Consider the following 112,587-nt stretch of genomic DNA (forward strand, 5'->3'; position numbering starts at 1 on the left):
TCGGCCACGAACGCGGGGTCGCCCACCACGGCCAGCTGCCGGTAGGTGGCGACGATGCGCCGCTCCGACTCGGTGTACGGGTAGGCGAGCGCTTCCTCCGGCGTGGGCAGCGGGTGGAACTGGCCCTGGCGGATGCGCAGCCAGGCGAGGTCCATGCTCGACGCGAGGTAGTCGGCCTCCTCGGCCGTGGGCGCACACACCATCGCGATGCCGAGGATGGCGTGCGGCTCGGTGAACTGCGGCGACGGCACGAAGGCGTCGCGGTAGGTGTCGAAGGCGGGCGCCGCGGGCGTGGGGCTGAAATGGCTCGCGAACGAGTAGCCCATGCCCAGTTCGCCGGCCATCGTCGCGCTGGCGCCGCTCGAGCCCAGCATCCAGATGGGCGGCAGCGGGGCATCGTCGGGCATCGCGCGCAGCGCGGCCATCGGGTGGCCTTCGGGCAGCGACCGTTCGCCCGACCACGTCAGCAGTTCGGTCAGCAGCGCGGGGAACTGCTCGCCGTCGAACGCGCGCAGCGCCCGGGTGGCCTGCACGTCGGAGCCCGGCGCGCGGCCCAGGCCCAGGTCGATGCGGCCCGGGTGCAGGGCCGACAGCGTGCGGAAGGCCTCGGCCACGCGCAGCGGTGCGTGGTTGGGCAGCATCACGCCGCCGGAACCCAGCCGCAGCCTGGACGTGTGGGCCGCCACGTGGGCGATCAGCACCTCGGGCGCGGCACTGGCCACCGCGGGCATGCCGTGGTGTTCGGCGAACCAGAGGCGGACATAGCCGAGGCGTTCGGCGAGCTGGGCGAGGTCGACGGCGCGGCGCACCGACGCGGCGGCACTGCCACCGGCGCCGACGGGCACGAGGTCGAGGACGGACAGGGGAATCTTCATCGGGTCATCGTAGCGACGACCTGCCGCCCTCGCCGCCGCAAGGTCACCAGCGGTAGGTGGCTGTCGCGATCACCTTGCGCGGGTCGCCGAAGTAGCAGCTGCCGTAGGCGTCGCAGTTCGCGATGTACGTCTTGTCGCCGAGGTTGCGCACGTTCAGGGCCAGCTGCCAGCGGTCGAGTTCGTAACCGGCCATCAGGTCGAACAGCGTGTAGGCCGGTACCTTCGCCGGCACGGCCTCGCCGTTGCCGTGGTTGGACCCGGTGTAGCGCGCGCCGGCGCCCAGCTTCAGGCCGAAGTCGAACCGGTAGTCGGCCCACAGCGAGACGCGGTGCTCGGGCGTCGCGATCAACTGCTTGCCGATCTCGTCCGGGTTGCTGCTCGCCGTGACCTCGGCCTTGGGCGTCCAGCCGTAGGCCCCGACCACGTTCAGCGCCTTCACCGGCTGCACCGCGGCCTCCAGCTCCAGGCCGCGCACGACGACCTCGCCGGTCTGCCGCGGGCGGTTCTGCGCGTCGTTGGTCACGTAGTTGCGGCGGCGGAGGTCGAAGACGGCGACGCTGTAGTTCTCCTTGCGGCCCGGTGGCTGGTAGCGCAGGCCGGCCTCGTACTGCCGGCCGGTCTCGGGGTCCAGGGGCTCGCCCGTGACGGTGTCGATGGTGGCGGTGGGCGTGAACGACTCGGTGTAGCTGGCGTACGGCGCGAGGCCGTTCGGCATCAGGTAGACGACGCCCGCACGGCCGGTGAAGGCCTCGTCGGGCATGCGCACATGGGTGCCGTCCAGCCGGCTGTCCACCGTGGCCGTCGCGCGATCGTAGCGGCCGCCGAGGGTGATGGACCAGCGGTCCGTCCACTTGATCTGGTCCTGCACGTAGAGGCCCGCCTGCTTGACGGTGCTCAGGCCGTCGACGTACGGCGCGGGCGAAGTCACCGGCGCGCCGTACACCGGTTCGTAGAGGTTCAGCGTGGGGCCCGCGCCGAACCCGGTGACCTGGTCGACGCGGGTGTGCTGCCAGTCGAGGCCGACCAGCAGCGTGTGGCGCCAGTCGCCCGCGGCCACGCGCGCCTGCAGCTGGTTGTCGATCACGAACGAACCGACGTCCTCCTGGCTGGTGAACACATTGCGGCGCACGGTGCGGAAGTTCGCCGGGTTCGCGGGATTGGCGGTGTCGACCGTCACGTAGCCGCCACCCTGCACCTGGCGAAGGTCGGTGTCGAGGTGGCCGTAGCGGGCGTTCTGGCGGAGGGTGAAGGTGTCGTCGAGGCGGTGTTCGAGTTCGTAGCCCACGGCCCACTGGTCCTGCGCGAGGCGGTTGTAGTCGGGCTCGCCGGTGAACGTGTCGGTGGGCACGAAGGTGCCGGCCGCCGTGGGCACGAGGCTCCCGGCGGCGCGCAGACCGCGGCTGTAGACACCTGCGCGGCCGTGGATGGCGTGGGCCAGCAGCGTGAGCGTGGTGTCGTTCGTGGGGCGCCAGGTCAGCGACGGCGCGATGAACACGCGGTCGTCGTCCATGTCGCCGGCGGGCAGTTCACCCTCGCGCACGAGGGCGGTCACCCGGTAGAGCACGCGGCCTTCCGCATCCACCGGCCCGGCGAAGTCGCCCGCGACCTGGTAGCGCGCCGGGTCGCCCAGCTGCACCTGAAGTTCCTTCTGTGCCTCGGCCGTGGGGCGCTTGCTGACGATGTTGACCACGCCGCCCGGGCCGCCCTGGCCGTACAGCACGGAGGCCGGGCCGCGCATCAGTTCGATGCGCTCGGCGCCGTACGTGTCGGTCTGCCACACACCCCAGGTGCCGATGTTGCGCAGCGGCAGGTTGTCGAGGTAGAAGCCGGGCGAGTACGCGTCGAAGCCGCGCAGCGTGAGCCAGTCGAAGCGGGAGTCGGCTCCGTTGGCGGCGATGTCGACCCCGGGTGTGTAGCCCAGCGCGTCTTTCAGCGACGTGGCCCCGATGGCCTCTGCGAAGTCGGCGGTGACCACGGTCACCGACTGCGGGGTTTCGATGAGCGGCGTGTCGGTCTTGGTCGCCGTGGCGCTGCGGCGCGCGACGTATCCTTCGACGTGACTCGTGGCGGTCTCGCGGTCGGACTCGCCGCGCACCCGCACGGGGGTGAGGGTCGCCGGCGCCTGGGTGGGGCCTGCCCCTTCGTGGACCGCGAAGCCGCCGTTGGCGGTGGGTGTGGCGCCGAGGCCGGTTCCGGCGAGCATTTCGGCAAGGGCCTGCGAGACGCTCATGCGGCCCGACACCGCGCGTGATCGCGCGCGGGCCACGGCATCGCCGGACGCGAACACCTGCACGCCGGTCTGGCGCGACAGTTCGGCCAGTGCAGCCGACAGGGGCTGGGCCGGGACCTGGAGGTCGACGAGGGGCGTGGGCGCGGCTTGCGCTGCGGCGGGGCTGGCGAACGGCGCGGTGGCGGCGCCAAGCGTCGCGGCCAGCGCGACGGAGAGAAGGTGTTTGCGGGGCATCATGGACAGGGCTCGGAATGGAGGAGGGCCGTGCAGGTGCCTGGGCGGGCGGGAGCCCGGTGGCCTGGGTGCTGCTGATGCCGAGACGGCCCGGCCTCGAAAACGGAGACAGGGGCGCGCGAAATTCTTTCGCCGTCTCAGCGCGGCACGAGTTCCACCCCACCGTCCTGCCGTGCCATCACGGTGACCGGCAGGATCGTGGGGAGCACCGCCAGCAACCCGGCGGAGTCGTCGGCCCGGAAGCGGCCGGACAGGCGCAGCGTCCGAACGCGCGGGTCCGGTGCCGCGATGGGGGTGCGCCGCCATGCGTTGACCGTGGCCAGCGCGTCGACGAGCGGCGTGTTGTCGAACACGAGCCAGCCCTCGCGCCAGGCCGACATGCCGGTCACCGCGGTCTCGCGCACTGCGCCGACGTGGCTGTCGCCCGCATCCACCGCCTGGCCGGGCCGCAGGTCGATGGCGGCCCCGGGCGGATCACCCACCCGCCGCACACGCACGTGACCCCGTTCGACGCCGACCGTGACGACACCGCCGCGGTCGCGCACCGTGAACGCGGTGCCCACCACCTCGATGCGGGTGGTGCGGGTGAGAACCGAGAAGGGGCGATCGAGGTCGCGGGCCACGTCGAAACGCACCTCGCCGCCCGACATCGTGACGACGCGCCGATCCCGGTGCAGGGCGACGGTCAGGCCGGTCAGCGGGGCCAGGTCGAGCCGGCTGTCCTCGGGCAGCGTGACCTTCAACAGTTCGGCGGTGCGGGTGGTGTAGTTCGCCGTGAACAACGGCTGTTCGCGATACCAGTGGATGGCGCGGCCCCCCAGCAGCCCGGCCCCGAGCACGGCGGCGACCGACAGCAGCGCACGGCGGCGCGGCGGCACGGTGCGCTCGGGCGCCGGGAAGCGGGATCGCAGGTCACTGCCCAGCCCCGCGAGCGCGTTCCATCGGCGCATCGCTTCGCAGGCGGCCGTTTCGTGCCGGGGCGAACGGGCGCGCCAGCGGGCCAGCGCTTCGCGCGCCGCGAGGGCCTGGCTGTCGGAGGTGCCTTCGCCGTCGACGATCAGTGCGATCGCCTGCTCGATGAGCCGCTCGCTCGGGTCCAGGGCGCGCGCGTTCATGTCGGATCCTCCGCGAGACGCGGGGCTCCGCCCGCGCGGTGCGAGAGCGCGTGGGGTTCGATCAGTTCGCCCCGCAATTCCGCGAACACGCGGGCGCAGTCGATGGTGGCGCGCACGAGGTGCTTGGCCACCGCCATCTCGGTGATGCCGAGGCGGGTGGCGATCTCGGCGCGGGTGTGTCCGTAGGCGCGGAACAGCAGGAACACCTCGCGCCGCCGCGGTGGCAGCGCCTCGAGGGTTTCGATCACGCGCGCGAGCACCTGGCGGCCGGCGACGACCGCGTCGGTGGAAGGACCCACGCGCGTGGTGTCGGCGCCGTGCGCGGCCCAGTCGAGCACCACCTTGCGGTGCCGCGCGTCGTCGATGCAGAGGTTGCGGGCCACGCGGAAGAGCAGCGCGCGGGGCGCCTCGATGCAGGCACCGGGGTCCAGCGCCTGGGCGTACACGCGCAGGAAACTCGACTGCGCAATGTCCGCCGCGTGGTGCGGGTCCTTCAGTTCACGGGTGAGGTGCCGGCGCAGGTCGCCGTAGTGGGACAACAGTTCCCGGATCAGGTCGCGCATTCCCCTTGCCCTCGCGCCCGCGTGTGTTGTTGAGATTGGTTCTCAATTGTAGACGCTGGGGCGACGGCCCGCGCACCGCAACCCAGGGGATCAGGCGGCGGTGTTCAGCAGGCGGCCGAGCTTCGGCGTGGCCGTGAACTTCGTCACGGGGCCCGGGTAGACGGTGAGCGTGTAGGCGCCGCCGTTGTCGATCGTGTAGGGGCCGAGCCCCGGGACCGACGTGTTCAGGGGGACGTTCTTGTACGGCGCCGCGCCGTTGGCGACCGACTCCCGCACGAAGGCGGCGAGGGCGGAGGGCAGCGCGGAGCCGAGGGGAGAAACGAACATGCTGGGGTAATGCGACGGCGGGCACTATAGCCCGACATCGCGTTCACCCCGAGTGAGGAATCCTCACGCAACGACCGCTTCAGCGATCTGTTCGCGGGCCGAAGCGAGGCCCTTCTTCTCTGCGTCCGGACCCATGTTCAGTCCTTCGGCGTAGACGAACTGCACGTCGGTCATGCCGAGGAAGCCGAGGGTCGTCTTCAGGTACGGCACCTGCGAGTCGGCCGGGCCGTCGCGGTAGATGCCGCCGCGGGTCAGCGCGACGTAGACCTTCTTGCCCGTCAGCTTGCCGACCGGGCCCTTCTCGGTGTACGAGAAGGTCACGCCGGCCTTGGCGATGGCGTCGATCCAGTTCTTCAGCGCGCCGGGCACGCCGAAGTTGTACATCGGCACGCCGAGCACCAGCACGTCGGCAGCCTGGACCTGGGCGATCAGCGCCTCGTCGAGGGCCACGCGGGCGGCCTGCTCGGGCGAACGCTGGTCGGCCGGCGTGAACAGGGCTTGCAGGGTGGGTTCGTCCAGCGCGGGGTGCGGGTCGCGGCCCACGTCGCGCACGGCCACCGAGGCGCCGGGGTTCGATTCGAGGACGCGGGCGGTGATCTCGTTGGCGAGCGCCGTCGAGTGGGAGGCTTGGGCGCGGGCGCTGGAGTTGATCTGCAGGATGTTCATGACGGTCCTTTCGGGGAGGCTTCGGTGGAAGCGGTGTTCGATGGAAGAACTGTATTCATCCCAATATCAACCCGGAAGCCCTCGAAATGGATAACATTGTTCCATCTGTGGAACCGAGGGGTTTCGATGAGCACCACCACCGCGCTGGAACCGAACGACCTGCTGCTGTACGCCCGGGTCGTCGACGAGGGCAGCTTCAGCCGGGCCGGCGAACGCCTCGGGCTGCCGAAGTCCACCGTGTCCCGCCGCCTGGCCGGGCTCGAGGCCCAGCTGGGCGAGCGGCTGCTGCTGCGCACCACGCGCAAGCTCACCGTCACCGACTTCGGCCACAGCGTGCTGGAACACGCTCGGCAGGTGGTGGCCGAGGTCGAGGCGGCCACGTCGCTCGCGCACCACCGGCAGGCCGAGCCCAGCGGGCGCCTGCGCCTGTCCATCCCCGGCGACTTCGCCAACGGCGTGCTCGGCAACCTCATGATGGCGTTCACCGCGAAGTACCCGGCCATCTCGCTGCAGGTGGACGTGTCGCCCCGGCGGGTCGACCTCATCGGCGAGAACTTCGACCTCGCGATCCGCATGGGCACGCTGCACGACGACGCCAACCTCGCGGCCCGCCGCCTGGCGACGTTCTCGTCGGGCCTCTACGCCTCGCCCCGCTACCTGGCCGCCCACGGCACGCCGGCGACTCCGGCCGACCTGATGCGGCACCAGGCCCTGCAGCTCGCCACCCAGCAGCGCGAGCCCTGGCCGTGGGTCCTGACCCGCGAACAGGACGTGTGGGAGGGTACGCCGCCCACGCGCGCGGTGGCCAACTCGCCCGAACTGCTGATCCGCCTGGCCCGCTCGGGTGCGGGCATCACCGTGGTGCCCGACCACTTCGCCGAACCCGACGTGATCGCGGGCGAGCTGACCCACGTGCTGGCCGACTGGCACCTGCCGGCCACCGAGGCCTGGGCCGTGTTCCCGGGCCGCCGGCTGATGCCTGCGCGCACGCGGGCCTTCCTCGACGCCCTCGAGGAAGAGTTCTCGGCGGTGCGCTGCGCCGCCGTGCGGGAGGAGAACGCGAAGACGCGTGCGGCCCGCATCGCGAAGGACTCTGCCTGACCGGCATCGAAGGAATCTATTCCTACGCCCTCGCGGGCAAGCGCACATCGGCCTAGTCTCGGCGGCATTGCACATCAAAGGAGTCCCCGCGATGAACGCCATCGACCTCTTGATCGCCCAGCACCGCGCGCTCGAATCCAAGTTCGAGGACCTGATGACGGCGGCCGACACCGGCTCCGCCGCGCGCTGCAAGGCCCTGCTCGCCGAAGCCGGCGACGACCTCGCCGTGCACATCGCCTCCGAGGAGCTGATCTTCTACCCGGCGGTGAAGGCCCGCCGCACCGAGGACATCCTGATGGAGTCCCTCGAGGAACACCTCTCGCTCAAGCGCCTGCTCGCCGACCTGCTGGCGCTGAAACCCGGCGAGGACACCTTCAAGCCGAAGGCCAAGGTGCTGCAGGAGCAGACCGAACACCACCACGAGGAAGAGGAGGAGAACCTCTTCCCGAAGGTGCGCGACCTGCTCGACGAACGCGAGCTCGACCGCCTCGGCGAGGCCATGCTGGGGTTGCAGCAGAAGCTGCGCGAGGACGGTGACCCGCGCGCCGTCGCGCTGGCCGAACGGAACGAGGCCACGCCGCTGTTCTGAACCGTCGACCCCGCTTCCGGCCCGGTCTAGGGCCGGCGTCCTACAGCGCCGGGGCGCGCGCGGCGTTACGCTCGGATACCTCGTCTGCCAAGGAGCGCGACATGACCCGAGCCATCGCCCTGTTCGTCGGCCTGACCCTCGTGGGGCTGTTCGCCCTGCTCAACTGGAACACCTTCGTCACCCCGCAGCCGCTGTCCCTCGGCTTCACCACCGTCGACGCGCCGCTGGGCCTCGTGATGCTGGCCATCGTCGGCTTCCTGTCGGTGCTGTTCATCGTGTGGGCCATGACCATGCAGGCCGGCGCGCTGATGGAGTCGCGCCGCCTCGCGAAGGAACTGCAGTCGCAGCGCGAGCTGGCCGACAAGGCCGAGGCCTCGCGCTTCACCGAGCTGCGCAACTTCCTGACGGCCGAGCTGCAGACCGTCGCCGTGTCCCAGGACCAGACGCGGGCGCTGCTGGTGTCCCGCCTGGACCGCGCGCAGGAATCGGCCCGCGCAGCCCAGGAGGAAACGGCCAACACGCTGTCGGCCTACATCGGCGAGCTGGAGGACCGCCTGGAGCGGGCCCAGGTGGTGCCCGCCCAGTACGAACGCACCGACACGCTCGCGCGGCGCTGATCAGGCTTTTTCGGTGGCCCCCGCCGCCGGGGGCACCTCCTCGTGGTGGTGCTTGTGCTTGAACAGGCGCCCGAAACGCTGCACCACGTCGTCGACGTAGGTGAAGAGCACCGGGATCACCAGCAGGCTCAGGAACGTGGACGTGATCAGCCCGCCGATCACGACGATGGCCATGGGCGCGCGGAAGCTCGGGTCGGTGCCGATGCCGAGCGCGATGGGCAACATGCCGGCGCCCATCGCGATGGTGGTCATCACGATCGGGCGCGCGCGCTTGTGGCACGCGTCGAGCAGTGCTTCCCAGCGGGTCATGCCGTGTTCGCGCCGCGCCATGATCGCGTACTCCACCAGCAGGATCGAGTTCTTCGTCGCGATGCCCATCAGCATGATGAGCCCGATCATCGACGGCATCGACAGCGCCGTGTGCGTGAGGAACAGCGCGAGGAACGCGCCGGGGATCGACAGCACGAGCGCGGCGAGGATGGTCACCGGCTGCACGAAGTCCTTGAACAGCAGCACGAGCACGATGTAGATGCACAGCACGCCGGTCAGCATCGCGAGGCCGAAGCTCGCGAACAGCTCGGCCATGGCCTCGGCGTCGCCGATGGTGGTCTGGATCACGCCCGGCGGCAGCTGCTTCAGGCTCGGCAGCGCGAGCGCCTCCTTCTCCACCTCGCCCAGCGGCTTCTGGTTCAGCTCGATCTCGAAGTTGATGTTGCGCTGGCGGTCGTAGCGGTCGATCTCGGCCGGGCCGCTCTCGATCGACAGGTTCGCCACGTTGCCGAGCATCACCGGCCCGCGCGCGCCCGGCACGGCCAGGCGTGAGAGCAGGTCGAGGTCGGTGCGGGCGTCCTCCTGGAGCTTGACGACCACCGGCACCTGGCGCTGCGACAGGTTCATCTTCGCGAGGCCCTGATCGTAGTCGCCGGCCGTGGCCACGCGCAGCGTCTCGGCGATGGCCGTGGACGTCACGCCGAGGTCGGCCGCGCGGGCGAAGTCGGGCCGCACGATGAGTTCCGGCCGCACGAGGCTCGACGTGGACGTCACGTTGCCGATGCCCTGGATGGTGCGCAGGTCGCGCTCCACCTTCGCGGCGTGTTCGGCGAGCACGCGGCCGTCCTCGCCCGCCAGCACGAGCACGTACTTCTCGGCGGACGCGCCCAGGCCCACCTTCACGCGGGCGCCGGGCACCACCGCGAGGGCTTCGCGCATGCCGGCCTCGACCTGCTGCTTGCTGATCCCCTTGCGTTCGCCGCGCGGCGTCATGTTGATGGTCAGCGTGGCCTTGCGCACCTCGGGTGCGCCGGCCGGCGCGAACGGATCGGCGCCGGTCGCGCCACCGCCCACCGTCGTGTAGATGAGCTTGATGTGCTCGTTCTTCTCGAGGATGTGCCGGGCCTGTTCGGCCGCCGCGAAGGTCTGCTTGTACGTGCTGCCGGGTGGCAGCGTGAGCGTCACCTGCGTCTGCGACAGGTCGTCCGGCGGGATGAAGCCGGTGGGCAGGTACGGCACGAGCATGAACGAACCCACGAGGAACACGAGCGCCGCGATGCAGGTCTTGATGCGATGGCGCAGGCACCACTCGGCCCAGCGCATGTAGATCGTGATCCAGCGGCCCTCGTGGTGCTCCTTCTTCGGCCGGCGCAGCACGTAGGCGGCCATCATCGGCGTCAGCATGCGGGCCACCACCAGCGAGAAGAACACGGCGATGGCCGCGGTCCAGCCGAACTGCACGAAGAAGCGGCCGGGGATGCCGCTCATGAACGCCGTGGGCAGGAACACCGCGATCAGCGTGAACGTGGTGGCGATCACCGCGAGGCCGATCTCGTCGGCCGCCTCCATCGCGGCCTGGTACGGCGTCTTGCCCATGCGCAGGTGGCGCATGATGTTCTCGATCTCCACGATGGCGTCGTCCACCAGGATGCCCACCACGAGCGAGATCGACAGCAGCGTCACGCCGTTGAGCGTGAAGCCGAGCAGGTACATGGCCCCGAACGCGGGGATGACCGACAGCGGCAGCGCGGTGGCGGCCACCAGCGTGGCACGGAAGTCGCGCAGGAAGAACCACACCACCAGGATCGCGAGGAAGGCGCCCTCGTACAGCAGCGTCATCGAGCCGTCGTAGTTCTCCTGCACCGGGTCGACGAAGTTGAAGGCCTCGGTGAAGGTGATGTCGGGATGCTGGGCGCGCATCTCGTCGAGGCGCGCGCGCACGCCGGCCGCCACCTCGGTCTCGCCCGCGCCGCGGGTGCGGGTGATCTCGAAGCCCACCACCGGTTTGCCGTTCAGCAGCGCGGCCGAGCGCTTCTCGCCCACCGTGTCGGAGACATGGGCCACCTGGTCGAGCCGGATGTGGCGGCCGTCGCTGAGCGCGATGTCCATGCCGGCCAGCTCCTCGGCCGACTGCACCGTGGCGATGGTGCGCACGGACTGCTCCGCGCCGCCCACGTCGGAGCGCCCGCCCGAGGCCTCGGTCTGGGTCTGGCGCAGCTGGCGCGAGATGTCGGACGCGGTGGCGTTGAGCGCCTGCAGCCGCGCCGGGTCCAGTTCGACGCGCACCTCGCGCGTGGCGCCGCCCACGCGGGCGACCGCGCCCACGCCCTTCACGCTCAGCATGGACTTCGAGACGTCGTTGTCGACGAACCAGCTCAGCGCCTCCTCGTCCATGCGGGACGACTCGACCGTGAAGGTCAGGATGGGCGAGCCCGACAGCTCGGCCTTCGCCACGATGGGGTCGCGCAGGTCGGCGGGCAGGTCGGAGCGCACGCGCGTGACCGCGTCGCGCGCGTCGTCCAGCGCTTCCTGCACGGGCTTCTCGAGGCGGAACTCGATGGTGATCGTGACCGTGCCGTCCTGCACCTTCGTGTAGATGTGCTTGACGCCCTGCTTGGTCGCGAGCGAGTTCTCGATCTTGCGCGCGACCTCGGTTTCCAGCTGCGCCGGCGACGCGCCCGGCAGCGAGGCGACCACGGTGACCGTGGGCAGCTCGATGTCCGGGAAATTCTGGATCTTCATCGCCTTGAAGCTCACCAGGCCCACGAGCGTGAGCATGATGAACAGCAGCACCCCGGGGATGGGGTTCTTGATGGACCAGGAGGAGACGTTCATCATGATGCGGGGCTCCCCGTCACTTCGTGGCCGGCGCGGCGACGACCTTCACGAGGTCGCCGTCGGCCAGGAACCCGCCACCGGCCGCCACCACCTTCGCGTCGGCCGGCACGCCGGCAGTGATCTCGATGCGGTCGCCCACGCGGCGGCCCACCTTGGCCTTGAGCTGGGTCAGCTTGGAATCGTTGCCCACCTGCAGCACGTAGTGGAAGCCGTCGCGCAGGGTCACCGCGCTCTGCGGCAGCGTGAGGGCCTGCGACGAGCCCACGTCGATCTCGCCATGGCCGAACATGCCGGCGCGCGCTTCGTTCGAGGCCGTCAGGTCGACGTAGACGAGGCCGTTGCGGGTCTGGACGTCGATGGTGGGGGCCACCATGCGCACCTTGCCGGCGAGCTTGGCGCCCGAGGCGGCCGTCACCTCGACGGGCTGCCCCGGCTTCACGCGCGACAGGTCGGCCGCGGCCACCTCGCCGCGCCATTCGAGGCGGCCCTGGCGGATCAGGCGGAACAGCTCCTGGCCGGCCGGCAGCACGGCGCCCACGGTGGCGGTGCGCGACGAGATCACGCCGTTGTCGGGTGCGAGCACCTTGGTCTGGCCGAGGCGCAGCTGCTGGGCCTTCGCCGAGGCGCGCTGCGCTTCCAGCCGCGCCTGGGCCGTGCGTTCGGCGGTCACGTACTGGTTGATCTGCTGGGCGCTCAGCGCGCCGGTGGTTTCCAGCTCGCGGGCGCGCTGCGCGTTCGCGGCGGCCTCGGCCAGCGAGGCCTCGGCTTCCGCGACGGTGGCGCGGATCTGCGCCTGTTCGGCGAGCACCGTGTCGGGCGCGAACGTGGCGAGCACCTGGCCGCGCTTGACGACGTCGCCGACGTTGACCTTCACGTCGGCCAGGCGCAGGCCGTTGGCCTCGGTGCCGATGCTGGCTTCCTGCCAGGCGGCGATGTTGCCGTTGGCGGTCACGCGCAGCGGCACCGCGATGCGCTGGGGCTGGGTCACGGTGACGGTGAGCGCGGGGCGCGGCGCATCGGCGGGCTTGGGGTCCGCAGCCTGCACGGTGTAGGTGGCGGCCGCCACGGCGATCACGGACAGGGTGAGGAGGAGGGGGCGGGAACGGAAGTTCATGGCGGTGTTCAGGGAGTCGTCGGCTGCGGGGCGTCGGAAGACGGGGCGGGGGCGGCGGGTGTCCAGCCGCCGCCGAGCGCGCGGTACAGCGAGATCCACGCGGCGACCCGGTCGCGTTCCAGGTCGACGAGGTTGATCTGGGCCTGGAGGGCGCTGCGGCGGGCGTCCTCCAGTTCGAACAGGCTGCCGAGGCCGCCACGGTACTTGGCCTCCACGGCGCGGTACGACGCGTCGAACCCGTCGGCGGCCGCGCGGGCGCTGTCGCGGCGGGCCTCGGTGCTGTCGAGGTCGAGCAGCGCCTGCTCCACCTCGCGCACGGCCCCGCGCACCTTGGCGCGATACACCACCGTGGACTCGTCGTAGCGCGCGCGGGCGGCGTCCACGTTCGCGGCGCGGGCGCCGCCGTCGAACAGCGGCAGCGACACGGTCAGCGGGCCCACGGACCAGGACGGGCCCTCGAGTTCGTAGTTGCTCGTCTCGATGCGCATGCGGCCGTACGAACCCCCGAGGGTCACGCGCGGCAGCCGCGCGGCCTTCGCCTGCGACACCTCGGCACCGGCCGCCTCGACGTCGCGCGCGGCGATGAAGATGTCGGGCCGCTGGTTCAGCACGTCGGCGGGCACGGTGCCCACGCCGATCAGCGCGGGGACGGGCAGCGAGCCCGCACGGTCGGCGAGGCGCGAACGCAGCGCGGGTTCCTCGAACCCGGTCAGCGCGACGAGCGCCTTCACGTTGGAGTCGCACTGCGCCTTCACCTGCACGGCCAGCGCGTTGCCCTGCGCGGCCGTGGCACGCGCGAGCGACGCCGCGGCGGGGGCCTGGAAGCCGGCCTTCGTGGCGAGGTCGGTGAGGCGCGAGGTCTCGTTGCGCGACGTGGTGTCGGCCTGCACCTTCACGAGCTGGGCCTCGCACGAGCGCAGCTGCAGGTACGTGCTGGCCACCTCCGCGGCCACGGCCACCCGGGCCTCGTGCCAGCCGGCCTGCGCGCCGGCGTAGCGGGCGCGCGCGGCGTCCCACGCGGCCTGGTTGCGGCCGAACAGGTCGATCTCCCAGCCGGCCTGCAGCGCCGCCGAATAGGTGTTGGTGACGGGCAGGTCCGGCTGCTGCCGGCCGCGGCTGGCGTTCGCGTTGGCGTCGAGCGTGGGCAGCAGCGACGCGCCGGCAGCCACGCGCGTGGCGCGGGACTGCTCGATGCGGCTGCGGGCGCTCGCGAGGGTCGGGTTCACGGCCTGCGCCGCGGTCTGCAGGTCGGACAGCAGCGGGTCGTCGAACTGCTGCCACCAGCGGTTCAGGTCCTCGATGCGGCCGTCGTGGGGCAGCGGGGCGTGCCACTGCGCGGGTGCCGCGGTGGCGGCGTCGCGCACGTCGACCGGCGCGCCGCCGGCGCAACCGGCGAGCGTGGCCACGGCCAACAGCAGCGGAGGGAGGGATCTTCTTGTCACTTCTTCTTCGCTTTCACAGGGCTGGGTGCCGCGTCCTCGGCGCGGCGGCGGACTTCGGCGTGCACCATGGCTTCACCGAACAAAACGAGCCGGTCGGACCAGAGGTCCATGGCCCGGCGGGCGGACTTCAGCGTGGGCGCGATCTCGTCGGTCACGTCTTCCATGACGAACAGGTTCACGCCGAGGGCCGCCACGCTCAGCGCGAGGCGGCGGATGTCGTCGTCGGCCTTCTTCACGCCGACGTGGCGGCACATCAGGTCGAGCAGCGCGGCGAACTGGGGCTTGATGCTGTCGTGGATCTCGTCGGACAGCAAGCCCGTGTGTTCGAGCATCTCGCGGTAGCGCAGCTTCATCGACAGCCGCACCGCCTCGCCCTGGGCCAGCGGTTCGAGGAACGTGGCGTACAGGCCGCGCAGCGCCTCGGGGAGGGACATGGCCGGGTCGGAATACCGGGCGATGTCGGCCTCGGGTGAGCCGAACGGCTCGAAATAGGCGCAGCGGTAGAGCCCCGCCTTGTCACCGAAGTAGTAACTGATGGCGGCGACGTTGGTCTGGGCCGCCTCGGCGATCGCCCGGGTGGACGTGCGGGCGTACCCGTGTTCGGCGAACAGGCGCAGCGCCGCCTGCAGCAGGCGTTCACGGGACTGTTCGCCGTCGCTTCGGGGGGCTCGGGTACGGAGGGGGGTCGGAATTCCACGCATGGCGGGCGGGATCCTAGCAGTTAATTCAAACAAGTGATTGAATTCTGCGCCCGCGCCAGGGTCACCCCGGCGCAGGCCGGGGCCCTGGACCTCCGTTCACCGCCCGGCGTCCCGGCCTGCGCCGGGATGACGGCGTTTACTGCAACGGCAGGTGCGCCTGCTGCGGCACCCGCGCCGGCGGCCGCACGTCCACGGGCCGGGCGCGCGAGACGCGGCGGCGCATCAGTACCGTGTGGGGCACGTAGCCGCGCGAGTCGAGGTTCCAGCCTTCCACGGCCTGGTCGTCGTTGACCCGGTCCAGGCGCGTGGTGCCGAGCTTGCGCTGGCTGGCGCGGGCCACGAGGTCTTCGCACTGCGCCTCGGTGAGCTGGCTCGCGAACGCCGTCCAGCGCTGCAGCGCGAGCGGGTTGCGCCAGGCGTCCTCGATGGCCCAGCGCACCTCGTGCGGCTCGGCCGAGCGGCCGGCTTCCAGCACGCGCGGCAGCAGCGCGTGGAAGAACATCTGGAACGCGCGCTTGGTGTCCTTGCCGGGCAGCAGGTCCTCGAAACGCGAGAGGCGGTGGCTCCAGCCCTCGGTGGCGAGCTGCAGGCTGACGAAGGCCTGCAGCGCCTGCACCGGGTTGAAGAGGCGCAGGCGGTTCGGCGGCAGCACGAGCATCGGCAGCGCGCAGGCCTCGGCGTGCGACAGGCGCTCGACGTAGCTGCACAGCACCGCGGTGCGGGCCCATTGCGCGGCGGTGAGGCCGGCGATGCCGCCGAGCGATTCCGCCTCGATCTGGCGCACGAAGCCGAGCGCGTCGCGGAAGCCGTGCGCGCCCTTGGCGTGGTTGGCCTTCGCGCTCATCACCGCGAGGTTGCCAGCGGCGTAGCCGGCGTCGCTGCGCACGCGGTCGATGGACGCGTCGGTGGATTCGAGCGTGGCGCTGCTGAGCGCCACGCGGGTGATGGGGCAGTGGGTGACGTCGATCTGCTGCAGGTAGTGCGGCGTGACCTGCACCAGCTCGACGCTGCGGCCGCGCAGCCAGGCGTGCAGGCGCAGCTGCAGCCACTTGCGCACGTGCCGCGTGGGCTGCAGCGTGCGCATGCCGAAGGTGGCGGCGCCGGCCAGCAGGCCGTTGCGCAGCGGCGAGGGCTCCTGGGCGTACGGGGCCGGCAGGTGCACGTTGTAGTGGGCATAGTCCCAGCCGAGCTCGAACCCGATGTGCTCGTGGGTCGTGACGGTGCCGGCGTTGCGGTCGTGCGAGAGGTGCAGTTCGAGGGTCATCTGGCGCTCCAGTTCGTTCACTGCAACCGTTGCAGCGATGGAGCCAGTGTCTCGAGCAAGAGGCTCATGGCGTGAGCCAGTGAAATCTTTCTGCGGTATGCTGCGCCGCCATGGACCGCACCGAACGCTTCTACAAGATCGAACTGCTGCTGCGCAACCGGGGCTGCGTGCCCTTCGAGGCCCTGCTGGAGGAGCTCGCCGTGTCGCGCGCCACCCTCAAGCGCGACCTGCAGTACCTGCGCGACCGCCTCAACGCCCCCATCGTCTACGACCGCTTCGACAACGGCTACCGCTTCGACGCGTCGGCCGGCGGCGAACGGCACGAACTGCCGGGGCTGTGGTTCAGCGAAAAGGAGATCCACGCGCTGCTGACCATGCACCAGCTGATGAACGGGCTGGACGACGACGGCGTCCTGTCGCGCCACCTGCAGCCCATGATGGACAAGCTGCAGGGCCTGCTGGGGGCCGATGAAAGCGAGGCGAAGGAGCTGATGCGGCGCGTGAAGGTGCTCGTCACCGCGCGGCGGCGCTCGCCCAGCCGCTTCTTCGAACTGCTGGGCAGCGCGCTGGTGCAGCGCAAGCGGGTGGACCTCGTCTACTTCAAGCGCAGCGACCGCAGCACCAGCGAACGCGAGGTGTCGCCGCAGCGCCTCGTGAACTACCGCAACACCTGGTACCTCGACGCCTGGTGCCATCGCAGCGACGGCCTGCGGCGCTTCGCGCTCGACGCCATCCAGGACGCCCGCGCGCTCGACACCCGCGCCCGCAACGTTGCCGTGAAGGAACTGGAGGCCGAGCTCGACGCCGGCTACGGCATCTACGGGGCAGGCGACAAGAAGGTGAAGTGGGCCACGCTCGTGTTCCAGGCCGACGCCGCCCAGTGGGTGGCGGGCGAGGAGTGGCATCCGCAGCAGAAGCCGCGCTGGCTCGACGACGGACGCTACGAGCTGCAGGTGCCGTACAGCGATCCCACCGAACTCGCGATGGACATCCTGCGGTGGGGCGACCGGGTGGTGGTGGCGGGCGACAAGGCCCTGTCCAACGCGATCCAGGCGCGGCTGCGTGCCGCGCTGGCCCAGTACAGCTAGGCGAGCGCCCTTCGCCGCTGCAGCGCGAAGAAGCGCACGATCTCGCGGCTCGCGTCCGGTCCCTTCGGGTCGGCGTACGAGCCGGCCGGGTCGCCGCCCGACCACGCATGGCCGGCGCCATGCACCTCCCAGTGCTCGACGAAGGGGCGGCCGTCGCGGCCGGGGAACACCGTGTGCACGAAGGGGCGGCCCTGGTTCTCCCCGCGGCTGATCACCGGGTCGATGGGCGAGCCGGCCACCACGTCGTCCACCACGTGCTGGCCGTTGGCCGGGTGCACGGTCTTGTCGGCGTCGCCATGGAACACGATGGTGGGAATGCCGGGACCGCCCGAGCGCGTGGGGCCGGTGGGCCGCAGCCGGCCGGTGTGCATCACGGCGAAGGCCGAGGCCACGTCGCGCGCCGCGCCTTGCGGCAGGCCCGAGTGCACGGCCGACGCGGCGAACACGTCGGGGTACTCGCGCCCGAGGATCGCGGCCATCGCGCCGCCGGCCGACAGGCCGGCGACGAACACGCGGTCCGGGTCGGCGCCGCGGGCCGCCGCGACCTCGCGGGCCATGCCGGCGAGCACGGCGGGTTCACCGTCGCCGCGGCGCTGGTCGCCGGGCGAGAACCAGTTCCAGCACTTGTGGGCGTTCGAGCGCGGCGGCTGGGCCGGGTACAGCGCGATGAAGCCGTGCTGCCGGGCCAGGTCGTTCATGCGCGTGCCGCGGGCGAAGTCGTCGGGGTCCTGGGTGCAGCCGTGCAGCATCATCACGAGCGGCAGCGGCTTGCCCGCGAAGCCCTCGGGCACGAAGAGCTTGTAGGCGCGCGTGCCCGCGGGGCCGGTGAAGGTGCCGGACTCGAAGTGGGGCAGCGGCGCTGCGGGCGGGGGCGTGCCGCGCAGCGCACGCCGCACGGTGTTGGTGGCGCGGCGCAGCCACCGGGACAGCATCGGGGCGAACGGTTTCATCGACCCCATGGTAACGGGCCGGCCGTTACCATTCGCGGCGGAACACGGAAGGATCCCCTGATGAAAGCAACCTGGAACGGCGTCACCATCGCCGAAAGCGACGACACGGTGGTCGTCGAAGGCAACCACTACTTCCCCGAAGGCAGCCTGAACCGCGACTACGTGACGTTCAGCAACCACCGCAGCGGCTGCCCGTGGAAGGGCCAGGCCCACTACTACAGCCTGTTCGTCAACGGCGAGATGAACCCCGACGCCGTCTGGTACTACCCCGAGCCCACCGAGGCCGCCGCCGAGATCAAGGGCCGGGTGGCGTTCTGGAAGGGTGTGAAAGTAGAGTGACCGGTTCCTCGCCCGCCACCCCCTGGTGGTGGCTGAGGAACAGCCGGCCGCGGAACCAGCGCAGCCAGTCGCTCGCCACCAGGCCGTCGAGCACCGGTCCCTTGACCTCCGACAGGTCCAGCTGGATGCCACGGCGGGCCAGCAGGTCCTGCAGCGAGCGCAGCGCCTCCACCCCGCTGAAGTCGATGTGGTTCACCGGCGACATCTGCAGCAGCACGCGGTCCACGTCGCCGGGTGCGGTCTCGAGCAGGCCCACCACCACGTCGGGCAGCTGGCGGGCGTTGACGTAGAGCAGGCTTTCGTCGATGCGGATGCCCAGCAGCCCGGCCGTGCCCTCGGTGGCGTAGCGGCGCACGTTGCGGTAGTGCTCGGTGCCGGGCATGCGTGCCACCACCACCGCATGGGGCCGGGCGGTGCGCTTGAGCAGCATCGCGATCGACAGCGCCACGCCGAAGGCCAGCGCCCACTGGGCGTCCTTGAGCACCGTGATGGCGGCCACGGCGCCCATCATCGCGGCTTCGCCGTGCGAGTAGCGCCAGGCCTCGCCGAACCCTTTCCATTCCCCGGCGGCCAGCACCGACATCACGATGGTGGCCGCGAGCACCGCCTTCGGCAGCATCGCGAGCGGCACCGCGAACAACAGCATGCCGAAACCGGTGAACACGGCCGCGAAGACCCCGGCCCAGCGCGTGCGGGCGCCGGCCTCGGCGTTCACCGCGGTGCGCGAGAAGCTGCCGCCCACCGGCATGCCGCCGCCCACGCCTGCGGCGAGGTTGGCGCCGGCCAGGCCCATCAGCTCGCGCCGCGCGCTCACCCGCTTGCCGCGCTGCAGTCCCAGGTTCTCGGCGACGGCCAGGCTGCTGACGAAGGTGACCAGCGAGATCAGCGCTGCGCCGGGCAGCATCTGCTGCCACACGCTCATCTCGACGTCGGGCCAGGTCAGCACCGGATGGAGCGGGGGCAGCGCGCCCACGAGCCGCACGCCGTGATCGGCGGCCGACACCGCCCAGGCCACCCCCGTCGACACGATGATCACGGCCAGCGGTGCGGCGCGGGCCGTGAGCTGGGCCGCACGGCGCGACATCCACCGTTCGAGTTGCGTGGGCGCATGCTTGCGGGACAGCGTGAGCAGCACGAGCGCGCCGATGCCGAACAGCGTGGTGGGCAGGTGGATGGCATGGCCGCCCCGCCACCACGACCCGAACACCTCGATGGCGTTGAAGCCGGCGGCATGCGCGCCGAACATCACCGGCAGCTGCGACAGCAGGATGGACAGCGAGGCCCCGACCGAAAAGCCCTGCAGCACCGGCACGCTCAGCAGCGAGGCCAGCGCGTCGAACTTCAGTGCCGCGGCCAGCGCGAGCATCACGCCCGACTCGATGGCTAGCACGAGCGCCGCGTCGGTGGCCGGCACGTCGTGCGCGACCGCGGGGGCGATGGCCTGGGCCGTCATCAGCGCGAGCACCGCCGCAGGACCGACCGAGTTGACGTTGCTGGACCCGAGCGCGGCGTAGGCCACCATGGGCAGCAGGCTCGCGTAGACCCCGGCCTCGGGCGGCAGCCCGGCCAGCAGGGCATAGGCCACGCCCTGCGGCACGAGCAGGATTGAGACGATCACCGCGGCGACGAGGTCGTCGGCGAGGGCGGCCTCGCGGTAGCGGGCGAGGGCGCCTCGCAGGCGGATGGGAAACATTCGGGGCAGGACGAGGAGGGGGACGTCCCTATCCTACGGCCTGCCGGAACAACCCCGCCGGATCAGTCGACCTTGGCGCCGGACTGCTTCACGACCGTGGCCCATTTTTTTGTCTCGGCGGCGATGTAGGCGGCGAACGCCTGCGGCGTGTTGCCCCCGGGGATGGCCCCCTGCGACAGCAGGCGCTCCTTGACGGCGGGTGTGGCCAGGGCCTTGGCGCACTCCTGCTGGATGCGGTTGACGATGTCCGCCGGCGTGCCTGCCGGGGCCAGCAGGCCGAACCACGAGCTGGCGTCGAAGCCCTTGACCGGGCCGGCCTCGGCCACCGTGGGCACGTCGGGCAGGGCCGCGCTGCGCTGGGCGGTGGTGACCGCCAGCGCCTTGAGCTTGCCGGCCTTGATGTGGGGCATGGCCGACGGCAGGTTGTCGAACATCAGGTCCATCGTGCCGCCGATCAGGTCCAGCAGCGCCGGGCCCGAGCCGCGGTAGGGGAAGTGCAGCATGAAGGTGCCCGTCATGCTCTTGAACAGCTCGCCGCTCAGGTGGATGGACGTGCCGTTGCCGCTCGAGGCCATGTTCAGCTTGCCCGGGTTGGCCTTGGCGTACTTGATCAGGTCGGCGACGTTGCGGATGCCGTAGGCCTCGGCCTTGGCCGGGTTCATCACCAGCACGTTTGGCACGCCGGCCACGAGGGTGATGGGGGCGAAGTCCTTGATCGGGTCGAACGGCAGCTTCGGGTACAGCGCCTGGTTGATGGCGTGGGTGCCCACCGTGCCCATCAGCAGGTTGAGGCCGTCGGGGGCCGACTTGGCGACGGCATCGGTGCCCACGTTGCCACCGGCGCCGGGCTTGTTGTCGACGACGAAGGGCTGGCCGAACGCATGCTGCAGTTCGGGGGCGATGGCACGGGCGAGGATGTCGGTGGTGCCGCCGGGGGCGAACGGCACCACGATGCGGACGGGTTTCGTGGGCCAGGTGCCCTGGGAGAACACCGGCAGCGTGGCGGGCAGCAGCCCGGCGCCGGCCGCGAGCACGAGGTGGCGTCGATGCAGAGAGGTCATGGATCGTCTCGGAGCGGGGAGACGACCAGTGTGCGGCCAAACCCTGGTGTGCGGTTCCCCGGGAAATTCCGAGGGCACAGACAGAAAAGCGTGGCGAAACGGCGCGCCGAAAAAAGAAGGGAAGCGGGACAGTGGATCCGGGGACTCGCTCTCATCCACCCCGGGCTGCCCGCTCCCCTGCGGACGTGTCAAACGCGCCTGGAAACTTGCGGAAAACCGGGCTCAGCGGGTCACGTTGCGCTGGGCGACCGGCGGGGCGAACAGGGACAGCTGGGTCGGCGTGCGGTGCGTCTGCAGCACCTGGAACGCCCGGGCCGGGGCCGGTGGCATCGGGCGCACGCCGGTGGGCATCACCGGTTGGCGGGTGCTGGCCGGGTGGGCCAGCGGACGGGCTTGCGGTTGCAGAAGGGCCATGTCCACCTCGTTCGGTTCTTGTTCGGGAAGTCTTCTCGGAAGGGAAACTCAGTGGCCGACCAGCCACTGGCTGGGGGCGAATTCGCTGGGGCGGACGTCGAGCACCTGGGCCGGCAGCGGGGACAGCACCCCGGCGGCGCGGGCCAGCCAGGAGGTCACGTCGAGGCCGTGGGCCGACGGGCGCGAGGCCACGGGCTGGGCCAGGCGCAGCAGGGAGGACACCCCACCGCGGCAGCTGGGGGTCGAGCGGCGGCCGGGACGGCGGGCGCGGCGGGAACGGAGCGGGGAGTACGACATGGCAACGACGTCCTGGTCTTTTTGAAGCTGCCCGAACGAGCGCAGCTTTTGTGCCAGTGTGATTTTTGCCCGCTTCGACCCTGCCTTGCGGCAAAAGCCGCCGTTTTGTGGCGAAGTGGTAAGTCGCCGGTTACATCACTGCCCCGAATCGTCAATGCCGATCGGCCGAGTGACGTGTTCGGCCACCACGCGGAGGACTTGGGGCTCGGCCAGCACGCGCCGGTGCCCGAGGCCGCGGGTCGCGAGCCATCGGCTGCCCGCCACCTGGTCGGCCAGCCGGCGGGCCAGCATGGCCGGTGCGGCGCGGTCGTCCTCGTCGTGGACCACGAGGGTGGCGCGGGGCAGGCGCGGTGCCAGTTCGTCGGCCTCGAAGTGCTCGAGGTCGATGCCCTCGCGCTGCTCGATCAGCCGCCGCATGCGCATCGACATCGCGGCGCCCAGGCCGAAGCCGTGGGCGAACCACTTCAGCACGAGCTTCGGCGGGGGCGACGTGGCGATCAGCGCGAGCCGTTGCGCCGGCAGGCCGTGGGCCAGCGCGTGGGACGCCGCCAGGGCGCCCATCGAGTGCGCCACCACCGCGTGCAGCGGCCCGAGGCGGGCCGATGCCGCCCACAGCGCCCGGACGAACTGAGGCAGCGTGGACCGCCACCCGTCGCTGCGGCCATGGCCGGGCAGGTCCAGCAGCACCGGGTTCAGGCCCGCGGCGGCCACCGCGTCACCCAGCGCCTGCATCTGCAGGCCGTGGCCGGCCCACCCGTGGACCAGCAGCACGGTCGGGCGGCCGGGTTCGGCGTCGGCCCGGCGGTACACGGCCATGGAACCGGTCTCGAACGGCCAGCGTTCCACCCGCCAGCCGGCCGGCACCGCGAGGCGCCGGGCAGACCGTTTGGATGGGAGGGGCGTGAAAAAGAGGCCCAGCGCGGCGCGCGTGCCGAAGCCCGGCGCGAACTTCTGGACGGCCTGCAGCACCCGGGCGAGTCCGCGCACCACCCGCCCGCCGCCGTAGAAGCTGGCGATGGGGCTGGCGGCGGCCACGGCGGTGTCGGCGGCGGGGCTCAACGGAACACCTCGAAATCGGCGTTCCGGCGGGGCACGGCGCGCCAGACGCGCACGAACCAGAACATGCCCCGGGCGGCGAGCAGGATCAGCAGGAGGAAGAGCAGCGTGACCATGAATGACCTTTCGTCGCACGACCGTGCGAAACGTGGGCGACAGACGGGGCGGTGTGCCATGGCAGGGGTCTGTCAGGGGGTGGTGAAGGCGCGGATGATGCGTTCGTACGCGGTCCACGCACGATCGCAGGCGCGGGGATCGCGCAGGAAACGGGCCTCGCGCATCAGCGCGACGAACAGGCCGTCAAGTTCGAAGACGAGCTGTTCGGGGTCGGTGTCGGGGCGCAGGTGGCCGGCCTCGAGGGCCTGGTCGACCGTGCGCCGCAGCGACGAGCGCCAGTGCAGCACGTGTTCCAGCAGCAGGTCGCGCAGCGGGCCCTCGCAGTCATCGAACTCGAAGGCGCCCGAACTGTAGAGGCAGCCGGTGCGGGACTCGACTTCCCGGACCCGCTGCAGCCACAGCTGCATGATGGTGTTCAGGCGCGGCAGGCCCCGGGGCTCGCGCATGGCCGGCACGAACACGTCTTGCAGGAAGCGCTTGGCGTATTCGTCGATGACCGCCTTCTGCAGCGCCTCGCGGGAGCCGATGCGGGAGAAGACCCCGCTCTTGGACAGGCCGAGGCGCTTGGCGACCTCGCCGAGGCTCAGGCTGTTCAGGCCATCGGCCACCGCCATGTCGAGGGCGGTGTCGACGATGGCAGCCAAGGTGGCTTCGCTGCGTTCGGTGCGGGTTTCCATGCCCCTAATTTAGCACGAGTGTGCGAACATGCAAGCCCTGATTTAATGCGCCATCGACAGGGGTCGCCTTCCCGTGGTACACCCTGCTCGCAGTCGAAGCAGTCCGCATCCCGTTTCCATGCACCAACCAGGGCGACCGCATGAGCGCTCTCACTCGGCGGCACTGGCTCGCCGTCGTTTCGTATCTGCTGGTGGTGGCCCTGACGGCCGCGCTGGGCCTGGCCAGCAGTGACATCCTGTCCGCCGTGCGCGGGTACGTCGCCGGCGAAAGCCTCTGGTCCAAGGGCCAGAAGGAGGCGCTGTACCACCTCGACCGCTACGCCCGGCTCCACGACCCGGCCGACTACGCGCGCTTCGAGGCCTCTCTCTCGGTGCCCCTCGGCGACCGGATCGCCCGGGAGCAGCTCTCCAGCGAGCAACCCGACCTGGAGGCCGCCCGCGCCGGCCTGCTGCAGGGCGGCAACCACCCCGACGACATCGATTCGATGATGAAGCTGTTCACCCGCTTCAAGGAGGTCAGCTTCATGGCCGACGCCATCGCGATCTGGGCGGAGGCCGACCTGGCGATCGACGAACTTCGCCTGCTGGGCCAGCGCATCCGCGAACTGGTCGAGGGCGGGGAGGCGGACAGCCCGGCGCTGCGAGCGCTCGCCATCCAGCTGCCCCCGCTCGACGTGCGGCTCACCCAGCTCGAGCGCCAGTTCTCCGAGCGGCTGGGCGAGGCGTCCCGCCTGTCCAAGCGGCTCGTGGTGTGGACCACGCTGCTGCTGACGATCCTGCTCGCATGCGCCGGCCTCGTGATGATCGCCCGGCTGCTGAGCCAGCAGCTGGCCGCCGAACGGGCGCTGCGTGAAGGCAACGAACGCTGGGCGCTGGCGGCGGATGCCGCGGGCATCGGGGTGTTCGACTGGGACGTCGAACGCGATCGAGTGGCCCTCGACGCCCGGGCCGCCGCGATGACCGACCTGCCCGCGGTGGACACCGAGGCCGACGGTGGCCGCCTCGCCGGCCAGACGCTGCACCCGGACGACCGCAACCGCGTGCAGGTGGCCCTGCGCCAGGCCATCGACCGCGCCGAGCCGGTGGCGGTGCGCTACCGGGTCGAGCCCGCCGAGGGCGAACCCCGGCATGTCGAGTTGCGCGCCCGGGTGCGCGCCCACGGCCGCCACCCCCGCATGATCGGCATCCTGCGCGACGTCAGCCAGGACATGCAGGCCGAACGCCTGCGCCTCGACAAGGAGGCGGCCGAACGCGCGAACCGCGCGAAAGGCGAGTTCCTGTCGCGCGTGAGCCACGAACTGCGCACGCCGCTGAACGCGGTGCTCGGCTTCGCCCAGCTGATGCAGCTCGACAACGCCGAGGCGCTGCGGCCGGCCCAGGCCCAGCGCGTCCAGCACGTGATCGACAGCGGCCGGCACCTGCTGGACCTCATCAACGACATGCTGGACGTGACCAGCATCGACGCCGGCGGCGTGAAGTTCTCGGCGCAGGACGTCGCCGTGGGCCCGGTGCTCGAGCGTTGCAGTGACCGGCTCTCCGCGCTGGCCCAGGCCCAGCAGGTGCGCATCGTCCCGCAGCGGCCGTTCCCGGAGCTGCACGTGATGGCCGACCCGCGCCGCTTGGAGCAGGTGTTCATCAACCTGATCTCGAATGCGATCAAGTACAACCGCCCCGACGGCGAGGTGCGCCTGACGCTCGCCCCGGACGGCGACGACGTGGTGGCCGCGGTGCACGACACCGGCGCCGGCATGACCGAGGAGCAGCTGGGCCAGCTGTTCCAGCCGTTCAACCGGCTGGGCGCCGAGTACTCGAAGGTGGTGGGCAGCGGGCTGGGCCTCGTCATCACGCGCCAGCTGGTGACGCTGATGGGCGGCAGCGTGGCCGCCAGCAGCCGGGCCGGCGTGGGCTCGACCTTCGTGGTGCGGCTGCCGCGCGGCCGGGTGCTGGCCGCCTGATCAGCCCGGCACGACGTGCCCGCGCGGCACGGCGTCCAGCAGCTTGCGGGTGTACTCCTGCCGCGGCTTGTTCATCACTTCGTCCACCGAGGCCTGCTCCACCACCTCGCCGTTTTTCATCACCATCACCTCGTCGGCCATGAACCGCACCACCGCGAGGTCGTGGCTGATGAAGATGTAGGCGAGACCCAGTTCGTCCTGCAGGTCCTTCAGCAGGTTGAGCACCTGGGCCTGCACCGACACGTCGAGCGCGCTCACCGCCTCGTCGAGCACCAGCACCTCGGGCGAGAGCGTCAGGCAGCGGGCGATGGCGACCCGCTGGCGCTGGCCGCCGGAGAACTCGTGCGGGTACTTGGTCATCGCGCTCGCGTCGAGCCCCACGCGTTCGAGCAGGCCGCGGGCGAGCGCCTCGCGCTCCGCCGTGCCGCCGCCGATGCCGTGGATGGCCATCGGCTCGACGAGCGTCTTGCCGATGGGGAAACGCGGGTTCAGCGATGCATACGGGTTCTGGAACACCACCTGGATGCGGCGCCGCACCGGCAGCATCTCGCGGGACGACAGCGTGAGGAGGTCGCGGCCGTCGAACAGCACGCGGCCCGCCTCGGGCCCGCCGGTGGGGTCGTGCAGCCGCAGCAGCGTGAGGCCCATCGTGGTCTTGCCGGAGCCCGACTCGCCCACCACCCCCAGCGTGTGGCCGCGGCGCAGAGTGAAGTTCGCTTCCTTCACGGCCTTGAACTCCCGTCGGCCGAACACGCCCTGGCGCACCCAGAAGCCCTTCGAGAGCTTCTCGACCTGCAGCACCACGGGGGCGTCCGGGTCCTTCGGCTTCGGCGCGGCGGGGGCCTGAGTGCGGGTCTCGTCGATGGTCATCAGCCGCGCATGGTGCTGCTGCAGCGCGGGGCGGCAGGCGAGCAGCGCGCGGGTGTAGGTGTCCTGCGGGTCGGCGAAGATGCCGGCCACCGGGCCGCGTTCGCGCACGGTGCCCTGGCGCATCACCACCACCTCGTCCGCGATCTCGCCCACGACGCCCAGGTCATGGCTGATGAACAGCATGCTCATGCGGTGCGTCTCCTTGAGCCGCGCGAGCAGGTCGAGGATCTGGCGCTGGATGGTGACGTCGAGGGCCGTGGTGGGTTCGTCGGCGATCAGCAGCTTCGGGCCGCAGGCGAGCGCCATCGCGATCATCACGCGCTGCTGCTGACCGCCCGACAGCTCGTGCGGGTAGCTCGACAGCCGCCGCTTCGGCTCGGGCAACTGCACCTCGGCCAGCAGCGCCTCCGCGCGCTCGAGCGCCTCGCGCCGGCCGAGGCCCAGGTGGCGCTGCAGCGGTTCGCAGAGCTGGCGGCCGATGGTGAACACCGGGTTGAGCGAACTCATCGGATCCTGGAAGACGCAGGCGATCTCGCGCCCCCGCAGGGTCTGCAGCTCGGGCAGCGTGGCCTTCAGCAGGTCGCGGCCCTCGAAATCGATGCGGCCGGACCGCTCGGCGTTGACCGGCAGCAGGTTGAGGATCGACATCGCGGTGACACTCTTGCCCGAGCCCGATTCGCCGACGAGGGCCACGGTGGTGTTCTCGGGCACGTCGAAGCTCACGCCCACGGGGCCGCGGCCCACCGCCTCGACCCGCTGCACCACGCCGTCCTCGGCGCCGGTGCGGAAGCTCACGTGAAGGTCCTGGATGCTCAGCAGCATGGGGTCATTCCAGTCCACGAAGTTTGGGATCGAGCGCGTCCCGCAGCGCATCGGTGAACAGCGAGAACGCGGTGACGAACACCGCCATGAAGATCGTCGCAGCGGCCAGCTGCCACCAGTGGCCGAGGATCAGCTCGCTCTGGGCCTCGGACAGCATCGTGCCCCAGCTCACCTCGTCCACCGCCACGCCCAGCCCGAGGTACGACAGGATCACCTCGGCCTTGATGAAACCCACCACGTGCACCGACAGCTGCACGAGCAGCACGTGGCTGATGTTCGGCAGGATGTGGCGGAACATGCGAGAGGTGGTGCTGGCGCCGATGGCCTCGGCCGCGCGCACGTACTCGCGCACGGAGTGCTTGAGGAACTCGGCGCGCACGAGGCGGTAGATGCCGGTCCACCCGGCGAGCCCGAGGATCAGCACCACCGAGTGCATGCCGCGCCCGGCCACCGCGGCGAACGCGAAGATCAGCAGGATGCCCGGGATGGACGTGAAGACGTTGTAGACCCACTCGAGGAAGTCGCCCACCTTGCCGCCGAAGAAACCCGCGAGCGCGCCGAGCACGGTGCCGATGGCCGTCGCCACCACCGCGGCCAGCACGCCCACGAACACCGAGATCTTCGCGCCCTGCACCGCCTTCGCGAGCACGTCGCGGCCCAGGCGGTCGGCACCGAACGGCAGCGTGGCGGCGCGCTCGACGTCCGCGTGCTCGAACTGCGCGGCGCGCTCGGCCCATTCCTTGTAGCGGGGCGCGAGCGGGTCGACGTCGCTCAGGTCGACGTTCGGGCCCGTGGGGGGCGCGATGCCGGACGACTCGGTGGCGGTGGCCGGCCCCATGAAGGTGGGCGGCGCGTTGGCCACGCCGCGTTCGCGCTGCCAGTCCGCGGCCACGAGGCCCAGGGCCGCCAGCAGCACCATCACGCCGAACAGGGCCACGATCACGAGCGACACCATGCCCACGCGGTCGCGCCGCAGGCGCTTCCACGCGGAGCCCCAGATCCCCTCGACGGGGGCCGTCATTTGAGCACCACCCGCGGATCGGCGACCTTGTAGAGCACGTCGGTCAGCAGGTTCACCACCATCGTGATGATCGCGAGGTACACGGTCACGGCCTGGATCACGGGGAAGTCGCTGCGGTTCACCGCCCCCAGCACCTCGCGGCCGAGACCGGGGATCGAGAAGAACACCTCGATCAGGAACGAGCCGAGGAACACGCCGGGCAGGGCGCCGCCGATGCCGGTCAGGATGGGGATCATCGCGTTCCGCGTGACGTGGCTGAAGAGGATGCGCTTCTCGGTGAGGCCCTTGGCGCGTGCGGTGCGCACGTAGTCGTGGTCCATCTCGTCGAGGAAGAACGAGCGGTACACGCGGGTGGTGGGCGACAGCGACACGAACACCGCGAGCAGCACCGGCAGCGGGGCGAAGCGCACCAGGTTGGTCCACGTCGAGTCGCTCCAGCCCTGCACCGGGAACCAGCCGAGGCGGAACGCGAAGACGTACTGGCCGACGATCACGTAGACCAGGAACGAGATGGACAGCGCCACCGTGGTGACGATCATCACGGTGCGGTCGGTGAGCGAGCCGCGCAGGTAGGCGACCCCGAGCGCGAGCGGGATCGCGAGCACCACCTCGAGGATGAAGATGGGCACCATCACGGTGAGCGTGGCCGGCAGGCGGTTGGCGAACATCGCCGACACCGGCTCCTTCGTGGTCCAGCTCAGGCCCCAGTCGAAGGTGACCACCTGCTTGACGAAGATCCACAGCTGCACCCAGACGGGCTGGTCGAGCCCCAGCTGGGTGCGGATGGACTGCACCACCTCGGCCGAGGCGTTCTGGCCGGCGAGGATCTCGGCCGGGTCGCCCCCGAAGTACTTGAACAGGAAAAACACCAGCAGCACGACACCGACCAGGGTCGGGATCATTTGCCAGAGTCGTCTCAGCAGGTAGGCCGTCATGCGGTGGAAACCTCGGGCGGGTTCGTGAATGCGGTGTGAGTCTACGGTCTAATCCGCGGACGACACTAGACTGGGAACCATGAACCACTGGCCTTCCTTCGTTCGGCGCCTCGCTGCGGCCTGCCTGGCCGTTCCGCTGTTGGCTTTCGCTCAGTCGCCGGCAGCCACGCCGCAGAAGGTGCTGCGCTACGCGTTCCCCGCCCCCGAGACCGGCTTCGACTTCGCGCAGGTGAGCGACCTGTACTCGAACATCGCGATCTCGCACATGTTCGACTCGCTGTACCAGTACGACCACCTGGCCCGCCCGTTCAAGATCAAGCCGGCGGTGGCGGCCGCGATGCCCGAGATCTCGGACGACTACCGCACCTGGACCGTCCGCATCCGGCCCGGCACCTTCTTCGCCGACGACGCGGCGTTCAAGGGGAAGAAGCGCGAACTGGTCGCCGCGGACTTCGTCTACTCGATCAAGCGCTTCTTCGACCCGGCCCTCAACAGCCCGCACTACACGGGCTGGAGCGAGGAGCGCATCGCGGGCGTGGAGGGACTGCGGGAGGCCGCGCAGAAGGCGAAGAAGCCGTTCGACTACGACCGCCCCATCGAGGGCCTGCGCGCGCTCGACCGCTACACGCTGCAGATCCGGCTCGAGAACCCGCGCCCGCGGTTCCTCTACATGCTCACCGAGATGCCGGCCATGGCACGCGAGGTGATCGAGGCCTACGGCGACCGCATCATGGAACACCCGGTGGGCACCGGCCCGTACCGGCTCGTGCAGTGGCGGCGCAGCTCGCTGATGGTGTTCGAGCGCAACCCGAACTACCGCGAGGTGTTCTACGACGCCGAGCCCGCCGCCGACGACGCCGAGGGCCAGGAGATCCTCGCGAAGCTCAAGGGCCGCCGGCTGCCGATGATCGACCGCGTCGAGGTCAGCATCGTCGAGGAAGGGCAGCCACGCTGGCTCGCCTTCCTCAACAACGAGTTCGACATCTCGGGCGTGCCGCTCGAATTCACGAACATCGCGGTGCCCAACGGCAAGCTCGCGCCGAACCTCGCGAAGCGTGGCATCCGCATGTCGCGCGGGCTCGCGTCAGACGTCACGTTCTTCTTCTTCAACATGGAAGACCCGGTGGTGGGCGGCTACACGCCGGAGAAGGTGGCGCTGCGCCGCGCGATCTCGCTCGGCACCGACGTCGAGCGCGAGATCAGTCTCCTGCGCCGCGGCCAGGCCATTCCCGCGCAGGCGGGCGTCGCGCCGCACACCTACGGCTACGACCCGGCCTTCAAGTCCGAGAACGGTGAGTACAACCTCGCGAAGGCGAAGGCGCTGCTCGACCTGTACGGCTATGTCGACAAGGACGGCGACGGCTGGCGCGACCTGCCCGACGGCAAGCCGCTCGTGATCAAGTACGCCACCACGCCGGAACAGATCTCGCGCCAGATGGACGAGCTGTGGAAGAAGAACCTCGACGCGCTCAACATCCGGCTCGAGTTCCAGATCCGCAAGTGGCCCGAGCAACTCAAGAACGCGCGGGCCGGCAAGCTGATGGTGTGGCAGCTGGGCTCGTCGTCCACCACCCCGGACGGGCAGGACGCGCTGCAGAACGCCTATGGGCCCGGCGCCGGCGGGTCGAACCTCGGTCGATTCAAGCTCGAGAAGTTCGACGAGCTGTACCGCAAGATCGACCACCTGCCCGACGGGCCGGAACGCCTCGCCGCGTTCGAGGAGGCGAAGAAGCTGCTGGTGGCCTACATGCCGTACAAGTTCGCGGTGCACCGGCTCTACACGGACCTCACGCAGCCGTGGGTCTACGGGTACCGGCGGCCGCTGTTCTGGCGGAACACGTGGCACCTGATGGACATCCTGCCGCACCCGGAGAAGAACTGAAAAGAAGCGATGTCATCCCGGCGGAGGCCCACTGCTGTCCGGGGAAAAGCGAGACGACCTTGAAACACTCGTCATCCCGGCGAAGGCCGGGACCCACTGGGGGCGTTGAGCGTGCGTGGCATCGAGTGTTCTGGCGTGGAGTGTTCTCTTCGGGAGAGGCCGCGCCGGGTCTCGGCCCGGCAGCCGACCCACTTTCTCACGCGAGAAAGTGGGCAGTGATGCTCCCCCGCTTCGTCAGCGCGTCGACCACGCCACGATCTGCGCCGCTCCCGTCGCCCCCGGCTGCCGCTTGACCTCCTGGCCCTTGTCCAGCTTCACGAGCGTGGGGATGCTGCGGATGCCGAAGCGTCCGGCGGTGCGAGGGCTCGCGTCGCTGTCCACCTTCACGAGCACCGCGCGGCCTTTCAGCTCGCGTGCGGCGGCCTCGAACTGCGGCGCCATCTGGCGGCACGGGCCGCACCAGGTGGCCCAGAAGTCGACCACCACGGGCAGTTCGCTGCGCGCGACGAAGGCGTCGAAGTTCGAGTCGTCCAGTTCCACCGGGGTGTCGGGCAGCAGCGCCTCGCCGCAGCGGCCGCACACGGGCGACTCGCCCAGGCGTTCGTCGGGGACACGGTTGGTGGTGAGGCAATGGGGGCAGGCGACGTGCATGGCAGGGTCCGGAAACTGCATTGTTTTGGCAGATGCCGCCACCCGGCCGGATTTCAACCACTCGATCGGCGGGGTGGACGCGTTTGCGGGCCGGGCATAGCATGATCCGGGTCAGCGAGGAGACCCTCATGCCGATCCAGACCCGCCCGCAGACCTCCGTGCCGTCGCCCGATCCCATGTGGCTCTCCGACGGTGCACCCGCCCCGGCCCCCGCCTGGCGGCCCTCCGTCGCCCGGCCTCCGGTGCTCCAGGCACCACCGAAGCTGCTGGCCAAGGTGGGGGAAGCCTTCGCCACCTCGCTGGCCGTGCTGCAGGATCAACTGCGCAACGGCGATCCGCATGATTTCGAAGCGGGTCTCGCCGAACTGGCCCGGCTCGAGAACCTGGGGCTGCAGGTCCAGCAGTTGGCCCGCATGATGAGCCACGATGGCACGCAGTCGGCCGAGGCCGTCGACCTGGGCGACGCGCTGTCGCGGGCCATCGCGCTGTGGTCGCCGTCGGCCGCGGCCCGTGGTGTCACGCTGAGCCAGCCCGACGAGACCACCGCCCGCGTGCAGGTGGACCCCGCGGTGCTCGAGCAGCTGCTCGACCTCGCGATCGAGCTGGCGCTGGAAGCCGGCGATTCCCTCGTGGTGCGCGTGCGGCCGCAGCCGGCATCGCGCCAGGTGCTGCTGCTGATCGACGTGCATCACGGCGGCCCCATCACGTCGGCGGTGTCGGGGGATACCACCGACGAAGGTGCCGACAACCTGCGCTGGCTGATGCTGCACCAGGTGGCACGCAGCGGCGGCATCGGCGCGCGCCGTGAACACTCCGGCAGCATGCTGAGCGTGGCGCTGACGTTCCCGCTGGCCGCGCTGGGCTCCTGGTACGGTCCGGCGGAGCCGGCCGCCGTTCAGGAGATGGGCAGCTCGGTGTAGTACCGCCCGCCGTGGAAGATCAGCGGCAGCGCGCCTTCGCGCCGCTCGCAGTGTTCCACCTCGCCCACGAAGATCACGTGGTCGCCTTCCTCGTACTGGCTGCGGTTGAAGCACTCGAAGCGCGCGGCGGCGCCTTCCAGCAGCGGCACGCCGCCCGCGCCTTCGCGCCAGGGGAGGCCCGCGAAGCGGTCGATGTCCTTCGTGGCGAAGCGCTGGGCGAGTTCCACCTGTTCGGCCGCGAGGATGTGGATGGCGTAGTGCGAGCCGCGCGCGAACACCGGCATGGAGCCGGCACGGCGCGACAGGCTCCACAGCACGAGCGGCGGGTCCATCGACACCGAGTTGAACGAGTTCGCGGTGAGGCCCACGACCGTGCCGTTGACGTCCCGGCCGGTGACCACGGTGACCCCCGTGGCGAACATGCCCAGGGCCTGTCGGAACTCCTGGGGTGAAAAGCTGGTGGACGGGACGCGGGTCGGGCGGATCATTCCGCCATTGTCCGCGAAGGTGGAAATCCGGCGCACCCCCCTACACTCGCGGGCCATGAATGCCGGATTCGTCACGGTTCTCGCGGTGTGCCTGCTGTCTGCCGCGGGCGCGGCCCGGGCCGACCCCTGCGCCGACCTGGCGCGCCGCCTCCCGAACGTCACGCCCGCGCTGTGCCGCGACGCGGCGCTGCAGCCGTCGGGTGCCCGTTCGGTCCAGGGGCGGCCGCTGTGGCAGCGCGACGTGCTGGTGCCCCCCATCCCGGGGGTCGAGGCGCCGCGCCGCCGCCGGGTGCTCGTGATCGGCGGCATCCACGGTGACGAACTCTCGTCGTCGGGCCTCGTCTTCCACTGGATCGCCCGGGCCGGCGAAACCCCGGCCGGCATGGACTGGCGCTTCGTGCCCGCCGTGAACCCCGACGGCCTGCTGCTCGCCCGCCCCACCCGGGTCAACGCCCGCGGCGTGGACCTCAACCGCAACTTCCCCACGCCGCGCTGGGACCAGGAGGCCGCGAAGTACTGGATCGAGCGCACCCGCCGCGACAAGCGCCGCTACCCCGGGCCGAAGGCGCTGTCCGAGCCCGAGAGCCGCTTCGTCGTGGACACCATGGCGTCGTGGAAGCCCGACCTGATCGTGAGCGTCCACGCGCCGTACGCGGTGCTCGACTACGACGGCCCGAACGTGCCGCCGCAGCGCCTGGGCCGCCTGTACCTCGATCGCGTGGGCATCTTCCCCGGGTCGCTCGGCCACTACGGCGGCGTGCACAAGGGCGTGCCGGTCGTCACCATCGAGTTGCCGAGCGCGATCCGCACGCCCAACGACGCGGAGATGCGGCAGATGTGGGTGGACCTGCTGCGCTGGGTGGGGGAACGCATCGAGTTCGCGGGGCCTCCCCGCGCCGCCTCCTAGAATCGGGCGATGACCGACACGACCGCCCGGCGCCCGATGCCCCCGATGCAGTCCCGCGCGCTCGTGGCCTGGCGCCTCGCCGTGGTCGCCGTGCTCGGCTTCGCGTCGGGCCTGCCGCTCGCGCTCACCGGGCAGGCCATGCAGGCCTGGCTCAGCGGCGAGGGCATCGACGTCGCCACCATCGGTTTCCTGAGCCTCGTGGGCCTGCCCTACACGTTCAAGTTCCTGTGGGCCCCGCTGATGGACCGCTTCGAGCTGCCGTGGCTCGGCCGCCGCCGCGGCTGGCTCGTGCTCACGCAGCTGGGCCTGGCCGGCGCGCTGTGGTGCATGGCCGCCACGTCGCCATCGGACGCCACGCGCACCTTCGCGCTGCTGGCCGTGCTCGTCGCGTTCGTGTCGGCATCGCAGGACGTGGTCATCGATGCCTACCGCACGGATTTGCTGCACGCCCACGAGCGCGGCCTCGGCTCGTCGCTCAACGTGCTGGGCTACCGCCTCGCGATGATCCTGTCGGGCGGCGTCGCGCTGATCTGGGTCGATCCCACGCAGGGCGGCGGCTGGACCTGGCCCGAGGTCTACCGCGTGATGGCCGGGCTGATGGTGGCGGCCGCGGTGATGTCGGCGGTGGCGCTGCCCCGCCTCGTGACCGCGCCGAAGCCCGTCAGCGTCGCTGCGCACGACCTCGCGGGCTTCGCCTGCGTGGCGCTCGCCATCGCGGCGGGCTACCTGCTGAGCGCGGGCCTCGGCGATGCGGCGTCGTCCAACCCGTGGGTGGCCCACGGCGTGGTGCGGCCGGTGGCGTCCGCGGTGCTCGACCCGTGGCTGTCCACCACCACGCTGTCGGCCGCGCTGCGGGCCAAGTGGGTGGACCTGCTCACGCTGCTGATCGGCATCGCCTTCACGCTGCCGCTCGCCACCTGGGCGGCCCGTGCCGCGAGGTTCGAGACCCTGCTGGGCGGGCTGCGCAGCTACTTCGCGCAGCCGGGCGCCGGCGCCTTCCTCGCGTTCATCGTGCTCTACAAGCTGGGCGACGCCTTCGCCGGCTCGCTGATGACGCCGTTCCTGCTCAAGTCGATGGCGTTTTCGCCGGCCGAGTTCGGCGTGGCCAACAAGCTGATCGGCCTGTGGCTCACCATCGCGGGTGCGCTGCTCGGCGGCGCGCTCATGTTCAAGCTCGGCCTGTGGCGGTCGCTGATGCTGTTCGGGGTGCTGCAGATGGCGAGCAACCTCGGCTTCTGGTGGCTCGCCGAAAACGGCAAGGGCGTGATGCCGTCGCTGCTGATCCCGGCCTTCGACCTCGGGATCGTCTCGCTCGCGCAGGCCACGCCGGTCGACGGCGGGCTGCTGATGGTGATCGCGTTCGAGAACCTGTCCGGCGGCATGGGCACCGCGGCCTTCGTGGCCTTCCTGATGAGCCTGTGCAACCAGCGCTTCACCGCGACGCAGTACGCTCTGCTGTCGGCGTTCGCGTCCGTGGGCCGCGTGTGGGTCGGGCCGCTGGCAGGGGTGCTCGCGGAGACCATCGGCTGGCCGGTGTTCTTCCTCGTGTCCACCGTGGTGGCCTTGCCCGCGTTGCTGCTGCTGGGGTGGTTGCGCCGCCCGGTGGAGGCGCTCGAGGTCGACCCCGACGCGCCGCTGGCCGACGACTGACTGCCCTATCCTGGAACCACTGAAGCCCTGCACGGGTCCACGCACCATGTCCTCTTCAACCGATTCCGCCGAGTTCGACCTGACCCGCTTCCGCCACATCGCGGGCTGCACCTGCGCGTTCCACGCGCGGCGCCTCTTCACCGGCGCGCTGCTGGCCACGGGGGCCGGCGCCGCGCTGGCGCGCGAGGGGGTCGACGTGGGCAGCCAGTCGCAGTTCTCGAAGCTCGTGTCGGCCGAGCAGGTCGAGACGGCCGCGCTGCAGGAGTACGGCAAGCTCAAGGCCGAGGCCCGCGACAAGAACGCGCTCGTGCCCGAGAGCGACCCGCAGATGGCCCGCCTGCAGTACATCGCGCAGCGGCTCATCCCGTACACCTACGAGTGGAACCCGCGGGCGCGCGAATGGAAGTGGGAGGTGAACCTGCTCAACTCGAAGCAGGTCAACGCCTTCTGCATGCCCGGCGGCAAGATCGCCTTCTTCACGGGCATCCTGCAGCAACTGCAGCTCAACGACGACGAGGTCGCGATGATCATGGGCCACGAGATGGCCCACGCGCTGCGTGAACACGCGCGCGAGCGCATGGGCAAGACGGCGGCCACGCGCGGTGCCATCGAGATCGGCGCCGCCATCTTCGGCCTCGGCAGCGGCGGGCGCATGGTCGCCGACCTCGGCGGCCAGCTGCTCACGCTGCGCTTCGGCCGTGAGGACGAGTCCGAGGCCGACCTGATCGGCATCGACCTCAGCGCCCGCGCGGGCTACGACCCGAAGGCCGGCGTGACGCTGTGGCAGAAGATGGCGGTGGCCAGCAAGGGAGCGCCGCCGCAGTTCCTGTCGACCCACCCGTCGGGGCCCACCCGCATCAAGGACATCCAGACGGCGCTGCCGCAGGTGCAGCCGCTCTACGCGCGGGCGCAGAAGCCCCCGCGCCGCTTCGAGCCGATGGCGGCCGCGAAGTGAAGCCGGGCGCCTCCCGGCGCCCGGACACTTCCATCAGGCCGCGTTGCGGCGGCGGCGGGCCATCGCGCCCATCACGCCGAAGCCGGCCAGCAGCATCGCGACCGCGCCCGGTTCCGGCACGGCGGCCGTGATGGCGAACGTGTCGCCCACTTGCGCGCCGGCCAGGCTCAGGGTCCAGTCGGTGCCCGTGCCGAGCGGGGCGCCCACGTAGAACTCCGTGGTCAGCGCCGGCGAGAAGGTCGCCCACAGCTGCTGCGCGTTCCAGCCTTGCGAGGCGATGGCCTGGAAGCCGTCGGTGGCGAGCGTGCCCGGGGCCGAGAACGTGGCGCCCGACAGCGAGAACACCAGCTGGTCAAAGCCGAGGCCGGAGAGGTTGCGCACGAGGCTGTTGAAGTTCAGCCCGCCGGTGAGGTCGGCGGCTTCCACGGTGAAGTTCAGCGTCACGGCGCCGGCGCTCGTGAAGTCGATGTCGAACCACAGGTTCGACGCGTCGCTGTACGAGGTCACGGTGGCGGCGCCGGTGGCGCCGTCGAACGTGGCGGCCTGCGCGGCACCGGCGGTGGCGAGGGCGGCGGCGAGGGAAACGAGGAGTTGGCGGAGTTTCATGAGGGTGCTTCCTGGAAATGCGGGGAGGGGGATCACAGCGTGCCGTTGGCCCACGGGCCGGTGATCGCGAACGTGATGCCCGGCGTCTGGATGTTCACGAAGAGGTAGCGGCCGGTCGGGTCGAAGCAGGCGCCGGCGAATTCGTTCGTGACGTGGTTGCCGGCGAGGCCGGTGTTCTTGCCGGCGGCGGTCAGCTGCGCCGCGCTCAGGTTGACGTTGTTCTTCGCGAAGATGAACGTGTCACCGTTCGGGCTCAGGCCCATCAGGCGCTGGCCCAGGCCGAACTCGTCGTTCGCGGCGTTGGACGCGTCCTCGCAGATCACGATGCCGCCGCGCGGGCTCACCGTGATGTTGTCGCCCATGTTGCCCACCGAGGCGCCGGACGTGGAGTAGATGCAGGTCATCACCTGGGTGGCCAGGTCGAGTTCCCAGATCGCGCCGAGATTCACCGTGCCGCCCGACGTGTCCATGAGGTAGATCTTGCCGGCGTGGTACCACATGCCTTCGCCGCGGTTCATGCGCAGGCCGCCTTGCTGCCAGCCCTGCACGAACGGGCCCGCGGCCGACGTGATGACCTGGCCGTTGAGGCCCGTGGCGTTGCCGCGGTTCTGGTCCGGGTCGGCGATGGTGATCCACTCGAGCGCGTAGGTCTGGTCCAGCTGGGCCGGCGCGACGTTCACGTTGTTCTGGCCGACGACCTTGGCCATCTGCAGCGTGCCGCCCTGCACGAGCGAGCCGAGCGCGCCCTGCGTGACGTTCGGGATGTAGCGGTAGAAGCCGGACTTGCCCGACGAATCCTCGCTCTGGTAGACGATGCCGGTGGCCGGGTCGACGGCGACGGCCTCGTGGGCGAAGCGGCCCATGCCGACGATCGGCTGCGCGCTGGTCTGGGCCGGGTCGGCGGCCACCTCGAACACGTAGCCGTGCTTGCGGCCCTGCGTGCTGGCGGCGTCGGAACCCACTTCCTCGCAGGTCAGCCAGGTGCCCCAGGGGGTCGGGCCGCCGGCGCAGTTCGTGCGGGTGCCGCCGAGGCTGGCGGAGACGCTGACGAACTCGCCGTCGCGGAACACGACGTTCGTGTTGCCGCCGGCCGAGTACTGGCTGCTGGACGTGCCGGTGTCGTAGACGGCCGGGGCGCCGAAGAACGAGGAGCCCGTGGTGCCGCCCAGTTCGTGGTTGCGGACCAGCACGAGCTCGGTCGAGCGGCCGACGCGGCGGCTGCGCACCACGGCCATGCCGTCGTGGGCGCCGGGGCAGGCGTGGCCGTTGGTCATCAGGTCGCCCGTCCAGCCGAAGCTCTTGTACGAGAAGCCGGCGGGCAGCTTCAGCAGCGGCAGGCCGGTGGTGAGGTCGTTGACCGGGGCGATGTCGCCGTACGGGCTGGCGATGCGCACGGTGTTGCCGGCGGCCATCGCTTCACGTGCGTGCAGGGCGGCGAGCGCGGAGATGAAGGGCAGGGCGGCCGTGCCCTTGAGCAGGCTGCGGCGGACGGGTTGGGGGGTGTGGTCGTTCATGGTGAATGGCTTCGTGCTGCTGGGGGAGAAGGAACCGCGGCCATGGCGAACGCCACGGCCGGATCGGCGGGTTCCGTTTATCCCAACAGGGGGTGAAGCGCCCATGAACGGGCGTTCGGCATGCCATGTGCCGAACGGACCGGTGGGTTTTCCCGCGGTGTCGTCAGGTGCCGCGCACGTACGGGTTCGAGCGGCGTTCCTCGCCGAAGGTGCTCTCGTCGCCGTGGCCCGGGATGAAGGTCACGTCGTCCCCCATCGGCCACAGCCGCTGCGTGATCGAGCCGATCAGTTGGTCGAAGTCGCCCTGCGGGAAATCGGTGCGGCCGATGCTGCCCGCGAACAGCACGTCGCCCACGAACGCGCGGCGCGACGTGGGCTCGAAGAACACGACGTGCCCGGGCGTGTGGCCCGGGCAGTGCCGCACCTGCAGCGTGCAGCGGCCCACCGTCACCGTGTCGCCGTCGACGAGCCAGCGATCGGGCTCGAAGGTCTCGGCCGGCGGGAAGCCGAACATGCGGCTCTGCTGCGGCAGCCCGTCGATCCAGAACCGATCGCCCTCGTGCGGCCCGGTGATGGGCAGGCCGCGCTCGCGCGCGAGCTGGCCGGTGCCACCGGCGTGGTCGATGTGCGCGTGGGTCAGCCAGATCTGCTTGAGCGCGAGGCCTTCGGCCTCGGCGAACGCGAGCAGCCGGTCGATCTCGCCGCCCGGGTCGATGACCGCGGCCTCGCGGGTCTCGTCGCACCAGACGATGGAGCAGTTCTGGTGGAAGGTGGTGACGGGGAGGGTCTGGTAGCGGAACGGCATGGGCGCCACTGTTTCTTCCGAACAAAGATTCAAAACTGCAAACATAGAACAAAATTCAGCCGTTCCTGGCGTACAGCCACACGAACAAAGTTTCAAACACGGTGAAGCAGACCAAGTCCCTCGGTCTTCCAGGTGGATCCGGAGCTTGGGGGCGGACGCCCCCTGCAGTTACCAGCGCGACCAGTCCGTCATGGCCACCCTCAAGCGACTTAGCAGTGATGCCCTTCTTCCCTCGCTAGCCGATATGGGAGACAAGGCTGAGCAGGACTTGTTTGCCTTGGAACCCGCTTGGGGCAAAGCCGCCCATTTTTTCCGTACTGGCCTCCGCCTAGGTCACGGAAAACAGTCAGTTCGCTGCATGTCGTTGTGGCAAGTGCACCAACTGCTCGATGTCTTCAGAACGCGCTTTCAGGCAGGTGACACGTTCGCGCTGCTTCAAGCTGTCAGCATGTGTGCAGAGGAAAATTTGCCCCTGCCCGAATGGCTAGCAAACGAAGTCCATTCCCGCGTCACGAAGTTTGGGCGGCCTGGCGGCGCGGGCTCGTTGGACGAGGTTTTCTCAAGTCCCGTCATTCCGACTTCCACGCCAAGCAAAGCGGCTCAGGCACGATTGGACTGGCAACTTGGGGGGCAGATGTGGTCCGACGCTTGGAGCATCGCGCTTGCCGATGACTCGATCAAGTCGATGGATCAGCTGGTACCGGTGCAGTGCACATCCAGTTGGACGTCAACGGGCTGTCTGCGGGGCCGCATGGCTTCCACGTCCACACGAACGGTGTTTGCGCCCCAGGCCCCGACGCCGCCACCGGTCAGGTCGTGCCGTTCGGCTCGGCCGGTGGGCACTTCGATCCCGCCGCCACGCGAAACCACGGGCGTCCGGACGACCCCCTCGAACATGCGCACGCCGGTGAACTGCCAAACGTGGTGGCGGACGGATCGGGCCGGGCCGTCACGCACGCCGTGAAGCGCGGCGTCACGCTGCAGCCCGGCAAGACCTCGATCATGGGGCGCACGCTGGTGGTCCACGCCGAGGCCGACGACTACACCACGGATCCCGCGGGCAACTCGGGGGCCCGCGTGCTGTGCGGTGTCGTCGAGCCCGCTTCGCACGGTGTCGTGAAGGCCCGCACCACGCTCCGCGGGAGCAACGTGTTCCCGGAAGGCATTGCGGTGGACCCGCGCACGGGCGATCGCTACGTCGGTTCGACGAGGGAAGGGCACCTGTACCGCTTCGTTGCCGGTGGCACGGAAGCCGAGATGTTTCAGGCGGGCGGGTCGCCAGGACGACAGAGCGCCTTCGGCATGAAGGTCGACGAACGGGGCCGGCTGTGGGTTGCCAGTGGGCCTAACGGTACCCTCGCCGCGGTGGACCTCTCGACCGCGACCACCCGCTTCGTGCTGAAGGTCCCCCCGGGACAGCAGGCTTTCCTAAACGACCTCGTGGTGTCTGGCGGCAACCTGTACGTGACCGACTCCTTCCGGCCCGTTATCTATCGCGTCGACCTCAATGCCACGGTTCCGACGCTTGAATCGTGGCTGGACCTCAATGCAACGCCCGTGCGGTACCGTCCCAACGAAGTGAACCTCAATGGAATCGTCGCGTCCCCCGATGGCCGGTGGCTGTTGGCGATCCAGCTGGCAACCGGGCAGCTGTGGCGCATCGACGTGCGCAGCCGCGCTGTGACCGAGGTCCGCGTGGAGGGAGGCACGCTGCTGCATGGCGACGGGCTGATTTTGCGCGGCGCCCGCGAGTTGTTTGTGGTGCGAAACGAGGAGGCCGAAGTGGCGCGGGTGGAGCTCGCGACGGATTGGGCCACTGGTCGGATCGCGCAGCGCTTGCACGACGTCCGCTTGCGATATCCCACTACGGCCGCACTGGTGCCTGACGGGCTGCTAGTCGTCAATGGTCAGCTCGACCGACAGAAGGAGCCACCGCCCCTGCTGCCATTCGACGTTGTGACGCTCGATCTACCGCGGTGAGTCTGATTCACACGCCGGGCGTGTGTGCTGAGCGCAGTCGCCAAGTCGACCGTGAAACACGAACGGGCGATGCCTGCCAGGCCGCGCTGCTATTCCCCATGCGCCTGGGCAGCAGAAATTACTGTTCGAAGAACTGAGCCGGTCACTAGCGCGGAGCTCCCGACCGGACGGGCGTTTTGTCGCGGCTCACCTCGCGGGTCCCGTGATCGCCCGACTCGAACGGTTGTGGGAGCCCCCGTCGCGCCTTAGAGGGATTTTGTGCCTGCTACTCCGCCCCGGAGGCTATCCCTCAAACGCTTTTCTTGCTGCAACCGACGGGGCCAGCAGGCGCCACCTTTCCCGGCTTGCGAGGTCTCGGGCAAAGTCCTCTGCGTGCTCGAGGGCCAGTCCCTTGTCGAGCTTGATCAACTCATCAGAAACAGCGGCGATCCAAGTTTCGTCGCTGAGCACGCCGTGTTCATCTGTAGGCGTCATAACGGACCTCCGTCTCGCCTACCCGCATGATCGGATATTTCTGTGGCAGCCATGTGGCTGGCCCGTTCTCATGCGCTTTCCACGGCCCAGGGCGCGATGAACAACGCGCGCCTGACTGGCGAGTGCACAGATTCTAGGCAAACAAAAAAAGCTCTTGAAAAGCTTTTGGCATGCCCCTAATTCGGGATCGGCCGGCCCAAGCGCGGGCCGGCGAACACCACTGAACGGAGATCAAGCCATGTTTCATTCATTGCTGACCCATCCGAACAGCCTGTTCGGACAATTCGACCGCCTGCAACGCGACCTCGACGAGCTTCTCGGGGCCGCAGCGCTTCCGACCAGCATTCGCTCGGTCGCCGGCGGAACTCTGCCTCAGATCAATGTCGGTCATACGCCGCAAAGCGTGGAGGTGTACGCCTTCGCGCCGGGGCTGGACGCCGACAAGATCGAGGTCACGCTGGACCGCGGCGTGCTGCGCCTGGCCGGCGAGCGGGCTCCGGCCGCTTCGGACGGCGAGCGTACCCGCTTTCACGCGCGTGAGCGCGCGAGCGGACGCTTCGACCGGACCGTGGCGCTGCCCGACGATGTGGACCCGGAGAAGGTGACGGCGAGCTATCGCGACGGCGTTCTGCAGGTGAGCATCGGCCGGCGGGAAGCCGCGCAGCCCAAGCGCATCGCAATCCAGTGATCCACAGCCAACGAGGAGCCGACATCATGAACAACGAAGTTTCTCAAATTGACAAGCCGCAGGCTGCCGGGGACTCCGCCTCCACCGGTCGGGCCATGACCCCCGCCGTCGACGTCATCGAGGACGACAGCGGCATCACGCTGCGGGCGGACATGCCCGGCGTCCCCCGCGACCAACTGGAGTTGCGCGTGGAGGGCGACACCCTGCTGATCGAGGGCAAGGTGCAACCCCAAGCTCCGGCCGGGCTGGAAGCCGTCTATGCGGAGTTCCGGGCCTCGCGCTTCCGCCGCACGTTCACGCTCAGTCGCGAGCTCGACTCGGCCAAAGTCGACGCCAATCTGAAGGACGGCGTGCTGACGCTGCGGATTCCGAAGCAGGCGCATGCCCAGCCCAGGCGCATCGCGGTGAGCGCGGCATAACCAGGAGGCCGAAACCATGACGAACCTTGCAACGCAACTGAAGCATGGCGCCGGCCAAGCCTGGGAGTCGCTGACTGAAGGGTGGCGCGAGCTCAGCGGCCGTGCGGGCGGGGCGCTGACGCGCTTCTGGGCGGACTCCGATGACTCAGGTCGCGTCTCGGAAACGCGGGATAGCCACCCGCGCGGAAGCGACAACTTGCCCCCCGTGCCGCCTGCGCGCTGGTCTTTCATGGCGGTCGACCTGTACTGGTCGCAGGGCAAGTTGGTCGTACGGATCGAGGCTCCGGGCATGGCCCGCGAGGACTTTCAGGTGGAGATGAGTTCGCCGGAGACGTTGAGCGTGTTGGGTCGAAAGCGCTATGACAGCGAGCGATCCAACAGCGCCGGCGCCATCATCCAGTGCGCGTATGGCACGTTCCGTCGCGACATCGTGCTTCCTGTCGAGGTGGACATCGATCGCGCGAAGGCCACGTATGAGGCCGGCGTGCTGCGCATCGAACTTCCTCGTTGCGAACCGCTGTCGAGCCGACGCATACCCGTACGTGTCAGCTGATTGGGAGAAACAGCCGACGCCTCCCGGCCCTCAACAGGTGCCGCGAGGCGCTCGGCCGAGCATGCAATTTCGTTCTCAACTGCCCCGACGATTCGGAAAGGAGCTGAATCATGGCAAACACATCGACGAACCCCGCCAAGGCCGCGCGTCCGCCGAGAAAACAGCGCTTCATGTCGAACGCTCAGATCCAGGCATACCTCCTGGCCCGTGAGGCTGTGCGACGCGCGTGCAATGCCGCATGGAGCGGCAGGAAGGCAACGCAGGAGGGCGCGAGATGAGCAGCATCACCTGCTACCGCGTCAGGGTGCCCGAAGGCCGCCGCCTGTCCGGGTTCACGACCGCAGGCCAGCGGGTCCCCATCCTGCCGGGCGAGTACCTCGCGCACCGCGTGGAACCCAAAGTGCCATGGCTTGCAGCGGGGGGCATGCTGCGATTCGTGGGGGCAGACGGCCGCGATCGCGACGTTCACGTCCCCCTGCCTGAGGCAGACGACCTCAGCGAGGCGCTGAGCGTGGAGGTGGAGCCCGTCTTCCAGTGAAGACGCCGTGCAGTGGGCGCGCGGGGAGCGGCTCCTTCTTGTGCGGCGGCTCGACGGGCGGGCCATCGCGCCGATGTCAGGCTGTACAGGCGTCGGTGGGCAACCGGACGTCGCCCGCCGGCGCCGACTTCGAACTGCAATAGGCGCACACGACTTGGTGGATGAATTCCAACTTGTGGATGACCGATGGCGGGACAACAAACGGGTAGGCGTCGTGAACCCCCATGCTTCGGGCCATCGCATTGACGAACTGCGAGATGGGCAACCATCTGTCCACCAGCGCCTGGCCCACCGTGCTCGGGTCTGGATCGCAGCCGAGCGCTGATGCGCGGACCGGAGGCGATCCTGGCAAGGCGTTGTCGAGCTGCAGGCCCCACGCGGCGGCCGTCTCCAGGCCGTCCTGCAAGTGCATGTAGTGCGCCCAGCACTCGGCCCAATCTTCCCAGGGGTGCGAGCTCGCATAGACGCTGACGAACTGGTCCTGCCAGTCGGCCCTCGGGGAGTCGTAATGCTGCTTGAGCGCCGTCTCGTAGTCGGCGCGCTCGTCGCCGAAGAGCTTGCGATAGCGGGGCAGCCACTCGGTGTTGTCGATCAGCACGTCCCAGTAGTAGTGCCCCACCTCGTGCCGAAAGTGCCCGAGCAGTGTCCGATAGGGCTCGTGCATCGCAGCGCGCACCTTCTCGCGGTGTGCGTTGTCAGCTTCGGCGACGTTCAGGGTGATCACCCCGCTGTCGTGGCCCGTCAGCACACGTTTGCTCGGTTGGTCTTCCAGGAATCGGAAGGCAAGACCAAGCGTGGTGTCCTCCGTACGGGGCACGACCGGCAGACCCATCGACAGGAGGCTGTAGACCATGCGTCGCTTGGACTGCTCGATCGTCGCCCAGTGCAACAGATTCTGCGGTTTGTCGAGGGAGGGGAGGATCTGCGTCGTTCGGCAGCTGACGCAGTGCACATCGCCCGACTCCGCGGGGACCATCCAGTTGCACACCTGGTACGACGTGTAGTTGGCGCACGGCCTTTGGGCAGGGCGATCCGACAGTCGGGACCAGACGCCCTCAGCAGTGACCTCAAACGCTCCCATGCCCAGCTCCGACGGCACGAAGCCGAGAGATGCGCCGCAGTTTCCGCAGGTGACGTTCTCGAAGAAGACGCGCACGCCACAGCGTTCGCAATGCAGTGTTTTCAATTCGCTTGCTCGCAGTGAGTTCTGGACGAACGCCGCCGCTTGTAGCGACGGCGGCTTGGCTCGGCAGCCGATCAAACCAGGGGAGGGTCGGTTTCCCGCTCGAAGTAGCGATGGTGTGCCATCGCGTGAATGAACTTCTTTGCGCCCGCATCGGCATCCGCCTCCAGGATCAGCCCGAGGTCCGGTTCTCCCGAGGGAAGGGACGAGGGCACCCCGGCTTTCTCCAGCAGCGCAGCGCCCGCACCGAGCGCCAGCAATGGCTTGCAGTGCCGGTACTGGTCGCGGATGAACTCGAACGTGTGCGCGTCCGCCGCGAGGGCGTCGACCCCCGCCTCCCCGTCCGGCAGGACCAGCGCGTCGAAGAGGAAGCCGGGTTCGTTCTCGAGAGACACGTCCGCTTCGATGGCCACGCCGTCGCTGGTCTGCACCGGTCCGATGCGAGGCGCCGCAAAGCGAGGCACTGCGCCCCGAGCGAAAAGTGCCTCGTGAATCGCCGTCACGCCGGCCCCCGCGACGCCGTCGGCCACCAGAATCGCAACCTTGCGCCCCGCGATGGACCCGTCGCCAGGGCGGGCCAGCAAGGACAACGCGGGCGACTGCGTCACTTCCGGCTTGGGCGGATCGGTGACGGCGCGTGGCATCGGCTCGGGCAGAGGCATGTTCAGGCCCTGCGCGACTTTCGCAGCCAGATCTTCCGAGGCGTTGCGCAGAGACGCCACCATTCTTTGACGAATGGCCGGCACCGTGACCTTGCTCAGTTCGAAGCGGAAGGCCGCGGCGATGTGCGCCTGCTCGGCAGGGGACTGGCTTTCGTAGAAGAGCGTTGCCTGCTGGTAGTGCTCGGCAAAGAGTTCTGGCTTGGCGCGAACCTTGGCCTGCTCCTCTTTGCCTTGCAGGCGGGCCGCGACGGACACGAATCCCTGGGTCGCCCCGGCCTGGAAGGGGCAGCCACCGGCCAGCGAGTTCGGCTCGTAGGCGACGCGTCCCCGGTGGATGGCTTGCCGGTGCATCCCGTCGCGCTGGTTGTTGTGAACCTGCGCGATGGGCGAATTGATGGGAATCTCGTGGAAATTGGGACCACCCAAGCGTGAGATCTGCGTGTCGACGTACGAGTGGATGCGCCCGGCCAGCAGCGGGTCGTTGCTGAAGTCCAAGCCCGGGATGATGTTGGCGGTGCAGTACGCCACCTGCTCAGTCTCTGCAAAGAAGTTGTCCGGGTTGCGGTTGAGCACCATGCGCCCGATCGGGCGCAGCGGTACCAACTCTTCGGGCACGATCTTCGTGGCGTCGAGCACGTCGAAACTGAAGCCGTTGGCCTGTTCCTCGGTGAACACCTGGATGGCAAGCTCGTACTCGGGGTACGCGCCCCCTTCGATGCGCTCCCACAGGTCGCGACGGTGGTAGTCGGGATCGGCGCCGGAGATCTTGACCGCTTCGTCCCAGGTCAGGGAGTGCGTCCCGGCCTTCGGGCTCCAGTGGAACTTGACGAAGACCGAGTCGCCTTCGGCATTGACCATCCGGTACGTGTGGACTCCGAACCCCTGCATGGTCGCGTACGAGCGGGGAATGGCGCGGTCACTCATCGCCCACATGAGCATGTGGGTCGACTCGGGCATCAGCGAGACGAAATCCCAGAACGTGTCGTGAGCGCTCGCGGCCTGCGGCATTGCATGGTGCGGTTCGGGCTTCACCGCGTGCACCAGGTCGGGAAACTTCATTGCGTCCTGGATGAAGAACACGGGGATGTTGTTGCCCACCAGATCCCAGTTGCCTTCGTCGGTGTAGAACTTCACCGCGAAGCCGCGCACGTCGCGGGCCGTGTCTTTGCTGCCGCGTTCGCCCGCGACGGTGGAGAAACGTACGAACACCGGAGTGACCTTGCCCGCTTCTTGAAACGGCGCCGCGCGGGTCAACTCAGTCAGCGCTTCGTAGCACTCGAAATAGCCGTGCGCAGCCGAGCCGCGGGCATGCACGATGCGCTCGGGGATCCGCTCGTGGTCGAAGTGCGTGAGCTTGTCACGGAGGATGAAGTCCTCCAGCAGCACGGGCCCGCGCACGCCTGCCTTGAGGGAGTTCTGGTTGTCGGCGATTGCGACGCCCTGGTTCGTGGTCAACACTTGACCGGTCGAGTCCACGCGCACGCGCTCGAGGGCGCCGATGGTGGCATTGCGCCCCGCGGCCGCCGTCGTCCCGACTTTGGGTGAGGTCTGCGCCTCCGACAAGGTGCTTCCCGTCGGCAATCGAGAGCGCGGCACCGCGGTGGCGCCGGGTTGAGGCTTCATCCCGGCCGCCATGCCGTGTTCGCCCGCCTTGGTGGCATTGAAGGGGAACGCCTCTGCGAGCGACTGGGTGTGCTCCGCTTTGAGGGCGGGCATATCGTTGTCAGGCGCCGGAGATGGATTCGCCGGGCCGCTGTCGGTATTGCGTGCAGCGGATTTCGCTGCGGACTTGGAGCCGCTTGCAGGTTTAGAAACGGGGGCGGTCTGGGGAGCAGGAGCAGGTTTTTTGGCCACGGTAGGTCCCTCGTCGAGTGGAAGGTCTCAAACAGAAACGCCCTTGGCAGGCGTCGTACCTGCAAGGGCGCTTTGTGCATAGGCGCCATCTAATTCGTCGATTGGGCGCTCCTATGGCAGGCGGACCGGGTAAACCGGCCTGGATCAGAACTGGTCGCTGCCGCCGCGTCGTTGCTGGTCGCGCTCGCCTTGTTGGGTGCGCGCGTTGCCTTGATCCTACTGATCGCGGCGTTGACCGGGCTGGTCCTGCTGAGGGGTGCGGTTTCCGCCTTGCTCTTGTTGAGCGCGGCCGCCCTGCTGGTCCTGCCGCTGGCTTTGATTCTGCGATTGGTTCTGGCTTTGGCTGCCTTGCCCCTGTTGGTCGCGACTCGGGTTGGCTTGATCCTGCTGCGAGCCGTTCGGGTTAATCGTGTTGGACATTTGAGGCTCCTTCGAGTGCCGGCGACAGTACCGGCAAACCAAGAGCAGCAATCGAGGTGCCGACCAATATGGCAAGCCTCCTACGAAACGATCGGATCGCGCTGAAGGCCTCAGCGCGACAAGCAAGGCAAACTGAAGCTGCAATCGTGTTCGATCCCACGCGTATGTTGCTGTCATGTCCACGAAGCGAAAGCTGTACGACCGCGACCCGCCGACTTCAACGGCTTTGCCGATGCGGTACATCGCTGCTTACATGAAAATGCACGGGCTCAAGTTAGTCACTGCCGAGTCCTGCACATCAGGGCTCATCGCGTCCGCGATTGCCGAAACGCCCGGGGCCGGTGAATTGCTGGATTGTGCGTTTGTGACGCATGCGCCAGCGGCAAAGGAACGCTGCCTGGGCGTGCGACCAGAGACCCTGAACCGGCATGGCCTGACCAGTGAGCCCGTAGCGCGCGAGATGGCGCTTGGCGCACTGACTAGGAGCGAAGGAAATTTCGCCGTAGCAAATGCGGGTGGCCCCTATGCGTCGGACCCCATGATTGCCACGGGTACGCTGTGTTTTGCTTGGGCGTTCAGGGTGCAGGGTGCCGAGCCCGTGGTCGTCACTGAAACGCGGATCTTCATTGGGGAGCGAAACGCTGTGCGGCATGAGAGCGCGCACTACGCACTGGCTCGCATCGTGCCGCTGCACATGCGCTCCATCCGTCGATTGAAGTTGGGCATGCGGGCTCGCCAAAAGATCGACGCTGCTGCGTGATTGTCCGACAGCGAGATCAGCAACGCCCGATCCCTCACGAGTTCTGGTGCAGCCACCATCATGGGCGCCATTCAACCCGCAGCCAGGAGCACATCATGCCCACAGCCAAGAAAACCCCCGCCCGCAAAACCGCCTCGGCACCCCGTGCTGCCGCCAACGATGCCATCAAGCTTCTCACGTCCGATCACGCCGAGGTCAAGAAACTGTTCAAGGCCTACGAAAAGCTCGTGAAGGAAGAGGCCTCCGACACTGAAAAGGCCGAGGTCGCGACCACCATCTGCAAGATGCTCACCGTGCACGCGCAGATCGAAGAGGAAATCTTCTACCCGGCGGCCCGCGAGGTGCTCGAAGAGCAGGACCTGGTCGACGAAGCTGACATCGAGCACGCAAGTGCAAAGGATCTGATCGCTCAAATCGAAGCCTCAGACCCTTCGGACGATCACTACGACGCGAAGGTAAAGGTGCTCGGCGAATACATCGACCACCACGTCAAGGAAGAGGAAACCGAGCTCTTCAAGGAAGTGAAGAAGGCCGGTCTCGACACGGCACAGGTGGGCGAGGAGCTGGCGGCTCGCAAGGAAGAGCTGATGGCTGAAGTCGGCTTGGAAGTGCCCGCCTGATCTTCCTCGCCAGGCGCGGACGTCGATGTTTGAGCTTGCGACCCCCTGGTGGGAGCTTGTCGCAAGGGCATTCCTCGTCTATGCCGCGCTGATGCTGATGGTGCGCTTGTCGGGCAAGCGCACCGTCGGCCAGTTCACCCCGTTCGACCTTCTCGTTGTGATGCTGCTTAGCGAAGGAGTCAGCAACGCACTGTCTGGCGGCGAGGAGTCCGTTCTCGGTGGACTCATTCTCGCGGCCACGTTGATCACGTTGAACGTCTGCGTTGCAGTAGCAAGCGCCAGAAGTTCGCGCTTTCAGGAAATCGTCGAAGGAGCACCGGTGCTGGTCGGTCGCGACGGGGCGGTGTTCGACGACGTTCTGCGTCGTCAGCACATCGGACGCGGTGAACTCGAGAAGGCTCTGCGTGAGGCAGATTGTTCGCTCGAGGAGATGCAGTGCGCATTTCTTGAAACCGACGGGGCATTCAGCATCTTGAAGCGCCCCAAAAAGCCCAGTCGACGGACTCGTAATGGCCGAGCGCGCGAGCATCGTTGCCGCTCCGGGAGCGCCATGGGCCTTTGGGGCGGCGGCCATGCGTCGAGACGAATGCGTCCTCGAGGAGCGAACTCCGAAGACTCGCTGCGATAGGGGCGTTGCGCGTTCTCCCTCCGGCTCATCATCGATGGAGCTTCGGTACCCACTCTGCGTAACGGGCGATCCCGACGCTAGCGGCGCTGGCTTAGGCGCTCGGATCGTTGGGGCCGGATCCCCGAGTCGAAATCACGTCCTTGCACGTTTGATTGAAGAGCTCGCGAATCCTGCTGAGGGCGTAGCGCGCGCTCGCCAGCCTGATTTCGCTGCGATCGCCTTCGAACACGCGCGTTTCGGAATAGACAGTTCTTCGACCGCCCTTGCCGACAAAGATCCAGGCGTAGCACTGGGTGCCGGGCGCAACTTCATCATCGACGGGGTCCGTCACCCCGGTGTTCGAAACGGCAAGGTTGGCTCTGCTGTTGTTGAGCGCACCGATGGCCATCTCTCGGGCCACGGTTTCACTGGTGAGATTGAACTTCTCGAGGGTTGACGCCTGCACCCCCAGGCAGCGTTGTTTTGCCTCGGGGGAGTACGTGACAAACGCGCAGTCGAGCAGCCCACCCGCGCCGGGGACATCGGCCACGGTCGAGGCAATCAAGCCGGCCGTGCACGACTCGGCCGTCACCATTTTGAACCCGGCCTCCTTGAAGAATGCGACGAGGCCTGCGGCGTCGAACGCGTCCTCCAGTTCGGAGCTTGGGCGAGAGTGATTTGGCCGGAGGAGGCCGTCTGTAGGCGCGGGCATGTTCGAGCGCATCTTGTGTCGAGGCAACTGAGTTCAAGCGCGGCCGTTCGCCAAGCAGCGAGGGGTTGACGGAGTTGTCGGCCCTTCCGTCTTTCCAATTCGTCGCCCGGCACCGCGCAACCGGTGTTCTTAGCGGTAGACGCCTTCGCCGCGCCCGCGCTCCCACTCGCTTTGAAGGTGTGCCGCATCGGCTTCGTCTCGCGCGCGCAGGCCCATCAGGATGCCACCGTCCTTGACGCCCGCCTCGTATTGCTTGACCCGTTCCTCGGGGATGTTCCACCCGATCAGAGCGCCGATCAGCCCACCACCAGCAGCCCCCGCCCCCGCGCCCGCGAGAGCTGCCGCAAGCGGCCCCGCGACGACCCATCCGATTCCGGGAAGGACGAGCGTAGTACCCACCGCAGCGATCGCGGCGGCGATGGCGCCGACCGTGCCGCCGATGGCACCGCCAACGCCGGCCCCTTCCGCAGCCTTGGTCCCGAGCTCAGTCGTGACTCCGGGCTCATTCGGAAAATGCCGCGTACGTGTCTCGTCGGACATGACCAGGCTCAGGTCATCCTTCGAGTAACCCCGGGCTGCGGCGCTGCCGTACGCTGCCTCGGCGCTCTCGCGATCGCGGAACAAGCCCGTGACCAGCATGCCGGGCTGTGTGTTGGTCGTGGGGGTGGTGATGTCATTCATGAGAACCTCGTTCATGGAAGGGCAGGGATCCCCCTGCAGACGTCCGCTGGGTGAGCGCTGAGCGCCGTCACCGCGCTTGCAACAGTGTGCTCGTGCGCCTGCGGCTTGATGTAGGACGCTGAACGTGTTGGGTGTGGGCGGAGCACTGTTTCGGGCTAACTGCGTCATCCGTTCGGGCCGTGTGCAACCGCTTGAGCGCGCACGGAATGACTTCTCGCCAGCTCTCAGCAACGTCTCGTGTTGTCTGACACCTGGATGCGCTATCGTCGTCTTGTCGCGGGCATGCGAGTGCAAGACGATGTCCGGCGCGACGGGGAGAACAAATGGCTGAGCTGCGGCAGAGTTTGGAAGTGATGGGCGCTGTGCAGTGGCTGCTGGCTGCTTCGTTCCTGGCGTGCTATACCCTGGCCGTTGGAGGATTCTTCGGCCCCGGGAGTCGCGGCCCCGCAGCGTTGATCTCACTCGTCTCGGCCGTGGCCTTCTCCGGACAGATGGCAAATTGGGTCCACGGATTCCTGTTGACAGCACTGGCGATCATTGGAATCGCAGTGTTCATCGTGGCCGCGTGGATTCTTCAAAAATCGTTCAGCGGCCTATTCGAATATTCCTTGGTCGCCACGCCAGAGCGCCAGCATCATCGCGTGGTCGCTGCCGGCCGTGAAGCCGCGCCGTCGTGGGCTTCCAGCCCCGGAAGCTTGCAACTGCCGTCCGTCACAGAGAACACCCCAGGCTGATCTCCGTCCTCCCGACCTGCGGCATGCCTCCGGCAGGCGAGGGTGCCGATTCGGCTCGATACCAAAAGGTGCGGAGTGCGCTTGCGTTCGTAGGAACGGTCGCACACGGCTGAGGGCTGCGGTCCTCTGGTCGTTGGTCACTTTCCCAACTAGCATGCCGTGCGCGAAGTAACGACTCAGGAGTGCGCATGCGCAGAGTGTTGATGTGGGCGGTCGGTGTGCCGACGATCGTGCTGAGCATGGTGCTCGTCACCTTCAGCAGCGATACACCGCAAGCGGTTGCGAGCTCGACGGGATCGCGCTCCGCGCCGTCTCGCTGAGACACCAGTTCATCGACTGGGCAACGGAACCGACGCGTCGATCGTCCCGCTGCCCTAGGGCAACCATCGTTCGATCAGCTGCTGAAGCTTGTCGAAGTCGATGGGCTTGGGTAGGACGTCATTCATTCCGGCGTCGAAATAGCGCCTAATCTCTTCAGGCCCACAACTCGCTGACGTGCAAATGATGGCCAAGTCGGCGACCGACATGCCCATCCCACATCGAATGAGGTGCGTTGCTGGGCCGATACCTACACCGCGGGTCGTCGACTAGAACGACTGCTCATCGGGGAAGAGGAGCGAAGGGCTGCTTCGGGTCGATAGCAGCCGGTCGAGGAGCGTTCGCCGAACGACCGCTTCGCCTGAAGCGGTCATGGCGAGGTAACGCGCGAGCCCAATTCACCGGCCGAGGCTGTGCGGCTTCGCCGCGCACTGACCGTACCTTCGCTGACTACGAGGTCCGGGTTGATCTCGGACGGTCCGAAGGGATGACCGACGAGACGCGTTCCTTCAACGGAAAGTTCTCATCAAGCCATTGATGATCGTTCTTCTTCAGCCACCTGTACGGCGACCGAGGTTGCTTGTTGAGTCCGTCCCGGGTCGTGATCCCGAGCTGCTTCATTGAGGTCGCAACGTCACGGCGACGCGCCCGCTCGGCCTCATGCGCCGCGCTGGAAATCACCTTGCCTCGTAGTGGCAGCCGCTCCTGCAGCCAGACGGCATCGTTGTGCAGGAGCCATTCATACGTCGAAAGTGCTTTTCGGGCGAGTGCCGTTCGAGTGTTCACTCCGCGCGCCAGCCACGACTCAGCTCGTGCTCGGTGCTCCGCCGCTGCTGAACCGCTTGCGCGAAAAATCTGAGCTTGTCTCGGTCGAGCCGTGGCTGAGGTCACGCGGCTGGTGATTTCTGCTGGCAGGGCCGCCAAGAAGGAGCGTGCTCGGTCTGTAGAAGCGATGCCGTGCCGCTCTTCTAAACTGCTTGGTGAACTCCCTTCGACGAGCAGCTTGGCCGCGGAAATGGGGAATCCAGTGCGCGCGGCCGTCGCCCGTACTACGCTCCAATCGCTTGGACTCAGACGATGCGTCGTGTCCGCCGTAGGCGCATCCACGCTTCGCTGATGATCGGCGGCATGCAAAGCGTTCCACGCAACGAGTAGCGCGGGGTGACATCCGAGCTCTTGTTGATGCGACAGGCGCGTCAGTTGAGTTTCCGAAACTGTGCACTCGAGTAGCTTCGACAAAGCTTCCGCGTCTTCGCAGTCCCAACTTTTCAGTAGTCTCTTGCCGGATCTCCCCGTGGTATCAGGTGGCGCGAGGCGCCTACTCGGATCCAGTCGAAGATCCTTTTCAAGTGCCAGACGGCGCATCAACGTCGCATACGCCCGGTAGCCCGGAGACTGAGCCGATGTCATCTCTTCAGGCTGGCCGCACACGCAGGGATCGCCTGGAAACAGATTGAAGCGCTCATTGGGAGTGGCTCGGCAGTTCGCGCCGCTGCAGCTTTGAACGAGTGGGCGTTCGTGGGTCCAGCAGTGTTTGAGTCCGGGAAGGTGATGGTGCACGCGCCAGAATGCAAAGCCGAAGGTCGAGTGATCCTCGTCGACGCACCGTTGGCACCATCTGGAGGCCGCGGTGACCAGTGACCCATTCCTTTCACCTGGAAAGAACCTCCTAGGCTCGAACCTGCCGGTCTTGGCTGCGTGCGCAAGTGCCGCCGTTTCAACTTCGATGCTGAGCAGCTTGCCGAAAGCGCTGAAGGGCGTGTGCTCTCTTAGAAGTTTATCGGGAGAGATGAGGTGGACGTATGCCGCTGACAGCTTGTTCAAGTCGTAGCCGAACACGGGCCTATGGAGCAACCGATTCCCGCAGATGGCCAACTGCTGCGACTGAGCTTGGATCCGTCCGTCGAGGGCGGCGCGCGCCTGCACCAAGGACCAGATCGACGCGAACTCAGGAAAGCTTGAAATCACCGGTTTTGATTCTTTGTTTGCAAGCGCTGCGACGTTCAACTGGCTCAACGCCGACTTTTTGAATCTTTGCGTTCAAGGCGCCGGTGGTCCGCGGGGTTCTTCGTTCGATCGAATCGACCGGCGGTTTTGAATCTTTGTTCGGAGGAAACAGCGCCACTGTACTGTGTGACCTTCCTCACTGACCGGCGCCGCGTCCGGAAGGACACTGCCCTCATTGGAGGTCCCCATGTTCGGCAACCTGATCTTCCGCCAGCTGTTCGACGCCGCGTCGTCGACGTACACCTACCTGCTGGGCTGCGCCACGACGCGGCAGGCGGTGATCATCGACACGGTGTTCGAGCAGCACTTCCGCGACCGCGCGCTGATCGAGGAGCTGGGGCTGCACCTCGTGGCCGCGCTCGACACGCACTGCCACGCGGACCACGTGACCGGTGCCTGGCTGATGCAGCAGGCCACGGGCTGCCGCATCGGCATCTCGGCGCGCTACGGCGCGGACCTGCACGGGGCCGACCTGCGGCTGGACCACGGCGATCGCATTCCCTTCGGCATGCGCCACCTCGCCGTGCGCGCCACGCCGGGGCACACCGATGGCTGCGTCACCTACGTCAGCGACGACCAGCGGCTGGCCTTCACCGGCGACTGCCTGCTGATCCGGGGTGCCGGCCGCTGCGATTTCCAGCAGGGGCACGCGGGCACGCTGTACCAGTCGATCACGGGGCAGATCTTCAGCCTGCCCGACGACTGCCTCGTGTTCCCCGCGCACGACTATGTGGGCCGAACGATGTCGTGCGTGGGCGAGGAGCGCGTGCACAACCCGCGCATCGGCGGCCAGGCCGATGAACGCGACTTCGTGGGTTTCATGGAGAACCTGAACCTGCCGCACCCGAAGCAGCTCGCGGTGGCGGTGCCCGCCAACCTGCGCTCGGGCCAGCCCGAGGGTGGCAAGCCGCCGTCGCTCGCGGACTGGGCGCCGGTGCGGCAGACCTACGCGGGGCTGATCGAGATCGAACCCGACTGGGTCGCCGACCACCTCGACGACGTGCTGCTGCTCGACGTGCGCCAGCCCGCGGAGATGGACGAGCGCCTCGGCCGCATCCGCAACGCGCGGCTGCTGCCGCTGAGCGAGCTGAAGGCGCACCTCGAGGAACTGCCGAAGGACCGCCCGATCGTCACGGTGTGCCACGCGGGCATGCGGTCGGGCCAGGCGACGGTGCTGCTGAAGCAGGGCGGCTTCACGCGGGTCGCCAACATGCGGGGCGGCATGCTGGTGTGGCAGCAGCTGGGGCTGCCGGTGGTGCGTGGAGAAGGCCTCTAGCGTTCATCGGTCTCCTGTAGGGAACGCTTTGCGCATTCCCGCCGAGGCCCGACACTGCCGGGTTCGCCGGCTTCCGGGATCGCCATGAACGTGTCGCCCGTCAACTTCAAGGCCGTGGCCTACGTGCTCGATGTCGAAGGGTTCGACTCGGCCGCGGCGCTCGAACGCTGCGGGTTCGGCGCCATCGACGCGCTGGACGACCACGGGCCCTGGTTGCCGGCTCGCCAGCTCGGTGACCTGATGGCGGCCGCGGTGGACGTGACCCGCGACCCGTGTTTCGGCCTGGTCGCCGGCAAGAGCAAGGGGCTCATGCGGCACGTCACGCTGATGCAGGTGACGCTGGTGGCGCCGACGCTGCGGCAGGTGATCGACGACATCTGCCGGTTCGCACCGCTGTACCTCGAACGGTCCGAGGTCGAGTTGTGCGTGCGGTCCGATGCCGCGGAGATCGTCGTGGCGCCCGTGGTGTCGCTGGGCGTGGGCGGGCGCTTCCGGACCGAGCTGGTGGCCACGAGCGCCGCGCAGATGGTGCGGTTCGCGCGCGGTGCCGCCGAGGACATCCTCGCGGTCGAGATGCCCCACGCCTGTCCGCCCGGGCAGGCCTCGCGGTACGCGGCCACGTTCGGCCCGCAGGTGCGCTTCGGGTGCGACCGTTGCGCGGTCGCCTTCAACCCGCGCCTGCTCGACATGCCGCTGCAGACCCACGACCCGGGTGCCTATGCCGCCGCGCGCCGCGTCGCCGAAGCGGCGCTGGCGGCGCACGGCCCGATGCCACGCATCGCCGAACGCGTGAAGCACTGGCTGCTCTCCGTGATGCCGCGGCAGCCCTCGTTGAAAGAAGCTGCGGCGCGCTTCAGGCTGAGCGAGCGGGGCCTGCGGCGCCAGCTGTCGGCCTCGGGCGTGACGTACACCGAGCTCACGCAGCAATGCCACCGGTCGGTGGCCGAGCACCTGCTGGCCCGGCGCGACCTGTCGATCCAGCAGGTGGCCGACCGGCTCGGGTTCGCCTCGGTCGCGAGCTTCCACCGGGCCTTCCGGCGATGGACCGGCTCGACGCCGGTGAGATGGCGCGACGCACCCTTGTCCGGAGCACGACGCACCCCCTCCGGGGAAGCCCCGTGATCCAAGGGCAATGACGTGGTCAGCCGGGGCATAGATCGCGGCGCCCATCGTTCCTAGCATGCCTCCTCCTGAACCAAGGAGGAGAACGACATGACGGAGACAAGACGCGAGTTCGGCCAGCGCATCCTGGGCGCGGCCGCGGCACTCGGACTGAACACGGTCACGGGCGTCGGCGTGGTGGGCCGCTCGATCGCGGCGGGCGGCCTCGCCGCCACGGTGGCCGAGTCGTCGCGGGCCCAGGCCGGACGCGAGCGTGTGCGCGCGCTGGTGGTCGGCACTGGCTACGGAGGCGCGGTGACCGCGCTGCGCCTGGCCGAACGGGGCATCCCGGTCACGATGCTGGAGATGGGCCGGCTCTGGAACACGCCGGGGGCCGACGGCAAGGTCTTCTGCAGCAACGAACATCCCGACGACCGCGCGATGTGGTTCTCGACGCAGGCGGCGGCCGTGGTCACGAGCTTCGGCGGCCACCCGGTGAACCGCGAGGTGCCCTACGGCGCGGGCGTGCTGGCGCTGAAGCGCTATGCGGGCATGGACGTGTACCTCGGGCGCGGCGTGGGGGGCGGGTCGCTGGTCAACATGGCCATGCTGATCACCCCGCTGCGCGAGGTGCTGGCCGAGGTGATGCCGGCCGGGTTCCTCGTCGACGACTTCCTGCTGCGGCATTGCCCGAAGGCGCGCGCGAAGCTGAAGGCCAACACCATCCGCCCGGCGTACTTCGAGTCGAGCGTGTACCACCAGTACGCGCGCACGCTGCGGGCCAACCTCGCGCGTGCGGGCTACACCACCGACTTTCTGCCGTCGGGCTACGACTTCGCCTACATGGAGAAGGAGGAGGCCGGCCTCGTGCCGCGGTCGGCCCTGGGCAACGAGGGCGGGTTCGGCAACAACCACGGCAAGAGCAGCCTCGACAAGAACTACCTCGCCGAGGCGATGGGCACCGGCCGCGTCACCATCCGCGCGATGTCGTCGGTGAAGAAGATCGAACGTGCACCCGATCGCACCTGGGTGGTCACCGTCGAGGAGATCGACCTCGCCGGCAACATCCTGCGCCGGTACACGGTCGGCTGCGACTACCTGTTCCTCGCGGGCGGCAGCATCGGCACCACCGAGATGCTGGTGCGGGCGCGCCAGACGGGCACGCTGCCCCGCCTCAACAGCCACGTGGGCACGCGGTGGAGCGCGAATGGCGACATCTTCGTGTGCCGGGCCAACACGCCCGAGAACCCGGTCGGCATCCCGCAGTCCATCGTGCCCGCCACGGGGTTCCGCACCCGGGACCAGGACGGCCGCCCGCTCTTCTCGATGAGCCTGCCGCTGCCGTTCCCGTTCGAGTCGGGCATCAGCATGAGCATCGTGATGCCGCGCAACCCCGAGACCGGGTCGTTCACCTACGACCGGGCGGGCGACCAGGCCTTGCTGAACTGGAGCGGGCAGAACGCACCGGCGGTGACCAGCGCGAAACACGTGTTCGACCAGGTCAACGGCGCCAACGGCACACAGTACCGCAACGACCTGTTCAGCGGGAAGGTGTTTTCCGATGCTGCCACGTACCACGCGGTGGGCGGGGTGCCCCTGGGCCGGGCGACCGACCTGTACGGGCGGGTCGCGGGCTACGACCGGCTCTACGTGACCGATGGTGCGCTGATCCCGGGGGCCCTGGCCGCGAACCCGGCCTTGACGGTCGCGGCGCTGGCCGAGCGCAACATCGAGAACGTGCTGCTGAGGGATTTCTGAGCGGACGGGTCCGGGCCGCGCCCGGACCGCCGGCGCCCTAGGGCGCCTGGAGCGCGAAGTCTTCCTTGGACTTGCCTGCGGCGAGGGCGTCCTGCAACCAGCGTGGCGTGCTGCCGCGGCCGGTCCATTCGTTGCCGGTGCCGTCGGCGTACTTGGCGGGCAGCTTGACCTTGGCGCGTGCGGGCTTCACGGGTTTCACCGGCTTCGCCGCGGTGCGGCGGGAGGCCTTGCCGTTGCCTTGGGTCTTGGCCTTCGAGCCGAAAAGCTGCTCGGGCGTGAGGCCGTAGAAATCGATGGCTTCGCGGATGCGGCCCACCACGCCGTCCACTTCCCTGGACCTGGCGGCTTCGATCTGTCGCTGGAGCTTTTCGATTTCCGCCGTCATCTGGGCGATGGTCTTGGCCATGGGTACTGCCTGGGAGTCTTGATTCGGGCGAGCATACGTGAAACCCCGCGAGGATGGCTGAACGGGCGTGCGCTTCCGCGCCGGGCCTACCAGCTCGACGGCAGCGGCCGCACGATCAACATGCCCGCGCCGTCGTTCTCGACGTAGCCGCCGCGCTGCAGGTCCTTCATCAGCTTGCTGATCATCTCGCGCGACGCGCCCACGCGGTTCGCCAGCTCCTGGTGCGTGGGCCGTGCGGCGATGCGCCGGGGTTCGCCCTCGGCGAGCGTGTTGAGCACACGGATGAGCCGGCCGTACACGTCGAGCAGCGCGAGGTTCCGGGCGCTGTCGGTGGCGAGGCGCGCGCGGCGAATCACGCGCTTGATGAGCTCGAACGCGAAGTCGGGGTGGGCCGTGATGTGGTCGCGCAGCGTGGCCCGCGGCACCACCACGCACGACGTGGCCTCGAGCGTGATGACCGAGGCCGAGCGCGGGCCGCCGTCGAGGCTCATCTCGCCGAGGTACTCGCCGGGGCCGTAGGTGCCGTAGGTGATCTCGCGGTCGCGGTCGTCGATGGAGAACGCCTTCACGCGGCCCGACAGCACGATGAACAGCGTGTCGCTGAAATCGCCTTCCTGGATCAGGAGGGTGCCCTTCCGGTAACGCCTCAGGGTGCCCCGTCGCGCCAGGATCTTCAGCGGGTCGGGCAGCGCGGAGAGGTCGGTGTCGGCCAGGTCCATGGGTGGAGCGTGCGTTGCGAGCCGGCGGCGCCGGCCCGCAAAAACTCTAGCACGCTCCGGCGGTGCCGCTCAGTGCGGCGAGGGGGGGCGGATCAGCGAGTTGATCGGCGGCAACGCCGCGACCCGCTCGAGCAGGGCGCGGATGCTCTGGCTCTGCGTCTTCTGGCGGATGCTCGTGATCTGCGTGCGCACGGTGGACACCGCGACACCGCAGTCGCGGGCCACTTCCTTCGGCCGCAGGCCGCGGCACAGGCCGCGCAGCACGTTGGCTTCGGCGCCGGTCAGCCCCTGGGTGCGGGCGAAGAAGTCGATGGTGAGGGTCTCGACGTGCTGGCGCCGGCCCAGCACCAGCAGCACGAGGGGCTCGGGGTTGTCGCGGCTGGCGGGCAGCGGCACCGCGGCGATCGACAGCGCCCGCGCGCCGTCGCCCAGCGTGAAGAGGCGCCGCCGGCCGAGGGCCGCCTCCTGAACGGCGAGGAGGAACCGCGCGAGGTCTTCAGGCCGGCTGGGCGTGACATGGCCCTGGGTCAGCTGCAGCGCGCCGTGGTGCCCGAGTTCGTCGCGCGCGGGGTGGTTCGCGTGGCACAGCAGGCCGTCGGCCGAGACCAGCAGCACGCCGTGGGCCATCTCGTCGAGCACGAGCGACAGGCAGCGCGTGAGGCGTTCACCCCGGCTGCGTCGCTCGGGGCCCGTGTAGGAGCCGGGGAAAGGCAGTGGACGGCGTTGGGCCACGGGTTCGGGCGTCAGCATGTCGGCGTTCAGCATGGTCGTTCCCCTGGGATGTGTGTGCAAGCGAGGGGACCGCGCCACGGCGCGCGGGCCCATGCCGCCAATCTAGGCGCCGGGGGAGGCGTGCCGACGTGAATCTGACCGCGACGCTTGTGAACTATTCACCTGTGCCGGCCAGCCACCGGCCCGTGGCTTCGTTCGATCGCAGGTTGGGGCGGCCGTGCCCCACCGCATCGATGACGTAGTGGTACGGCACCCCTTCGAGCGCGGTGGAGTCCTCGAAGGCGAGGCCGTCGACGCCGTGGGCGATGCGCACGTACGGCCCGCCGTGCACCGTCGCGCGCAGCACGTTGTGGTACGTGGTACCGGGACTGCGCCGCCAGGCGAGGCGGATGCCGCGGCGCTGGCCGGTGACGGTGAGCCAGGGGTGGCTGTCCGCCGGCGGGCGCGGGGGCGCCGAGACGAGCCGCACGTGGTCGAACGCGGCCGTGGTGGTGTCGTCCGCCGACCCCGAGCAGGCAGCTAGGCCCACGAGCATCGTGCCGGGCAGCTCGTGGAAGCGGATGCTGGCGATCAGGGCCCAGTCCCGGCCGTTGGCCGAGCCCCAGCCCTGGATGCCGTTGCCGTGCCGGGCCAGCTTGAGCCACCATGGGGTGAGGGCCGGGTGGTCGTGCGACTCGACCCGGCTCGCGCCGAGGCCGTGGCGCCACAGCGCCCGCAGTTCGCCGTCTTCGGCGAGCTGCAGCCAGACGGCCTTGGTGTCGGGCGTGGGTTGCGGCCCGCTGCGCATCAGGATGCCGGCCCGCGCCGCGGCGCCGCCCACCGACACGACCCGGGCCACGAGCACGCCGTCACCCTCGAGCGCCCGGCAGGCGAAGTGGAAGCCCTTGTCCTTCTCGAGGCCGGCGGCGTCCATGGACCACACCGCGTCGCGCACGCGGGCGCGGCCGGCCCGGCGCGTGTCGCCGACCGGGATGAGTTCGAAGTCGCTCGCGCGCCGCAGGGGGGTCGAGACGCGGCCGGTGTCCTCCGGCGCGCCCGCCGGGGCGGCGTTCACGTGACCGCGTTGTCTGTGCATGTCGGGTTTTGTCTGCGGGTGGGAGCCCGCGCGCGAGGCCGGGAATCCACTCCTGGCGCAAAGGGCGCGCCAGGGGGTGGGAGGCCCTCCGGATCGTTCCGGCGGACGAGGATGGTCACAAGCGGACGCCACGGGGTGGAAGGATCGTTAACCTGTGACATTTCTGGCCAATCGGGACCGGTTCCGTCCGTGCAGGAAAATGGCCCGATGCCCATGGCCTCCCTCTTCCCGCGCCTGCCGTCCGAGCCCCCGCTCGACCTGTCTTCCCGCCGCCGGCTGCTCGAGTCGATGGCTTCGCGCGGATCGAGCGAGGTGGCCGCGCTGGTCATCCCCGGCTTCCTGGTGTGGGCGATGTCGCGCTACGGGTCCGTGGCCTCGATGCTGGCCTGGTGGGCCGGCTTCGCCCTGTTCACGCTGGTGCTGATCGACCGGCGCCGCCGGTTCCGCGCCGACCTGGCGGCCCGGGGCGACGCCGCGGCCGACCGCTGGGAGCCGGTGTTCCAGCGGCTGGCCGTGCTCAACGGGCTGTGCTGGACGATGCCGGTGTTCCTGACGCTGCGGGTGCCGTCGTACGAGTTCAAGCTGCTGCTGTACCTCGTGATCGCCGCCGTCATCGCGTCGGCCGCCACGTTCCTCGCGCCCTTGCCCGGCGTGTTCTTCCGGTTCTTCGCCGCGTGTTTCGGGCCGCTGGTGGTGGCGGTGGTGTGGATGTTCCCGACCCGCTGGCCGTTCATCCTGCCGCTGACCCTGCTGTACGGCGTGGTGATCTGCCGCCACGCCGGGGGCACGCGTCGCTTCGTGTGGCAGCAGTTCGCGCTGGAGCGCGAGCGGGCCGAACTCGCCGAACGCTATCGGGGCGCGCGGGACCGGGCCGAACACGCCCTCGCGGAGAAGGACCGCTTCCTCTCGACCGCCAGCCACGACCTGCGCCAGCCGGTGCATGCGATGGGCATGCTGGTCGAGGCGGCGCTGGCCCGCAACCAGGACGAGGGCCTGGCCCCGGTGTTGCAGGACGTGCGCCGCGCGGCGCGTTCGCTCACGGGCATGTTCGACGCGCTGCTCGACCTCTCCCGCATCGAGGCCGGCACGTCGGCGGCCTCGCGGGTCGCGGTGCCCGTGCGCGAACTGTTCGACGACGCGGCCACGGTGTTCGGTGGCGACGCGGCGGCGCGGGGCCTCGTGGTGCGTCGCCACCTGCCGCGGCGGCACGAGGCCGCGGTCGCGGGTGATCCGACGCTCGTGCGGCAGGTCGTCTTCAACCTGCTGCAGAACGCGCTGCGCTACACGCAGCGCGGCGGCGTGCTGCTCGGCGTGCGTTCGCGGGCCGATCAGTGGCGCATCGAGGTGTGGGACACCGGCAGCGGCGTTGCCGCCGAGGACCGGGGCCGCATCTACTCGCCGTTCTTCCGGGGGCCGGAGGCGCGGTCCCGCGTGACCACGGGACACGGCCTGGGCCTCGCGGTGGTGGCCCGCAGTGCCGAGCTGATGTCGGCGGGCTACGGGTTTTCGTCCGAGCCGGGCCGCGGGTCCTGCTTCTGGATCGAGCTGCCGAAGACCGAGGCCGTGCCGCCACCCGCGGCGACGGGCGTGTACGGCCGCGTGCGGTCGCTCGCGGGCCGCTGCCTGCTGGTCGAGGACGACCCGCAGGTGGGACCGGCCTGGCTGGGCCTGCTCGCCACGTGGGGCGCCACCGCGCGCCTCGCCCGCGACCGTGCACAGGCGTTGCAATGCCTCGACGCGGGCTTCGACCCCGACGTGATCCTCTGCGACCAGCGTCTGGCCGGGGGCGACAGCGGCTTCGACGTGTTGAAGACACTCCTCGCGCGCTGCCCGCGGGCGCACGGCGCGATGGTCAGCGGCGAACTCGACACCCCGGAACTCACCGAGGCCGAGGACGAGGGCTACCTCGTGTTCCGCAAGCCCGTCGAGCCGGACGTGCTGCACGCCGTGCTGTCCCGCTGGCTGCCCACCGCGCCCTCGCCGGGTGATTCCGGCCCGGGCGCTTGACATGCAGGCATTCGCCTGCATATGATTCCTCCCACGCACTCATCACGACGGATGGACGCTGACAAGATCTTCAAGGCGCTGGGCGATCCCACCCGCCGGCAACTGCTCGACCTGCTGTACGAGCGGAACGGGCAGACGCTGGGCGAACTCTGCGAGCACCTGGACATGGCGCGGCAGTCGGCCACCCAGCACCTCGGGATCCTCGAAGCCGCCAACCTCGTGACCACCGTGCGGCGGGGCCGCGAGAAGCTGCACTTCATCAACCCGGTGCCGCTGCACGAGGTCTACGAACGGTGGGTGCGAAAGTTCGAGCAGCCGCGCCTCGGCCTGCTGCATGACCTGAAGAAGGAACTCGAAGGAGAGGATCCATGAGCCACGGCAAGACCAGCTTCGTCTACGTCACCTTCATCCGCTCGACCCCGGAGAAGGTCTTCGAGGCCATCACGAAACCGGAGGTCGCGCGGCGCTACTGGGGCCACGAGAACGTCTCCGAGTGGAAGCCGGGGTCGGCGTGGCAGCACGTGCGCGCCGATGCGCAGCGCACGGTGCAGCTCGTCGGCGAGGTCGTGGAGATCGTGCCGCCCGCACGCCTCGTGATCACCTGGGCCAACGCCTCGCAGGCGGACGACCCGGAGGCCCGCAGCCGCGTGAGCTTCGAGATCGCTCCGTACGAGGACATGGTGCGATTGACCGTCACCCACGACGAACTCGAGGCGGGCAGTGGCATGGACAAGGGCATCCGCCAGGGCTGGCCCATCGTGCTGTCCAGCCTCAAGTCGCTGCTCGAGACGGGGCAGGGCATGGACGTGTTCGCCAAGCCCAAGGCCGCCTGAAACTCCGGGAGTCGACCATGACCGAGCCCTATACCGGTGGCTGCGCCTGCGGCGCGATCCGCTACAGCACGCACCGCGAGCCCGTCTTCCAGAACCACTGCCAGTGCCGCGATTGCCAGCGGCGAAGCGGCACCGGGCACGGGTCGTACCTGACCTTCCCCGGACGGACCGAGATGACCGTCACCGGCGAGGCCACGCACTGGCGCGTGGCGGGCGACAGCGGCAACGAAAAGGTGCATGCCTTCTGCCCGGCCTGCGGCACCCCGGTGTACCTCGGGTTCGTTGCGATGCCCGACCTGATCGCGGTGCCCGCGGCCAGCCTGGACGACCCGGGGCGCTTCACGCCCCAGGTGCTCACCTACGCGGAGCGCGGCCCCGCGTGGGACACCATCGACCCCGCCCTGCAGGCCTTCGCCCGCATGCCTACGGGTTGATCTGCAGCCGCGTGCCGCGCAGCTTGGTGACGGCCTCGACCCGGCTGCGCACCTGCAGGCGCTGCAACACGGCCGTCACGTGTTCCTTCACGGTGTACTCCGACAGGTTCAGGTCGCGGGCGATCTGCTTGTTCGGGTGACCTTCCAGCATGCGGGCGAGGATGTCGCCCTGGCGCGGCGTGAGGCCCAGCGAGGCCGGGGTCACGGGCACCTCGCGCGACCAGTCGGGCGCGTGCTCCTCCGAGCCGAACCACGTGCCGCCGCCCAGCACGGCGGACACCGCCGCGGCGAACACCTCCGGCGGCTCCTGCTTGTGCAGGAAGCCGTGGGCGCCGTGGCCCTTCGCGCTCTGCCGCACGGTGGGGTGGCCGTCGCCGCTCATCGTCAGGATGCGCACCTTCGGGGCCAAAGACCGCAGGTCCTGCAGGAACCCGGTGCTCGCGCCGTCGGCCATCCAGAAGTCCACCAGGGCCACGACCGGCGGGCCGCGGTCCACGAGCGTCTGCAGCGCCTCGCGGGGGCTGCCCACGCCGATGGCGTCCTCCAGCATCGGATGCGACCGGATGAACGCGGTGATGCCCCGCGAGACGAGGGGGTGGTCGTCGACCACGAGCGCATAGCCGGTGCGGGCGGGAGGGGTTTCGGGGGAGACGGCCAAGACGGATCCAGGGTGGGGACTGCCCCCGAATGGTCGCACGACCCGCGACCGGGCCGGCTGCGTGGGGTTACATCGACCCCACCGGGGTGGGGTACACGGACGGGGCGGGTTCCCGAACACTCGGTCGGTTTCGGCCCGCCCGCGCGGGCTTCCCACCTCACCAGGACTTCCATGCCCCAGCATTCCCGTTCCCTGTCGTGGCTCGCCGCCGCCGTCTTCGCCACTTCGCTCGCCGCGTGCGGCGGCGACGGGGATGATCCGCCGGTCGCGACGACGCCGGCACCGGCGCCCACGCCCGGTGTCCCCGGCGAACCGAACCCCGGCCAGCCCGGCGTCGTGACCGGCCAGTACCGCCTCGAGTCGAGCCCCTCCACCGCGGCCGCCGGCCTCGCGGCGCTGAACGCGATGGGCCAGCTGGGCTACGGGTTCGTGTCCTCGATCAGCCCGTACACCCAGACGCTGCCCGTGCCGATCGGCGACCTGTACCTGACCGACACGGCCCACACCGGGTCGAAACTGCAGTACAGCCTGGTCACGCCGGCGACGAGCGTGGCCGCCATCACGACGCAGCTCAACCAGCAGGGCGCGACCGGCGCGGCGTACAAGGGCGACGTGTCCTTCGGCACCGGTCTGGCCGTCGAGATCCGCTCGATGTACGTCAAGGACACGACGAAGAGCACCACGTTCACGTACGAGGTGAAGCCGACCACGACGACCCAGCAGAAGGCCACGCTGCTCGCCGAACTGAACGCCCAGGGCGCGCGGGGTTTCCAGTTCCACTCGACCGGCGTGCTGGTCCCGAGCCTGGCCGCGTTCAACGTCTACGTGAAGGCATCCGCACCCGCGGCGACCTACACCTACACCTTCGTCGACACCACGGCGACCGGGCCCGCCAACGGCGCGGCGCTCGAGACGCAGCTGAACGCGCAGGGTGCGAACGGCAACGCGCTGCTCGGCACGTACAGCGTGAACGACCTGAACACCTTCGTGCAGATCTACGAGAAGAGCTCGCTGCAGACCACGCCGGTCACGTACGACGTGGTGGCCGTGGACACGTCGGACACGCTGGCGCAGATCACCGCGAAGGCCAACACCAAGGCGGCCGCCGGCGAGTTCCTGTACGGCGACCTGATGACCTCCGACCAGAAGTTCAACACCCTCTACGTCAAGGGCGCGGTGTCGAACCGGCACCCGCTGTCGGGGCCGGTGTTCCCTTGAACGTCAGTTGGGGATCTTCGCGTAGGTCCCCTTGAGCGTCACGCCGACGATCATGCCGCCGGCGTGGCACTCGTACTCGGTCGGGCTGCTGAACGTGTTCTTCTTGTAGTAGCTGACCAGGTCGACCACGGCGTTGGCGCCGAGGGTCTTCGCCTTGTCCTGGAAGGCGATCAGCGCCGACAGCGCGGCCCAGCGGCAGGCGACCTCGTCGGCCTTGCCGACGCCATTGGTCTTCTTGTTCGAGACGTCCTCGCCCTTCTTTTCGAGGACCTTCGGCGTGGGGGCGCCGGCGAGGAAGAACTTGACCGAGCCGTCGAGTTTCTCCTGGGCTTCGGGCATGGCCAGCACGTCGGCCAGCGGCAGCTTGAGTTCGGTGTCGCGGGCGAAAGCCGGGAAGGCCGAGGCGGCGGTGAGCAGCGCGATCAGGAGCGTCTTGTTCATCGAAGGTCCTTGTGAGGGAGAAGGGAGAACGGGCCGGGCGAGTCTAGCGTTCCGTGTCGCTTTCTGTCGACGCCGTGGGCGGGGGGGCTTCCAGCCGCCGCACGAGGCGTGCGAGGTTGGCCCGGTCCATTCCAAGCGCCCGCGCCGCGGCGGCCCGGTTGCCGCCATGGCGCTGCAGCGCGGCCTCGATGTGCCGGCGCTGGAACTGGTCGGTGGCCTCGCGCAAGGGTGCCGGTTCCACGGTCGGAAGATCGGGCGCCGATTCGGACGGCGCGGCGGTGATGCCCGCCAGGGCCAGGTCCTCGGCCGTCAACGTGAGGATGCGCGGCCGCTGGGCGTGCCGTCCGAGGGCGCGCAGCGCGCAGCGGGCGATGGTGTGTTCGAGTTCGCGCACGTTGCCCGGCCAAGGATGGGCCAGCAGCGCCGCCTGCGCGTCGGCGCCCAGGCGCAGGCCGCCGAGGCCGAGGCGCGCGCGGTTCTCCTCCAGGAAGGCGCCGCTGATCAGCAGCACGTCGCGCCCGCGCTCGCGCAGCGGCGGCACCCGCAGCGGGTAGACACTCAGGCGGTGGTACAGGTCGGCCCGGAAGCGGCCGGCACGCACCTCCTCGGCGAGGTCGCGGTTCGTCGCTGCGATCAGGCGCACGTCCACCTTCGGCTCGCGGTCGGAACCCAGCCGCTGCAGCTGGCCGCTCTGCAGCACCCGCAGCAGCTTGGCCTGGGCGGCGAGCGGCAGTTCGCCCACCTCGTCCAGGAACAGCGTGCCGCCGTCGGCCAGCTCGAACTTGCCGCGCCGGTCCGTCACGGCGCCCGTGAACGCGCCGCGCACGTGGCCGAACAGCTCGCTCTCGACGAGGGTGTCGGGCAGGGCCGCGCAGTTCAGGCTGATGAGCGGCCGCCCCGCGCGGCCCGAGGCCGCGTGGATGGCGTTCGCCACCAGCTCCTTGCCCACGCCGGTCTCGCCGCCGATCAGCACCGTGAGTTCGCTGGTGCCGAGCAGCGCGATCTCCTTCTGCAGCGCGCGGAACATCACGCCCTGACCGATCAGTGGCCGCGGCCCGGCCGCGACGCGGAAGCCCTCGGCCCGCAGCGCGAGCTGGTCCATGCGTTCGGCCACGCGGACGGTGGCCTCGGCCAAGCTCGCGAAGGCCTGCAGCGTGGGGTGGTCGGCCGGCGAAAAGCGCGACGGGTCCAGTGCGTCGAGGGTCAGCACGCCCCACGGGCGTTCGCCCACCCGCAGCACGCAGCCCATGCAGTCGTGCACCTCGAGGTGCGGGCCCGCGCCGTCGACGAGGCCGTCGTACGGGTCGGGCAGGCCGCAGTCCGGGGCGAAGTGCACCGGGCCGTTGCCGTCGAGCAGGGCGGCCAGGCGCGGGTGGTCGGCTGCGCGGAAGCGGCGGCCGAGCGTGTCGTCGCTCAGGCCGTCGACGGCGAGCGGCACGAGGCTGTCGCCGTCGAGCCGCAGCAGCGCCGCGGCGTCGCTCGGCAGCACCACGCGCAGCGTCTCCAGCAGCCGGCGGTAGCGCTCGCGCTCGGGCAGGTCGCGGGCCAGGTCGGCCACGAGGGGCACCAGGGCGTCGAGGAGCGGGGTGGGAGTCAATCTGACCTCTGCGGAGTCAATGCGACTTGATCTGTGTCGGGTCATTATGACCACGGTCCGTTCCAAGTGCTTGATTCTTGGGGAAGTCCTTCGTGGCATGCGGGTTGCGATGAGGAGGTACCACTGAACGAACGAAAGGACACCCGATGCTGACCCCCGCCCAACGCGACATCGTCAAGGCCACCATCCCGCTGCTGGAGACCGGCGGCGAGGCGCTCACCACGCACTTCTACCGGATCCTGCTGTCCGAACATCCCGAGGTGCGCGCGATGTTCAACCAGGCGCACCAGGCGAGCGGCGCGCAGGCGCGGGCGCTGGCCCACGGCGTGCTGATGTACGCGAAGCACCTCGACCGGCTGGAGGGCATGGGCAACCTCGCCGCGCAGATCGTCAACAAGCACGTCTCGCTGCAGGTGCAGCCGGAGCACTACCCCATCGTCGGCGGCTGCCTGCTGCGTGCGATCCGCGAGGTGCTGGGCGCCGACGTGGCGACGGACGCCGTGATCGAGGCGTGGGGCGTGGCCTACGGCCAGCTTGCCGACATCCTGATCGGCGCCGAGCGGTCGGTGTACCAGGCCAACGCACAGGCCCCGGGCGGCTGGGCCGGGGCGCGCACGTTCCGCGTCGAGGCCAAGGTGCCCGAAAGCGCCGAGATCACGTCGTTCGTGCTGGTGCCCGCCGACGGTGGCGCGGTCAAGGACTTCGCACCCGGCCAGTACCTCGGCCTCAAGCTGTCGATCGACGGCGAGGAGGTGCGCCGCAACTACTCGCTGTCGGCGGCGCCGAACGGGCGCTCGTACCGCATCAGCGTGAAGCGCGAGTTCGAAGGCCAGGTCTCGGGCTTCCTGCACGACCGCGTGCAGGTGGGCGACACCCTCGAACTGTTCCCGCCGGCCGGCGAGTTCACGCTGCCCGAGGGCGACCGCCCGCTGGTGCTGATCAGCGGCGGCGTCGGCATCACGCCGCTGCTGGCCATGCTGGAGTCGGTGCTGCCGAGCGGCCGGCCGGTGCACTTCATCCACTGCGCGCGCGATGCGGGCGTGCACGCGTTCCGCGAGACGATCGACCGGCTGGCCGCGGCCCACCCGCAGCTCACACGCCGCTACGTCTACGCGGACCACGCCGAACCCGCTCCTGCGCCCGACGCGGTGGGACTGCTGTCGGCCGAGCACCTGCGCGAGTGGCTGCCCGCGTCGCGCGACGTCGATGCCTGCTTCGTGGGGCCGAAGGCCTTCATGCAGTCGGTGCGACGCCACCTGGCGGACGTGGGCGTGCCGGCCGCGCAGACGCGGTGGGAGTTCTTCGGCCCGGCTTCAGCCCTCGCCTGAGTCGTCCGCGCCGTCGTCGACGACGTCCGCCGCCTGGCGGCTGCCCTTGCGGGCCGCCTTGCGGCGCAGGCGCTCGGCCTCCCGGGCCGCGTCGCGTTCGACCGCGTCGGCCCGCCATTGCAGGACCTGCTCGGGGGTCTCGAGCGTGATGCGCCCGAGGCCGCCCGAGCGGAACTCGTGGATCAGGACCTCGGCCGCCTTCTGCAGGTTCACGCGGCCGCCGCTCATCACGGCGCCGCGGCGCCGGCCGACGGCCTCGAGCCAGGCCTCGTCGGGTTCGTCCGACAGGTCCGCCTTCAGCTGGAAGCGCTCCTCGATGCGGCCGGGGTACTCGGTGCGCAGCCGGTGCAGCAGCTCGAGGGCGACCAGCTCCTCGTCGAGCGCGTTGCGCCCCACGGCGCCGCTGGCGGCGAGGTGGTAGCCGCTCTCGGGCACCGCGATGCGGGGCCACAGCATGCCGGGGGTGTCGAACAGCGTGAAGTCGCTCGCGAGCACGATGCGCTGCTCGACCTTCGTGATGCCGGGCTCGTCACCGGTCTTCGCGGCCTTCTTGCCCACGAGCGTGTTGATCAGCGTGGACTTGCCGACGTTCGGGATGCCGCAGATCAGCACCCGCATGGGCTTGGCCATGCCGCCGCGCAGCGGGGCGAGCGAACGGCTCGCGTCGGTCAGGCGCTGAGCGGGCGCGGTGACGCTCGCGTCGAGGCCGATGGCCTGCGTTTCCGGCATCGCGTTGTAGTGGGCGAGCCAGAGCGCGGTGCGCTCCGGGTCGGCGAGGTCCTGCTTGTTGAGCACCTTCAGCGCGGGCTTGCCGTGCGTGAGGTCGGCCAGCAGCGGGTTGGCGCTCGAGCCCGGCAGCCGGGCGTCGAGCAGCTCGATGACCACGTCGACGCCGTTCTTCAGGCGCTCGACGATCGCCTTCTTCGTGGCATGCATGTGCCCCGGGAACCACTGGATCGACATCTCAGCGGGCCTTCGGGAGCAGGGGGTGGGAGGAGACGGGGCGCATCCCCCCGATTATCCCCGGCCGATCAGAAGCGGTAGTTCACGCCGATGCTGACCTGCGGGATGACCTTGAGCTTGCCCACGTCGTCGCGGATCTCGGCCATTTCCTTGTCGATGTCCGCCTGGCTCACGAGGGCCGGGTTGCCGAGGTTCGGGCCCGAATGGGTCTCGGAGACCTTCGGCTTGCCGAACGACGCGCCGAGGTCGAACACGAAGCCCCAGCCGCTCTCCTGGTGGTGGCCGTAGCCGATGCCGAGGTACGGCGTGGTCTTCGGGTACTCGACCTTCACGTTGAAGCGGTCGTCCGGGCTCGCGACGAAGGTGGTGTCGCCCACTTCCCAGGGCGTCACGCCGTCGCCCCGGGCGTCGAGGTTGGCCTTGACGTTGTTGAACGTGACGCCGGCGGTGAGGCGCAGGCCGCCCGAGATGAAATAGTCGCCGAAGAGGCCGGCGCGGTGCGCGTCGATCTTCGCGTTGTAGGCGATGCCGTCCTCGGTGCGGCGTTCCTTGTAGCGGCCGAGCGAGCCGATGTCGCCGCGCACGGTGAAGCTCGCGTTGACGGGGTGGGCGTAGCCGAGCATCACGCCGGGCAGCCCGATGTTGCCGTAGACCTCGCCGGCATGGGCGAAGGAGGCGGACGCGAGCAGGACGGCAGCGGCGACGGAACGTCGGATCATCGGGAAGGTCTCCAAGGTTGGGATGAAATCGGGCACAGCGACACTGTGTCGGCAGGTCGCCGGGATTTCTTCAACCGTTGGGACGAGGCCGTTGGCCGAGTCGTGACGTCCTTGGGGGAGGAGGGGTCGGCCGGATGGGCCAGGGGGCGCCCCGGCCCGTGCGATCAGCGCATCGCCTTGCCGGCCAGGCGCAGGATGTCGTCGAGGGAGTTGCCGTCCCCGTTGAGGTCCAGCATCGCGGCGAGCCCGCCGCCACCCGCGCCGGGCGCGGCCTGGCGGCCGCCGAAGAGACCGCCCAGCAGGCCCCCGAGGTCGCTGTCCATCGGCGACCCGGCGGTCGCGGGCGCGGCGCCGCCTTGCTGGCGCGCCATGTAGCCGGTGACCATCATCGCCAGCAGCGGCAGCATCTTCTTCAGCAGCGACGGGTCGAGCCCGGTCTGGGACGCGGCGTTCTGCGCGACGGTGCGGCTCACATCGGGCGACCCGAAGATCTGGCCGAGCACGTCGTTGCCCTGGGTGGGGTCGGTGCGCTGCGGGGAGAGCACCTGGTCGAGCAAGCCACTGCCGCCCAGCTGGCCGAGCAGGCCCCCGAGGCCGTCGAGGCCGCCGGGCTGCGCTTGCGCCTGCTGCTTGAAGCCGCCGAGGATGGCGGGGAGCAGGGCCTCGGCGCCGGTGGCGACCTCGCTCTCGCTGGCGCCCAGGTCGTTGGCGACCGACTGGAGGCCGCCCATCTGGGCCAGGATGTCCGTGATCTGCATGGCTGCTCCTCGGAGGTGGGTGGGGTGCGTGGATGCTACGACTTCGCGCCCGGCTCCACCAGCGGCCGCTGTCACAACCCGCGAGGCTGCCGCGTCTTGAAGGGCATGGAGGGTCGCACGGTGCGGCCGTCCTTCACTCCCGAAAGACCGCCATGAGCCACGCTCCCCGTGTTCCGTACTTCAAGCTCGCCCCGAAGGCCTTCCAGGCCCTCTACGACCTGTCCAACGTCATCAAGAAGGGCTCGCTGTCGCCGCGCCTGGTCGACCTCGTGTTCCTGCGGGTCTCGCAGATCAACGGCTGCGGCTACTGCATCGACATGCACTGGGCCGACCTGATCCGCCAGGGCGAGGACCCCCGCCACATCAACACGCTGGCCGGCTGGCGCGAGTCCCCGTTCTTCGATGAACGCGAACGTGCCGCGCTGCGCTGGGCCGAGATCATCAACGCCACGCCGAACAGCGATGCGAGCGACGAGGAGTTCGCGCTGCTCAAGGCCCGGTTCAACGACACCGAGATCGCCGAGCTGGGCTTCGCCATCGCGACGATCAATGCATGGAACCTGCTGAACGTGGGGTTCCGGAACCCGATTCCCGAGAAGGGGTGAGCGATTCTCGCGCCGGCCGGGAGCCCACCGTCCCGGTCCTGTGCAGCACCTCACGTTCTGGCGTCCGGCGGCACCCCCTGCGCGGGAGACAATCCCCGCGAGGAGGAGCGCATGTTCGGACGACTGTGGACTTTTGCCTTTGGAAAACAACCGTCGGGGCGAGCCGCCGAAACCCATCGGGCACTGGTCGACGAATTGACGCAACTTCCGACCCGCTACGTGATGGTCGAGCGCCTGCGCGCGGCTCGCGACGCAGGCACGGCCGGTGTGCTGGCGATGTGTGATCTCGACATGTTCAAGCAGCACTGCGACCACCACGGGCACAGCGGCGGCGACGCCATGCTCAAGGCGGCCTCCGAGCGTCTCCAGGCCTTGCTGCCCCCTCCGGCCTGGCTGGCCCGCTACGGGGGAGACGAGTTCGTGGCGTTCCTGCCTGAAGCGACCCTTCCCGACGCACGGCGGATGCTGGAGCGCTGTCTCGAGGCGATCCGGCAGCCCATCGAACTGCCCTCAGGTTCGCTCCACCACGTCACGATGTCGGCGGGACTCGTCACGTTTCCGGCCGGATCCATCGACGAGGTGCTGCAGGGCGCGGACGTCGCGCTGTATGCCGCGAAGGCCCGTGGACGGGATCGCGTCGTGGTCTTCGACGATGACACGCGCAAGATCGTGGCGGCGCGCCGGGAACTTGCCGCTGCCGTCTTCGAACTCCAGGAGCGCAACCGGGCGCTGCACGACGAAGCGCGCACGGACGCACTCACCGGGCTGAGGAACCGGCTCGCCCTCGACGAGGTGCTCGACGCCACGCTGGGGGGCGCCGATCCGCGCTTCGCCTCGGCTGCGGTGGCCTTCGTCGACATCGACCACTTCGGCAACTACAACCACATCCACTCCGACACCCTGGGCGACGCGGTGCTGCGGTCGGTGGCGATCTGCATGCGTGCCGGGTCACGCGATCCCGATCTTGTGTTCCGCAAGGGCGGAGAGGAACTGGTCGTGGTGATCCCGGACGCGGTGGGCCGGGCCGCCGTGGTGGCCGCGGAACGCCTCCGGGCCGGGGTGGAAGCGCTCGGCATTCCCCATTCCGATTCCTCCGCGGCCTCCGTCGTGACGGTGACGGTCGGAGTGGCCAGCGGCGAGGACGGCTGCTCCCTGCGCCAGCTTCTGGAGGCGGCGTCAGACCAGGCGATGCGCGCGAAGGTCGCGCATGCGAGAAACCGCGTTCACGCCGTCGACGTCAAGGCGCCTCGTGCCCCCGGGCCCGCGGGGCACACTTCGGATCAGAGGTCGAACTCGTAGTCGATGATCAGCGGCGCGTGGTCGGAGAAGCGCTGGTCGAGGAAGATCGATTCCTTGCGGGCCAGCTTCGCCAGCGCCGGCGTGGCGAGGTGGTAGTCGAGGCGCCACCCCACGTTCTTCGCCCAGGCCTGGCCGCGGTTGCTCCACCAGGTGTACTGCTCGGCGTTCGGGTTCAGCGTGCGGAACACGTCCACGAGCCCGACCTCGTCGAGCGTGTGGGTCATCCACGCGCGTTCCTCGGGCAGGAAGCCGCTGTTCTTCTGGTTGCTGCGCCAGTTCTTCAGGTCGATCTCCTTGTGGGCGATGTTGATGTCGCCCACGAGGATGAACTCACGCTCGGCCTTGAGCCGCTGCAGGTGCGGCGTCATCAGCGCGAGGAAGCGGAACTTGGCGAGCTGGCGTTCCTCGCCGCTCGAGCCGCTCGGGAAGTAGCAGCTGATGATGCTCAGCTTCCGCGCCGGGGTGTCGAAGCGCAGTTCGAGGTAGCGCCCTTCGGCGTCGAACTCGGGCGAACCGAAGCCGACGACCACGTCGGACGGCGTCTTCCGGGTGTAAACCCCGACCCCCGAATACCCCTTCTTTTCGGCAAAGTGAAAGTGCCCGTGCAGGTCGTGCAGGCGCTCGAAGCGGCCCGCCACGTCGGCCTGCTGGGCCTTGATCTCCTGCACACCCATACAATCGGCGCCCAGGGCCTCGGCCCAGGGAACGAGCCCCTTGGTCGCAGCGGACCGGATGCCGTTCAGATTCAGAGACACCAGACGGAACACGAAAGACTCCCATGACCCTCCCGCGCGACACCGATCCCCTCGCACAAGACTTTGTGGCGTTTTCGGTGGAGGCCGGGGTGCTGCGGTTCGGGGAATTCAAGACCAAGGCCGGGCGGCTGTCGCCCTATTTCTTCAATGCCGGCCTCTTCGACGACGGCGCCAAGCTCGGCCGCCTCGCGGAATTCTATGCGCGCCGCCTGATCGCCTCGGGCCTCCAGTTCGACATGCTGTTCGGACCGGCCTACAAGGGCATCACGCTCGCGGCGGCCGTCGCGGTCGAGCTCGCGCGGCACGGCCGCAACGTGCCGTATGCCTACAACCGCAAGGAAGCGAAGGACCACGGCGAAGGGGGAACCCTTGTCGGCGCGAAGCTGGCCGGCCGCGTTCTCATCATCGACGACGTCATTTCGGCGGGAACTTCGGTGCGGGAGTCCATCTCGATGATCCAGGCGGCCGGCGCCGTGCCGTCGTCGGTGGTCATCGCGCTCGACCGGCAGGAGAAGGCCACCGACGACGGTTCGGAGTCGGCCGTGCAGTTCGTGCAACGCCAGCTCGGCCTGGAGGTGTGCGCCATTGCGACGCTGAAAGACTTGTTGCAGTATCTGGAAACCAACCAGGACCCGTCCCTCGGCGCCCATGGCGCGAAGGTGGCGGCCTACCGAGACCGATACGGGGTTTGATGGTGCCTTCGTCACGTTTGCCTGCTTTGACCCTTCCGGCCGCCGGGCGCGTCGCCGCCATCGCCGTGCTGTTCTGCGCCGCGGGCGGCAGCCAGGCCGCTCCGAACATCTACAGCTGCGTCGACAGCAACGGCCGCCGGCTCACCTCCGACCGGCCCATCCCGGAATGTTCGGCCCGCGAGCAGCGGCTGCTGAACTCCGACGGGTCGGTGCGCCGTGTCGTGCCTCCCACCCGCACGGTCGACGAGCAGGCCGAGTACGAGGAGCGCGAACGCAAGGCTGCCGCCGAGCGGGCCGCCCAGCAGGACGCCGTGCGGCGCGACCGCAACCTGCTGTCGCGGTTCCCCGATGAAGCCACGCACCGCAAGGCGCGCGAGGCGGCCCTCGACGACGTGGACAAGGGCGTGCGCTTCTCCGAGAACCGGCTGAAGGAGCTGGAGCGCGAACGCAAGCCGCTGCTCAACGAGTCCGAGTTCTATGCGGGCAAGCAGATCCCGCTGAAGCTGCGCCAGCAGCTCGACGCCAACGACGCCGCCACCGAGGCGCAGCGGGCGCTGGTGCAGAACCAGAAGGACGAGATCGTCCGCATCGACCGCATCTACGACGCCGAGCTCGCGCGCCTCAAGCGCCTGTGGGCGGGTGCCGCACCGGGCTCGCTGCCCGTCGCACCGCCGCCGTCTTCCCCGCCACGCAAGGACGCCTCGCGCTGACCGGGGCGCCAGCCCGCCGAGGCGGGCCGGGCGGGCTCGTCAGCCGAGCTTCTTCTTCAGCAGCTCGTTGACGGTGGCCGGGTTGGCCTTGCCCTTCGTGGCCTTCATCGCCTGGCCGATCAGTGCGTTGAACGCCTTTTCCTTGCCGGCCCGGAACTCTTCGACCGACTTGGCGTTCGCCGCCAGCACCTCGTCGAGGATGCGTTCGAGTTCGCCGGTGTCGTTCGTCGTCTTCAGGTCCTTCGCCTCGATGATGGCGTCGACGTCGCCCCCCTCGGCCCACAGCACGTCGAACACCTTCTTCGCGTTGTTGTTGGCGATGGTGCCGTCGGCGATTCGGCCGATCAGGCGGGCGAGCGTGGGCGCGTCCACGCGACTCGCGGCGATGGTCAGGCCGTCGGCGTTGAGCCGGCGCGAGATCTCGCCCATCAGCCAGTTGGCCACGAGCTTGGGGCTGCCGCTGGCCTTCGCCGCGGTCTCGAAGAACGCGGCGGTGGCCTTGTCCTGCGTCATCAGCGTGGCGTCGTAGGCGGGCAGCGCGTAGTCGGCCTGGAAGCGCTCGGCCATCTTGCGCGGCAGCTCGGGCATCGAGGCGCGCACCTCCTGCACCCAGCTGTCGGCGATGACGAGCGGGGGCAGGTCGGGATCGGGGAAGTAGCGGTAGTCGGCCGCGTCTTCCTTCGTGCGCATCGCGCGGGTCTCGCCCGTGTCGGGGTTGAACAGCACGGTGGCCTGCTGCACCTTGCCGCCGTCCTCGATCAGGTCGATCTGCCAGTTGATCTCGAAGTCGATCGCCTGCTGCATGAACTTGAACGAGTTCAGGTTCTTGATCTCGCGGCGCGTGCCGTAGTCGGCGCCCGGCTTGCGGACCGACACGTTGACGTCGCAGCGGAACGACCCCTCCTGCATGTTGCCGTCGCAGATGTCGATCCACTGGACCAGCTCGTGCAGCGTGCGGGCGTACTCGACGGCCTCCGCACCGGAGCGCATGTCGGGTTCGGTCACGATCTCGAGCAGCGGCGTGCCGGCCCGGTTCAGGTCGACGCCGGTCTGGTGCCCCTCGTGCACCGACTTGCCGGCGTCTTCCTCGAGGTGGGCGCGCGTGAGGTTGACCTTGTGCTTGACCTCGCCCACGTAGAACTCGACCGCGCCGCCCTGCACGACGGGGATCTCGTACTGGCTGATCTGGTAGCCCTTGGGCAGGTCGGGGTAGAAGTAGTTCTTGCGCGCGAAGATCGACAGCGGCGCCACCTTGGCGCCCACGGCCAGGCCGAAGCGGATGGCGCGCTCGACGGCGCCGCGGTTCATCACCGGCAACGTGCCGGGCAGGGCCAGGTCCACGACCGAGGCCTGCGTGTTGGGGGCGGCACCGAACTGCGTGCTGGACCCGCTGAAGATCTTGCTCTGCGTGGACAGCTGGGTGTGGGTCTCGATGCCGATCACGACCTCGTAGCCCCGGATGAGTTTGGACGTTGTGGACATGGTTCGATCAGTAGCCGGTCGGGGTGCGGGCGTGCCAGTCGGTCGCCTGCTGGAACGCGTGCGCCGCATGCAGCAGCGTGCCTTCCTGGAAGTAGTTGCCGATCAGCTGCAGCCCCACGGGCAGGCCCGCGTCGCCGTGCCCCGCGGGCAGGCTCATGCCGGGCAGGCCGGCCAGGCTCGCGGGCAGCGTGAAGATGTCGGCGAGGTAGTTGGCGACCGGGTCGTCCGTCTTGTCGCCGAGCTTCCATGCCACCGTGGGCGCCACCGGGCCGGCGATCACGTCGCACTGCCGGAAGCAGGCCTGGAAATCGTCGGCGATCATGCGCCGCAGCTTCTGGGCCTGCAGGTAGTAGGCGTCGTAGTAGCCGTGGCTCAGCACATAGGTGCCGATCATGATCCGGCGCTTGACCTCGTCGCCGAAGCCTTCGGCGCGGCTCTTCTTGTACATGTCGACGAGGTTGTCGTACTGCGCGGCGCGGTGGCCGTAGCGCACGCCGTCGAAGCGGCTCAGGTTCGACGAGGCCTCGGCCGGCGCGATGATGTAGTACACCGGGATCGACAGCTCGGTGCGGGGCAGGCTCACGTCGACGAGCGTGGCGCCGAGCTTCTCGAGTTCGGCGAGCGCGGCGCGCACCGCGCCGTTCACGTCGGCGGCCAGTGCCTGCGGGAAGAACTCGGCGGGGAGGCCGATGCGCAGGCCCTTGAGCGGCTGCGCCGCGGTGGCGCCTTCGCGCGGGGCCGTGAGGGCCGCGGCGAAGTCCGTCTTCGGCTGCTGCGCGCTGGTGGCGTCGCGTTCGTCGAAGCCGCTCATCGCGCCGAGCAGCAGCGCGCAGTCCTCGGCGCTGCGTGCCATGGGGCCGGCCTGGTCGAGGCTGGAGGCGAAGGCGATCATGCCGTAGCGCGAGACACGGCCGTACGTGGGCTTGATGCCGGTGATGCCTGTGAAGCTCGCGGGCTGGCGGATGGAGCCGCCGGTGTCGGTGCCGGTGGCCGCGGGCACGAGGCGCGCCGCCACGGCCGTGGCCGAGCCGCCCGACGAGCCGCCAGGCACGCGGGTCACGTCCCAGGGGTTCTTCACCGCGCTGAAGGCCGAGTTCTCGTTGCCCGAGCCCATCGCGAACTCGTCGCAGTTGAGCTTGCCGATCGTGACCATGCCGGCGCCCGAGAGGTGCTGCACGACGGTGGCGTCGAACGGGCTCTGGTAGCCGGCGAGCATCTTCGAGCCGGCCGTGGTGGGCAGGTCGCGCGTGACGAAGATGTCCTTGTGCGCGAGCGGCACGCCGAGCAGCGCGCCGCGTTCACCGGCGGCGCGGCGGGCGTCGGCCGCGGCGGCCTGCGTGAGCGCGTGTTCGGTGTCGGCGCAGAGGAAGGCGCCGAGATGTTCATGAGCCGCAACGCGTGCGAGCAGATGTTTCGTGATCTCGACGCTCGAGACGGTGCCCGCATCGAGCGCGCGGCCCAGTTCGGCGACGCCGAAGGTGTGCAGTTCCTTGCTCATTCGATGACCTGCGGGACGAGGAAGAGGCCGTCTTCCACGGCGGGGGCGCTGCGCTGGTTCAGCTCGCGCTGGTCGGTCTCGGTGGCACGGTCCTCGCGCAGGCGCAGGGTCACTTCCTGCACGGCGGACAGCGGGGTGTAGAGCGGTTCGACGCCGCTCGTGTCGATGGCGCTCATGCGCTCGACGATGGAGAAGAAGCCGTTGAGTTGCTGCAGCATCGCGGCCTGCTCGGGAGCCTGGAGTTCCAGGCGGGCCAGGTTGGCGATGCGGCCGACGTCGTCGGGGGTCAGTGCCATTGAAAATGCGCTCTAGAAGGGGTCTCCGCGGGGGCGAAAACCAGGGGTGATGCAGTATTATCCCCGGTTATCCACAAGCCCTCGGGGCTTGAAACCCAATTGAGCCCTCGCGGGCCGCTCACGAAAAAGCCCGCGCGGGCATTCGCCCTCATTCCAACGGAACCACGTCGCCCAGCCTGCCTTCCAAGCCCCGCGACCGGTCCCGGGCTCCCGCCCGGCCCCTGACGCGCCTGCTCCGACAGCCCAGACGACCAACCCCACACCGCCCATGTTCGCATCCCTGCGCCGCTACTTCTCCACCGACCTCGCCATCGACCTCGGCACCGCCAACACGCTGATCTACGTGCGCGGCAAGGGCATCGTGCTCGACGAACCGTCCGTCGTCGCCATTCGCCACGAAGGCGGCCCGAACGGCAAGAAGACCATCCAGGCGGTGGGCGCGGAAGCGAAGGCCATGCTGGGCAAGGTCCCGGGCAACATCGAGGCCATCCGCCCGATGAAGGACGGCGTGATCGCCGACTTCACCGTCACCGAGCAGATGCTCAAGCAGTTCATCAAGATGGTCCACGACTCGAAGATGCTGCGCCCGAGCCCGCGCATCATCATCTGCGTGCCCTGCGGTTCCACCCAGGTCGAGCGGCGGGCCATCCGCGAATCGGCACTGGGCGCCGGCGCGTCCGAGGTGTACCTGATCGAGGAACCCATGGCCGCGGCCATCGGTGCCGGCCTGCCGGTCTCGGAAGCCAGCGGCTCCATGGTCGTCGACATCGGCGGCGGCACCACCGAGGTGGGCGTCATCTCGCTGGGCGGCATGGTCTACAAGGGCAGCATCCGGGTGGGCGGCGACAAGTTCGACGAGTCCATCATCAACTACATCCGCCGCAACTACGGCATGCTGATCGGCGAACCCACCGCCGAGGCCATCAAGAAGAACATCGGCAGCGCCTTCCCGGGCTCCGAGGTCAAGGAGATGGAAGTCAAGGGCCGCAACCTCTCCGAAGGCGTGCCGCGCAGCTTCACCATCAGCAGCAACGAGATCCTCGAGGCCCTGACCGACCCGCTGAACCAGATGGTTTCCGCGGTGAAGAACGCCCTCGAGCAGACCCCGCCCGAACTGGGCGCCGACATCGCCGAACGGGGCATGATGCTCACGGGCGGCGGCGCGCTGCTGCGCGACCTGGACCGCCTGCTGGCCGAGGAAACCGGCCTGCCGGTGCTCGTCGCCGAAGACCCGCTGACCTGCGTGGTGCGCGGCTGCGGCATGGCCCTCGAGCGCATGGAGCGCCTGGGTTCCATCTTCACGTCCGAGTGACCCGCCATCGCACCCACCTTCCTTCGTGTGACGCGGCCGGCGGCCCGACCCCGTGCCGTCGAGATGGTTTGACTTGAACGCACTGCCGACACGGGTTCACCCATGGCTCTAGGGATGCTCGACCGGACCCCGCCGCCCTTCTTCCGGCAAGGGCCCTCGGCGCTCACGCGCCTGATGTTCTTCTCGGCCCTGGCCCTCTTCCTGATGGTCGCCGATACCCGCTTCCAGCTGACCCAGCCGCTGCGGGCCATCTTCGCCACCGTGCTGCACCCGGTCGAACGGGTGCTGCGCGTGCCCGTCGACGCCTGGCAGGGCGGCAGCGAGTACTTCCTGGGCCTCGAGGAGGCCCTCGCCGCCGAGGCCAAGGCGCGCCAGGAACTGTCGGTCCAGGCGGTGCGGGCCGCGCGCGTCGAGCAGCTGATGCAGGAGAACCTGCGGCTGCGCGCGCTGCTCGACCTGCGTCCGGCGCTGAAGGTGCGCTCGCAGGCGGCCGAGATCCTGTACGACGCGCCCGATCCGTACTCGCGCAAGGTCATCATCGACCGGGGCGCACGGCATGGCGTGGCACTCGCCTCGCCCATCATCAACGAGGCCGGGGTGCTGGGGCAGGTCACGCGCGTCTACCCATACAGCGCCGAGGTCACCCTGCTGACCGACAAGGAAGCCGCCATCCCCGTGCTGAACAACCGCACCCAGGCCCGCAGCGCCGCGTTCGGCAACCCGAACGGCGCCGGCCTCGAGCTGCGCTTCATGGCCGGCAACGCCGACGTGCAGGTGGGCGACGAACTCTCCACGTCGGGCGTCGATGGCATCTACCCGGCCGGCGTGCCGGTCGCCAAGGTCATCAACATCGACCGGCGCGTCGACTCCGGCTTCGCCCGCATCGCGCTCGCGCCGCTGTCGTCGCCCGACAGCGTGCGCCACGTGCTGGTGCTGGAGCCCGTCGGCGTGCAGATGCCGGCCAAACCCGAGCCCGAACCGGCCAAGGCCGCGTCGGCCCCGGCCGGACGGAAAGGAGGCCGCAAATGATGCCCCGTGGCGCAGACCAGCTGCTGCTGCCCGTGAACCCGGTGTTCATCTGGTTCTCGCTGCTGGTCGCCTTCCTGTTCAACCTCGTGCCGCTCGGCCGCAACCCGGCGTTGCCCGACGTGCTGGCCCTCGTGCTCGTGTTCTGGAACGTGCACCAGCCCCGGCGCGTGGGCGTCGGCGTGGCTTTCCTGTTCGGGCTGATGATCGACGTGCACGACAGCGCCGTGCTGGGCCAGCACGCGCTCGCCTACACGCTGCTGAGCTACTTCGCCATCACGATCCACCGCCGCCTGCTGTGGTTCGACTTGCTGACCCAGGCCTTGCACATCCTGCCGCTGTTCCTCGCGGCACACGCGGTGTCGCTGGCCGTGCGCATGCTGGTGGGCGGCATGTTCCCGGGCTGGGAACTGCTGCTGGCGCCGGTGTTCGAAAGCCTGTTGTGGCCGGTGGTGTCGCTGCTGCTTCTTGCCCCGCAGCGGCGTCCTCCCGATACCGACAAGAACCGCCCCTTGTAGGCCGCGCGCCCCTGCTCGTCATGTGCTCCACCCTCCCAGCTGTCATCCCGGCGAAGGCCGGGACCCTCGGCCGTGTCGTCGAGGCCGTGCCGTCTCGCGCGCCCAAGGTCCCGGCCTTCGCCGGGATGACGCTGGGTGAGGTGAGGGTGGCCGGGAGGACGCCATGACCGAACTCAAGAACGTCAAGGCGGAACTCAGCCGCTTCCGGCTGCGCCTCATCGCCGCCGCCGTCTTCGTGCTCTTCGCCTTCGGCCTGCTGCTCGCCCGCCTGGTCGTGCTGCAGGTGGTGCGGCACGAGGAGCTGTCCACCCGCGCCGAGAACAACCGCATCGCCGTGGTGCCGGTGGTGCCGAACCGCGGGCTGATCGTCGACCGCAACGGCGTCGTGCTCGCGAACAACTACTCGGCCTACACGCTCGAGATCACGCCGTCGAAGGTCGAGGACCTCGACGCCACCATCGACGCCCTGGTGCCGCTGGTCGACGTGACGCCGCGCGACCGCAAGCGCTTCAAGCGCCTGCTCGACGAAAGCAAGAGCTTCGAGTCGCTGCCCATCCGCACCCGGCTCACCGACGAGGAAGTGGCGCGGTTCACCGCGCAGCGTTTCCGCTTCCCCGGCGTCGACATCAAGGCCCGGCTGTTCCGCAACTACCCGCTGGGCGAGGTGGGCGCGCACCTGATCGGCTACATCGGCCGCATCAACCAGACCGAAAAGACCGCGATGGAGGACTGGCCGGAAGAGCAGCTCGACAACTACCGCGGCACCGAGTACATCGGCAAGCTGGGCATCGAGCAGAGCTACGAGTCCGAGCTGCACGGCATCACCGGCTTCGACGAGGTCGAGACCAGCGCAGGCGGCCGCGCGGTGCGCCGCCTCAAGAGCCACCCGGCCACGCCGGGCAACAAGCTCGTGCTGTCCATCGACATCCGGCTGCAGGCCCTCGTCGAGGAACTGTTCGGCGACCGCCGTGGCGCGCTCGTCGCGATGGACCCGCGCTCCGGCGAGATCCTCGCCTTCGTCAGCAAGCCCACGTTCGACCCGAACCTGTTCGTCGACGGCATCGACGTCGACTCGTGGCGAGAGCTCAACGAGTCCATCGACAAGCCGCTGCTCAACCGCGCGCTGCGCGGCACGTATCCGCCGGGCTCCACGTTCAAGCCGTTCATGGCGATGGCCGCGCTCGCCACCGGCAAGCGCACGCCGAACCAGACCATCTACGACGGCGGCACCTTCCAGTTCGGCAACCACACCTTCCGCAGCCACGGCGACGGTGGCCTGGGCCAGGTCGACATGACCCGCTCCATCGTCAAGTCGAGCAACGTGTACTACTACTCGCTCGCCAACGACATGGGCGTCGACCTGATCCACGACCAGCTCGAGCCGTTCGGCCTGGGCCGCAAGACGGGCATCGACGTCGAGGGCGAGGTGACCGGCCTGCTGCCGTCCACCACGTGGAAGAAGAAGGCGTACAAGAAGCCCGAGATGCAGAAGTGGTACGCCGGCGAGACGATCTCGCTGGGCATCGGCCAGGGCTACAACAACTTCACGATGCTGCAGCTGTCGAGCGCGCTGTCCACTCTCGTCTCCGGCGGCCAGCGCTACAAGCCGCGACTCGTGCGCCAGATCGAGGACGTGGTCACCCGCGAGCGCCGCGACGTCACCCACGACGCGCTGGAGCCGCTGCCGCTCAAGCCCGAGCACGTGCAGCTGGTGATGAAGGCCATGCATGGCGTGACGCAGGAAGGCACGTCCACCCGCGTGTTCTCGGGGGCCGGCTACCAGAGCGGCGGCAAGACCGGTACGGCCCAGGCCGTCGGCGTGCGCCAGAACGAGAAGTACAACGCGTCGAAGCTGGAAGAGCACCGGCGCGACCACTCGCTCTACACCGCGTTCGCGCCGCTCGACAACCCGACCATCGCCCTCGCGGTGATCGTCGAGAACGCCGGCTTCGGTGCCGCGGCCGCCGCGCCCATCGCGCGCCGCGTGATCGACTACGAGCTGCTGGGCCGCTACCCGAGCGTGGAGGACATCGCCCTCACGCGCGAAGGCAAGTCGGGGCCGCCCATCGGCGCCGCCCGCGCCGCCTCGGCCATCCCGCTGCCGGGCAACGCGCCGTCGGTGGCCGTCACCGGGCCGGTGGTGCCCACGGCGCCCGTCGTGATGGCGCCGGCTCCGGCCGCTTCCGCGGCGCCCGCCCCGGCACCTGCCGCCTCGGCGGCTTCGTCGGCCACACCCGCCCGCGGCCGCCAGATCGCATCGACCGGAGGTGCGCGATGAGCGCCGTGTTCGACAAGCCCTCCCCGTGGACACGCCTGAAGCCGGTGTTCACCGGCTTCGACGGCCCGCTGTTCCTCGCCATCGTGCTGCTGGCCGCCGGTGGCCTGGTCACCATGTATTCGGCCGGCTTCGACCACGGCACCCGCTTCGTCGACCACGGCCGCAACATGCTGATCGCCCTCGGCATCCTGTTCGTGGTGGCGCAACTGCCCCCGCAGAAGCTGATGGCGGTGGCCGTGCCGCTGTACCTGGTGGGCGTGGCGCTGCTGCTGGCCGTGGCGATGTTCGGCATCACGAAGAAGGGCGCCACGCGCTGGCTCAACGTCGGGGTCGTGATCCAGCCGAGCGAGATGCTCAAGATCGCCACGCCGCTGATGCTCGCGTGGTGGTTCCAGCGGCGCGAGGGGAACCTGCGCGTGCTCGACTTCCTCGGCGCCATCGGCCTGCTGATGGTGCCGGTGCTGCTGATCGCGAAGCAGCCCGACCTCGGCACGTCCATCCTCGTGCTGTCGGCCGGTCTGTTCGTGATCTTCTTCGCCGGGCTGTCGTGGAAGCTCATCATCCCCGTGGTGGTGGCCGGCGCCCTGGGCATCGGCGCGCTGGTGGCAGCCGAGGACCAGATCTGCCAGCCGGGCGTGTCGTGGGCGCCCATCCTGCGCGACTACCAGAAGGACCGCGTCTGCACGCTGCTGGACCCGAGCCTCGACCCGCTCGGCAAGGGTTTCCACATCATCCAGGGCATGATCGCCATCGGCTCGGGCGGGGTGCAGGGCAAGGGGTTCATGAAGGGCACGCAGACCCACCTCGAGTTCATCCCGGAGCGCACCACCGACTTCATCTTCGCCGCGTTCTCCGAGGAGTTCGGCCTGGCCGGCTGCATCGCGCTGCTGCTCGGCTTCACGTTCCTGATCTTCCGGGGGCTGATGATCGCGGCCGACGCGCCCACGCTGTTCTCGCGGCTGCTGGCGGGCGCCATCACGCTCAGCTTCTTCACCTACTGCTTCGTCAACATGGGCATGGTGAGCGGCATCCTGCCCGTGGTGGGGGTGCCGCTGCCGTTCATCAGCTATGGCGGCACGGCCATGGTCACGCTGGGGCTGAGCCTCGGGATGCTGATGTCCATCGCGAAGTCGCGAAGGTTCATGAAAAGCTGATCAGCCCTTCGGCTTCTTGGAGGCCTTCAGGAATTCCTTGTCGATGTCGAGCGTGGCCTTCACGCCGATGTCGTCACGGTGCTTCTTCAGCCACTGGTTCGCCGACGCCCGGCCCAGTTCGAACAGCTGCTCGAGGAAGCTCCATTCGGTGTTGAGCTTCGACGCCGAGCCGAAGGCCACGAGGCCCTTGTCGTCGGCCACCATGTGCAGCCGCAGGTCCTTGTAGCGGCCGGGGTCGAGGTGGCCTTCGCGCACCAGGCGCGAGACGAACGCGATGGCGCGCATCTCCGACATCAGGCTCGCGTTGAACGTGATCTCGTTGATCCGGTCCATGATGTCCTCGCTGCGCTTCGGCACCCCTTCACGCACGAGCGGGTTGATGCGCACGAGCAGGATGTCGAGCGACTCCGTCTCGTAGATCAGCGGGTACAGCGCCGGGTTGCCGGTGTAGCCGCCGTCCCAGTAGGCGTCGTCGCCGATCTGCACGGCCTGGAACAGGAGGGGCAGGCACGCGGACGCCAGCAGCGCGTCGAGGCTCAGGTCCTTGCCGGTGAACACGCGGGGCTGGCCCGTGCGCACGCTGGTGGCCGTGATGAACAGGTGCAGCGCGCAGTCGCGGATGGCGCCCTCGTCGACGTGACGGCGCAGCACGTCGCGCAGCGGGTTCAGGTTCAGCGGGTTGAACTCGTAGGGGCTGAACGAGCGGAAGAAGGAGTTGGCCCACTTGTAGCCGGGCAGCATGTCGAGGCTGAAGCTGTCGGTGACGGTGTTGACCTTGCTCGCCGAGAACGGCGCGAACACCGAACCCGAGCGGCTCACGTCCTGCCAGAACGCCTTCAGCGCCTGGCGCGCGCCGTCGCGGCCGACCTGCTGGTAGCCGGTGGCCAGCACCGCGGCGTTCAGCGCGCCGGCGCTGGTGCCCGAGACACCCTGGAAGTGGATGTGCTCGTCCTCCAGCAACCGGTCCAGCACGCCCCAGGTGAAGGCGCCGTGCGACCCGCCGCCCTGCAGCGCGAGGTCGATCTGCCGGTCGGGTGGGGTGGGGTCGGGGCGCTCGGCTGCGGCCATGGGGTCGGATCCTCCGGGGTGACCGCCCGAGTCTATGCCGTGTGCCGGTGGCCCGGCGGCCCGGTCAGCCTTTGGGGGCGGGCGCGGCGGGGAACCGCACGGTGAAGCGGGCGCCGGGGCTCGATGCGTGGCCGGCGCGCGGGCGCAGGTTCGCATCCTCGAGCGCCACCTCGGCGCCGTGCTGCGCGGCGATCTCCGCCACGATGGCGAGGCCGAGGCCCGAGCCGTCGACGTTCGTGCCGAGCGCCCGGTAGAACGGCTGGAACACCTTCTCGCGTTCGGCCGCGGGAATGCCGGGGCCCGAGTCCTCCACCTGCAGCACCACCACCTGGCCGAACGGATCGTCCACCACCCGCACGGTGACCGTGCCGCCGGCCGGTGTGTAGTTGAGCGCGTTGTCGACGAGGTTGCGGATCAGCTCGCGCAGCAGCACCGGCTGGCCGCTCACCAGTGGCCCGGCCGAGGGTGTGCGGCCCGGGCGGCCGGCCTCGGGGCCTTCGTAGCCGAGGTCGATGCGCTTCTCGAGCGCGCGGGGCACGAGGTCCTGCACCGTCTCGGTGGCCAGCCGCGCGAGGTTGACCGCCGGGTGGGTGAGGGACTGCGCGGCGTTCTCGGCCCGCGCCATCGCGAGCAACTGGTTCACCATGTGCGCGGCGCGCTGGCTGGAGCGGGCGATCTGCTGCAGCGACTTCTTCAGCGTCTGCGGGTCCACCTGGCCCGCGTCGATCTCGCGCTGGGCGAGTTCGGCCTGCGTGCGCAGCCCGGCGAGTGGCGTCTTGAGCTGGTGGGCCGCGTCGGCGAGGAAGTGCTTCTGCGCGCTGATGCTGCGGTCGAGCCGCGCGAGCAGGTCGTTGATGGCGCGCACGAGCGGGGACACCTCCTCGGGCGCCTCGCGTTCGTCGATGGGGCTCAGGTCGTGGCTCTCGCGGCGGCGGATGCGCTGCTGCAGTTCGTTGAGCGGGGCGATGCCGCGGGCCAGCGCGAGCCACACGAGCAGCACCGCCACGGGCAGGATGACGAACTGCGGCAGCATCACGCCCTTGATGATCTCGGTGGCGAGGCGCGAGCGCTTGCCCAGCGTTTCGGCCACCTGCACGAGCGGCGGCGGTCCGCCGACCTGGCCCGGCAGGCGCACGCGCACGTACGCCACGCGCACCGGCTCGCCGTTCATCTCGTCGTCGCGGAACAGCATGGTGCCGGCGGGGGCGGCCTCCTCGTCGGCGGGCGCGGGCAGCTGGCGGTCGCCTCCGATGAACGAGCCCTCGGGCGAGATCACTTGGTAGTAGAGCGTGTCCGACTCGTCGGCGTGCAGCAGCTCGGCGGCGTCCGAGGGCAGCGAGAACAGCGTGTGCGGCGTGCCGTCGACCGTGACCTCGGCGCTGATGTGGCGCGACAGCAGCCGGGCCTTGTCGCCCAGCTCGCGGTCGAACGGCTTGTTCGCGATGCCCTGCGCCACGAGCCAGGTGAGCACCACGCTCATGGGCCACAGCAGCAGCAGCGGGGCGAGCATCCAGTCGAGGATCTCGCCGAAGAGCGAGCGCTGCTCGCGCGGGAAACCCGCGTCGGCCGGCGTGCCCTCGGGCGCGCGGTTCCTCAGGCGGCGGAAGCGGAACGCGTCAAGACGCAATCTTTTCCAGGCAGTAGCCCAGCCCGCGGACGGTGGCGATGCGGACCGGCCCGTGTTCGATCTTCTTGCGCAGCCGGTGGATGTAGACCTCGATGGCGTTGTTGCTCACCTCTTCGCCCCATTCGCAGAGGCGCTCGACCAGCTGGTCCTTGCTGACGAGGCGACCGGAGCGCTGCAGCAGCACCTCGAGCAGGCTCAGCTCGCGGGCCGAGAGGTCGATCATCTGGTCGTTGAAGTAAGCGACTCGGCCCGTGGTGTCGAACGTGAGCGGCCCGTGCTTCAGGATGTGCGACGCGGTGCCGAGGCCGCGGCGGGTGAGGGCGCGCACGCGGGCCTCGAGCTCCTGCAGCGAGAACGGCTTGGCCATGTAGTCGTCGGCGCCGAGGTCGAGGCCCTTGACGCGCTGCTCGACGCTGTCGCCGGCGGTGAGGATCAGCACCGGCACGCTGGCACCGCGGCCGCGCAGCTTGCGCAGCACCTCGAGGCCGTGCATCTTGGGCAGGCCCAGGTCGAGGATCAGCAGGTCGAACTCGTGGGAGGCGAGGGCGGCGTCCGCCTCGCTGCCGCTCGCGACGTGGTCGACGGCGTAGCCGCCGTTGCGAAGGGACCGGAGCAGGCCGTCCGCGAGGACCTGGTCGTCTTCGGCGATGAGGATGCGCATGGCGGCGGGCACGGGACCGGTGGAGGGAGCCTCAAGTTTCCCACGCCCTGCGCGGGGAGGCTTCGGGGCTACCCCTCGGGTCGGCGCGTTTAATTCACTGTCGAAAACACTGTACAAATAGCCAGTCTTGTTGATAATTCAGGGCAACCTTCTGGAGAACACATGGACGCCGCCGTCAAACCCGCCACCCTCAACACCGAAAAGGCCAAGGCCCTGCAGGCTGCACTCGCCCAGATCGAGAAGCAGTTCGGCAAGGGCACCATCATGCGCCTCGGTGAAGGCGAGGTCATCGACGACATCGACGTGGTCTCCACCGGCTCCCTCGGCCTCGACGCCGCGCTGGGCGTGGGCGGCCTGCCCCGCGGCCGCGTCGTCGAGATCTACGGCCCCGAGTCCAGCGGCAAGACCACGCTCACGCTGCAGGTCATCTCCGAGATGCAGAAGCTCGGCGGCACCTGCGCCTTCATCGACGCCGAACACGCGCTCGACGTGCAATACGCCCAGAAGCTCGGCGTGAACCTGCAAGACCTGCTGATCAGCCAGCCCGACACCGGCGAACAGGCCCTCGAGATCGTCGACGCGCTGGTGCGCTCCGCCTCGGTCGACCTGGTCGTCGTCGACTCGGTGGCCGCGCTCACGCCCAAGGCCGAAATCGAAGGCGAGATGGGCGACTCGCTGCCCGGCCTGCAGGCCCGCCTGATGAGCCAGGCGCTGCGCAAGCTCACTGGCACCATCAAGAAGAACAACACGATGGTGATCTTCATCAACCAGATCCGCATGAAGATCGGCGTGATGTTCGGTTCGCCCGAAACCACCACCGGCGGCAACGCGCTGAAGTTCTACGCCTCGGTGCGCCTCGACATCCGCCGCATCGGCTCCATCAAGAAGGGCGAAGAGGTCATCGGCAACGAAACCAAGGTCAAGGTCGTCAAGAACAAGGTCTCGCCCCCGTTCAAGACGGCTGAGTTCGACATCCTCTACGGCCAGGGCATCAGCCGCGAAGGCGAGGTCATCGACATGGGTGTCGAGGCCAAGGTGCTCGAGAAGTCCGGCTCCTGGTACGCCTACAACGGTGAAAAGATCGGCCAGGGCAAAGACAACGCCCGCGAGTTCCTGAAAGAGAACCCCGACCTCGCCGTCGAGATCGAGAACAAGGTGCGCGAAGCCCTGGGCATCCCGCTGCTGCCGGTGGCCGAACCCGTGGTGGCCGAGGCCGGCAAGCCGGCCAAGAAGGCCAAGGCAGCCGCTCCGAAAGACGAAGAATAAAGTCCCTCGGCCCGGTTGAGCACCCACCCTCGTCCTGTCATCCCGGCGAAGGCCGGGCCCCTGGGCGCCCTCCGAAGGTCCCGGCCTTCGCCGGGATGACCAGGGTGGAGGGCAAGGTTTTTCACGGGCGACGCATGGCCCAGACCAGACTCTCCCTCAAGGCCCGCGGCATCCAACTGCTCGCCCAGCGCGAGCACAGCCGAAGCGAACTGCGGGCCAAGCTGCTCCGGCACGCCCGGGCCGACATCCTCCTCGCCCAGCAGGTGGCTGCGGCCGCTGCCCTTGACGTCCATGCTCACGCGGGCGGCGTCACACCCATCGAGCCCGCCGCGGCGCCAGACCCCGAGGCTGCCGTCGACACCCTCCTCGACTGGCTCGAAGCCCACCACTACCTCGACGAAACCCGCTTCGTCGAAAGCCGCCTGCACGCCCGCGCGGGCCGGTACGGCAACCTCCGCATCCGCCAGGAACTGGCCCAGCACGGTGTTGTGTTGTCAGACAACGACGCCGCGGCACTGAAAAGTTCAGAACTTGCACGCGCCCGCGAGGTCTGGTCGCGCAAGTTCGGCGACGTGCCGGCCGATCCGGCGGCCCGCGCGAAGCAGATGCGTTTCCTCGCCGGACGCGGTTTTTCGCCCGAGGTGATCCGCCGCGTGGTGCGCGGCGGCGAGGACGACTGAATGCCTGGAACGCGTGCCGTTCGTGCGCACATCGCACGTCTGGCGCCCGGTTCACCGAAGAGACGGTATGGCGCGGCGAGGTCGGTGACCGCGGCGCACCCGCCCCGGAGAAACCCGGGTTCGGTGCCCCGGCGGGCGGCCTGGAACACCATCCGGCCGATCCGTCAAATCGCCCGCAAAGCCCATGGCAACGTGGGTTCTACGTACCGCATGCGCCAATTTGGTGCAGTGCAAAAATGCTATATTCCTCAGGCTTTTCCCTGTGGTTTCGTGCTTGCTCTCGCTTGAAGGCAGGCCGTCCCTTCGAACCATCCCGATGGCCCTGTCTTCCGCTGTGTCCCCGGCTTCGGCCTCCCACCGTGCCCTGCGCGTCCGTGCAGGCCAGGGGGTTGCCGCCCGGATTCCACGCGCCGGAAGCCTTGCGTGACGGCGCCCCGCGCCACACGACCACCCCACCCGTTTCCCTCGAACCCGAGCAAGAGAGTCAGCGATGAAAATCCATGAATACCAAGGCAAGGAAATCCTGCGCCAAGCCGGCGTCCCCGTGCCGCGCGGCTACCCCGCGTTCAGCGTGCAGGAAGCCCTCGACGCCGCCCAGAAGCTGGGTGGCCCGGTCTGGGTCGTGAAGGCCCAGATCCACGCCGGCGGCCGTGGCAAGGGTGGCGGCGTCAAGCTCGCCCGCTCCATCGAAGACGTCAAGAAGCTGTCGGGCGAGATCCTCGGCATGCAGCTGATCACGCACCAGACCAGCGCCGAAGGCCAGAAGGTCCGTCGCCTGCTGATCGAGGAAGGCGCCGACATCAAGAAGGAATACTACGTCGCCGCGGTCACCGACCGTGCCACGCAGAAGGTCGCCATCATGGCTTCCAGCGAAGGCGGCATGGACATCGAGGAAGTGGCCCACGCCACCCCCGAGAAGATCATCAAGGTGTTCGTCGACCCGGCCACCGGCCTGACCGACGCGCAAGGCGCCGAGCTGGCGAACGGCATCGGCGTTCCGGCCGCGTCGCAAGCGCAAGCCATCGACGTGTTCAAGAAGCTGTACCAGGTGTACATGGACACCGACTCGTCGCTCGCCGAGATCAATCCGCTGATCCTCGAAGGCAACGGCGGCATCAAGGCCCTCGACGCCAAGTTCAACTTCGACAGCAACGCGCTGTTCCGTCACCCCGAGATCGTCGCCTACCGCGACCTCGACGAGGAAGACCCCGCTGAAATCGAAGCCAGCAAGTTCGACCTGGCCTACATCCAGCTCGACGGCAACATCGGCTGCCTGGTGAACGGCGCCGGCCTGGCCATGGCCACGATGGACACCATCAAGCTGTTCGGCGGCGAGCCCGCCAACTTCCTCGACGTGGGCGGTGGCGCCACGGCCGAGAAGGTCACCGAAGCCTTCAAGATCATGCTCGGCAACCCGAAGGTCAAGGCCATCCTGGTCAACATCTTCGGCGGCATCATGCGCTGCGACACCATCGCCGAAGGCGTGATCGCCGCGTGCAAGGCCGTGAACCTGAACGTGCCGCTCGTCGTGCGCATGAAGGGCACGAACGAAGACCTCGGCAAGAAGATGCTGGCCGAGTCCGGCCTGCCCATCATCAGCGCCGACTCGATGGCCGAAGCCGCGCAAAAAGTCATGGCTGCCCTGAAGTAAGCCGACGGAGCACCAAGGAAACATCATGAGCATCCTGATCAACAAAGACACCAAGGTCATCACGCAAGGCATCACCGGCAAGACGGGTCAGTTCCACACCCGCATGTGCCGCGACTACGCGAACGGCAAGGCTGCGTTCGTGGCCGGCGTGAACCCGAAGAAGGCCGGCGAAGACTTCGAAGGCATCCCCATCTTCGCGAGCGTCAAGGACGCCGCCAAGAACACCGGCGCCACCGTCAGCGTGATCTACGTGCCGCCCGCGGGCGCGGCCGCCGCCATCTGGGAAGCCGTCGAGGCCGACCTGGACCTGGCCATCTGCATCACGGAAGGCATCCCCGTCCGCGACATGCTGGAAGTGCGCAACCGCATGAAGGCCAAGGAAGCCAAGGGTGGCAAGAAGACGCTGCTGCTGGGCCCCAACTGCCCGGGTCTCATCACCCCCGATGAAATCAAGATCGGCATCATGCCGGGCCACATCCACCGCAAGGGCCGCATCGGCGTCGTGAGCCGCTCGGGCACGCTGACGTACGAAGCCGTCGCCCAGCTGACCGAGATCGGTCTCGGCCAGTCGAGCGCCGTCGGCATCGGTGGCGACCCGATCAACGGCCTGAAGCACATCGACGTGATGCGCCTGTTCAACGACGATCCGGACACCGATGCGGTGATCATGATCGGCGAGATCGGCGGTCCGGACGAAGCCGAAGCCGCACGCTGGGCCAAGGACAACATGAAGAAGCCGATCGTCGGCTTCATCGCCGGTGTCACCGCCCCTCCGGGCAAGCGCATGGGCCACGCCGGCGCGCTGATCTCGGGCGGCGCCGACACGGCCGATGCCAAGCTCGCCGTCATGGAAGAGTGCGGCTTCACCGTCACGCGCAACCCGTCGGAGATGGGCAAGCTGCTCAAGGGCCTGCTCTGATCGCATGCCTCGGGTGACCCCGACATGACAAAGGCCGCCTCCGGGCGGCCTTTTCAGTTGCGGGTCGCGATGCGTCCGTAATTCCACGCACGGGGGCGCCCCGTGCGGAACTTAAACTCTCTGTCCCGATCGCGCGCGCGGTGCGCCGGCCACATCTTTCGAAGGAATCTCCATGGCGGAGTTCATCACCCCCGCGTTCTGGATCGCGGTGGGCCAGATCATCATGATCGACATCCTGCTGGGCGGCGACAACGCGGTGGTGATCGCGCTCGCCTGCCGCAAGCTGCCCGGCAACCTGCGCACCAAGGGCATCCTGTGGGGCACCGCCGGTGCCATCGTGCTGCGCGTCATCCTGATCTTCTTCGCGCTGCAACTGCTGGCCATCCCGTTCCTGAAGATCGTGGGCGCGCTGCTGCTCGTGTGGATCGGCGTGAAGCTGCTGGCCCCCGAACCCGAGGACGACCACGGCAACATCCAGGGCAGCGACAAGCTCTGGGGTGCGGTCAAGACGGTCATCGTGGCCGACCTCGTGATGAGCATCGACAACGTGATCGCCATCGCCGGCGCCGCAGGCAACGCCGGCCACGAAGGCCACACGATGCCGCTCGTGATCTTCGGCCTGCTGGTCAGCATCCCGATCATCGTCTGGGGCAGCCAGCTCGTCATCAAGCTGATGGATCGCTTCCCGATCATCATCACGCTCGGCGGCATGCTCCTCGGCTGGATCGCGGGCAGCATGCTCGTGACCGACCCGGCCCTCGTGAACCCGGACACCATCGCCAGCATGCCGAAGCTGGTCGTGACCGACACCATCAAGTACGCTGCGGGTATCGCCGGAGCCCTGCTCGTGCTCGCCTTGGGCAAGATCATCGCGGCGCGCCACGCGGCGGCTGACGACAACAAGGCGGGTGCGACGTCCGACTGACGGCGACGCCCATTCGGCAACCGGGTCCCCGCACGGACCCGCACGGAGGCGTTGACGCATGAGGGGGTTCTGGATCCAGCAGGTGCCGACCATCGGGTTGGTGTGCGGGTTCGTGGTGTTGGTGCTCGTGTGGCTCCGCTGGGGCCTGGCGCGGGTGCCGCCCGTCAGCGCGATGTTCGTCTCCGCACTGGGCGCGATGTCCCTGCTGCTCATCGCCACGCTCACCACCGCCCCGTGGTCCGTCGCCTGTGCGGTGGGCGCCGTGGCGCTGGGCATGGGGCACGCCGGCTGGATGCTGGGCGCCCTCGCGATGCGCCCCCGGCCGCCCGTGCCGGTGCCGCAGCCGGCCCGCCCGGCAGCGGGGCCCGCGGCCCAGGCCGCCGCGCCGGCCGTCCTCGAACGCAAGACCCTCGGCCGCTACCGCGTCGACCGCGAGATCGGCCGCGGCGCGATGGGCGCCGTCTACCTGGGCACCGACCCGAAGATCAACCGCCAGGTGGCCATCAAGACGATGGCCCTGAGCAAGGAGTTCCACGGCCAGGAACTCACCGAGGCGCGCCAGCGCTTCTTCCGCGAGGCCGAGACCGCCGGCCGGCTGCAGCACCCCGACATCGTCACCATCTTCGACGCCGGCGAGGACCAGGACCTCGCCTTCATCGCCATGGAGTACCTGAAGGGCGAGGACCTGCAGTGCCACACCCAGAACCTGCTGCCGGTGGCGGATGTCGTGCGCATCACCGCCCGGGTGGCCGAGGCACTCGCCTACGCGCACAGCCAGGGCGTGGTGCATCGGGACATCAAGCCGGCCAACGTAATGATCGACCTCGCCACCGACCTGGTGAAGGTCACCGACTTCGGCATCGCCCGCATCGCCGATTCGAGCCGCACCCGCACGGGCATGGTCCTCGGGACCCCCTCGTTCATGTCGCCCGAGCAGATGGCCGGGCGCCGGGTCGACGGCCGCAGCGACCTCTACTCCCTCGGCGTGATGCTGTACCAGCTGCTGACCGGCCACCTCCCGCACCGGGCCGATTCGATGGCCACGCTGATGTACGAGATCGCCAACCAGACCCCGCCCGACGTGCGCAACTGGCGCCCCGAGATTCCCGAGCTGCTGGCCCGCACCGTGGCGCTCGCGCTGGAGAAACGGCCCGAATCCCGGTATGCCGACGGCCGGCTGATGGCGGCCGACCTGACCGCTGCTTTGGCCCTCGTGGGGGGATTGCCACCCCCGCCAGCGACGCCGGAAGGCGGTTTACCCCCCAATTCCGGCGGTTTCGACGCCACGGTGAAAATAAACCGCGGCGAATGAGGGCACAATTCGCACCTCTGCCCGTCACCCAGGTCCGATGAACCTCCCCGCGCCCTCTTCGATGACGCTCGAATTTTTCAGTGCCACGGACACCGGCCGCGCCCGCAACAACAACGAGGATTCCGTCGCCATCCACGAGCCTTCGGCCCTGGTGGTGCTGGCCGACGGCATGGGGGGCTACAACGCCGGCGAAGTCGCGAGCGGCATGGTCACGTCGTTCATCAAGACGGAACTGGGCCGCTGGCTGCTCGAGGCGTCCGACAGCGCCTCCGACGGCGACGTGCGCCGGGCCATGGACATCTGCGTCGACAACGCCAACCGCGCCATCTTCAACGCGGCCAACTCGAACCCGCAGTACGCGGGCATGGGCACCACCCTCGTGGTGGGCGCCTTCCGCGACGGCCGCCTGCTGATGGGCCACGTGGGCGACTCGCGCGGTTACCGGTTCCGTGCCGGCCGCCTCGTGCAGATCACGCATGACCACTCGCTGCTCCAGGAACAGATCGACGCCGGCCTGATCACCCCGGAGCAGGCCGCCTTCTCCGCGAACAAGAACCTGGTCACCCGCGCCGTGGGCGTGGAAGACACCGTGCTGCTGGAAACCCACCTGCACGACGTGATGCCGGGCGACATGTACCTGCTGTGCTCCGACGGGCTGTCGGACATGCTCGACGACGACAGCATCGCGCAGGTGTTGCAGGCACACGAATCGCCGGAAGCCGCGGGTGTCGCCTTGATCGATGCGGCCAACGACGCGGGCGGAAAGGATAATATCGCCGTGGTGCTGGTTCGCGTCCGGGGACAGAGCGTGGCCTCCCGATCCTGGTGGCCGTTCCGCCGGTGACGTGAATCATCGGTTCAACGCTTCGAGATCCCACTCCGACCCGCATCGAGGGTCGTGCAACAGACAAAACTAGAGGTTTAGCATGGGCAAGCTGGTCGTATCGCTCGACGGTGTGGTGATCAAGGAAGTGCAGATCACGAAGGACAAGACGACCCTGGGCCGCCGTCCTTACAACGACATCGTGATCGACAACCTCGCGGTGAGCGGGGAACACGGTGTGCTGCAAATGGTGGGCGCCGACGTCTTCATCGAAGACCTCAACAGCACCAACGGCACCTACATCAACGGCAAGGCCGTCAAGAAGCAGCTGCTGGCGCACAACGACACGGTCGAGATCGGCAAGTACAAGATCAAGTACCTCGTCGACGACGGCACCGACTACGAAAAGACCATGATCATGAAGCAGGGTGGGGGCGCCGCGGCGATGCCCGCCCCCAGCTACAGCCATGGTTTCGCGCAGACCAGCGCCCCCAACTCCAACTTCGGCGGCCTCGGCCAGCCGGTGATGCCCGGCTCCATCAAGGTGCTGAACGGCGCCGCGGCGGGCCGCGAGGTCGCACTCACGAAGGTGGTCACCACCGTCGGCAAGCCCGGCGTGCAGGTGGCCTCCATCACGAAGCGCCCCGGCGGCTACGTGTTCGCGCACGTCGAGGGCGCCACGCGCCCCACGGTGAATGGCAATCCGCTGGTGGGTGACACCATGCATTTGAAGAACGGCGATGTCATTGAACTTGCCGGCACCCAAATGCAATTTGTTCAAGTCTGATCCGGCTCATCCGAACAAGCCGTCATCCCGGCGAAAGCCGGGACCCATTGCGCTCGCAGCGCGGGGCCCGTGAAGCATTCCACGTGTGTTTCTTTCGGGTACATCTCCGGCTTCAGAGGGCCGTGGAAATGAGACTTTGACCGCTTGCGCCGGGAGGCGGTCGCCCTCAGCATCGGGGGAACAAGATCGCGATGTCCATGAACGCGCGGTCATTCCGTGGTGGCCCGTGCAGGGCGCCAGCTCCTCTCCGTAGCGCCGCATGAAAATCCGCGTCCTCGGCTGCTCCGGCGCCATTGCCGCCGGCAGCCGAACCACTGCCTTCCTGGTCGACCACGACGTGCTGGTCGATGCCGGAACGGGCGTGGGCGACCTCTCGCTCGACGAGCTGGCCCGCATCGACCACATCCTCGTCAGCCATTCGCACCTCGACCACGTGCTGTCCATCGGCCTGCTGGCCGACAGCGTGATGCGCGTCCGCATGGCCGCGGGCCGCGGCCCGATCCAGGTGCACGCGCTGCCCGAGACCATCGACGCGCTGCGCAAGCACATCTTCAACGGGGTCATCTGGCCCGACTTCACCCGGCTGCCGAGTGCAGAGCGCCCGGCGTTGACACTCGTGCCGTTCGCCGTGGGCGACCGCCTGGCGCTCGGCCAAAAGACCTTCGAAGTGCTGTCGGCCGCCCACACCGTGCCGGCCGTGGGCTTCGCGCTCGTCGGCGACGAGGGCCACTGGGTCTTCACCGGCGACACCGGCCCGAACCCCGCGCTGTGGGCGCGGCTCCAGACCATGAAGGTGGCCCACCTCGTGATCGAGACCGCGTTCTCGGACGACGAGCACGAACTCGCCCGCATCAGCCGCCACCTGTGCCCTGCCGAACTGGGCCGTGAACTCACGAAGCTGCCGGGCAGCGTGGACGTGCACATCACCCACATCAAGCCAGGCGAAGTGGCCAGCGTGATGGAAGAGGTGGGCGCGCTGTCGACCCCGCACCGCATCTCGCCGCTGTTCGCCGGCCAGGTCCTCGACCTCGACTGAGGCACCCGACCTGGCATGCACTGGAATGTCGGACTTTGTGACCATTCCTGTCAGCCCGAAAAGACACCTTGTGCGACTTTCCCTGACACGGGTGACCCAATGTGTCAGTCCTCCGGGCAGATTCCACACGAAAACGGGTTTCCGACCGCTGGCACGACCGCTGCAATGTATTCCACGTGTCCACCCCGATTCCTCACTAGGAGTTTTTCCATGAAGCGTTCCATCCAAAAGGGTTTCACCCTCATCGAACTGATGATCGTCGTCGCGATCATCGGCATCCTGGCCGCCGTCGCTCTGCCGGCCTACCAGGACTACGTGAAGCGTTCGCGCATCTCTGAAGGCCTGGCGCTGGCTTCGGGTGCGAAGACCGCCCTGGCCGAGTACGTCGCCTCGAACAACGAATGGCCGGCCAGCGGCTCCGCGGCTGGCATTGAAGATGGCACCGCCATCAATGGCAACTCGGTGAACTCGGTCACGGTCGGTACGTCGAACGGTCAAATCACCATCGAGTACGCCAGCAAGGCCGGTGGCAACAACATCGTCATTCAAGCTGCGACGACCGCCGGTGGCGTGACCTGGGACTGCCGCGGCGGCTCGGTCGAAGGCAAGTACCGCCCCAGCGAGTGCCGCTGATCGGTCCTGATATCCTGGTTTGACCAAAGGGGCTTCGGCCCCTTTCTTTCTGGAGTTCCGCCATGCGCGTTCAACGCGGCTTCACCCTGATCGAGCTGATGATCGTGGTCGCCATCATCGGCATTCTGGCCGCATTGGCGCTGCCGGCGTACCAGGACTATGTCAAGCGCGCACGGGTTTCCGAGGGACTCGGCCTGGCAACGGGTGTCAAGCACATGGTGACCGAGTACTTTGCGTCCAACTCGCAGTGGCCGACCAGCAACAGCGCCGCTGGTGCCGCCGAGCCGGCCGAAATTCAGGGCCACAGCGTGCGTTCGGTGACCGTCACGAACAACGGCGTGATCCAGATCGCCTTCCGCGAAAACGTGCAGGATGGCGCATTGCTGGAACTCCTGCCGACCAGCGCCGCGCTCCAGGTCAACTGGACCTGCCGTTCGCCCGCGTCGGGTGGACTTCCCGGCAAGTACGTGCCGAGCGAGTGCCGATGAGCGGCACACCTGCGACCAGTCGCAACGGCTGGTGGCTGTCGTGGCTGCCGCTTGCGGCGGCCTTCTTCTTTTCCGTGTTCTCGCCCACCCGGGGCACCTACGAGCTCAACCACATCCCGGACGTCGCCCTGTCGCTCGGCGTCGGCCTGGCTGCGGTGCTGGCGGCCCTGTTCTCAGGGCAGGGGCGGCCCTCGTTGCGGACGCCCCCCCTCATCGCCGCGTATGTGCTGGTGGCATTCGTCCTCCTGACGGTCGCGAGGCGCATCCATTCTTATCCCGACACCCTGGTCTTCGCGCTGGGCGCGTGCCTGTGCTTTGGCCTGATGGCGTGGTTGGCCCCCGTGTGGCGGGCCTGGGCCGGGGCCGACGAACCGGTCGATCGCGCGATGGCCGCGCTCGTGATCGCCGGCGCGTTGCTCAACGCTTATGCCGTGTTCGTCCAGGCGAACCTGATCGCGGACCCGACGGGGTGGGTGATCCGACCCCGCGTGCCGTGGGCACCCGTCGGCAACTTCTACCAGCGCAACCTGTCCTCCCTGATGATGGCTTTGGGTTTCGGCACGCTGCTGGTCTACCCGCGAGCCTTCTCGACGTGGCCGCGGGCGCTGTCGGTCGCGGCCGGCCTGCTCGTCCTGGCGGTGGGGGTCACGTTCACGCAAAGCCGCGCGGGCTTCGTCATGCTGCTGTTCACCGCGGGCTACGGCGGCTGGGTGCTCGGCGCGCGATGGCACGACGCCCGGTCCGGGCGACCGCCGCTCCGGCGCGTTGCCGGCGCGCTGGCGGCCGTCGCGGTCGGTCTGGTCACCGTCTTTGTCCTGCTCACCGTCGTGCAGCGCACCCTCGACGCCACGGTCCTGGAAGGACTGAACCGGCCCGGGGCGATGAAGCGCCTGGCCGAAGGCCACGCGTTCTCGATGCGATGGTACGTGATGATGGCCGGCTTCGAGCGCTGGCTCGAGCACCCGTTGATCGGCGGTGGCTGGGGCCTGCATGCAGGCTGGGTCTACGCCCATGCGCTGGAGCATCCGTACCCGCTGTTCATCAACAACGCCCACAACCTGCTGCTGCACCTGCTCGGCGAGGTCGGCTTGCTTGGCGTGCTGCCGCTGCTGGCGTGCGTCGGGTACACCTTCTGGCGGCAGCGCGTCCTCCCGAGCAGGATCAATCCGTTCCGCCACGTGCTCTGGATGATCATCGGCACCATCGCGGTCCACTCCGTGCTCGAATTTCCCCTGTGGGAAATGTCGTTCGGCGTGCTGTTCTTCTACGCATGGGCGCGGCTGGCGTCGCCGGCGGTCGCCCCCGCGACGTCATCGGCTGCGTCACCCGTGCCGGCTCGCGGCATCGCCGCGGCGATCGGGCTCGTCGTGTTCGCCGGCAGCATCTACTTGCTCGTCGCGATCGACCACGTGGCTGGGACTCGACAGCAGCTTGCATCCCGCAAGGCGATGCGCGCCGACGAAGTGCTCGCGCTGTCCGGATCCGCGCGTTACGTGGGGTTCTCCGATTTCTCCGACTTGATCCTGTACAAGACCTTCCCGGTATCCACCGAACAGTTCGCCGCCAAGATGGAGATGGCCGACCGGCTGGTTTCGCACGTCCCGGACTACTGGGTCGTCGAGCGCCGCGCACAACTCGCCGGACTCGGCGAGGACCGGGCGCGGGCCGTGGATGCGTACCTTCGGCTGTGGGCGATGGGGATCGGGGGGGGGGAGCGGGCGAGAACTCTGCAGGGTCTCGACGACCTGGCGACGCAGCTGCCGGCGCGCTTCGGCCCCATCCGACAAGAGGTCCTTTCGCGCATCGAGACCTTGCCGAAATCTCCGTTCGAGGCGAGCTGGGTCAGCAACTGAGGTTCCCGCGCAGCTCCGGTCGGCCCGCATTCCTGGATACAGTGGAAAGGGTCGTCCACCATGGGCGGCCTGTCGTGTCTCCTCTCTGCCGCCGTTCATGCCAAGCATCTCCTGGTGGCCCCGCCTGCGGGCCGCAAGCGTCCACTTCGTCCTGAGCCTGCTGGTCGCCGCCGCCGCGGCATGGCTCGTCTTCCGCGTCTGGTACCCGGCGCCGTACCAGGTGCTGGCCGGCGGCCAGGGTCTCTTTCTCCTGGTGGTCAGCGTGGATGTGGTGCTCGGGCCGCTGCTCACGCTGGCGGTGTTCAACCCCGCGAAGGGCCGGCGCCGTCTCGGGGGCGATCTGGCGGTGATCGGGCTGGTCCAGGCCGTGGCCCTGGCCTACGGCCTGCACACCTGCTTCGTCGCCCGGCCCGTGGTGCTCGCCTTCGAGGGCGATCGCTTCCGCGTCGTGGCGGCCGTCGAAGTGCTCGCGGACGAACTGCCGAAGGCCGCCCCCCCGTTCCGCAACTTGTCGATCCACGGCCCGGAACTGGTCGGCGTGCGTCGGGCCACCGACGTGGAACGCTACGACGCCATCATGCTCGCCACCCAGGGATTCGACACCGGCCAGCGGCCGACGTTCTGGGTGGACTACGCGCAGTTCCAGCCGCAGGCGGCCGCGCTGGGCCGCTCGCTCGAGGCCGTGCTCGCCCAGTGTCCCGCCCGGCGCGAACAGATCCTCGGCGCCGTCCGGGCCGCGGGCCTCGCGGAAGGCGCGGCCCGTGCCCTGCCACTCATCTCGCGCGAGAGCGACTGGTCCGTGCTGGTCGACACCTCCGGCCGTGTCGCCGGCTTCCTGCCGTGCGACGTGTTTTCGGTGCCGCGGCCCGAGGCGGCCCGGGTTCGGTGAGAATCGCACGCTGGCGCCGAGCCGGCGCGACCTCCAGCCGATCCGCGTGACGTCCCCCATCCCTTCCTCCCGCTCCGTCGACGCTGTCGGCCTCACCGCGGCGCTCGCCGCCATCGCGGTGCCGGTGCTGCTGGCCTACAACCTGCCGCCGTCGTCCACCTTCCTGAACCAGGCCGCGGCCCTCGTGGGCTGGGGCATCTTCTGCGCCGTGCTGGCGGCCTCGCTGCCGCGGTCGGGCTCGGGCGCCGCGTCCGGCGGTCAGCGGGCGCTCGTGGTGGCGCTGGCGGTGCTGCTCGGGTGTGTCGTGCTGTCGATGGTCCGCTCGGGCCTGCCGACGGGCCTCGGGTTGTCCTCGCTCGGGCTGATCGGTGCGGCGGTCCTGGTCGTCTGCACCGCGGCCGCCGTGCAGCGGGCTGGAGCGGGTGAGACCGCGTTCGAGGTCTTTGCCATCGCCCTGCTCGCGGCCGCGCTCGCGAGCGTGGCCATCGCCATCGTGCAGTACTTCTTCCCCGCGTTCGCCGACGGCGACGTGCTGGCGCGCGCGTCCAGCCCCGGCCGGGTGGGCGCGAACCTGCGCCAGCCCAACCACCTCAGCAGCCTGCTGCTGGCGGCGCTCGCCGGCCTCGTGTGGTTGCACGACCGCCGCGAGCAGGCCGCCGCACAGCCGCCCCTCGCGTTCCGCATCGGCACCGTGGCCGTCGGGCTGCTGCTGGTGTTCGGCGTGGTGCTGACCGTCTCGCGCACCGGCACCGTGTGCATCGTGATGCTCGCGCTGTGGGGCGTGATCGACCGGCGGCTCTCGCGGTTCACGCGCGCGATGCTGTGGCTCGTGCCGCTCGTGTACGTGCTGTGCTGGATGGGGGTCAGCGAATGGTCCGCCGCGCAGGCGCACGCGTTCGCCGGCGAGTCGCAGCTGCACAAGTCGGACCTGTCGAGCTCGCGCTTCGGCATCTGGTCGAACACCCTGGCGCTGATCCGCATGCACCCGTGGGCGGGCGTGGGCTGGGGCGAGTTCAACTTCGCGTGGACGCTGACGCCGTTCCCGGGTCGCCCCATCGCCTTCTTCGACCACACGCACAACCTGCCGCTGCAGTTCGCGGTGGAACTGGGCCTGCCGCTGGCCGGGCTGGTGATGGTGCTGATCGTCGCGGCGCTGTGGGGCGCCTTCCGGTGCGCGCGCCACGCCGTGGCGGCCGACCAGCCCGCGGTGCGCTGCGGGCTCGTGATGGTGCTGATGATGGGCGTGCACAGCCTGCTCGAGTACCCGCTCTGGTACGCCTACTTCCTGCTGCCCACCGCGTTCGCGTTCGGCTTCGCCGTGAGCGGCCGCATCGTGGCCGCGCCGCAGCCGTGGGGTGGCCGTGCGTGGCTGGTGGGCGGGGGCGTGGTGCTCGCCGTGGGCGGGGTGTTCTCGGTGGTCGACTACCTGAGCGTGGTGCAGATCTTCGCGCCCGGCAGCCGTGCGGCACCGCTGGAGGAACGCATCGAATCGGGCCGCCGCAGCGTGTTCTTCGCCCACCATGCGGACTACGCGGCCGTCACCACGGCCCAGTTCCCGTCCGTGGAGGCCGCCGGTTTCGAGGTGGCCCCGCACTTCCTGCTCGACGCCCGCCTGATGATCGCGTGGGCCAAGGCCCTGAACGAACGTGGTGACGTGGAGCGCGCCCGCTACGTGGCCGAGCGGCTGAAGGAGTTCAACCACGCGGAGGGCGACAAGTTCTTCGCCGCCTGCAACGACGCCACCACCGACCCGCTGCCGTTCCAGTGTGCGCCGGCGACGCGGTCGTTCACCTTCGAGGACTTCCGCGGGGGGCGCTGACGCTCAGGGCGACGCGACCCAGTCGCCCGACTTGCCGCCGTGTTTCTCGAGCACGCGGATGCCCCCCATCACCATGCCGCGGTCGGCCGCCTTGCACATGTCGTAGACGGTCAGCAGGCCCACCTGCACCGCGGTGAGCGCTTCCATCTCGACCCCGGTGCGTCCGAGCGTTTCCACCTGCGCGGTGCAGCGCACTTCGCTCGCCGCCTCGTCGGTCTCGAACGACACCGTCACGCGCGTGATGGGCAGTGGGTGGCACAGCGGGATCAGGTCCGAGGTGCGCTTGCTCGCCTGGATGGCGGCGATGCGGGCGACACCGAGCACGTCACCCTTCTTGGCCGTGCCGCCCGTGATCAGCGCGAGCGTGGCGGGTTGCATGCGGATCGTGCCGGTGGCCACGGCGATGCGGTGGGTTTCCGCCTTGGCGGACACGTCCACCATGTGGGCCTGGCCTTGCCCGTCGAAGTGGGTCAGCGGGGACGAGGTCGGCTTGGACATGATGGGGAAACAATCGGAAATCGAAGGGGGAAACGCGCGCTGGCATGATAGCGGGACCCTGTGATGGCCGATGCCTTGAAGAACCCTGCCCCCCGTTCCCGGGCCTCCCGCTGGATGGCCCTGCTGTGCGCCGCATTGATGGTCTCGCCGCCGGCGCTCGCTCCCGGATGGGCGCAGAACCGCCTGCCGGGCCTCGGCGACCAGATCTCCGACTCGTTCGGCGTGGGCACCGAGGCCAAGCTCGGCGAGCAGATCATGCGGCAGATCCGGGTCGACCCCGACTACATCGACGACCCGGTGCTGCTCGAGTACGTGCAGTCGCTGTGGAACCCGCTGCTGGCGGCGGCGCGCCGCCGCGGCGACATCGAGGCCGAACTGGAACAGAAGTTCGGCTGGGAGATCTTTCTCGTGCGCGACCGCAGCGTCAACGCGTTCGCGCTGCCCGGCGGCTACGTGGGCGTGCACCTCGGGCTGATCTCGATGACGGCCACCCGCGACGAACTCGCCTCGGTGCTGGCCCACGAAATGACGCACGTGACGCAGCGCCACATCGCGCGCGGCATGGTCAACAGCAAGCGGCAGTCGATCATGAGCGTTGCCGCCATCATCCTCGGCGTGCTGGCGGCCACGCGCAGCAACGGCCGCGCCGGCGACGGCGCGAACGCGGTCATCGCCGGTGGCCAGGCGCTGGCCGTGCAGGGCCAGTTGAACTTCTCGCGCGACATGGAGCGCGAGGCCGACCGCATCGGCTTCCTCGTGATGTCCGACGCCGGCTTCGCGCCGGGCGGCATGGCCGCGATGTTCGAGAAGCTCGACCTGGCGTCGCGCCTGAACGACAGCGGCGGCTACCCGTACCTGCGCAGCCACCCGCTGTCCACCGAGCGGATCGGTGAAGCCCGCGGCCGGCTCGGCGCGGCCGCGCCGGTGGCCCCGGTCAGCGTGCTCGCCCACTCGGCCGCCCAGGGCCGCGCCCGCGTGCTGATGGACACCCGGGCCACCGCGCTCGAACGGTGGGAGAACCAGACCGTCGTCCCGTCCCAACCCGTTGCCGACCAGTTGATCACCGCGTACTCGAAGGGCCTGGCCGCCACGCTGCGGCGCGACTGGGCGCGGGCCGACGAGGCGATCGACCTCGCGCTGGGCCTCGTGCGCGGCAGCCCGCGCAGCGATGCCTCGGCCGAACGCGCCGTGGTGCTCCTCGCGGTGGAGTCGCAGCTCGAGCGCGGCAACCCCGCGCGGGCCACCGAACTGCTCAAGCCGTACGTGGACACCGCCGCCGAGTCGCGCCCCGTGCTGCTGCTGGCCGCCCAGGCCTCGCTGGCGTCGAAGGACCGCGCGGTGCTGCAGTCCATGTCCGACGAGCTGCAGACCTGGACCAGCCTGCACCCGAAGGACGCGCCTGCCTGGGTGCTCCTCTCGCGCCTGTGGGGCCAGATGGGCTTCAAGCTGAGGGCCCTGCGGGCCGAGGCGGAGTCGCGCATCGCGCTGGGCGACTACAACGGCGCCGTCGACCGGCTGCGCGCCGGCCAGCGCCTCGCGAAGGGGGCGCGCACGGCCGACTTCATCGAGGCGTCGGTCATCGACGCGCGCCTGCGGGACATCGAACGGTTGCGCCGGCTCGACGAACGCCCGGAAGGGTGAGCCGCCGAGGGTGAAACGAAGGTTATCCTTGCCGCCACTTTGAAGGCAGGGAACCTTTCGATGAAGTCTTTCACCACGCGTCACCTTCTCTTGTCCGCCGCGGCGTGGTTCGGCGTTGCGTCCTCGGCCGTGGCGGCCACCGTGGCCGGCGTGAGCCCGGTCGGTGAAGTCGCCCAGGTTCGGCAGGTCACGGTCAAGTTCTCCGAGGCCGTGGTGGCCGCGGGCGACCCGCGCCTGCCCGACCCGTTCGGCCTCTCGTGCGAAGGCAAGGTGCCGAACGGCTCCGGGCGCTGGGCCAACGAGCGGGTGTGGGTCTACGACTTCAACGACGCGCTGCCGCCGGGCGTGCGCTGCTCCCTGCTCGCCAAGCCCGACTGGAAGCCGCTGCAGGGCGCGCTGACCGGCACGACGAAGTTCGAGTTCAGCGCCGGCGGCCCGGCGGTGGTGTCGGTGCAGCCCTACTCGGCGAAGGACGCCCAGATCGAGGAGGACCAGCACTTCGTGCTGTCGCTCAGCGGCGCGGCCACGCCCGCGTCGGTGACGGCGCAGGCGCGCTGCGAGATCGAGGGCCTCGGCGACCGGCTGCCGCTGCAGGTGGTGACGGGCAAGGTGCGCGACGAGATCCTGGCGGCCGTCGGCGTCGAAGGCAGCCGGGTCGAGAGCACGCTGGTGGTGAACTGCGGCCGCCCGCTGCCCGCCGACACGCCTGTGCGCCTCGTGTGGGGCAAGGGCATCGCGGCGGCGGCCAACCCGGCCATCGTCACGAAGGTCGAGCAGCGGTTCCCGTTCCGCGTGCGGCCGGTGCTCAAGGCCGAGTTCTCGTGCAACCGCGAACGGGCCGGCGCGCCGTGCTGGCCCCTCGGGGACCTGACGCTCTCGTTCTCGGCGCCCGTGCCGCGCGCGATGGCCGAGAAGGTGCGCCTCGTGCCGCAGGACGGCAAGACCATCACCCCGACGCTGGACCGTGACGGCGGCAGCGACGTCAACGGCATCTCGTTCAAGGGGCCGATGCCGCCGAGCATGTCGTTCCGCCTCGAACTGCCGTCGGACTTCAAGGACGTCGCCGGCCGCCCGCTCGCGAACGCGTCGTCGTTCCCGCTGTCCGTCGCCACCGGCGAGGCCCCGCCCATCGCCAAGTTCGCCACGGCGCCGTTCGGCATCCTCGAGCGCAATGCCGAGCCCATGTTGCCGGTGACGCTGCGCCACGTGCAGGGTGACCTGCGGCCGAACTCGTCCGGCGGCACCGTGCGCATCCTGCGGCTGAAGACCGATGCCGACGTGCTGTCCTGGTACGCGAAGCTGAAGGCCGGCCACGAGGACTGGGACCTGCGGGGCACCTCGTGGCTCAAGTCGCGCAAGGACGCGAAGAGCACGTCGCTGCCGCAACTCGAGGGCGGCGACCCGCGGCCGTTCGAGGTGGTGGGCATCCCGATGAACGAACCCGGCTACCACGTGGTCGAGATCGAGTCGCGCCGTCTCGGCGAAAGCCTGCTCGACCGCAAGGCGCCGATGTACGTGCGCACCGGTGTGCTCGTGACGAACCTCGCCGTGCACTTCAAGCAGGGACGCGAGAACGCGATGGTGTGGGTCACCACGCTCGACAAGGCCCGCCCGGTCGAGGGTGCCGACGTCACCATCAACGACTGCAACGGCCGCCAGCTGTGGTCGGGCCGCACCGACGTCAACGGCCTGGCCCGCGTGGGCGTGCCCATCGACCCGTCGAACGCGAAGTGCGTGTCGCCCGACGGCGTGTTCGTGGTGGCCCGGCTCGCCGAGCGCGGTGGGGCCGAGGCCGACATGGCCTTCGTGTTCAGCCAGTGGACCAAGGGCATCGAGTCGTGGCGCTACGGCCTGCCCACCGGCTGGGGCCGCCAGCCCACCGCCCGCGCGCACACGGTGTTCGATCGCACGCTGCTGCGCGCCGGCGAGACCGTGTCGATGAAACACTTCATCCGCACCGAAACGTCGGGTGGCCTTGCCCCGCTGAAGGCCGCGGATCTCCCCGACATGGTCAAGATCGTGCACGAGGGCACCGGCCGGGCGTTCGAGTTCCCGCTCACCTGGCGCAACCCGCGCAGCACGGCGTCCACGTGGAACATTCCGGCCAATGCCAACCTCGGCACATGGCGCGTGGAGCTGCACCGCGACCGCGTCGACAACCGCCGGGAAAGCAGCTGGACCACGGGCACGTTCCGCGTCGAGGAGTTCCGCGTGCCGCTGGTGGACGCGCGCCTGAGCGGCCCGAAGGGCCCGGTGATCGCCCCGCGCGAGCTGCCGGTGGGTGTGCAGCTGACCTACCTGTCGGGAGGCGGCATGGCCCAGTCCGGCCTGCGGGTGTCGTCGATGCTGCAGAACCGCTACGTCTCCTTCGACGGCTACCCCGGCTTCTCGTTCGACCCGGCGCGTGACATGACCGGCGGTGAGGGCGACGAAGGCGGGGAGGGCAGCGAGGGCGGTGAAAGCCGCCTGGTGGCCGACAAGCTGCCGCTGTCCACCGACAAGAACGGCGCGGCCACCGTCACGCTGAAGGACCTGCCGAAGCTCAAGCGCGCCGGCGACCTGGTCACCGAACTCACCTTCAACGACCCGAACGGCGAGGTGCAGACCGCGTCGATGCGCACGACCGTGTGGCCGAGCGCCGTGGTGCTGGGGGTCAAGACCGGCTCCTGGGTCAGCACGAAGGGCCGCGTCGAGCTGCAGGTGCTCGCGCTCGACACGCAGGGCCGGCCCATCCAGGGCCAGGCCGTGGAGGTGCGTGGCCGCTGGGCGCAGCAGACCAGCACGCGCAAGCGCCTGGTCGGCGGCTTCTACGCCTACGACAACCGCACCGAAGTGAAGGACATGGGCAGCCTGTGCACCGGCAAGACCGATGACCGCGGGTTGATGCTCTGCGAGACCACGATGGCCAACGCCGGCGAGGTGCAGCTGGTCGCCTCCGCGAAGGATGCCGCGGGCAACGCCTCCGAGGCCGCGACGAGCGTGTGGGTCACGCGCCAGGGCGAGATGTGGTTCGCGCAGGACAACGACGACCGCATCGACGTGCTGCCCGAGCGCCGCTTCTACCAGCCCGGCGAGGTGGCGCGCCTGCAGGTGCGCATGCCGTTCCGCGAGGCGACGGCGCTCGTGAGCGTCGAGCGGGAAGGGGTGATCGACACGCGGGTCGTTCGCCTGCGCGGCGACGACCCGACGGTGGACGTCAAGGTCGAACGCGGCTGGGGCCCCAACGTGTACGTGAGCGTGCTCGCGCTGCGCGGTCGCGTGCGCGACGTGCCGTGGTACTCGCTGTTCACGTGGGGCTGGCGCAACCCGGTCGAGTGGGTGCGGGCCTACTGGTACGAGGGCCGCGAGTACGAGGCGCCCACCGCGATGGTCGACCTCTCCAAGCCCGCGTTCAAGCTGGGCGTGGCCGCGTTCAAGGTGGGCCTTGCCGAACACGAACTGAAGGTCGAGGTGACCACCGACAAGCCGCAGTACTCGGTGCGCCAGACCGCCACCGCGCGCATCCGTGTCACGCAGGACGGCGTGCCGGTCAAGGGCGGTGAGGTCGCGTTCGCGGCGGTGGACGAGGGCCTGCTCGCGCTGAGCGCCAACACGTCGTGGGACCTGCTGGGCGCGATGATGCAGCCGCGGGCCTGGAGCGTGGACACCAGCACCGGCCAGAGCGAGATCATCGGCAAGCGCCACTACGGCCGCAAGGCGCTGGCCGCGGGCGGCGGCGGCGGGCGCAATCCCACGCGCGAGCTGTTCGACACGCTGCTGCTGTGGAAGGCCGACGTGGCGCTCGACGCGAAGGGCGAGGCCGTCGTGCAGGTGCCCATCAACGATTCGCTGACGAGCTTCCGCCTCGTCGCCGTGGCCGATGCCGGCGCCCAGCAGTTCGGCGAGGGCCACACGAGCATCAAGGTCACGCAGGACCTGCAGATGCTGCCGGGCCTGCCGCCGCTCGTGCGCGAGGGCGACCAGTTCACCGCGATGCTGACGCTGCGCAACACCACGTCGCGCGAGATGAAGGTGCGCGCCTCGCTCGCCGCCACGGCCAACAAGGCGGTGGGCGGCAACAAGGCGGACCTGGTGCGCGACCCGATCACGCTCGCGCCGCAGGAGGTGGTGCTGGCCGCCGGCAGCGCGAAGGACGTGCTGTGGGGCGTGACGGTGCCGCCCGATGCGGTGAGCATTTCGTGGGAGGGCGGGGCCGAGGAGCTGGGCGGCGAGAAGGTGCGCGACAAGCTGAAGTTCACGCAGTTCGTCGTGCCGGCCGTGCCGGTGCGCGTGTTGCAGGCCACGCTGCAGCAGCTCGACGGCACCGTGACGATGCCCGTCGCGCCGCCGTCCGATGCACTCGCCACCGGCGGGGTGTTGCGCGGCGGCCTGAACGTGGGCGTGCAGCCCACGCTGACCGGCGCGCTGCCGGGCCTGCGCCGCTTCTTCGAGACCTACCCGTTCGTGTGCCTCGAGCAGAAGACCTCGAAGGCCGTGGGCCTGCGCGACAAGGCGCTGTGGACCGCGGTGTCGAACGACCTGCCCACGTACCTCGACGCCGACGGCCTCGCGAGCTACTTCCCCCCGCGGGCCGGCGACGGCCCGCGCGGCAGCGACCGCCTGACGGCGTACCTGATCGCGGCGTCGCACGAGGCCGGCTTCGCCATCGCGCCGACCGTGCGCGACAACATGCTCGAAGGCCTGACCGCCTTCGTCGAGGGCCGCATCGAGCGCAAGTTCTGGTCGCCGCGCGCGGACCTCGACGTGCGCAAGCTCGCCGCCATCGAGGCGCTGTCGCGCCACGGGCGCGCCACGCCGAAGATGCTGGGCTCGATCAACCTGACGCCGAACCTGTGGCCCACGGCCGCGGTCATCGACTGGTACAACATCCTGCACCGCGTGAAGGAGATCCCCGACCAGGCCAAGCGCCTCGCCGAGGCCGACCAGATCCTGCGCTCGCGCCTGACCTACGCCGGCACCACGCTGCGCTTCAGCACCGAGCAGGAGGACTTCTGGTGGTGGCTGATGGACAGCGCCGACTCGAACGCGGCCCGCCTGATCCTCGCCGTGCTGGACGACCCGGCGTGGAAGGACGACCTGCCGCGCCTCGTGACTGGCTCGCTCGGCCGCCAGCGCAATGGCGCGTGGCTCACCACCACGGCCAACCTGTGGGGTTCGCTCGCCCTCGACAAGTTCGCGGCGAAGTTCGAGTCGGTCCGCATCGCCGGCCGCACGACGGCGAACACCGGCGGCCCGGCCTCGGCCATCGACTGGTCGCGCCAGCCGAAGGGCGGGGTGATGCAGCTGCCGTGGCCCGAGAAGCAGGACACGCTGACCGTCACGCAGGAAGGCACCGGCAAGCCGTGGCTCACCGTGCAGAGCCTCGCGGCGATCCCGCTGAAGGCGCCGCTGCGCGCAGGCTATGCGGTGACCCGCACGGTGACGGCGGTGGAGCAGAAGACCAAGGGCTCGTGGTCGCGCGGGGACGTGCTGCGCGTGCGGCTCGAGGTCGACGCGCAGTCCGACATGACCTGGGTCGTCGTCAGCGACCCGGT

103 protein-coding genes and 1 pseudogene (2 of these 104 running past the window's edge) are annotated in these 112,587 nt (G+C 69.2%); 54 read left to right on the forward strand and 50 right to left on the reverse strand.

From position 1 onward, the window contains the following. The 6 genes from A4W93_RS00730 to A4W93_RS00755 form a co-directional block, all read right to left on the reverse strand. Positions 1–875: the 5' portion of an LLM class flavin-dependent oxidoreductase gene (locus A4W93_RS00730; protein WP_085748787.1), read on the reverse strand. 118 nt of this gene lie to the left of the window's left edge; 875 of the gene's 993 nt are visible here — the first part of the coding sequence; the start codon lies at positions 873–875; the stop codon falls past the left edge of the window. Positions 876–918: 43 nt separating this feature from the next. After that, positions 919–3,342: a TonB-dependent siderophore receptor gene (locus A4W93_RS00735; RefSeq protein WP_237357655.1), complete on the reverse strand. Its 2,424-nt coding sequence runs from the start codon at positions 3,340–3,342 to the stop codon at positions 919–921. 134 nt (positions 3,343–3,476) lie between these two features. Beyond that, positions 3,477–4,454, reverse strand: a complete 978-nt coding sequence (locus tag A4W93_RS00740) for a FecR family protein (RefSeq protein WP_085748788.1) — start codon at positions 4,452–4,454, stop codon at positions 3,477–3,479. After that, entirely contained in the window at positions 4,451–5,017 is a 567-nt protein-coding gene (locus A4W93_RS00745) for an RNA polymerase sigma factor (protein ID WP_085748789.1), read from the reverse strand. The genes A4W93_RS00740 and A4W93_RS00745 overlap by 4 nt, the downstream gene beginning before the upstream one ends. 90 nt (positions 5,018–5,107) lie before the next feature. Then, positions 5,108–5,344 (reverse strand): hypothetical protein, encoded by a 237-nt coding sequence (locus A4W93_RS00750; RefSeq protein ID WP_085748790.1) that lies wholly within the window; start codon positions 5,342–5,344, stop codon positions 5,108–5,110. Positions 5,345–5,407: 63 nt separating this feature from the next. Continuing rightward, a complete protein-coding gene (locus A4W93_RS00755; protein WP_085748791.1) occupies positions 5,408–6,010 on the reverse strand; it encodes an FMN-dependent NADH-azoreductase in 603 nt (200 codons plus the stop codon). Between the two features lie 126 nt (positions 6,011–6,136). Here A4W93_RS00755 and A4W93_RS00760 point away from each other — a divergent pair, with 126 nt between their 5' ends. The 3 genes from A4W93_RS00760 (at position 6,137) to A4W93_RS00770 (ending at position 8,317) form a co-directional block, all read left to right on the forward strand. Beyond that, the gene (locus A4W93_RS00760; RefSeq protein ID WP_085748792.1) at positions 6,137–7,111 is read left to right on the forward strand and encodes a LysR family transcriptional regulator; all 975 of its coding nucleotides are present in this window, start codon (positions 6,137–6,139) and stop codon (positions 7,109–7,111) included. Positions 7,112–7,202: 91 nt separating this feature from the next. After that, a complete protein-coding gene (locus A4W93_RS00765) occupies positions 7,203–7,700 on the forward strand; it encodes a hemerythrin domain-containing protein (protein ID WP_085748793.1) in 498 nt (165 codons plus the stop codon). 101 nt (positions 7,701–7,801) lie between these two features. Next, positions 7,802–8,317 carry a LapA family protein gene (locus tag A4W93_RS00770; RefSeq protein WP_085748794.1) on the forward strand — a complete coding sequence of 172 codons (516 nt, stop codon included), beginning with the start codon at positions 7,802–7,804 and terminating at the stop codon, positions 8,315–8,317. Here the strand turns inward: A4W93_RS00770 and A4W93_RS00775 are convergent, their stop codons facing one another. From A4W93_RS00775 to A4W93_RS00795, 5 genes are all read right to left on the reverse strand, one after another. Beyond that, a complete protein-coding gene (locus A4W93_RS00775) occupies positions 8,318–11,422 on the reverse strand; it encodes an efflux RND transporter permease subunit (RefSeq protein ID WP_085753993.1) in 3,105 nt (1,034 codons plus the stop codon). A gap of 19 nt (positions 11,423–11,441) precedes the next feature. After that, complete coding sequence (locus tag A4W93_RS00780; RefSeq protein ID WP_085748795.1) at positions 11,442–12,539, reverse strand: efflux RND transporter periplasmic adaptor subunit; 1,098 nt, start codon at positions 12,537–12,539, stop codon at positions 11,442–11,444. An 8-nt stretch (positions 12,540–12,547) separates the two neighbouring features. Next, complete coding sequence (locus tag A4W93_RS00785) at positions 12,548–13,981, reverse strand: efflux transporter outer membrane subunit (RefSeq protein ID WP_085748796.1); 1,434 nt, start codon at positions 13,979–13,981, stop codon at positions 12,548–12,550. Then, positions 13,978–14,682: a TetR/AcrR family transcriptional regulator gene (locus A4W93_RS00790; RefSeq protein ID WP_085748797.1), complete on the reverse strand. Its 705-nt coding sequence runs from the start codon at positions 14,680–14,682 to the stop codon at positions 13,978–13,980. The genes A4W93_RS00785 and A4W93_RS00790 overlap by 4 nt, the downstream gene beginning before the upstream one ends. Before the next feature lie 136 nt (positions 14,683–14,818). Beyond that, entirely contained in the window at positions 14,819–15,946 is a 1,128-nt protein-coding gene (locus tag A4W93_RS00795; RefSeq protein ID WP_157131557.1) for a hypothetical protein, read from the reverse strand. Positions 15,947–16,056: 110 nt separating this feature from the next. Here A4W93_RS00795 and A4W93_RS00800 point away from each other — a divergent pair, with 110 nt between their 5' ends. Further along, the gene (locus A4W93_RS00800; protein WP_085748799.1) at positions 16,057–17,034 is read left to right on the forward strand and encodes a helix-turn-helix transcriptional regulator; all 978 of its coding nucleotides are present in this window, start codon (positions 16,057–16,059) and stop codon (positions 17,032–17,034) included. On the opposite strand, the gene A4W93_RS00805 is transcribed toward A4W93_RS00800, so the two are convergent. Further along, on the reverse strand, positions 17,031–17,984 hold the full coding sequence (locus A4W93_RS00805) for an extracellular catalytic domain type 1 short-chain-length polyhydroxyalkanoate depolymerase (protein ID WP_237357656.1): 954 nt from the start codon (positions 17,982–17,984) through the stop codon (positions 17,031–17,033). The two genes, A4W93_RS00800 and A4W93_RS00805, sit on opposite strands and share 4 nt — an antisense overlap. Before the next feature lie 60 nt (positions 17,985–18,044). Here A4W93_RS00805 and A4W93_RS00810 point away from each other — a divergent pair, with 60 nt between their 5' ends. Next, positions 18,045–18,323, forward strand: a complete 279-nt coding sequence (locus A4W93_RS00810) for a DUF427 domain-containing protein (protein ID WP_085748800.1) — start codon at positions 18,045–18,047, stop codon at positions 18,321–18,323. Here the strand turns inward: A4W93_RS00810 and A4W93_RS00815 are convergent. The 6 genes from A4W93_RS00815 to A4W93_RS00840 all read right to left on the reverse strand — a co-directional run bounded on the left by A4W93_RS00815 (position 18,280) and on the right by A4W93_RS00840 (position 23,638). Next, the gene (locus tag A4W93_RS00815; protein ID WP_085748801.1) at positions 18,280–20,016 is read right to left on the reverse strand and encodes a SulP family inorganic anion transporter; all 1,737 of its coding nucleotides are present in this window, start codon (positions 20,014–20,016) and stop codon (positions 18,280–18,282) included. The two genes, A4W93_RS00810 and A4W93_RS00815, sit on opposite strands and share 44 nt — an antisense overlap. Before the next feature lie 62 nt (positions 20,017–20,078). Further along, positions 20,079–21,077 carry a Bug family tripartite tricarboxylate transporter substrate binding protein gene (locus A4W93_RS00820; RefSeq protein ID WP_085748802.1) on the reverse strand — a complete coding sequence of 333 codons (999 nt, stop codon included), beginning with the start codon at positions 21,075–21,077 and terminating at the stop codon, positions 20,079–20,081. Between the two features lie 222 nt (positions 21,078–21,299). Continuing rightward, positions 21,300–21,491 (reverse strand): hypothetical protein, encoded by a 192-nt coding sequence (locus tag A4W93_RS00825; RefSeq protein WP_085748803.1) that lies wholly within the window; start codon positions 21,489–21,491, stop codon positions 21,300–21,302. A 48-nt stretch (positions 21,492–21,539) separates the two neighbouring features. Beyond that, positions 21,540–21,788 carry a hypothetical protein gene (locus tag A4W93_RS00830; protein WP_085748804.1) on the reverse strand — a complete coding sequence of 83 codons (249 nt, stop codon included), beginning with the start codon at positions 21,786–21,788 and terminating at the stop codon, positions 21,540–21,542. 135 nt (positions 21,789–21,923) lie between these two features. Beyond that, positions 21,924–22,847 (reverse strand): alpha/beta hydrolase, encoded by a 924-nt coding sequence (locus tag A4W93_RS00835; RefSeq protein ID WP_085748805.1) that lies wholly within the window; start codon positions 22,845–22,847, stop codon positions 21,924–21,926. A 185-nt stretch (positions 22,848–23,032) separates the two neighbouring features. After that, positions 23,033–23,638, reverse strand: coding sequence for a TetR/AcrR family transcriptional regulator (locus A4W93_RS00840; RefSeq protein ID WP_085748806.1), 606 nt, complete (start codon positions 23,636–23,638; stop codon positions 23,033–23,035). 140 nt (positions 23,639–23,778) lie between these two features. On the opposite strand from A4W93_RS00840, the gene A4W93_RS00845 reads away from it, so the two are divergent. After that, positions 23,779–25,593 carry a sensor histidine kinase gene (locus tag A4W93_RS00845; RefSeq protein WP_085748807.1) on the forward strand — a complete coding sequence of 605 codons (1,815 nt, stop codon included), beginning with the start codon at positions 23,779–23,781 and terminating at the stop codon, positions 25,591–25,593. On the opposite strand, the gene A4W93_RS00850 is transcribed toward A4W93_RS00845, so the two are convergent. The 3 genes from A4W93_RS00850 to A4W93_RS00860 are packed head-to-tail and all read right to left on the reverse strand — an operon-like array spanning position 25,594 to position 29,241. Further along, positions 25,594–27,285: an ABC transporter ATP-binding protein gene (locus A4W93_RS00850; RefSeq protein ID WP_085748808.1), complete on the reverse strand. Its 1,692-nt coding sequence runs from the start codon at positions 27,283–27,285 to the stop codon at positions 25,594–25,596. 4 nt (positions 27,286–27,289) lie between these two features. After that, entirely contained in the window at positions 27,290–28,306 is a 1,017-nt protein-coding gene (locus A4W93_RS00855) for an ABC transporter permease (protein WP_085748809.1), read from the reverse strand. Continuing rightward, the gene (locus A4W93_RS00860) at positions 28,303–29,241 is read right to left on the reverse strand and encodes an ABC transporter permease (protein WP_085748810.1); all 939 of its coding nucleotides are present in this window, start codon (positions 29,239–29,241) and stop codon (positions 28,303–28,305) included. Before A4W93_RS00860 ends, A4W93_RS00855 begins: the two co-directional genes overlap by 4 nt. A gap of 79 nt (positions 29,242–29,320) precedes the next feature. On the opposite strand from A4W93_RS00860, the gene A4W93_RS00865 reads away from it, so the two are divergent. Then, the gene (locus A4W93_RS00865; protein WP_085748811.1) at positions 29,321–31,123 is read left to right on the forward strand and encodes an ABC transporter substrate-binding protein; all 1,803 of its coding nucleotides are present in this window, start codon (positions 29,321–29,323) and stop codon (positions 31,121–31,123) included. 234 nt (positions 31,124–31,357) lie between these two features. Here A4W93_RS00865 and trxC read toward each other — a convergent pair whose 3' ends face one another. Then, complete coding sequence (gene trxC / locus A4W93_RS00870; RefSeq protein WP_085748812.1) at positions 31,358–31,774, reverse strand: thioredoxin TrxC; 417 nt, start codon at positions 31,772–31,774, stop codon at positions 31,358–31,360. 128 nt (positions 31,775–31,902) lie between these two features. Between trxC and A4W93_RS00875 the strand changes: the two genes are divergently transcribed. After that, positions 31,903–32,694: an ATP-binding protein gene (locus A4W93_RS00875; RefSeq protein ID WP_085748813.1), complete on the forward strand. Its 792-nt coding sequence runs from the start codon at positions 31,903–31,905 to the stop codon at positions 32,692–32,694. Here A4W93_RS00875 and A4W93_RS00880 read toward each other — a convergent pair. Next, positions 32,670–33,182 (reverse strand): flavin reductase family protein, encoded by a 513-nt coding sequence (locus A4W93_RS00880; protein WP_085748814.1) that lies wholly within the window; start codon positions 33,180–33,182, stop codon positions 32,670–32,672. The genes A4W93_RS00875 and A4W93_RS00880 overlap by 25 nt on opposite strands. A 55-nt stretch (positions 33,183–33,237) precedes the next feature. Here A4W93_RS00880 and A4W93_RS00885 point away from each other — a divergent pair, with 55 nt between their 5' ends. Genes A4W93_RS00885 through A4W93_RS00895 form a run of 3 tightly spaced genes read left to right on the forward strand, consistent with a single transcriptional unit; the run spans position 33,238 to position 36,694 of the window. Next, on the forward strand, positions 33,238–34,089 hold the full coding sequence (locus A4W93_RS00885; protein ID WP_085748815.1) for a M14 family zinc carboxypeptidase: 852 nt from the start codon (positions 33,238–33,240) through the stop codon (positions 34,087–34,089). 9 nt (positions 34,090–34,098) lie between these two features. Beyond that, the gene (locus tag A4W93_RS00890; protein ID WP_237357657.1) at positions 34,099–35,739 is read left to right on the forward strand and encodes an AmpG family muropeptide MFS transporter; all 1,641 of its coding nucleotides are present in this window, start codon (positions 34,099–34,101) and stop codon (positions 35,737–35,739) included. A gap of 46 nt (positions 35,740–35,785) precedes the next feature. Further along, positions 35,786–36,694, forward strand: coding sequence for a M48 family metallopeptidase (locus A4W93_RS00895; protein WP_085748816.1), 909 nt, complete (start codon positions 35,786–35,788; stop codon positions 36,692–36,694). Between the two features lie 33 nt (positions 36,695–36,727). Here A4W93_RS00895 and A4W93_RS30600 read toward each other — a convergent pair whose 3' ends face one another. From A4W93_RS30600 to A4W93_RS00910, 3 genes are all read right to left on the reverse strand, one after another. Continuing rightward, positions 36,728–37,300: a PEP-CTERM sorting domain-containing protein gene (locus A4W93_RS30600; RefSeq protein WP_085748817.1), complete on the reverse strand. Its 573-nt coding sequence runs from the start codon at positions 37,298–37,300 to the stop codon at positions 36,728–36,730. Between the two features lie 32 nt (positions 37,301–37,332). Continuing rightward, the gene (locus tag A4W93_RS00905; RefSeq protein WP_085748818.1) at positions 37,333–38,814 is read right to left on the reverse strand and encodes a PhoX family protein; all 1,482 of its coding nucleotides are present in this window, start codon (positions 38,812–38,814) and stop codon (positions 37,333–37,335) included. A 163-nt stretch (positions 38,815–38,977) separates the two neighbouring features. Continuing rightward, a complete protein-coding gene (locus tag A4W93_RS00910) occupies positions 38,978–39,619 on the reverse strand; it encodes an MBL fold metallo-hydrolase (RefSeq protein ID WP_085748819.1) in 642 nt (213 codons plus the stop codon). Between the two features lie 708 nt (positions 39,620–40,327). On the opposite strand from A4W93_RS00910, the gene A4W93_RS00915 reads away from it, so the two are divergent. The 5 genes from A4W93_RS00915 to A4W93_RS00935 all read left to right on the forward strand — a co-directional run bounded on the left by A4W93_RS00915 (position 40,328) and on the right by A4W93_RS00935 (position 44,271). Then, positions 40,328–41,599, forward strand: a complete 1,272-nt coding sequence (locus A4W93_RS00915; protein ID WP_085748820.1) for a superoxide dismutase family protein — start codon at positions 40,328–40,330, stop codon at positions 41,597–41,599. A 712-nt stretch (positions 41,600–42,311) separates the two neighbouring features. Then, positions 42,312–42,761 (forward strand): Hsp20/alpha crystallin family protein, encoded by a 450-nt coding sequence (locus A4W93_RS00920; protein WP_085748821.1) that lies wholly within the window; start codon positions 42,312–42,314, stop codon positions 42,759–42,761. A 26-nt stretch (positions 42,762–42,787) separates the two neighbouring features. After that, the gene (locus A4W93_RS00925) at positions 42,788–43,180 is read left to right on the forward strand and encodes an Hsp20/alpha crystallin family protein (RefSeq protein WP_085748822.1); all 393 of its coding nucleotides are present in this window, start codon (positions 42,788–42,790) and stop codon (positions 43,178–43,180) included. Between the two features lie 16 nt (positions 43,181–43,196). Next, positions 43,197–43,733 (forward strand): Hsp20/alpha crystallin family protein, encoded by a 537-nt coding sequence (locus A4W93_RS00930; RefSeq protein ID WP_085748823.1) that lies wholly within the window; start codon positions 43,197–43,199, stop codon positions 43,731–43,733. A gap of 274 nt (positions 43,734–44,007) precedes the next feature. After that, positions 44,008–44,271: a hypothetical protein gene (locus A4W93_RS00935; protein ID WP_085748824.1), complete on the forward strand. Its 264-nt coding sequence runs from the start codon at positions 44,008–44,010 to the stop codon at positions 44,269–44,271. Positions 44,272–44,347: 76 nt separating this feature from the next. On the opposite strand, the gene A4W93_RS00940 is transcribed toward A4W93_RS00935, so the two are convergent. The 3 genes from A4W93_RS00940 to A4W93_RS29400 all read right to left on the reverse strand — a co-directional run bounded on the left by A4W93_RS00940 (position 44,348) and on the right by A4W93_RS29400 (position 48,390). After that, on the reverse strand, positions 44,348–45,457 hold the full coding sequence (locus A4W93_RS00940) for a zinc-binding metallopeptidase family protein (protein WP_085748825.1): 1,110 nt from the start codon (positions 45,455–45,457) through the stop codon (positions 44,348–44,350). Positions 45,458–45,528: 71 nt separating this feature from the next. Further along, the gene (locus A4W93_RS00945) at positions 45,529–47,832 is read right to left on the reverse strand and encodes a catalase (RefSeq protein ID WP_174694871.1); all 2,304 of its coding nucleotides are present in this window, start codon (positions 47,830–47,832) and stop codon (positions 45,529–45,531) included. A 354-nt stretch (positions 47,833–48,186) separates the two neighbouring features. Further along, positions 48,187–48,390, reverse strand: coding sequence for a hypothetical protein (locus A4W93_RS29400; protein ID WP_157131558.1), 204 nt, complete (start codon positions 48,388–48,390; stop codon positions 48,187–48,189). A gap of 175 nt (positions 48,391–48,565) precedes the next feature. On the opposite strand from A4W93_RS29400, the gene A4W93_RS00950 reads away from it, so the two are divergent. The 3 genes and pseudogenes from A4W93_RS00950 to A4W93_RS00960 all read left to right on the forward strand — a co-directional run. Continuing rightward, positions 48,566–49,150, forward strand: a complete 585-nt coding sequence (locus A4W93_RS00950) for a CinA family protein (RefSeq protein WP_237357658.1) — start codon at positions 48,566–48,568, stop codon at positions 49,148–49,150. 95 nt (positions 49,151–49,245) lie between these two features. Next, entirely contained in the window at positions 49,246–49,770 is a 525-nt protein-coding gene (locus tag A4W93_RS00955) for a hemerythrin domain-containing protein (RefSeq protein WP_085748827.1), read from the forward strand. A 25-nt stretch (positions 49,771–49,795) separates the two neighbouring features. Continuing rightward, a pseudogene (locus A4W93_RS00960) lies at positions 49,796–50,251 on the forward strand (DUF421 domain-containing protein); the annotation flags it as partial. 238 nt (positions 50,252–50,489) lie between these two features. Here A4W93_RS00960 and A4W93_RS00965 read toward each other — a convergent pair. Continuing rightward, the gene (locus A4W93_RS00965; RefSeq protein WP_257790070.1) at positions 50,490–51,101 is read right to left on the reverse strand and encodes a CinA family protein; all 612 of its coding nucleotides are present in this window, start codon (positions 51,099–51,101) and stop codon (positions 50,490–50,492) included. Positions 51,102–51,218: 117 nt separating this feature from the next. Next, positions 51,219–51,770, reverse strand: coding sequence for a hypothetical protein (locus A4W93_RS00970; protein ID WP_085748828.1), 552 nt, complete (start codon positions 51,768–51,770; stop codon positions 51,219–51,221). Positions 51,771–52,093: 323 nt separating this feature from the next. Here A4W93_RS00970 and A4W93_RS00975 point away from each other — a divergent pair, with 323 nt between their 5' ends. After that, positions 52,094–52,504 (forward strand): hypothetical protein, encoded by a 411-nt coding sequence (locus tag A4W93_RS00975; protein ID WP_085748829.1) that lies wholly within the window; start codon positions 52,094–52,096, stop codon positions 52,502–52,504. 768 nt (positions 52,505–53,272) lie between these two features. On the opposite strand, the gene A4W93_RS29410 is transcribed toward A4W93_RS00975, so the two are convergent. After that, positions 53,273–54,838: a TniQ family protein gene (locus A4W93_RS29410; RefSeq protein ID WP_157131561.1), complete on the reverse strand. Its 1,566-nt coding sequence runs from the start codon at positions 54,836–54,838 to the stop codon at positions 53,273–53,275. Positions 54,839–55,028: 190 nt separating this feature from the next. On the opposite strand from A4W93_RS29410, the gene A4W93_RS00980 reads away from it, so the two are divergent. The 3 genes from A4W93_RS00980 (at position 55,029) to A4W93_RS00990 (ending at position 58,964) form a co-directional block, all read left to right on the forward strand. Next, on the forward strand, positions 55,029–56,105 hold the full coding sequence (locus A4W93_RS00980) for an MBL fold metallo-hydrolase (RefSeq protein ID WP_218919200.1): 1,077 nt from the start codon (positions 55,029–55,031) through the stop codon (positions 56,103–56,105). A gap of 84 nt (positions 56,106–56,189) precedes the next feature. After that, on the forward strand, positions 56,190–57,227 hold the full coding sequence (locus A4W93_RS00985; RefSeq protein ID WP_085748831.1) for an AraC family transcriptional regulator: 1,038 nt from the start codon (positions 56,190–56,192) through the stop codon (positions 57,225–57,227). 90 nt (positions 57,228–57,317) lie between these two features. Continuing rightward, entirely contained in the window at positions 57,318–58,964 is a 1,647-nt protein-coding gene (locus A4W93_RS00990; RefSeq protein ID WP_085748832.1) for a GMC oxidoreductase, read from the forward strand. A gap of 37 nt (positions 58,965–59,001) precedes the next feature. On the opposite strand, the gene A4W93_RS00995 is transcribed toward A4W93_RS00990, so the two are convergent. From A4W93_RS00995 to A4W93_RS01010, 4 genes are all read right to left on the reverse strand, one after another. After that, on the reverse strand, positions 59,002–59,370 hold the full coding sequence (locus A4W93_RS00995) for an H-NS histone family protein (protein ID WP_085748833.1): 369 nt from the start codon (positions 59,368–59,370) through the stop codon (positions 59,002–59,004). Between the two features lie 86 nt (positions 59,371–59,456). After that, positions 59,457–60,089: a Crp/Fnr family transcriptional regulator gene (locus tag A4W93_RS01000; protein ID WP_085748834.1), complete on the reverse strand. Its 633-nt coding sequence runs from the start codon at positions 60,087–60,089 to the stop codon at positions 59,457–59,459. Positions 60,090–60,158: 69 nt separating this feature from the next. Further along, positions 60,159–60,854, reverse strand: coding sequence for a helix-turn-helix transcriptional regulator (locus A4W93_RS01005; RefSeq protein WP_099959833.1), 696 nt, complete (start codon positions 60,852–60,854; stop codon positions 60,159–60,161). A 121-nt stretch (positions 60,855–60,975) separates the two neighbouring features. Further along, positions 60,976–61,896: a DUF1349 domain-containing protein gene (locus A4W93_RS01010; protein ID WP_157131562.1), complete on the reverse strand. Its 921-nt coding sequence runs from the start codon at positions 61,894–61,896 to the stop codon at positions 60,976–60,978. A gap of 207 nt (positions 61,897–62,103) precedes the next feature. Between A4W93_RS01010 and A4W93_RS01015 the strand changes: the two genes are divergently transcribed. The 4 genes from A4W93_RS01015 to A4W93_RS01030 are packed head-to-tail and all read left to right on the forward strand — an operon-like array spanning position 62,104 to position 65,170. Next, positions 62,104–63,903, forward strand: coding sequence for a hybrid sensor histidine kinase/response regulator (locus A4W93_RS01015; RefSeq protein WP_157131563.1), 1,800 nt, complete (start codon positions 62,104–62,106; stop codon positions 63,901–63,903). 51 nt (positions 63,904–63,954) lie between these two features. Continuing rightward, a complete protein-coding gene (locus A4W93_RS01020; RefSeq protein ID WP_085748838.1) occupies positions 63,955–64,275 on the forward strand; it encodes an ArsR/SmtB family transcription factor in 321 nt (106 codons plus the stop codon). Beyond that, positions 64,272–64,736: an SRPBCC family protein gene (locus tag A4W93_RS01025; RefSeq protein ID WP_085748839.1), complete on the forward strand. Its 465-nt coding sequence runs from the start codon at positions 64,272–64,274 to the stop codon at positions 64,734–64,736. The genes A4W93_RS01020 and A4W93_RS01025 overlap by 4 nt, the downstream gene beginning before the upstream one ends. 17 nt (positions 64,737–64,753) lie before the next feature. Then, positions 64,754–65,170, forward strand: coding sequence for a GFA family protein (locus A4W93_RS01030; protein WP_085748840.1), 417 nt, complete (start codon positions 64,754–64,756; stop codon positions 65,168–65,170). Here A4W93_RS01030 and A4W93_RS01035 read toward each other — a convergent pair. Next, a complete protein-coding gene (locus A4W93_RS01035; protein ID WP_237357659.1) occupies positions 65,160–65,828 on the reverse strand; it encodes a response regulator transcription factor in 669 nt (222 codons plus the stop codon). The genes A4W93_RS01030 and A4W93_RS01035 overlap by 11 nt on opposite strands. A 171-nt stretch (positions 65,829–65,999) precedes the next feature. Here A4W93_RS01035 and A4W93_RS01040 point away from each other — a divergent pair, with 171 nt between their 5' ends. Further along, positions 66,000–67,046: a hypothetical protein gene (locus A4W93_RS01040; RefSeq protein WP_157131564.1), complete on the forward strand. Its 1,047-nt coding sequence runs from the start codon at positions 66,000–66,002 to the stop codon at positions 67,044–67,046. 3 nt (positions 67,047–67,049) lie between these two features. Here the strand turns inward: A4W93_RS01040 and A4W93_RS01045 are convergent, their stop codons facing one another. Both A4W93_RS01045 and norR read right to left on the reverse strand, forming a co-directional pair. After that, complete coding sequence (locus tag A4W93_RS01045; RefSeq protein ID WP_085748843.1) at positions 67,050–67,487, reverse strand: excinuclease ATPase subunit; 438 nt, start codon at positions 67,485–67,487, stop codon at positions 67,050–67,052. A 43-nt stretch (positions 67,488–67,530) separates the two neighbouring features. After that, positions 67,531–69,129 carry a nitric oxide reductase transcriptional regulator NorR gene (gene norR, locus A4W93_RS01050; RefSeq protein ID WP_218919201.1) on the reverse strand — a complete coding sequence of 533 codons (1,599 nt, stop codon included), beginning with the start codon at positions 69,127–69,129 and terminating at the stop codon, positions 67,531–67,533. 101 nt (positions 69,130–69,230) lie between these two features. On the opposite strand from norR, the gene hmpA reads away from it, so the two are divergent. After that, positions 69,231–70,412 (forward strand): NO-inducible flavohemoprotein, encoded by a 1,182-nt coding sequence (hmpA, locus tag A4W93_RS01055; RefSeq protein WP_085748845.1) that lies wholly within the window; start codon positions 69,231–69,233, stop codon positions 70,410–70,412. Here hmpA and ylqF read toward each other — a convergent pair. From ylqF to A4W93_RS01070, 3 genes are all read right to left on the reverse strand, one after another. Continuing rightward, positions 70,398–71,375, reverse strand: a complete 978-nt coding sequence (gene ylqF, locus A4W93_RS01060) for a ribosome biogenesis GTPase YlqF (RefSeq protein ID WP_085748846.1) — start codon at positions 71,373–71,375, stop codon at positions 70,398–70,400. The genes hmpA and ylqF overlap by 15 nt on opposite strands. A 68-nt stretch (positions 71,376–71,443) precedes the next feature. Beyond that, complete coding sequence (locus A4W93_RS01065; protein WP_085748847.1) at positions 71,444–72,094, reverse strand: hypothetical protein; 651 nt, start codon at positions 72,092–72,094, stop codon at positions 71,444–71,446. A gap of 164 nt (positions 72,095–72,258) precedes the next feature. Next, positions 72,259–72,852, reverse strand: a complete 594-nt coding sequence (locus A4W93_RS01070; RefSeq protein WP_085748848.1) for a DUF937 domain-containing protein — start codon at positions 72,850–72,852, stop codon at positions 72,259–72,261. Positions 72,853–73,004: 152 nt separating this feature from the next. Between A4W93_RS01070 and A4W93_RS01075 the strand changes: the two genes are divergently transcribed. Together A4W93_RS01075 and A4W93_RS01080 are read left to right on the forward strand one after the other, a co-directional pair. Further along, entirely contained in the window at positions 73,005–73,457 is a 453-nt protein-coding gene (locus tag A4W93_RS01075; RefSeq protein ID WP_085748849.1) for a carboxymuconolactone decarboxylase family protein, read from the forward strand. Positions 73,458–73,568: 111 nt separating this feature from the next. Further along, positions 73,569–74,756, forward strand: coding sequence for a diguanylate cyclase (locus A4W93_RS01080; RefSeq protein ID WP_085748850.1), 1,188 nt, complete (start codon positions 73,569–73,571; stop codon positions 74,754–74,756). Here the strand turns inward: A4W93_RS01080 and A4W93_RS01085 are convergent. Continuing rightward, on the reverse strand, positions 74,738–75,523 hold the full coding sequence (locus A4W93_RS01085; RefSeq protein ID WP_085748851.1) for an exodeoxyribonuclease III: 786 nt from the start codon (positions 75,521–75,523) through the stop codon (positions 74,738–74,740). The genes A4W93_RS01080 and A4W93_RS01085 overlap by 19 nt on opposite strands. Positions 75,524–75,534: 11 nt before the next feature. Here A4W93_RS01085 and pyrE point away from each other — a divergent pair, with 11 nt between their 5' ends. Together pyrE and A4W93_RS01095 are read left to right on the forward strand one after the other, a co-directional pair. After that, positions 75,535–76,203, forward strand: a complete 669-nt coding sequence (gene pyrE, locus A4W93_RS01090; RefSeq protein ID WP_085748852.1) for an orotate phosphoribosyltransferase — start codon at positions 75,535–75,537, stop codon at positions 76,201–76,203. A 26-nt stretch (positions 76,204–76,229) separates the two neighbouring features. Beyond that, on the forward strand, positions 76,230–76,913 hold the full coding sequence (locus tag A4W93_RS01095; RefSeq protein ID WP_099959834.1) for a DUF4124 domain-containing protein: 684 nt from the start codon (positions 76,230–76,232) through the stop codon (positions 76,911–76,913). A 39-nt stretch (positions 76,914–76,952) separates the two neighbouring features. Here the strand turns inward: A4W93_RS01095 and gatB are convergent, their stop codons facing one another. From gatB to gatC, 3 genes are read right to left on the reverse strand one after another with little or no spacing between them, the layout of a single operon-like run. Continuing rightward, positions 76,953–78,395 carry an Asp-tRNA(Asn)/Glu-tRNA(Gln) amidotransferase subunit GatB gene (gene gatB / locus A4W93_RS01100; RefSeq protein WP_085748854.1) on the reverse strand — a complete coding sequence of 481 codons (1,443 nt, stop codon included), beginning with the start codon at positions 78,393–78,395 and terminating at the stop codon, positions 76,953–76,955. 7 nt (positions 78,396–78,402) lie between these two features. After that, positions 78,403–79,893 (reverse strand): Asp-tRNA(Asn)/Glu-tRNA(Gln) amidotransferase subunit GatA, encoded by a 1,491-nt coding sequence (gene gatA, locus A4W93_RS01105; RefSeq protein ID WP_085748855.1) that lies wholly within the window; start codon positions 79,891–79,893, stop codon positions 78,403–78,405. Continuing rightward, positions 79,890–80,189 carry an Asp-tRNA(Asn)/Glu-tRNA(Gln) amidotransferase subunit GatC gene (gatC, locus tag A4W93_RS01110; protein WP_085748856.1) on the reverse strand — a complete coding sequence of 100 codons (300 nt, stop codon included), beginning with the start codon at positions 80,187–80,189 and terminating at the stop codon, positions 79,890–79,892. Before gatC ends, gatA begins: the two co-directional genes overlap by 4 nt. A gap of 268 nt (positions 80,190–80,457) precedes the next feature. Between gatC and A4W93_RS01115 the strand changes: the two genes are divergently transcribed. From A4W93_RS01115 to rodA, 5 genes are all read left to right on the forward strand, one after another. Next, on the forward strand, positions 80,458–81,501 hold the full coding sequence (locus tag A4W93_RS01115) for a rod shape-determining protein (RefSeq protein WP_056663273.1): 1,044 nt from the start codon (positions 80,458–80,460) through the stop codon (positions 81,499–81,501). 102 nt (positions 81,502–81,603) lie between these two features. Continuing rightward, the gene (mreC, locus tag A4W93_RS01120; protein ID WP_085748857.1) at positions 81,604–82,530 is read left to right on the forward strand and encodes a rod shape-determining protein MreC; all 927 of its coding nucleotides are present in this window, start codon (positions 81,604–81,606) and stop codon (positions 82,528–82,530) included. Next, entirely contained in the window at positions 82,527–83,045 is a 519-nt protein-coding gene (gene mreD / locus A4W93_RS01125) for a rod shape-determining protein MreD (protein WP_085748858.1), read from the forward strand. Before mreC ends, mreD begins: the two co-directional genes overlap by 4 nt. A 163-nt stretch (positions 83,046–83,208) precedes the next feature. Then, positions 83,209–85,323, forward strand: a complete 2,115-nt coding sequence (mrdA, locus tag A4W93_RS01130) for a penicillin-binding protein 2 (protein WP_085748859.1) — start codon at positions 83,209–83,211, stop codon at positions 85,321–85,323. Then, a complete protein-coding gene (gene rodA / locus A4W93_RS01135; protein WP_085748860.1) occupies positions 85,320–86,477 on the forward strand; it encodes a rod shape-determining protein RodA in 1,158 nt (385 codons plus the stop codon). Before mrdA ends, rodA begins: the two co-directional genes overlap by 4 nt. Here the strand turns inward: rodA and A4W93_RS01140 are convergent, their stop codons facing one another. From A4W93_RS01140 to A4W93_RS01150, 3 genes are all read right to left on the reverse strand, one after another. Beyond that, positions 86,478–87,545, reverse strand: coding sequence for a patatin-like phospholipase family protein (locus A4W93_RS01140; RefSeq protein ID WP_085748861.1), 1,068 nt, complete (start codon positions 87,543–87,545; stop codon positions 86,478–86,480). Positions 87,546–87,609: 64 nt separating this feature from the next. Then, positions 87,610–89,055: a sensor histidine kinase gene (locus A4W93_RS01145; RefSeq protein ID WP_085753998.1), complete on the reverse strand. Its 1,446-nt coding sequence runs from the start codon at positions 89,053–89,055 to the stop codon at positions 87,610–87,612. A 106-nt stretch (positions 89,056–89,161) separates the two neighbouring features. Next, positions 89,162–89,833: a response regulator gene (locus A4W93_RS01150; protein WP_085748862.1), complete on the reverse strand. Its 672-nt coding sequence runs from the start codon at positions 89,831–89,833 to the stop codon at positions 89,162–89,164. A 162-nt stretch (positions 89,834–89,995) separates the two neighbouring features. Between A4W93_RS01150 and recA the strand changes: the two genes are divergently transcribed. The 14 genes from recA (at position 89,996) to A4W93_RS01220 (ending at position 104,914) form a co-directional block, all read left to right on the forward strand. After that, positions 89,996–91,099, forward strand: coding sequence for a recombinase RecA (gene recA, locus A4W93_RS01155; RefSeq protein ID WP_085748863.1), 1,104 nt, complete (start codon positions 89,996–89,998; stop codon positions 91,097–91,099). A gap of 134 nt (positions 91,100–91,233) precedes the next feature. Further along, on the forward strand, positions 91,234–91,779 hold the full coding sequence (locus A4W93_RS01160; RefSeq protein ID WP_085748864.1) for a regulatory protein RecX: 546 nt from the start codon (positions 91,234–91,236) through the stop codon (positions 91,777–91,779). A gap of 490 nt (positions 91,780–92,269) precedes the next feature. Continuing rightward, positions 92,270–93,430: an ADP-forming succinate--CoA ligase subunit beta gene (gene sucC / locus A4W93_RS01165; protein WP_085748865.1), complete on the forward strand. Its 1,161-nt coding sequence runs from the start codon at positions 92,270–92,272 to the stop codon at positions 93,428–93,430. A gap of 25 nt (positions 93,431–93,455) precedes the next feature. Beyond that, positions 93,456–94,349, forward strand: a complete 894-nt coding sequence (sucD, locus tag A4W93_RS01170) for a succinate--CoA ligase subunit alpha (RefSeq protein WP_085748866.1) — start codon at positions 93,456–93,458, stop codon at positions 94,347–94,349. Between the two features lie 172 nt (positions 94,350–94,521). Continuing rightward, on the forward strand, positions 94,522–95,274 hold the full coding sequence (locus tag A4W93_RS01175; RefSeq protein WP_085748867.1) for a TerC family protein: 753 nt from the start codon (positions 94,522–94,524) through the stop codon (positions 95,272–95,274). A gap of 58 nt (positions 95,275–95,332) precedes the next feature. Then, positions 95,333–96,586, forward strand: a complete 1,254-nt coding sequence (locus tag A4W93_RS01180; protein ID WP_085748868.1) for a serine/threonine-protein kinase — start codon at positions 95,333–95,335, stop codon at positions 96,584–96,586. Between the two features lie 61 nt (positions 96,587–96,647). Further along, a complete protein-coding gene (locus A4W93_RS01185; protein ID WP_085748869.1) occupies positions 96,648–97,430 on the forward strand; it encodes a Stp1/IreP family PP2C-type Ser/Thr phosphatase in 783 nt (260 codons plus the stop codon). 82 nt (positions 97,431–97,512) lie between these two features. Then, positions 97,513–98,196, forward strand: coding sequence for an FHA domain-containing protein (locus A4W93_RS01190; RefSeq protein WP_085748870.1), 684 nt, complete (start codon positions 97,513–97,515; stop codon positions 98,194–98,196). A 259-nt stretch (positions 98,197–98,455) separates the two neighbouring features. Next, the gene (locus A4W93_RS01195) at positions 98,456–99,232 is read left to right on the forward strand and encodes an MBL fold metallo-hydrolase (RefSeq protein WP_085748871.1); all 777 of its coding nucleotides are present in this window, start codon (positions 98,456–98,458) and stop codon (positions 99,230–99,232) included. A gap of 210 nt (positions 99,233–99,442) precedes the next feature. Then, positions 99,443–99,865 carry a pilin gene (locus A4W93_RS01200; protein WP_085748872.1) on the forward strand — a complete coding sequence of 141 codons (423 nt, stop codon included), beginning with the start codon at positions 99,443–99,445 and terminating at the stop codon, positions 99,863–99,865. 62 nt (positions 99,866–99,927) lie between these two features. Then, on the forward strand, positions 99,928–100,353 hold the full coding sequence (locus A4W93_RS30680) for a pilin (protein ID WP_085748873.1): 426 nt from the start codon (positions 99,928–99,930) through the stop codon (positions 100,351–100,353). Continuing rightward, positions 100,350–102,206: a Wzy polymerase domain-containing protein gene (locus A4W93_RS01210; protein WP_085748874.1), complete on the forward strand. Its 1,857-nt coding sequence runs from the start codon at positions 100,350–100,352 to the stop codon at positions 102,204–102,206. Before A4W93_RS30680 ends, A4W93_RS01210 begins: the two co-directional genes overlap by 4 nt. 97 nt (positions 102,207–102,303) lie before the next feature. Next, a complete protein-coding gene (gene tfpZ, locus A4W93_RS01215) occupies positions 102,304–103,095 on the forward strand; it encodes a TfpX/TfpZ family type IV pilin accessory protein (protein ID WP_085748875.1) in 792 nt (263 codons plus the stop codon). Between the two features lie 46 nt (positions 103,096–103,141). Continuing rightward, positions 103,142–104,914 carry a PglL family O-oligosaccharyltransferase gene (locus A4W93_RS01220; RefSeq protein WP_099959835.1) on the forward strand — a complete coding sequence of 591 codons (1,773 nt, stop codon included), beginning with the start codon at positions 103,142–103,144 and terminating at the stop codon, positions 104,912–104,914. A gap of 3 nt (positions 104,915–104,917) precedes the next feature. Here A4W93_RS01220 and moaC read toward each other — a convergent pair whose 3' ends face one another. After that, positions 104,918–105,412 (reverse strand): cyclic pyranopterin monophosphate synthase MoaC, encoded by a 495-nt coding sequence (gene moaC, locus A4W93_RS01225; RefSeq protein ID WP_085748876.1) that lies wholly within the window; start codon positions 105,410–105,412, stop codon positions 104,918–104,920. Positions 105,413–105,475: 63 nt separating this feature from the next. Between moaC and A4W93_RS01230 the strand changes: the two genes are divergently transcribed. Next, complete coding sequence (locus A4W93_RS01230; protein ID WP_085748877.1) at positions 105,476–107,053, forward strand: M48 family metalloprotease; 1,578 nt, start codon at positions 105,476–105,478, stop codon at positions 107,051–107,053. Positions 107,054–107,113: 60 nt separating this feature from the next. Then, positions 107,114–112,587, forward strand: partial view of an alpha-2-macroglobulin family protein gene (locus tag A4W93_RS01235; protein WP_085748878.1) — the 5' portion only. 286 nt of this gene lie beyond the right edge of the window; only the first 5,474 of its 5,760 coding nucleotides appear in the window; its start codon is at positions 107,114–107,116; its stop codon lies off the right edge, out of view.

Origin of the sequence: Piscinibacter gummiphilus (assembly GCF_002116905.1) — a bacterium.
Classification (GTDB): Bacteria; Pseudomonadota; Gammaproteobacteria; order Burkholderiales; family Burkholderiaceae_C; genus Rhizobacter; species Rhizobacter gummiphilus.

Bases quoted from the DNA above. Each gene is read 5' to 3' on its own strand.
- A4W93_RS01230 (WP_085748877.1), top strand. From the start codon at position 105,476: ATGGCCGATGCCTTGAAGAACCCTGCCCCCCGTTCCCGGGCCTCCCGC.
- moaC (WP_085748876.1), bottom strand. From the start codon at position 105,412: ATGTCCAAGCCGACCTCGTCCCCGCTGACCCACTTCGACGGGCAAGGC.
- A4W93_RS01160 (WP_085748864.1), top strand. From the start codon at position 91,234: ATGGCCCAGACCAGACTCTCCCTCAAGGCCCGCGGCATCCAACTGCTC.
- A4W93_RS00770 (WP_085748794.1), top strand. From the start codon at position 7,802: ATGACCCGAGCCATCGCCCTGTTCGTCGGCCTGACCCTCGTGGGGCTG.
- hmpA (WP_085748845.1), top strand. From the start codon at position 69,231: ATGCTGACCCCCGCCCAACGCGACATCGTCAAGGCCACCATCCCGCTG.
- A4W93_RS00945 (WP_174694871.1), bottom strand. From the start codon at position 47,832: ATGCCCGCCCTCAAAGCGGAGCACACCCAGTCGCTCGCAGAGGCGTTC.
- A4W93_RS00765 (WP_085748793.1), top strand. From the start codon at position 7,203: ATGAACGCCATCGACCTCTTGATCGCCCAGCACCGCGCGCTCGAATCC.
- A4W93_RS00965 (WP_257790070.1), bottom strand. From the start codon at position 51,101: ATGCGCTCGAACATGCCCGCGCCTACAGACGGCCTCCTCCGGCCAAAT.
- A4W93_RS01065 (WP_085748847.1), bottom strand. From the start codon at position 72,094: ATGATCCGACGTTCCGTCGCCGCTGCCGTCCTGCTCGCGTCCGCCTCC.
- A4W93_RS00750 (WP_085748790.1), bottom strand. From the start codon at position 5,344: ATGTTCGTTTCTCCCCTCGGCTCCGCGCTGCCCTCCGCCCTCGCCGCC.
- mrdA (WP_085748859.1), top strand. From the start codon at position 83,209: ATGACCGAACTCAAGAACGTCAAGGCGGAACTCAGCCGCTTCCGGCTG.
- A4W93_RS00935 (WP_085748824.1), top strand. From the start codon at position 44,008: ATGAGCAGCATCACCTGCTACCGCGTCAGGGTGCCCGAAGGCCGCCGC.
- A4W93_RS00875 (WP_085748813.1), top strand. From the start codon at position 31,903: ATGCCGATCCAGACCCGCCCGCAGACCTCCGTGCCGTCGCCCGATCCC.
- A4W93_RS01185 (WP_085748869.1), top strand. From the start codon at position 96,648: ATGACGCTCGAATTTTTCAGTGCCACGGACACCGGCCGCGCCCGCAAC.
- mreD (WP_085748858.1), top strand. From the start codon at position 82,527: ATGATGCCCCGTGGCGCAGACCAGCTGCTGCTGCCCGTGAACCCGGTG.
- A4W93_RS29400 (WP_157131558.1), bottom strand. From the start codon at position 48,390: ATGTCCAACACGATTAACCCGAACGGCTCGCAGCAGGATCAAGCCAAC.
- trxC (WP_085748812.1), bottom strand. From the start codon at position 31,774: ATGCACGTCGCCTGCCCCCATTGCCTCACCACCAACCGTGTCCCCGAC.
- A4W93_RS00850 (WP_085748808.1), bottom strand. From the start codon at position 27,285: ATGCTGCTGAGCATCCAGGACCTTCACGTGAGCTTCCGCACCGGCGCC.
- recA (WP_085748863.1), top strand. From the start codon at position 89,996: ATGGACGCCGCCGTCAAACCCGCCACCCTCAACACCGAAAAGGCCAAG.
- A4W93_RS01045 (WP_085748843.1), bottom strand. From the start codon at position 67,487: ATGAACAAGACGCTCCTGATCGCGCTGCTCACCGCCGCCTCGGCCTTC.
- A4W93_RS01145 (WP_085753998.1), bottom strand. From the start codon at position 89,055: ATGCTCGCCCCGCTGCTGCTGCTGTGGCCCATGAGCGTGGTGCTCACC.
- A4W93_RS30600 (WP_085748817.1), bottom strand. From the start codon at position 37,300: ATGAAACTCCGCCAACTCCTCGTTTCCCTCGCCGCCGCCCTCGCCACC.
- ylqF (WP_085748846.1), bottom strand. From the start codon at position 71,375: ATGTCGATCCAGTGGTTCCCGGGGCACATGCATGCCACGAAGAAGGCG.
- A4W93_RS01040 (WP_157131564.1), top strand. From the start codon at position 66,000: ATGCCCCAGCATTCCCGTTCCCTGTCGTGGCTCGCCGCCGCCGTCTTC.
- A4W93_RS00995 (WP_085748833.1), bottom strand. From the start codon at position 59,370: ATGGCCAAGACCATCGCCCAGATGACGGCGGAAATCGAAAAGCTCCAG.
- A4W93_RS00800 (WP_085748799.1), top strand. From the start codon at position 16,057: ATGGACCGCACCGAACGCTTCTACAAGATCGAACTGCTGCTGCGCAAC.
- A4W93_RS00830 (WP_085748804.1), bottom strand. From the start codon at position 21,788: ATGTCGTACTCCCCGCTCCGTTCCCGCCGCGCCCGCCGTCCCGGCCGC.
- A4W93_RS00845 (WP_085748807.1), top strand. From the start codon at position 23,779: ATGAGCGCTCTCACTCGGCGGCACTGGCTCGCCGTCGTTTCGTATCTG.
- A4W93_RS00910 (WP_085748819.1), bottom strand. From the start codon at position 39,619: ATGCCGTTCCGCTACCAGACCCTCCCCGTCACCACCTTCCACCAGAAC.
- sucC (WP_085748865.1), top strand. From the start codon at position 92,270: ATGAAAATCCATGAATACCAAGGCAAGGAAATCCTGCGCCAAGCCGGC.
- A4W93_RS01025 (WP_085748839.1), top strand. From the start codon at position 64,272: ATGAGCCACGGCAAGACCAGCTTCGTCTACGTCACCTTCATCCGCTCG.
- A4W93_RS01070 (WP_085748848.1), bottom strand. From the start codon at position 72,852: ATGCAGATCACGGACATCCTGGCCCAGATGGGCGGCCTCCAGTCGGTC.
- A4W93_RS01140 (WP_085748861.1), bottom strand. From the start codon at position 87,545: ATGGCCGCAGCCGAGCGCCCCGACCCCACCCCACCCGACCGGCAGATC.
- A4W93_RS01200 (WP_085748872.1), top strand. From the start codon at position 99,443: ATGAAGCGTTCCATCCAAAAGGGTTTCACCCTCATCGAACTGATGATC.
- A4W93_RS01030 (WP_085748840.1), top strand. From the start codon at position 64,754: ATGACCGAGCCCTATACCGGTGGCTGCGCCTGCGGCGCGATCCGCTAC.
- A4W93_RS00950 (WP_237357658.1), top strand. From the start codon at position 48,566: ATGTCCACGAAGCGAAAGCTGTACGACCGCGACCCGCCGACTTCAACG.
- A4W93_RS00780 (WP_085748795.1), bottom strand. From the start codon at position 12,539: ATGAACTTCCGTTCCCGCCCCCTCCTCCTCACCCTGTCCGTGATCGCC.
- A4W93_RS00885 (WP_085748815.1), top strand. From the start codon at position 33,238: ATGAATGCCGGATTCGTCACGGTTCTCGCGGTGTGCCTGCTGTCTGCC.
- A4W93_RS00930 (WP_085748823.1), top strand. From the start codon at position 43,197: ATGACGAACCTTGCAACGCAACTGAAGCATGGCGCCGGCCAAGCCTGG.
- A4W93_RS00775 (WP_085753993.1), bottom strand. From the start codon at position 11,422: ATGAACGTCTCCTCCTGGTCCATCAAGAACCCCATCCCCGGGGTGCTG.
- A4W93_RS00840 (WP_085748806.1), bottom strand. From the start codon at position 23,638: ATGGAAACCCGCACCGAACGCAGCGAAGCCACCTTGGCTGCCATCGTC.
- A4W93_RS01075 (WP_085748849.1), top strand. From the start codon at position 73,005: ATGAGCCACGCTCCCCGTGTTCCGTACTTCAAGCTCGCCCCGAAGGCC.
- A4W93_RS00890 (WP_237357657.1), top strand. From the start codon at position 34,099: ATGACCGACACGACCGCCCGGCGCCCGATGCCCCCGATGCAGTCCCGC.
- A4W93_RS00755 (WP_085748791.1), bottom strand. From the start codon at position 6,010: ATGAACATCCTGCAGATCAACTCCAGCGCCCGCGCCCAAGCCTCCCAC.
- A4W93_RS00795 (WP_157131557.1), bottom strand. From the start codon at position 15,946: ATGACCCTCGAACTGCACCTCTCGCACGACCGCAACGCCGGCACCGTC.
- A4W93_RS00760 (WP_085748792.1), top strand. From the start codon at position 6,137: ATGAGCACCACCACCGCGCTGGAACCGAACGACCTGCTGCTGTACGCC.
- A4W93_RS01210 (WP_085748874.1), top strand. From the start codon at position 100,350: ATGAGCGGCACACCTGCGACCAGTCGCAACGGCTGGTGGCTGTCGTGG.
- A4W93_RS00865 (WP_085748811.1), top strand. From the start codon at position 29,321: ATGAACCACTGGCCTTCCTTCGTTCGGCGCCTCGCTGCGGCCTGCCTG.
- tfpZ (WP_085748875.1), top strand. From the start codon at position 102,304: ATGCCAAGCATCTCCTGGTGGCCCCGCCTGCGGGCCGCAAGCGTCCAC.
- pyrE (WP_085748852.1), top strand. From the start codon at position 75,535: ATGACCCTCCCGCGCGACACCGATCCCCTCGCACAAGACTTTGTGGCG.
- A4W93_RS00740 (WP_085748788.1), bottom strand. From the start codon at position 4,454: ATGAACGCGCGCGCCCTGGACCCGAGCGAGCGGCTCATCGAGCAGGCG.
- A4W93_RS00855 (WP_085748809.1), bottom strand. From the start codon at position 28,306: ATGACGGCCCCCGTCGAGGGGATCTGGGGCTCCGCGTGGAAGCGCCTG.
- A4W93_RS00895 (WP_085748816.1), top strand. From the start codon at position 35,786: ATGTCCTCTTCAACCGATTCCGCCGAGTTCGACCTGACCCGCTTCCGC.
- A4W93_RS01195 (WP_085748871.1), top strand. From the start codon at position 98,456: ATGAAAATCCGCGTCCTCGGCTGCTCCGGCGCCATTGCCGCCGGCAGC.
- A4W93_RS01010 (WP_157131562.1), bottom strand. From the start codon at position 61,896: ATGCACAGACAACGCGGTCACGTGAACGCCGCCCCGGCGGGCGCGCCG.
- A4W93_RS00810 (WP_085748800.1), top strand. From the start codon at position 18,045: ATGAAAGCAACCTGGAACGGCGTCACCATCGCCGAAAGCGACGACACG.
- A4W93_RS01190 (WP_085748870.1), top strand. From the start codon at position 97,513: ATGGGCAAGCTGGTCGTATCGCTCGACGGTGTGGTGATCAAGGAAGTG.
- A4W93_RS00735 (WP_237357655.1), bottom strand. From the start codon at position 3,342: ATGATGCCCCGCAAACACCTTCTCTCCGTCGCGCTGGCCGCGACGCTT.
- A4W93_RS00925 (WP_085748822.1), top strand. From the start codon at position 42,788: ATGAACAACGAAGTTTCTCAAATTGACAAGCCGCAGGCTGCCGGGGAC.
- A4W93_RS01180 (WP_085748868.1), top strand. From the start codon at position 95,333: ATGAGGGGGTTCTGGATCCAGCAGGTGCCGACCATCGGGTTGGTGTGC.
- A4W93_RS00990 (WP_085748832.1), top strand. From the start codon at position 57,318: ATGACGGAGACAAGACGCGAGTTCGGCCAGCGCATCCTGGGCGCGGCC.
- A4W93_RS00860 (WP_085748810.1), bottom strand. From the start codon at position 29,241: ATGACGGCCTACCTGCTGAGACGACTCTGGCAAATGATCCCGACCCTG.
- mreC (WP_085748857.1), top strand. From the start codon at position 81,604: ATGGCTCTAGGGATGCTCGACCGGACCCCGCCGCCCTTCTTCCGGCAA.
- A4W93_RS01150 (WP_085748862.1), bottom strand. From the start codon at position 89,833: ATGCGCATCCTCATCGCCGAAGACGACCAGGTCCTCGCGGACGGCCTG.
- gatC (WP_085748856.1), bottom strand. From the start codon at position 80,189: ATGGCACTGACCCCCGACGACGTCGGCCGCATCGCCAACCTGGCCCGC.
- norR (WP_218919201.1), bottom strand. From the start codon at position 69,129: ATGACCCGACACAGATCAAGTCGCATTGACTCCGCAGAGGTCAGATTG.
- A4W93_RS00920 (WP_085748821.1), top strand. From the start codon at position 42,312: ATGTTTCATTCATTGCTGACCCATCCGAACAGCCTGTTCGGACAATTC.
- A4W93_RS00905 (WP_085748818.1), bottom strand. From the start codon at position 38,814: ATGAACGACCACACCCCCCAACCCGTCCGCCGCAGCCTGCTCAAGGGC.
- A4W93_RS00985 (WP_085748831.1), top strand. From the start codon at position 56,190: ATGAACGTGTCGCCCGTCAACTTCAAGGCCGTGGCCTACGTGCTCGAT.
- A4W93_RS00955 (WP_085748827.1), top strand. From the start codon at position 49,246: ATGCCCACAGCCAAGAAAACCCCCGCCCGCAAAACCGCCTCGGCACCC.
- A4W93_RS01020 (WP_085748838.1), top strand. From the start codon at position 63,955: ATGGACGCTGACAAGATCTTCAAGGCGCTGGGCGATCCCACCCGCCGG.
- A4W93_RS00815 (WP_085748801.1), bottom strand. From the start codon at position 20,016: ATGTTTCCCATCCGCCTGCGAGGCGCCCTCGCCCGCTACCGCGAGGCC.
- A4W93_RS01015 (WP_157131563.1), top strand. From the start codon at position 62,104: ATGCCCATGGCCTCCCTCTTCCCGCGCCTGCCGTCCGAGCCCCCGCTC.
- A4W93_RS01080 (WP_085748850.1), top strand. From the start codon at position 73,569: ATGTTCGGACGACTGTGGACTTTTGCCTTTGGAAAACAACCGTCGGGG.
- A4W93_RS01000 (WP_085748834.1), bottom strand. From the start codon at position 60,089: ATGGACCTGGCCGACACCGACCTCTCCGCGCTGCCCGACCCGCTGAAG.
- A4W93_RS00970 (WP_085748828.1), bottom strand. From the start codon at position 51,770: ATGAATGACATCACCACCCCCACGACCAACACACAGCCCGGCATGCTG.
- A4W93_RS01175 (WP_085748867.1), top strand. From the start codon at position 94,522: ATGGCGGAGTTCATCACCCCCGCGTTCTGGATCGCGGTGGGCCAGATC.
- A4W93_RS00745 (WP_085748789.1), bottom strand. From the start codon at position 5,017: ATGCGCGACCTGATCCGGGAACTGTTGTCCCACTACGGCGACCTGCGC.
- A4W93_RS00880 (WP_085748814.1), bottom strand. From the start codon at position 33,182: ATGATCCGCCCGACCCGCGTCCCGTCCACCAGCTTTTCACCCCAGGAG.
- A4W93_RS01115 (WP_056663273.1), top strand. From the start codon at position 80,458: ATGTTCGCATCCCTGCGCCGCTACTTCTCCACCGACCTCGCCATCGAC.
- A4W93_RS00790 (WP_085748797.1), bottom strand. From the start codon at position 14,682: ATGCGTGGAATTCCGACCCCCCTCCGTACCCGAGCCCCCCGAAGCGAC.
- gatA (WP_085748855.1), bottom strand. From the start codon at position 79,893: ATGAGCAAGGAACTGCACACCTTCGGCGTCGCCGAACTGGGCCGCGCG.
- sucD (WP_085748866.1), top strand. From the start codon at position 93,456: ATGAGCATCCTGATCAACAAAGACACCAAGGTCATCACGCAAGGCATC.
- A4W93_RS00820 (WP_085748802.1), bottom strand. From the start codon at position 21,077: ATGACCTCTCTGCATCGACGCCACCTCGTGCTCGCGGCCGGCGCCGGG.
- A4W93_RS00825 (WP_085748803.1), bottom strand. From the start codon at position 21,491: ATGGCCCTTCTGCAACCGCAAGCCCGTCCGCTGGCCCACCCGGCCAGC.
- rodA (WP_085748860.1), top strand. From the start codon at position 85,320: ATGAGCGCCGTGTTCGACAAGCCCTCCCCGTGGACACGCCTGAAGCCG.
- A4W93_RS00805 (WP_237357656.1), bottom strand. From the start codon at position 17,984: ATGAAACCGTTCGCCCCGATGCTGTCCCGGTGGCTGCGCCGCGCCACC.
- A4W93_RS00975 (WP_085748829.1), top strand. From the start codon at position 52,094: ATGGCTGAGCTGCGGCAGAGTTTGGAAGTGATGGGCGCTGTGCAGTGG.
- A4W93_RS01005 (WP_099959833.1), bottom strand. From the start codon at position 60,854: ATGCTGAACGCCGACATGCTGACGCCCGAACCCGTGGCCCAACGCCGT.
- gatB (WP_085748854.1), bottom strand. From the start codon at position 78,395: ATGTCCACAACGTCCAAACTCATCCGGGGCTACGAGGTCGTGATCGGC.
- A4W93_RS30680 (WP_085748873.1), top strand. From the start codon at position 99,928: ATGCGCGTTCAACGCGGCTTCACCCTGATCGAGCTGATGATCGTGGTC.